We start from the raw sequence: 115,343 nt of genomic DNA on the forward strand, positions 1-115,343 counted from the left end.
ACCGTCCGCGATCATACTCTTCGGCAGCTGCCTGATAGGCCGCTCTCAGATGTGTCCGCACGGCGTGCTGTTCGGGCGCGGGCATTATAAATGACGCGATGACATCGTTGGAAAAGCCCGGTGAGTTCGCTGAGAAATCAGTAGCAATCTCCGCCGGTGCCCCGTTGAGGAGCCACCCGGTGAAGGGCGCCATCTGAGCCTGCGTTGCAACGGTCGCGCCGCCATCAATATACATGTCTAGATCGGGTGCGCGCTCGAACGTGGTGGCGACTTTGGTGATCGTATAGACTTCAGCCGCGCTGTTATTCTGGTCTACGGCGTCCATTACGAGGAATGGCGCGGATGCATCATGGCCATCATGATGGAAGGAGAAAGCGCCCGGCGCATACAGACCGTATATCGGAGGCGCTTCCATGCTGATCTTGATGGGCTCGGCATCGGAAAAGTCGAGGTTCGAGCCAACAAAATCGACGGTCAGGGCGAATTTTGTATTGTCTGCGAAGGCGAGCCTCAGGCCTTCGGGCATGTTGATGTCGGGCACATCATATTCGGTTCGCACCGAAAACTCGTAGGATGTGACCGCGCCATTATCATAGCGCAGTAGCGCAAAGACACCGTCGACGCGTTCCTGACAGGTTTGCGGCTCCAGTGGATCAGGGCCGCCCCCGCAGGCGGCCAGAAGCAACACGCTGCTTAGAACTGCTTTCCGGAACATCAGCTGTCTCCCCCGCTAAAGACCGTATAAATTGTAGCAGAATTTGCGATAAGCTCAAAATTGAGTGTGCAAATCGGGTGTCTGTCCGCCTCAGGTCATGTGCATCCGGAGAAAAACACATCTGGTGTGATGAACGAGCCTGAGGCACTCTTCAGCGAAAAGATCGGGGGAAGACATGTTCATTGGCCATTACTCGACGGCATTTGCGGCGCGAAAGCTGAAGCCTGCCATACCGCTCTGGCATGTGTTTATTGCCGCGCAGCTGGTGGATTTTGGCTGGGCGATTCTCGTTATGCTGGGCGTGGAGAAAGTGCGGGTCATTCCGCACTTCATGGAAGCCTCCATGCTGGACCTCTATTACATGCCCTACACCCACTCCCTGCCGGGTAGCATGATCTGGGCGATCGGGGCAGGGGCGCTTTATGGCCTGTTCTGGAAAGGGGAGAGAAAGCTCTCAGCGGGGCTGATTTTCGGCGCGGTGGTCTTCTCTCACTGGCTTTTGGACCTCATCGTCCATGCGCCCGATCTTCTGCTCTATCCGGGCGGGCCGATGGTTGGCTTCGCGCTCTGGAATTCGCTGGTGTGGAGCCAGCTGGTTGAAGGCGGGCTGCTCCTTGCCGGTTTTGCGCTCTACATGGTCTGCACCAAGCCGAAGACCAAAGCGGGCGTGTGGGCGCCCTTTGCCCTTCTTGCCTTCATGATCGCGCTTCAGGCCTATAATCATATTCCGGTTGAGGTGCCGCCAACGCCGTTTGTCTTCTCCGTCATGGGGCTGTTTGCCTATTCGCTTCTGGCGTTTCTGGCCTGGCTGACGGACAGAACGCGGGAGGCGGTTTAGGCCACTTTGTTTCACATTCATTGTCATCCCGTGCGCGGTGCAGCGAAGAGCCGGCACCAAGCAACTTTTCACGCAATCTCAAATTGATACATGACGTGCCTTAGTACATGCTGTGCGCCACGGAGTGATTTAATTGATGACCAGCTTATCCCCATTTACGCCTGAATATTTCGAAAAGCTGGAAGCGTTTGTTCTGAACGACCTGCGCCGTGAAGGAATGACCTTCTTCGATGAGGCCTGGCCGCTAATGTTCGAAGCTATCGGCGATCGCCATGGTGATGAGAATGTTCGAATAAAAAAGCGTTCTCAGCATTTATGGCGGGCAATTGGTGCGATGCGCCGGCACGACATTCCAGTGCCGGAGAGCTATATGCAGGAGGCCTTAACCGCCAATGAGGAGATAGAGCGGCTTCCTGTATTTTTTGCGCTTGGCAATAGAGATTACGAAAAAGCGGTGGCAGGCCTTTTAGCTGCTCAGGGAAAAACGATAATCGAAAGGTTCAAGATCGATGTTGGATTGTTCCTGAAAAAAAAATCTGAACGGCTCTATCGAAATCGCGGCCCGAAAAAGGATAAAAGCGTAAAAAAGGGAACGAAAGCGTTTTCTGAACTGATGCCGATCTTTGCCTTCTCAGACCTTACCATTACACGGTCGACAACGAGAATGTTTGAGGTGGTTCACGCGTCGGGCCGTTCCGGGGCGCGGATCGAACACGATATCGATTATTTATCGGAAATGTATCCGCAGCCGACAATATTCTTTTATCCCACAGAAGGAAGCCGTTTGGGCTATCAACTGCATCGACTTACAATGGACCTCCTGCCGCTATCCATGCATCCATTAACGCTGACGCTAAATGGATTTTCAGACGAAGAGAAACTTCACGTTCGGATACTGCAGTTTTATTGCACGATGCGCATCCCAGGTATCATTGCGCGGTTTCTGACCGAGATTTCTTCCGAGGGCGAACTGAATCTTCCTGATGTTTAACAATCCGATGCTTTGCGGTGTGTGGGGTGCATTCCGCGTAGCAATGCACCAGAAACCACCGGCGCACATGAGTTGGTGCTTCGCTCATCCCTGCAACAGCCTTGAGCGCGTTCTATGCGACGCCACACGTCGCTAGAACAAACGAAGGTAAAGCATAGTTCTGGTAGGTTTTTATGGAACCGGTTTTGCGTCTTCACGGGAATTTACGGGTCGAAAGAAAGACCGCGCACAATAAAAAAGCGGGCCGTAGCCCGCTTTTCCTGAAACTCTTATGCGTCGGCCTTACTGGCAGGCGAGGCATTCTTCGTAATCGGTTGGCTCCTGAATCTGAAGCTCGCCTTCTTTCTTGCCTTCTGAACCAGCAAAGCTTGCGCGCTGAACAGACTTGGAGCGGCAATAGTAGAGCGACTTCAGGCCTTTTTCCCACGCCGTCCAGTGCAGCATGTGGAGGTCCCATTTGTTGATGTCGCCCGGCAGGAAGAGGTTCAGAGACTGAGCCTGGCAGATGAACGGTGTGCGGTCTGCCGCCAGTTCGATGATCCAGCGCTGGTCAAGTTCGAAAGCTGTCTTGAAGATCGCTTTCTCGTCGTCTGTCAGACACTCAAGGTGCTGAACAGAGCCTTCATGCTCGAGCATGCTTGCCCAGACTTCCGGAGTGTTCTGGCCTTTTTCTTCCAGAAGCGCTTCCAGAGCTGCGTTCTTTACAGTGAAGGAGCCTGACAGCGTCTTGTGTGTGTAGACGTTTGCCGGAATTGGCTCGATGCCTGCAGATGTGCCGCCGCAAATGATAGAGATAGACGCTGTCGGCGCAATCGCCAGCTTGTGAGAGAAACGCGCCATCACGCCGTTCTCCGCTGCATCAGGGCATGCGCCGCGCTCTTTAGCGAGCTTAACAGACGCTGCATCTGCACCCTTGCGGATGTGTTTGAACATTGTGTTGTTCCAGACCTTCGCGCCAGCGCTTTCCAGAGGAATACGCATGGTTTGCAGGAAGGAGTGGAAGCCCATCAGGCCGAGGCCGACAGAACGCTCACGCTGGGCCGCATACACGGCACGCGCCATCTCGTTCGGAGCGCGCTGGATGAAGTCTTCCAGAACGTTGTCGAGGAAACGGAAAATGTCTTCGATGAACTGAGGATCAGACTTCCATTCGAGGAATTTCTCAGCGTTCAGAGAGGACAGGCAGCAAACAGCCGTACGCTCATTGCCGAGATGGTCTGTACCGGTTGGCAGAACGATCTCTGAGCAGAGATTGGACTGCTTCACAGAGAGGCCGAGCTTGCGCTGGTGCGCAGGCATAGAGTTGTTCACTGTGTCAGTGAAGAGAAGGTATGGCTCGCCCGTCTGGATACGCAGCTCGAGGATTTTCTGCCAGAGCTTACGTGCGTTCACAGTCTTGATGACTTCGCCGGACTTCGGAGAGAGAAGCTCGAACTCGCCATCGTCACGAACAGCTTCCATGAAGGCGTCTGTGATGTTCAGGCCGTGGTGCAGGTTGAGCGCTTTACGGTTGAAGTCGCCGGATGCCTTACGGATTTCGAGGAATTCCTCGATTTCCGGGTGGTGGATGTCCAGATAGCACGCTGCAGAACCGCGACGCAGAGAGCCCTGGCTGATTGCCAGAGTCAGGGAGTCCATCACGCGGATGAATGGGATAATGCCGGAAGTCTGACCGTTCTGACCGACTTTCTCGCCGATAGAACGTACGCTGCCCCAATATGTGCCGATGCCGCCGCCATTGGATGCGAGCCAGACATTCTCGTTCCATGTCTCGACAATGCCATCGAGGGAGTCATCGACAGTGTTCAGGAAGCAGGAGATTGGCAGACCGCGGTCCGCGCCACCATTTGAAAGGACTGGTGTCGCAGGCATGAACCAGAGCTTCGAGATATAGTCATAAATGCGCTGTGCGTGGTCAGCATCATCAGCGTAAGCTGTCGCAACGCGTGCAAACATGCCCTGAAAGGTTTCGCCGGGCAGGAGGTAACGATCCTCGAGGGTTTTCTTACCAAATTCAGTCAGATTCGCGTCACGTGAAGGATCAATCGTGATGCCTTCAACAATGCGCAGATCCGAGTTCGCGCGCGGTTTACCCCGGCGCAGCTCTGATGCTGGTGTAGACTGTTCTGACTTCGCTGTAATCGTGCCCGACATGAGGATTCCCTGCTGACTAAAACCCTAATGGTATATGGTGAGTTGGACTGGATATCGCCATATGTGGCGCATGTAACCCCGCTCAACCCAATATATAGTGGTTCTAAGGTTAACTGTTGGTCAACAGCCACATGAAGGCCATCAGGGCTTTTCCGTGTAAAAAAGGTTAACGCCTGTTAAGAACTAGAGTTGCACACAGGAAAAACAGTCGGTCTGCGGACCGTTTCATGACTCAAATTTTCAGTGATCACGGGGGTTTGCGAGGTCTGATTCAGATTTCTGATAATATCCACAGGGAAGTCTGAAAAACTTTGTATTGACCTGTCAGTCGCGCCTTAAAATTAATCGGCAGGAGGGTGTATTTTTCACCCAGATATCGAATTTCAACACGACTCAATTGAATGGATAGGCAAATCACCTCCGCGCGCAGACACTAGATATAGTGTCTGGGCCAAAATCTGTGGTGACTGGCGATTCACCTGATTTGGCCTCTCGGTCAGCCTAGGCACAATATATGGTGTGCCCAACCGGTCCGGCCTGTTTTCGAATAAGGCGGGGCATATCGGGTATGCGTCGTCTTTCCTCCTCAATTCTGCCCAAGAGTCGGTCTTCAAAGGCCGGGTTTGGCGCAGAACGCGCGGGTTTGTGGCAATCGTGTGGTTTTCGCGTCTGCTCCTGGAACCGGCGCACCGTCCGTGCATTGCCGTCACTTGATTGTCTGAAGAGGTGCCCGCGCAAAGCTGCGGGCTGGATAGGCGGATCGTCCGATGACTAAATTTCGAAACTACGTAGCGGCCGTTGCGGTCGCCGTCATGCTGGCGGGCTGCGGTCAGCCCGACAGACCGGAAGTTGAAGAGGCTCAGGTCGCAGGTGAAGCGCGTACCGAGACCTTGCGGATAACCCGCGAAGCTCATGACAATCCGGTGCCAGTCGCCTCACCGAGCTTTATTCGTCCTGCGCCAGATGAGCGCCCGTCATCTATATCCGAGCCCGCGCAAAGCGTTGATGACCCGGCAGCGGTAACGACGATCATGCCTGCACTGGGAGATATCGACATCTTTAATGAAGTGCGTGCACGAGCGCGCGCTCTGGCAGCTGAAGACTATGAAGCGCCGCCACAGGCACCGGCCTTTGTGCGAGGCCTCGATTATAACGACTACCGGCGGATCGAGTTTCGCCGTGACGCGGCACGATTTGCAGAAGATACGCAGGCGTTTCGTGTGATGCTGGATACGCGCGGTTCGCTCTTCCGGTCTGGCATTGAAGTTAATGTCGTGTCGGAAGGCTCGGTGACCGAGGATGTATACAATCCAGCTGATTTTAATTTTCACGATCTTGAACTGACAGAAGACCAGCAGGCACAGCTTGGTCTGGCTGGTTTCCGTCTGCTCGCGCCGATCAACCAGTCAGGCCGTTATGATGAAGTGCTGAGCGTGAAGGGGGCGAGCTTTTTCCGCGCGCTGGGCGCAGGCAATTTCTACGGCGCATCGGCGCGTGGCATAGCCGTGAACACTGCGGCTGCCGAAGGCGAGGAATTTCCGGACTTCCGTGAGTTCTGGATGCGTCGGCCCGCGGCGGGAGATCAGGAGTTTGTCTTCTACGCATTGATGGATGGCCCTAGCGTGACTGGCGTTTATGAATTCCACGTGCGTCCCGGCGTTCAGACGCGCATGGATATCAACGCGGTGATTTATGCACGCGAAGAAACGCGTCAGATAGGTATTGCGCCGCTGACCTCCATGTTCGAGTTCGGACCGCAGGACCCTGAAACCGTGAGCACGGATTTCCGTCCGCGCGTACATGATTCCGAAGGCTTGCTGGCCTATCTGAGGAATGGCGAATGGATCTGGCGACCGCTGAACAATCCGGCGACGCTACAAATTTCGAGCTTTACTGATGAAGTGCCGTCAGGCTTCGGTCTGATACAGCGCACCCGCGATTTCCATGACTATCAGGACATTGAAGCTCGCTATGAAAACCGCCCAAGTGTCTGGGTCACGCCTGGTGCGGGCTGGGAGGCTGGCGAGCTTGTGCTGGTCGAGATTCCAACGCCGAACGAATACAATGACAATGTCATCAATTACTGGCGGCTCGATGAGCCGCTCCTGCCGGGTGAGAGCATGGAATTCAGCTATACGCTGAGCTGGGGTATGGATCCGCCTTATCATTCGCCGCTGGCAAGTGTGCGTTCGACGCGAACCGGAGTGGTCGAGGGCGATGCTTCGCGACGCCTCTTTATAGTTGATTACGACATGGACGACGTCGAGGCGATGGAGAGCCTCGAGCCGGTGGTCTCTGCCTCTGCCGGCACGATCCATAATGTCAATGCGACGCCGGATGAGCGTAACGGCATTATGCGTCTGAGCTTCGAGCTGCAACCGCCGGCAAGCGGCTCCGTTGAGCTGCGCGCTTTGTTACAACAGGTCGAGCATCCGGCATCTGAGACATGGCTGTATCGATGGAGCCCGTCATGAGCCTGACTGATATTCGTCCGCCAGAATGTCCTCTGCATATGCCCGAGCAGGGTCTGAAAGGTTATGCCTGCGCACCGGTATCAGGTGCTCGTTCCAGACTTTGGCGCAAGGCGGCTGTCATTGGCGGCGGCGCAGCGGTCACGGTCTGGCTCATCTGGTTGATGTTCGATGTGTTGAGCGTTTCGGGCCTGACCCAGCTTGAGTGGGCGTTGCTGGCGATCTTCTCGATCAATATCGGTTGGATCGGGTTTGCATTCGCAAGTTCGGTCGCCGGATTTTTGGCCAGCCTTTTCATGTCGCGCTCAAAACCGGTAGCGTCTGATGCGCCACTGACAACGCAAACAGCGATCCTGTTTCCTATTTATAACGAGTCCGTCACGGATGTGTTCGCTACGGTAGAGGCGACGGCATCTGCGCTTGCCTCGGCTGCGCCGGACCGGTTCGAGTGCTTCATCCTCAGCGATACGGTGAAGCCTGATATTGCTCTGGAAGAGGAAGAAGGCTTTCATAAGCTGCGTGCTTCCCTGCCGGAAGGCTGCCGGGTTTATTATCGCCGACGCACAATCAATCTGGCGCGCAAGGCGGGTAATATTGACGACTTCGTCTCTCGCTGGGGCGGGCGCTATGATCACATGCTGATCTTTGATGCCGACAGCTATATGAGCGCCGATACGTTGATCGAGCTCGTACGCCGGATGGAAGCGCAGCCTGAAGTCGGCCTCATTCAGACCATTCCGAAACTGATAGGCGGGAAGAGCCTGTTTGCGCGAGCCCAGCAATTTGCGGGCGCGGTTTACGGGCCAGTGCTCGGGCGCGGTATTTCCTTCTGGTCGCAGAATGAGGGCAATTATTGGGGCCATAATGCTATCATCCGGACAAAGGCCTTTGCCGATGCGGCTGGTCTTCCGGTCATGCCCGGCAGGGCGCCTTTTGGCGGGCATATTCTGAGCCATGACTTTGTAGAAGCTGCGCTCCTGCGCCGTGCAGGCTGGAAGGTCTGCATCGCGCCCGATCTTGGCGGGTCGTATGAAGAAGGTCCGCAAACGCTGATCGACTTATCCGTCCGCGACAGGCGTTGGTGTCAGGGCAATCTGCAACACACCGCCGTACTGGCGCGTGCGCGCGGGATCAGCTTCACAAACCGCCTTCATTTCTCGATCGGGATCATGTCCTATCTGGCGTCGCCTCTCTGGCTGACGCTCATTCTGGTGGGTATGGCATTGTCGCTTCAGAACCGGTTTTTGAGGCCGGAGTATTTTTCGGGCGATCCGTCACTGACGCCAAGCTGGCCTGTCATTGACCCTGCGCTGGCTCTCAGCGTGTTCTTTGCAACGCTCGCTATCCTGCTTCTGCCCAAAGTGTTCGGCGTGATTGTCAGCGTCATCCATAATGAGCGTGGCAAGCGGTCATGGATGGTGATCCCGGGTGCGCTCGTCGAGACGATTATCTCTGCGCTCGTCGCGCCTCTGCTGATGGCAGCGCAGACCGCTTCGGTCATCGCCATTCTTCGCGGGCAGGATTCAGGTTGGGTCCCGCAGCAACGGGGCTCGGACGGCTATCGCTTTGCGGACGTTGCGCGGCGACACGCGCTGACAACGTTGATGGGAGTTGTGCTGACCGGTGCGGCTCTTGCTATCTCGCCCGTCTTCGCAGCATGGCTGCTGCCAGCCTCGCTTGGCATGATTTTCGCAATTCCGCTTTCTTACTGGAGCGGCAAAACGCTGAACGCGAATGGCTTGTTAGCCCGCTTGCTGGCAACGCGTGAAGATTTCGATCCACCGAAAGCCTTCTCGCAGTCGTTAAGCCGCCGTGACAGCTATGCGGCGCTTTCAAAACATGATGCCAGCGATGTTGTGATTGCGCCTGATCTGGCCCGGCGACATGCCTGTATGGTCGACCATGTCTGGCCGCTTGGGACAGGAGAGGTGCATGTGCCGCTCGCTGTCGCTGAAGCGAAGGTCGCACGGGCAGATAATCTGCACGCGCTGATGAGCGGGCTGAGCGATAAAGAATGTATGGCGCTGTTAAACGATCCCGACGCGCTTATGCGTGCGCAGGCCCGTTTCTCAGGGCCTGTCGCAATTGCCGGTGAATAAGAGAAGACAGCGCCTGCCTTACTCGTCTTCGATGCGCTTTTTCGCAGCCTTCAGACGCGAGAGGATTTTCGGGGACAGGCTCGCATTCGCAGCAAGGATATTGCCGGTCTTGAGTAGCTCGCCGCCATCAATCTCCTGAACGACGCCGCCCGCTTCGCGTACGAGTACGATACCGGCTGCAATGTCCCATGCGTTGAGGTTACGTTCCCAGAAGCCGTCAAAGCGGCCAGCTGCGACGTATGCAAGGTCCAGGGCTGCAGAACCGAAACGGCGAATGCCGGAGGTTTCCTGCGTCAAGTGGGAAAGCTCTGCCCAGAATAGCTGGTGGCGTTCCGGAGAGTGACCGACAAATGGTGTGCCTGTCGCGACAACAGCGTTTGCGAGCTTGATACGTGTCGCTACTTTCAGGCGCCAGTTCTCAAGCCAAGCACCCTGACCGCGCTCGGCCCAGTAAATGTCGCCGCTGATGACGTTATAAACGACACCGGCATAGAGCTCGCCTTCGCGCTCCAGAGCGATGGAGACAGCAAAGTGCGGAATGCCGTGCATGAAGTTCAGCGTGCCGTCGAGCGGGTCGACGATGAAGCGGTTGGTTTTGTCAGTGCCTTCAACAACGCCGCGTTCTTCCATCACAAAGCCATAGCCCGGACGTGCGCGAGACAGTTCGTTGTAAATGACTTCTTCAGCGCGGTGATCCGCGTTGGTGACGAAATCGCCCGGACCTTTTCTGGAGACCTGAAGGTTTTCTACTTCGCCAAAATCGCGGGCGAGGCCGCGGCCTGCTGCACGGGCGGCTTTCACCATGACGGTGATGAGTGGGCTTTGTCTGGACATGGATATAAATTTCGTTCGTGTAACGTTATCAGAAGGGGCCGTATCGGTCCTTATGCGTCTGGTCAAGATAAAGAGCCGTTAAGCTGCAGTGAAAGCTTAATCAATTCGGGGCGAATATGGCCCTTGGGAAAAGGGTGATGGAGCCAATCATATGAATATCATGACATTGCGGAACGCTGCATTTGGCGGCCTGGCGCTTCTGCTTGCGGCGTGCGGTCAGGGGCCTGAGGCGACAGGCTTCATCACAGAGAATCTGCCACCGCCTGAAGGCGCAGAAATTGAAGAAGGTGATGTGCCACGTGATGAAGCGGGCCGTCCCTTCCAGTACGGCCTGCTGGGTGAAACGCTTCCGGCATTCTCCGTTACCATGCCGGATGGATCTGAGGTCACGGATCAGGATATTCGCGGTCAGTGGATGATTGTCGATTTCTGGGGGCTCTGGTGTCCTGATTGTATCGTCGATGCGCGCCATGTTGATGCGCTCTATGCGGAGGTTCAGGGCGAAGAGGGGCTCGGCATGCTCTCTATCCATTCCCCGCCAAACCCGAACCGTATCAATGATGCGTTTGGCCGATGGGAGAGCCTTGAAGCCTATACCGCAGAGACCGGCTATGGCGGCCATTCGGCGGTTGATAGCGATGCCAGTGCAATTGACGCATTCGACCTGCCATGGGTGCCAATGTACTTCCTGGTAGACCCTGAAGGTACAATCCGCGGCTTCCGCTCGGGGCTTTCTACGGCGGGTGATGAACCGGTTGAAACCTTCCTGAGCGAAGTGCGTGAGGTGATTGAAGCAGGCTGAGGCCGGGTCTCTACCTTACGATAGAGCCGCAGGCAGACCTCACCTGACGGTGTAAAAATTTCAGTCAGTTTCCTGTTTTCCATGGTCCGGCCTCTTCCGGGGGGCGGGTTAAGGTGATTTAATCTACTGGGAGTACCAGTGGAGCGGGTTAGTAATGTTGCATCCATCGACCAAGCGTCTGATCGATAAGCTGATCGAGATGACTGAGGCATCGAAGATCACCTGGCTGGAAGGTGAGGATGGGACATGCATTTACGACACTGAAGGCTATCGCGTGACCATCGGTCAGGCCCCAAGCCGCGTCGTGCTGCTGGATGCTGGCGGCCGTGTGCTGGAGACTGTCAGCGAATCTATCCTCGCCAATACAACCGATTCCAACGGCATGCAGTATACGCTGCGCGTTGATAATCTCGTCTCCACTGCGCGTCGTCAGATTACCGGCGCGACCGATGTGATTGACCGCATTGTGTCAGCGCTTGAGCTGGACAAAGATAAGAAACCGGACCGAAAATCGAAAGATAAAGTGGTTCCGGCTACGCCTCGTCCGGAGGTTACGTTTCCAGACCAGCCGGAAATGGCGTCGCGCGTGGCAATGCTCGCTGCGAAGGTCAACGGCGTGCCGCCTGACGTGGAGGCCGATGAGGATGAGGTTCTCGAGCTGGATGATGTTGGCGCTTCGGATGAGAGCGATGATGCAATGGATGTTCCGCCCGTTGCAGACCCTGTGATCGAGCTGTCACATCGTGAGGCTCTGTCCGGGCTCTCTGTTGGTGCAACCGGCCTCGCGGCTGTCGGCACTGGGGTTGAGGGCGGTTCGGATGAGCTGGTCATCGATGATGAGCCGGAAACGCAAAACAAAGAAGATTATGATAGCGGATCGCCATGGAGCGTGCCGGATGCGGCGGCTGAAGCCAGTGGCGAAACGGTCGAAGATTACGTCGATGCAGATGATGATCAGGATTTCGGATTCGCACCTGCAGCTCGCGAACCGCTTCCGGCAGTTGATGACCAGCCTGAGCTTTTAAGCGAAGCGACCGCGTCAGAACCCATGCCGGATGAAGAGTTCGACAATGCGCCAGCCGCGCAATTGCCGCGCCCGGACATTCTGACGTCCGCGACTTTCGGGGCGATTGGTGCGTTCGGCACAATCGGTGCGTCTGCGGTTGAAGCCATTGGCGAGGAAGATACATCTGAAAGCGATGAGTGGATTGCCTCGGAGAAGAGCTCCGCACCGCTTACTCCGGTTGAGACCTCTGTGCCGACTGAGCCTGAAGTCGAGCCGCCCAAGGCATTGCTTCATGTCGGACCTGTCATGGAAGGCATGAGTATCACAATCGATGCCACGAAGGTGACACCACTCGAATACACAATGCCGAACGTCATGACGGTCGAGGTCAGCGAAATCGAAGCATATCTTGCCGAAGAAGCCGCCGTTGCAGCGTCTATGCCGGCCATGCAGTTGCCGCCGACAGCGTTTCTGTCACGCACGATTATGGCTGCCGCGTATAAATCGCCGGAACCTGCACCGTCACCGGTTGAAGATGCCGTAGAGTTTGTTGATGCCGTCGAGGAGGTCGTCGTAGAGCCTCAGGATGATTGCTCGGTCATTGAGGCTGAGGTGACACCTGTTGATACAGACCCGGTGATGGAAACACGGCCAGAGCCGGAACCAGAGCCGGAGCTGCGCGGCGGGCGCAGAACCGTTTATAAGTATAATCCGTGGATGTAAGCGCGGGATAGTTTTAAGGCCGCAGAGATGCGGCCTTTTTCGTACGCGTTTAGTTCGTCAGTTCCACATCCCAGTAGAGATAGTCCATCCAGGTTTCATGCAGGTGGTTCGGCGGGAAGCGTCGCCCTTGATCCTGTAGCTGATAGTTGGACGGGCATTCCGGTTTCCGGTTCGGGTGCATGCCGATGTCATCTGGCAGCCGGTTGGCCTTTTTCAGATTACACGGGCTGCAGGCCGTGACGATATTCTTCCAGCAGGTTGTGCCGCCGCGCGAGCGCGGAATGAGATGATCGAATGTGAGATCATCGCCCGATCCGCAATAAACGCAGGAGAACCCGTCTCTCAGAAACACATTAAAGCGTGTAAACGCTGGAGCCCGGTCCTGTTTTATGAATTCCCGCAGACAGATGACGCTCGGAAGCTGCATCTGGAAAGACGGGGACCGCACCACGTGATCATACTGGGCCACTACATCCACACGCTCCAGGAAGACGGCTTTGACGACGTCCTGCCAGGGCCAGATTGAAAGCGGATAATAGGAAAGCGGCCGGTAGTCCGCATTGAGAACAAGTGCGGGCCACGCGTTGGCAGGGGTATTTGAGACAGAAGCCGTCATACTCACCTCGCATCGTTGCCGATAAGATCAGAAGTATAGCGACTCTGCTGATCTTTCCAGTGAGATGATTAACTGATTCACCGCTACAGCTTTATGACAAACGCAGTTTATATCCACGCGCGTAAATATGCCTGCAGATTCAGCGCGCATTGCCTCTTAAATGGTTGATATAGCCCCACAAAAGATGGGCCGCGACACCGCGATAGGGGCGCCAGCTCTCTGCATGGGTCAGAAAAGCTTTGGCGGTGAGGCGGTCCTCAGCCTGGCTTAGAAGGCGCAGCGATTCCATTAAGCCAACATCGCCCTCCGGAAAGGCATCAACCCGGCCTAGCGAGCACATCAAAAACAGTTCTGCCGTCCACGGACCAATCCCTTTTACGGCAGTCAGATGTTTGCGGGCTTCGGCGTCGGGCATCTCATTTAATTGGGCAAGGTTGAGGCTGTGCGTTTCGATGGCTTTGGCAATGGTTGTCAGATGTCGGACTTTCGGGCGGGACAGGCCACATCCGCGTAATTCATCCTCGGCGGCGTTCATCACACGCTGGGGTGAGAGATCGCCTGCCGCCCAGTCACAGACACGCGTCCAGATCGCATCGGCAGCTTTTGTCGAGATCAGTTGGTACACAACGGTTCGTGCCAGAGCCTCATAGCTTGCAGGCTGGATGCGCCATGCCGGAATGCCAATTGTTGAATACGCTCGCGCAAGGGCCTCATCGCGGACGGATAACGCCTCGCAGGCTGTCCTCAATTGTTCGCGGGTTGGATACATTTGCTCGCCTTGTGTGAAGCGGGACTATCAGGACTTAACGGGAGCCGCCACGCAAGGTGTTTCCGAGGGACATAAAAAAGCCGGCCCTTTTTGGAGGACCGGCTTTCTTCAGATCTGACACCAGATCCTAGAATTCAGTTGCGTAGAGCGTTGCAGAAGCTGTGCCGCCGCCAAAAACGCCAACCCAGATGTCGTATTGGCCAGAGCCGGATACAGTTACTTCAGGGTTGAAGCCGTTTGTGTCGTCAGCGCAAACCCAGCTGCCATCTGGCGTGTTCACAACGATCGTTGTGTCAGCGTCAGAAACAGCACCCAGAGAGAACTGGCCGCCATTCCACATCAGGCGCGCATCAGGAGCCTGAGAGATCATGCCTGCGCAGCCAACGCTTGATGCATCGACAGTGCCGCCAGCGACGATTGCCAGCTCAGAAGGATCAGGGGCGAAGCCCGCTGAGAGTGAAAATGTGCCGAAGTTTGGCTCAAGTGAGTAGTCCTGCGCGATTGCAGGTGTAGCGATAAGTGCTGCAGTAGAAGCAGCAAGGATAAGTTTACGAAGCATGGTCAGACCCCCTGACATATATTGTGGCAAGCATCGGCTCACCTTCGTCCCCTCGTGTGACAGGATGTTAGCAACCGTAGAAAAATTTTTGAAATTTACTAGGTGCAGAACTGCAAAAAGTTCAGTGCCGTAGCGTCAACTCTCGCAAATGAGTGGGATTAAAAGCCATAAAAAAGCCGGTCAGATGGACTGACCGGCTTCCGTTAAATTCTATTGCGAAGCTTAGTTGCTGCTCAGCTCGGAGATGGACAGCATAGAGTTCGCATATCCGCCACCGAATGTGCCAACCCAGATGTCATACTGACCAGAAGATGGATTAGACAGGTAAACAGACGGGTTGAGGCCATTACCGCCGTCATCGTCACACATCCACGAACCGTCTGGCATGTTGATGACAAGCGTTGTGTCTTCGCTGGATGCAACGGAGATGATCAGAGGCAGAACGCCGCCAGCCTGATACTGAAGTCGGAAATCCGGAGCGTTTGAAATGTTGCCCGCGCAGCCAAGGCGGGACGCATCAATGCTGCCGCCAGCTGTGATGTTGACGTTATATGGATCAGGTGAGAAGCCGGATGTCAGAGAAGCGGAACCGAAGTTCGGGTTCAAAGAATAATCCTGGGCAACTGCTGCGCCAGTGGTGAAGAGTGCTGCTGCAGCAGCGATTGCTAGTTTGCGGTACATAATTTTCGTCCCTCGTTTCAAAACCCACTGGAAGTCCATTACTCTGTCAGTCACGCGGTCCCCTCCAAGGCGTCGGCAATCTGACCGGATGCTTCCGAATTCAGACTAGGCAACAGTTGTGGCAAAGCAAAGCGAAAACCTCAGTGTTCATAACAAGATAGTAATGTTGTCCTGAACCTATTCTGAATAGCTTTGACCGCCCCTGTTAATGTGACGCGGTAGCTCTGGACTGTCCATTTTTGCCAAATAACCACAATTATTTCAGGTGTTTGAAGCCTTGATTTGGGGTCAGGATGTGAACGAAATTCGAGTATAATCAGCTTCCTCATAACTTTCTGAGGAAGGACAGGTGCGCAAAAAAAAAATTCAGCTACGCTTGGCCGCACGTCGATTTTGCCAGTGAATTATGCCTGAAACCGCCCAGAAAGCCGATTTTCCAGTTGCGCGCTTTGCGCCGAGCCCGACTGGCCGATTGCATATTGGACATGCGATTGCCGCGCGTGAAGCCTTTCAATTTGCAGATGATCACGGCGGCAAATGCCTTCTTCGCATTGAAGATATTGACCAGACACGATGCAAACCGGAATTTGAGGCCGGTATTTATGACGACCTCAACTGGCTTGGCTTTGACTGGCCGGAACCGGTAAGGCGCCAATCGGATTATTTCGATGATTACACGCGCGCGCTGGGTGAGCTGCGCGAAAAAGAGCTGGTCTATCGCAGCTTTCTGACGCGCAAGGAGTTGAATGCCGACCTCGAAGAAAGAGGCATTGGCGAAAGTCCCGCTGGCGAGCGTCCCTATCCCGGACCGATCGCCCGAATGTCATTCGATGAGGAAGAGATGAAAGTCGAGCGCGGCGACAGTTTCGCCTGGCGGTTATCGCTTTCAGCCTGTCGTGACTATCTGGGCGCAGCGTTCAATGATCTGTCTTTCGTCGAAGAAGGAGCAGGCGTTATGGCAGGCGAGATAAAGGCACATCCTGCATGGCTGGGTGATGTGGTGCTCGCCCGTAAAGATACACCGACCAGCTATCATCTCGCGGTTACCCATGATGATGCGCTTCAGGGTATCAGCCATGTGGTGCGCGGGCGCGACCTCTATTTTTCGACCCATATTCATGTGCTGCTGCAGCGCCTGTTTGATTGGCCGACGCCTGTTTATCGTCACCATGGTCTCATTCTTGATACGGCCGGGAAGAAGTTTTCGAAATCCGACCGGTCCAGAACGCTTGAGAGTCTGCGCAAAGAGGGTGTAAGGCCCGAGCAGATCTTTCGTGACTGGGCCCTTTCATGACAACTCAAACGGCTGCGTATGGCGATGCCCGCAGCGTGCTTATCGGAACCGTGCTTCTGTTGACAGGAGGCGTGCTTGTCGGGTTCGCAGCGATTGGTCTGCGCCTGTCGGTCGGCGATGGCGTGGGGCCGCAGGCTACCGGTTTCTGGCGGTTCTTTCTGTCTTTGCCGGTTATATTGTTGGTGTTCGCAGCCAGAGGCAGGCTACCGGCTAAGCCTAACCTGTTTGCGATTCTAACCGGCGTGTTTTTTGGCCTGGATATCGGCGTCTGGCATTTATCGCTCACCATGACATCTGTGGCGAACGCGACCTTCATTGTGAATATGGGCAGCCTGTTTGTTGGCGTCCTCGCATGGGTGTTCCTGAAGGACCGTCCCAGTATTTTCTGGGCAACTGCCGTCGCGCTGGCGCTGAGCGGTGTGTGGTTTCTGTCAGCTGGTAAATCCGCTGCGAGCGGTGCGAGCGATATTCGCGGAGATATGCTGGCGCTGTTCGCGGCCTGCTTTCTTTCCGGATATTTCCTTTGTGGGAAGCTGGCCCGCGATACCCTATCCGCGCTTGATGTATTGTTCTGGGCGACAGCGACCATGGCGTGCGTGGCGCTCGTTTTATGCCTTGTTTTTCGTGAGCCTGTTATGCCTGAAACGCTGGGGCAGTTGAAATGGCCGTTCGCGATTGCAGTCTGTTCGCAGGTACTGGGGCAGGGGTGCATTATTGCGGGGCTTGGGCGTGTGCCGCCAGCCATTGCAGGCATTATGGTGATTGTGCAGCCGGTTGCGTCTGCTCTCATTAGCTGGCCGGTGTTCGGCGAGGCGTTGTCAGTGATGCAGTTTATCGGCGGTGGTCTTATTCTGGTGGCGCTGCTTGTCGCGCAGAGGCGTCCGGCGCGCAGATAATTCTTTTGACGTCTCACAAAACTGTTGCACTGGCGTGTAAGTGGGTATGGTCAGCGAAAAGGTCACTCAGGTGGGAATACACATGAAATCATCTCTTTTTTCCGCGGCGCTTTTGTCAGCGACAATGTTGGCCGGGTGCGAGACGCAAACGGCCGTTGAGGCTCCGGCACCCACAGTGCCATCTTACGGGCGCACTATTGTAACCCCGGTTCAGGCTGAAGACAGCTATTATACAACGGCGCAGGCACGGGTAAGCGCGCGGGCTGAAACGCGCGGCGCAGGTCAGGCGCGCAATGTCATCATCTTTGTCGGCGACGGGATGGGTATTTCCACCATCACGGCAGCGCGCATTTATGCCGGTCAGTCGCAAGGCCTGGACGGTGAGAGCTATCAGCTGACCATGGAAACCTTCCCGAACGTAGCGCTTTCCAAAACCTATTCCGACAACTTCCAGACGGCAGACAGTGCGGCAACGGCTGTCGCGATGATGTCCGGTGTTAAGACCGATTCCGGAACACTCGGCTTTGACCGGAATGTGCAGGCGGGTAACTGCGCAGCGTCTCTTGGTCATGAGGTTGAATCGCTTTTCAGCATGGCTGAGGCGCAGGACTTCTCGACGGGTGTTGTCTCAACGGCGCGCATCACCCACGCGACACCGGCAGCGACCTATTCTCACTCACCATCGCGCGACTGGGAATTTGACGGCGCGGTTGGCGCGCAGGCAGAGCTTGGTTGCCGCGATATTGCTTCACAGCTGATCGATTTTCCTGCCGGAGATGGGCTTGAGCTCGCAATGGGCGGCGGCCGCAGCAATTTCATGACGAACGAGCAGGCTGACCCTGAATATGAAGGCCGTACAGGCCGTCGCGGCGATGGTCGTGACCTCGTAGCGGAATGGTCTGCTAAGTCTGACGATCACACCTTCATTTATGATCAGGCGGGTTTTGACGCGATCGATTTTGATTCAGACGTTCGTGTGCTTGGCCTGTTCGAACCATCCCATATGCAGTTCGAACAGGACCGCCCGAATGATACTGCAGGCGAGCCGTCACTCTCTGAGTTGACTGCGGCTGCGATTACGCGCCTGTCCCGCGATGAGGACGGCTTCGTGCTGATGGTTGAGGGCGGACGTATCGACCACGCTCACCATGGCGGCAACGCTCACCGCGCGCTCGTCGATGCCGTTGCATTTGATGATGCAATCCGCACGGCGGTTGAGATGACGGATGCGTCTGAAACCATGATCCTCGTGACGGCTGACCATAGCCACACAATGACCATTGCCGGTTATGCTGCGCGCGGTAACCCGATCCTTGGTCTGGCCCGTAGCGAAGTCGGTGCTTTGCTGCGTGCATCAGATGGTCGTCCTTACACGACGCTCGGTTACGCGAATGGTCCGGGCGCGGTCTGTACAGCAGCAGACAATGGCGCATGCGAGCGCGGCGACCTGACGGACGTTGATGTCGAAGCGCCTGATTACCAGCAACAGTCTACCTATCCGATGGGATCTGAAACCCATGGCGGTGAAGATGTTGCGATCTTCGCAACGGGCGCCGGTTCTGAACGTGTTGGCGGCGTGATGGAGCAGAACGAAATCTTCTTCGCACTGGCGCAATCGCTCGGTCTGGTCGACTAGGCTTCAGACTACAGAAATTGAAAAGGGCAGGCTGTAAAGCCTGCCCTTTTTTGTGTTCGGTTCCCCTGAAAATCAGAAACGTACTTTGCCGGAATTGATGTCGTCCACAATCTCCGCAGTGAGTGGCTCGTAGGTATCTGAACCAGGCAGACGCACATAAACCGGATCGTCAATCTGGCTGATGTCATAGCCCTGTTTGACGAGGTCCACTTTGCGATATTTCAGCGTGCCGGTGGTCTCCGGCTCCGGCTGGATACGGATGAAGATCGGGCGGGCATAGACAGGCAGTTGCTGATCGACGTGCGCCGCCAACGCCTTGCCATCAAAACTGCGGCCCGGCTTCAGGTTTACGCCTGCCATGCCTGCGCGGCCATCGGTTTCCGGCATCGCGACACCATAGACGTTTGGCAGCTCCAGATCATCAAAGCTGGAAAGCGCTTCACCGACCTCGTTGGTGGAGACGTTCTCCCCCTTCCAGCGGAAGGTGTCGCCAATCCGGTCGACGAAATAGATGTAATCATGTTCGTCGCGCTTCATCAGGTCACCTGTGCGGAACCACATATCGCCCGGCACGAATACGTCCCGCAGGATTTTCTTCTCGGTCTGTTTCGGGTCGTGATAGCCGTCAAAACGCTGGCGCGGCGCATCTGCGATTTCGCCAATCGCTTCGCCTGCCTCGTCGATATCGGTTTCAATGCAGAAACCGTCTTCGCCGCGGATCGGTTTTTCTTCGGCAATGTCGAACTTCACAATTCGGGTTTTGATCTTGTCGCGCATATAGCCTGGGAGACGACCGACCGCGCCGATCTTTCCGTCAAAGTTTGAAAAGCTCACATTGCCTTCGGTCGATCCGTAAAACTCAACCAGATGTGGGATGTTGAACCGTTCGACGAACTTCTCCCAGACCTCGGCGCGCAGGCCGTTGCCGAAGCCTTTGCGGATGGTGTGCTGGCGTTCCAGCGGGTGCGGATCGGTTTTCACGAGATAGCGGCACAGCTCGCCAATATAGGCAAAGGATGTCGCCTTGTGTTTGACAGCGTCATCCCAGAAATTCGACGCAGAGAATTTGCGCGCGAGAATGAGCGTCGCGCCCGTTGTGAGAGCCTGACCGACGCCGCAAAGCCCACCCGTGGCGTGATAGAGCGGTAGGGTCACATAAATGCGGTCGCGCTCTGTAATGCCGACAGAATCGACAAACGCACCGAGCATGCCGAGTACGCGAACCTGAGTGAGTTTCGCTGCCTTTGGCAGGCCCGTTGTACCCGATGTGTAGACATAGAGGCATGTGTCGCGGCCACGAATTTCAGCGCGGTGCGAACGGTCCGGACGGGTAACAGGCAGGTCTGCAAGAAGTGGATCAAGTGATGACGCGCCAGCGATTGAACAATCAAGGCTCCACGGGACGATATCTTCGCCCAGCTGCTCTTTGGCACTGGCGTAAAGCTCTTCCTGTTCCGGGCCCATCACAATGGCGCGTGCGTTCGAGATGGAAACGCAGTGCGCAAGGCCTGCGCCCTGAAGCTGGTTGTTGATCAGGGCTGTGACGATGCCGGCTTTCGACATACCCACCCAGAAGGCGATGTAATCCGGCTTATTGTCCATGAAGAGGGCCACGGTATCACCGGCCTTGAAGCCCTGATTGATCGCCCAGTGTGCATACTGGTTCGCGCGTTCTTCCAACTCGCGATAGGTGTAGATTTTATCCTCGAAACGGATCGCGACATTGTCTTTGTGTTTGTCGAATTTTTCTTCGAGTACATCTGCCAGACCAACCGGATCGTCGGGCTGATACATGGCCGCGCGCTTCAGCGCTTTACGGACATTCGTGATGTACATCCATTCACGTTTAATCGTGTCCAGAACGCCGATCATGCTTTTCTCCCCGAGTATTTTGTAAGTATCGGGAAGTAGATTAACAGGTCGGCGCGGCTTGTCGATTGCTCCTTGCCGCGGCACTTCGGCTATTCGCTGAAATGTGAACTCAGGAGGCTGGCAGAGTTGTTCTACGCATGTGAATCACGCGAATTAGATGAAGCAATTTGAACCCGCTCGTACGAGCGCTGATTTTATGAGGGCACTATGTCTCTGACGCTTTATGGTCTGAAAAACTGCGACACCTGCAAGAAGGCGCTGAAAAGCCTTGAGACTGCAGGCAAACAAGTGAGTTTCGTCGATATCCGCGCCGAGGCTGATCTTGCCGCAAAGGTGCCGGGCTGGCTGGAAGCGGCTGGTGCCAAAGCGCTCGTCAATAACCGCTCGACGACGTGGCGCGGTCTTTCCGATGATGACAAAGCAAAAGCTGAAACAGACGAAGTTTCCGGCCTTCTGATTGCCAATCCAACTTTGATCAAACGCCCCGTCATCGAAGCGGGCGATAGCGTTTATGTCGGCTGGACAAAGTCGGTTGAAGGCGAACTGACCTGATTTCGAAAATCTGCTGTGGCCTAGCTGCACGCCTCAATGCGTGAGAGCTGCATTTCAAAGGCGCCGTCTTCGCCATCATAAATGATCAGCCCGATCTCCACGACTTCGCTTGCATCGAATACCGCATTGGGCAGTTTCCGGCCCCAGATAGAGGCTTCGAGATTGGAAAGGTTCAGAACGCCTGTGCCCCATTCGCCTTCCGGTGCGCCTTCAATCAGCCCTCGAAAGGCTATGCGTCGTCCGAATGACCGTGCATTCGTGCGCAAGGTGATTGAGTAGGCGCGGGCATCGCGTTTCATGTGGAGGCGCAGCTCCTCAGCCCCTGTCATGGCGCCGCGTGGTACATCCAGCCTGATTGAACTGAAACCGCCACCATTTGTGTTCGTGCTGCCGGTGAAAACCAGAGCACCTTCCTGAAGCGTGGAGCCGCCAGATGATCGCCCGCCCATGACATTATCATTCACGGTTTGCCACGGGTTTTGCGTGTCCGTTTCTGTGTGCTCCACGAGCGTCGTGCAGGTCATCGTATCAGCTCTCACAGGTAGTCCGGCAAATAGGGCTGCCATAAGGATCAGAACGGAAAAGCGCATAGGGCCTCCTGTTTGTTCCTTAAATACGAGCCCGCGGCGCACGCGGATCATCTAAAGAAAAAGCCCGAAGCATCAGCTCCGGGCTTTTATGTGTTCTGGGCTAGCAAGTGCTACCTAGCTGCGAACCAGCTCGTGGATCGCTTTCAGCTGGGAGAGCAGACCTTCTGCAGCCTCAAGCGGCAGGCAACTCGGGCCATCGCAGAGCGCTTTGTCGGGGTCGGTGTGGAACTCGAGGAAGACACCATCAGCGCCAGCAGCGACCGCTGATTTAGCAATGATTGGAACGCCCTCGCGGCGGCCGCCCGTGGACCCGCCCGCTGTACGCGGGTCTGCGCCCGGGAGCTGAACGGCGTGGGTCGCATCAATAGTTACGGGCACGCCGAGCGTTTTCATTGCCGGAATGCCGAGCATATCCACGACGAGGTTATTATAGCCGAAGCTCGCACCGCGCTCACACAGAAGCGTCGGGTTGTTCTTCGTAACTTCACCAACTTTGGTGATGATGTTCTTGCAATCCCATGGCGCTAGGAACTGGGCTTTCTTCACATGCAGCCAGCCGCCAGCGGCTTCTACAGCCTGCGCGCCCTCGACAACGAGGTCTGTCTGGCGGCAGAGAAAGGCTGGTACCTGCAGGACTTCGGCGACTTCGCACACCGTCTCTGCCTGACCCATCTCGTGATAGTCAGTGACAACCGGCGTGCCGAGTTCAGCCTTCACCTTGGAGAGGATTTCAAGACCATCCTGAAGGCCCGGGCCGCGATAGGATGTGATGGAAGAGCGGTTCGCTTTGTCCCAGCTTGCCTTGAAAATGTAGGGCAGGCCGAGCTTCTCGCACACGGCTTTCAGGTGCGCGCCGACCGTCATGGCCAGCTCTTCATTTTCCAGAACGTTCAGCCCTGCCATCACGACAAGCGGGTGACCTTCGCCAATGGAGATGCCGTATTTTTCAAGGGAAAGGGTGCTCATGAGGCGAACCTTCTGTTGTTTGGTATGTTTGCGCAGTCACATGCCTCAAAACGGCGGTGAGGTGAAGGGGGTGGCCCTTAGTATTGCCAGAAGCGCGGTGTCAGAACGACGAAGATCGTCAGAAGTTCGAGGCGCCCGAAAATCATATTGATCGAGCAGACCCATTTGGCGAATGGCTCAAGGTCCTGGAAAGTACCAGATGGACCAAAGATGGAACCAAGGCCGGGCCCGACATTCGAGATGGACGTCGCGGCGGCGGACAAAGATGAGATCGTATCAAGACCTGTAAGCGACAGAAGTACCGTCGAAACCGAGAAGACGAACAGATACAGGAAGATGAAAATCATCACCGACAGAAGCACGTCGTCGCGTACGGGCTGGCCTGCATAACGCACGACCATGATCCGGTTCGGGCTGAGCATCTGGCGGGTATAGGTCCAGATGGTGCGCAGGAGGATTTCGACGCGGAAGACGTTCATTCCGCACGCCGCAGACCCCGCGCAGCCGCCAAGAAACATCAGGGTGAAGAATACGATTTCTGGCAGGCTGCCCCACTGGCCGTAATCGGTGCTGGCATAGCCCGTACCGGTCAGAACCGAAATGACGCTGAACACGGTGTCGCGAAACAGGTGCTCGTCATACCTGATGAACGCTGTCTGCGGATGGAAGCGGACGCAGATATAAAGGATGGCGACGGCAACGACGACGATCATCAGATAGAATCGTGGCTGCGGATCCTTCCAGAGGTTTCTGATACGCCCATGCATCATCAGAACCATGGTTCCGAATGGCAGGCCCGCCACGAACATGAAGACGATACAGACCTCGATAATGCGCGAATCCGCAAATTTGCCCATGGAGGAGTCAGAGGTTGAAAACCCTCCAGCGGCCATGGTGGTCATGGCATGGTTCACCGCATCGAATGTGCCCATGCCGGCAAAGACATAGCAAATGCCGCACAGCACGGTGAGGCCGATATAAAGCCAGACAATTTGGCTCGCGATTTCGGCGACGTGTGGCAGGAAGCGGCCCGAGACATCTGAGGATTCGGCCTGAAACAGCTGCATGCCACCAACTCGCAGCATTGGCATGATGGCAATCGCGGTCACGATAATGCCAACCCCGCCAATCCATTGCAGAATGGAGCGCCAGAGCAGAAGACCGCGCTGTTCATTATCGAGCCCGGTCATGATGGTCGCGCCGGTCGTTGTCAGGCCGGATACGGTCTCAAAGACCGCATCTGTGAAACTGAAGCCGAGCGCGAGAAACGGAAACGCTGCCGCAAGCGGCAACACGACCCAGACAAGCGCGGTTAAGAGGAAGGCCTCGCGCGGGCCCGTCCTCGGCTTTTCGCTGCCTGAGGCGATCGCGATAATGGCGCCAATACCAAAAAGCACGAAAGCGGCGAGGCCAAACACGCCCCATGTCTCAATGCCGGAAACAACGTCGACAATGGCGCATGGCACCATCGCTCCGCCTGTGAGCATTAGGAGCTTTCCCAGAGCAGAGAGGATTGGCTGTAGCTGCATGCTGCGAAGGCGCCTTTAATTGCGGCGGGCAGTCTCGTGAGGGCTGTCGAGCGAGAAGGCCGGAATGGTCACATCAAACTCGATACCATCTTCGCGGCGCATTCCATAGCGTCCAACCATAACGCCGGACGGTTCGTTCAGCGGGCAGCCGGACACATAGACGAAGCTCTCACCCGGCGCGAGCACAGGTTTTTCGCCCACAACGCCTTCGCCATCGACCACCTGACGGCGGCCGCGGGCATCGGTGATTTCCCAATGGCGGTTCACAAGCTGGATGGTGTGATCGACATTGTTTTCGATCTGAACTGTGTAACGCCAGAGATATTCATTGTGCTCAGGGCTGGATTCATCGTCCACGAATTCCGGGAAGACGCGCACCATGACACCCCAGGTCTCCGCCTCATAAGGGAAGACCGCGTCATCCTCAAAATCCATGGCTTACTCCCCTAGTGCCGAATCCAGTGCCCGGATGAAATCTTCCGTCAGATCTTCGACATCTTCAAGCCCGATCGAGATGCGAATCCATGACGCATCGAGGCCCATGCTCGCTTGCTCTTCGACCGGAACGGCGCGGTGCGTTGTGGTGGACGGGTGACAGGCCAGCGTTTTGGCGTCGCCGAGATTGTTGGAAATACCAACAAGTTCAAGCGCGTTGAGGAAACGGAACGCCGCCTCCTGACCGCCAGCCAGTGAAATCGCCATCATTGTGCCGCCAGCTTTCATCTGCTTGGCGTGCACTTCGTAATGCGGGTGATCCTTGCGGCCCGGATAACGGATTGCGCGCAGAGCCTTATGATTTGCGATGCGATCAGCAACGATTGCTGCATTTTCAGACTGTTTCGCCACGCGCAGCGGCATACTCTCAAGACCTTTGAGCACAACCCATGCGTTGAATGGCGACAGAGATGGACCTGTATGACGGATATACGGGTCGATAATCTCTTCCATATCCTTTTGCGGACCCAGAATAGCGCCCGCCAGAACACGGCCACCGCCATCCATATGTTTGGTGCCGGAATAGAAGACCCAGTCAGCGCCAAGCTCGAACGGGCTCTGTAGCATTGACGTCGCGAAGACGTTGTCCACGATGAGCTGCGCGCCAGCCTTGTGCGCGAGTTCGGCAACGGCGGCGATGTCGACCGCGTCGTTCAGCGGGTTAGCCGGGCTCTCAACCAGTACCAGCTTTGTCGGCTTGGAGAGGGCGCGCTCCCAGGCTTCCATATCCATGCCGTCGACGAATTCTGTCTCGACACCGAATTTTGGAAGCTGGTTTGCGATCAGCCAGCGGCATGAGCCGAACAGCGCATTTGCGCCAACAACGCGGTCACCTGACTGCACAGGCGCGAACAGAAGTGATGACATTGCGCCCATGCCGGACGCCATAGTGCGGCAGGCCTCAGCGCCTTCCATCAGGCGAAGACGCTCTTCCAGCATGGCAACGGTCGGGTTGTTGTAACGCGAATAGACATAGCCCGGAATCTCTCCGGCCATTCGGGCCTGCGCCTGTTCAGCAGAATCATACATATAGCCAGAGGTGAGAATCAGCGCTTCTGATGTCTCGCCCCATTGGGTACGTTCTGTGCCGCCATGGACGAGATTTGTCGCCGGGCGGTATTTAGGCGTGTTACCGGAGGTCATGAGCGTAAAGCCTTTTCAATTTCCAAGGCGCGGGCATAGAGACTTGCCTTGGCGGTCGTCAAGGTGAAGGTTGGTTGAGGTATATAATAAACGAGTCGGACCTGACAGTGAGTTTTCCAGACGGCATTCTAGCAGATCATCAGATTGAAGCAGCCATTGCAAACGGCATGGTGCGATCAGACACGCCGTTCGCACCGCTTCAGGTGCAGCCGGCGAGCATTGATCTGCGCCTTGGCACGAAAGCCTATCGCCTGCGCGCCAGTTTTTTGCCGAACGGGCGAACGGTCGAAGAATGCCTGACAGATGATATCGTCATGCACACGGTCGATCTGAGCAATGGCGCAGTTCTGGAGACGGGCTGTGTCTATCTCGTGCCTCTGCAGGAATATGTGTCTCTGCCGGAAGGCGTGACCGCGACGGCAAACCCGAAAAGCTCAACAGGCCGTATTGATGTATTTGTCCGCCTTATCGCGGATGGTGTTTCCCGCTTTGACGGCATTCCGGAAGGCTATGACGGCCCGCTTTACGCAGAAGTCAGCCCACGGACATATTCGGTTCTGGCGCGCCCGGGTGACCGGCTACTTCAGATGCGGTTTCGGTCCGGCGAACACACGCCGACCAATTCTCTCGATTTCTCAATTCATCTTGAACCGCTGCAGGATGGTCTGATCGGCTATCGCGCCCGCCGTCATGCCCGCGTGCTGGATCTTTCCAAAGTGGGTGGCCACCGGATTGATGATTATTGGGAGCCGGTTTTTGCCCGCAATGGCAGGCTTATTCTTGATCCGGATGAATTTTACATTCTCGCCTCGAAAGAGTTTGTGAGCATTCCGGTGGACCGCGCCGCAGAGATGGCGCCCATCGCGCCGGACCTTGGAGAATTCCGTGCCCATTATGCAGGCTTTTTTGATCCGGGCTTTGGCTGTGACGGCGTTTCAGGCCGCGCCGTGCTGGAGGTGAGGGGCCGCGATGTGCCGTTCATCCTCGAGCATGGCCAGCCGGTCGGGCGTCTGGTTTTTGAGCCTATGTCAGCGCTGCCGCGTGCGCCATACGGTACTGAGGGCTCAAACTATCAGGGGCAAGGGCTGAAGCTTTCCAAGCATTTCGCCTAAGTAGTGGGGGTATAAATGGAGATAGACTGGAATCTAGTCGTTCAAATTATCATTCCTTTAGTTGCAGCTTTTTTAGGTGCTTGCGCGGTTCATGCATTTGAACGCAAGCCGAAGTTGCAAGCATGGTTCCTGCATGCTGGTGCCATACAAATTAAGGCGGACTCGCCCTTCAAAGTACATACTCACGTGATCGTTCTCAAAAATGCAGGTACAAAGTCAGCAAATTGTGTTCGGATTTCGCATACGACTTTGCCCGATTTCAGCGTTTTTCCGGATTCTGAGTATAAAATTATTGATTTGCCAGGGGGCGGCAAGGAGATTTTCCTAGAAAGCTTAGTGCCCGGACAGACACTAAACATTAGTTATCTGTACGACCCGCCTCTAACTTTTGATCAGATACACAATGGCATTCGTTTCGCTGACGGAGTTGCAACGCAAATTCCGATTAAAGCTGCTCCCGTTGTGAGTAAGCAGCTCGAAGTTACTGCTGGGGTCTTGATGTCGGTAGGATTTATCACGCTGATCTATCTCGGTGTTTTGTTGTTTTCACACTTGATGGCCTTATGACGTGGTTGGCTAATTATTTTTGCCGGTAAGTATGATATAAATCGCCGCTATGAGTTATGATGTTGGCCGCGGTGATCTTGTACTTTGCGTCGATGCAGCCCCGAACCATGTGACGGGCGAGCCTGTACCACTGGTGGCGGGTGAAACCTATACTGTCTATGATCTCTGGCTGTTTGCCTGCCCGTGCGGGCGCTCTGATGCCTTGTTAGACGTTGGCGTCGGATTCGCCTGGTGCCAGTCCCGCTTCCGTCTTCTGCCAAAGCCGAAGGCGAAAGAAAAGCGCCGCAAAGTCTCCGTCCCGAAAGAGCTAGAAAAGGTCGACTAGCGCAAAAAAAGAACCCCGCTCGTCGCGAAACGAACAGGGCTCTGGTGTGATTTCTCAGTAAACGTTAGCTGCGGATGACGACGCCGATCCAGCCCATACCGTCATAGCCTTCATAGCCGGTGGTGCGGGCGAAATAGATATGCTTTCCGCCGCTCGTATAGCTGCCCATATTGTCTCCGCCCATCTGCAGATCGAACTTCTGAGCAATGCCCTGACCGTCAGATGCGGCAATGCAGTAATGATCGTAATTCAGAAGAAGAACGCGTGTTGACTTCCATTCTGCCGGTGTGAATGGCGGCTCTTCAGCAACAACAGAGTGCCCCTGCGCCGACCAGTCAAAGTGTACACCAAGAACGCCGAGAATTTTGCCCGTGCGCTCTCCGCCTTCACGAACAGCGGTCGCATAGGTCAGAATGCGGGAATTGTAGTCATATGAGTGATATACGCGGCTGACGACATAATCGTCGCCTGAGTTCGTGCTCATGGCCTGCTGATACCAAGGCTCGTCGGCTGCACTCCGGCCCACAAAGTTGCGGGCCTGCGAGTTTGCGCAGGCGAACAGCTTGCCACTGGTGTCGACGAGAACGAGGTCCTTATAGACGGTGTAATAGCGGTGGATGACGCTGAGGCGTTTTTGCGCAAATGACTGGGCTTCGCGGTTTTCTGGCTGCGCGAGGGCGTCCCAGAATGCTGTGTCGGTCGCCCACCAGCGCACATCTGCGGTGCGTTCAAAAAGGTTGCGAACGATAAGCTGAACCGTAGAGAGCGCGATGTCTTTCATGCGCTGGTCGCCAAGCTTTTTGGCAACCTCGACCGTGTGTTCCAGTGGCGGCACGACGACCTGCTCGAAACGCTCGGCCGCCTGTTTGGCCTGATCAGCGAGATTTTTGACTTCGCCCGCAACAACTTCAAAGCCTTTACCGGCTTCACCAACACGTGCGGCCTCAATGGTCGCGTTCAGCGCCAGCAGCTTTGTGCGATCTGCAATTTCGCGGTTCTGACGGGAAAATCCGAATACAGACTTTTTGAGCTCTTCAAGGCTCGCATCAATGCCGCGCTCGCTGACGTCAGATTGTTTTACTTCGATGGACGTGTGTGTTTGTGCGCCATAGCTTGTGTCGCGCTTGGCTGCGCTAAAACTGTTCATTCTGCCCTCACCAACCAGTTGATCCTGATCTCCCTTCGCAAGTACTCGCATGAAAAGCTGGAAAAAGGATTAACCGTGAGGCGTTTTACTTGGTTGTAGTGAAGTATAGATCGCTTAAATATTGATCATTCACCTGCCCTAAAAGAGGGCAGGTGAAAACGTGTTTAGTAATTGATTGATTACGTCAGGTTTAACAGGTCCGGGTCGCCACCTTGTGCCGCAGTATTCACCGTGACAGTTCTTTCGACCGCAAAACGTTGCAAGTAATGGGGGCCGCCGGCTTTCGGGCCGGTGCCTGATAGTCCTTCGCCGCCAAATGGCTGTACGCCAACCACCGCCCCGGTCATGGAACGGTTCACATACGTATTGCCGACTTTGACTGCATCGCGCACTTCCCGTGAGAAGCTTTCAAGGCGCGAGTGGATGCCGAGCGTCAGACCATAGTCTTTCGCTTCGAGCTGCGGTGCGACCTTGTTGAGACGATCAGGATCGTATCGCACGACATGGAGTACAGGACCGAAGACTTCACGTTCCATGCTTTCAATATTCTTCATCTCAATAAGTGTCGGGAAGAAGAAGGTCTGCTTTTCAGGCAGGCCCTCCGGTGCAACGCGCTTCAGGATTTTCGCGCTCTTCCCGAGACCGTTCAGATAATTGACCAGGGTCGTTTCAGCGTCCTTATCGATCACCGGACCAATGTCGGTGGAAGGCAGAGCCGGGTCGCCAAGCTGAAGCTCGTCCATAGCGCCTTTAATACCCTCGATGAGCATGTCCGCGGTATCGTCCGGCAGATAAGCGATGCGCAATGCAGAGCAGCGCTGGCCAGCAGAACCGAATGCAGAGCTGACAATGTCATCAATGACCTGTTCGCGCAGGGCGGTCGTATCAACGAACATGGCGTTCATGCCGCCGGTTTCGGCGATCAGCGGAAGGATCGGTCCTTCGCGGTCTGCGAGTGTCTTGTTGATCAGACGGGCAACTTCGGTGGAGCCGGTGAAGCAGACGCCGCCAAGATCTTTATGCTTGGTCAGCGGCGCGCCAATGGTTTCGCCATCGCCTGGAAGCAGGTGAAGCACGCCTTTTGGAACCCCTGCTTCAAGGAACAGCTTTACGGCCTCGAACGCGGTGAAAGACGTTTGTTCTGCAGGTTTTGCGATAACGGCATTACCTGCTGCAAGCGCTGCTGCAACCTGGCCGGTGAAGATCGCCAGCGGGAAGTTCCATGGCGAAATGCAGACAAACGTGCCGCGGCCATGAAGGCTCAGATGGTTTGTCTCGCCCGTTGGGCCCGGCAGGCGGGTCGGCTGGTTGAAGTGGGTTTCGGCTTCGTGCGCGTAGTAGCGGCAGAAATCGACGGCTTCGCGAACTTCGGCCACGCCGTCGGCCAGCGTTTTGCCGCCTTCGCGAGACATGAGCGCGATGAAGAAGTCCATATTCTCTTCGAGCTTGTTACCCATTTCGCGCAGAATGTCCGCGCGGGCAACACCGCCTTTCTCATCCCATGCGGGCTGGGCTTTTTTCGTGGCTTCAAAGGCTTTCTCAATATCTTTTGGGCCAGCCCATTTCATCTTACCGATGACGCGGGAAAGATCATGCGGGCAGAGCACGTCATGCTTGCCATCAGTACTGGATTTGCCGTCAACAATCGGGCCGCCTTTGCGCGGCATGGACTTATCCAGCTTTGCGATAGCTTCGGCAATCGCGTCGCGAGATGACTTCTCTGACAGGTCGAGACCTTTGGAGTTGCGGCGGTCTGCACCGAACAGGGCAGGTGGGCGCGCAATACGCGGGTGGCGGCGATTGCCTGCCTCGATAAGTGCTATGCCATCATAGACCACGTCGTCCACGGGTACGTCTTCATCGAGGAATGTGTTCACGAACGAGGAATTGGCGCCGTTCTCTAGCAGCCGGCGTACCAGGTATGGCAGGAGGTCTTTGTGTGCCCCAACCGGCGCGTAGACACGTACCCGGTGCGCTTCGCCTGCCGCTTTGTAGAGCGCTTCGCCCATACCGTGCAGACGTTGGAACTCGTAATTTTCGACATTCAGCTCTTCAGCCATCAGGCGGACGGCTGCGAGCGTGTGCGCGTTGTGGGTCGCGATCTGTGGATACAGCTTAGGCGAAGCCTGCATGAGAAGGCGTGCACAGTGCAGATAGTGAAGGTCTGTTGCGTCTTTGGTGGTGAAGACCGGGAAGTCGTCAATGCCCTCATTCTGGGCGTGCTTGATTTCGGTATCCCAGTAAGCGCCTTTCACCAGGCGCACCATGATGCGTCGATCAGTTTCTTCTGCGAGCTTGTGAAGGCGCTCAATCACATGGCCAGCGCGCTTCTGATAGGCTTGCACGGCAAGGCCAAGGCCGCGCCAGCCTTCAAGCGAAGGTTCGCGGGCAAGGCGGTCGATGATTTGCATCTGAATGACGAGACGGTCGGCTTCCTCGGCATCAAGGCAGAGGTGAATGCCGCGCTTGTGAGCCATTTCGCAGAGTTCCAGAACGCGCGGATAAAGCTCCTCCATCACGCGATCTGTTTTCACAGCTTCGTAGCGTGGGTGAAGCGCGGACAGTTTGACCGAGACACCGTTTTCAAGTTCTGGCGGATGGCCCTCGGTGGCATCGTCGATTGCGCGAATAGAGGATTTGTAAGCCTCCATATACCGATCTGCGTCAGCTGCGGTGCGTGCACCTTCGCCAAGCATGTCGAAAGAGAAGGTCGCCGCATCGTCTTCGCGGATCATTTTCTTGCCGCGCTTAATGGCGGCGGACACATTGCGGCCCAGAACGAATTGTTCGCCCATGATCCGCATGGCTTGCATCATCGCGGTCCGGATCACCGGCTCGCCGCTCTCACGCACAAGGCCCTGAACAAATTTCGCCGGGCTACGTACAGCATCCGCAGACGGGCCGATCACACGACCTGTCAGCATGAGTCCCCATGTTGAGGCATTCACGAGCCAGCTTTCAGATTGGTTCAGGTGAGAAGACCAGTCACCGGACCGCATCTTTTCGGCGATCAGGTCGTCACGTGTTTCTGCGTCTGGAATGCGCAGCAGCGCTTCGGCCAGACACATCAGCGCGATGCCTTCCTGATTGGAAAGGCCGAACTCTTCGAGGAAGGATTCCATAATGCCTTTGCGCTTGGCATTCGCGCGCGCGATCTGGACAATTTCCTGACCGATACGCACAGCCTCTTTACGCTGGCCTTCACTTACTGGAGGGCGATCAAGAAGATCGGCTACGACCTCTTCCTCACGTGAGTGCTTGAATTCATCGATCTGATTCCAAACATCAGAGGCTTTGGTCATATTTTTCTCTCCTTATAAAAATTCAGTACTAACCTTGCCCCGAAAGCCTGCGACTTCAAGGGTTCGCGGCCTCACACGGGGCAAAACGGGAAAGCCGATTTCTGCGCTGACGAAGTAAACGCGGACGCATAAACATTGTTCATAAATTTGCGCTTGGGGCTGCTTCGTGCGAAACGCTGCCTTGCTTTTGCCTTCCTGATTTGGAACAGCTTGTTTCCTGTTTCTGATCGCCGGTTTTTTCGGGAGAGTTCTGATGAAAATTATGCTCGTCACAGACGCTTGGGCACCTCAGGTGAACGGTGTTGTTCGAACCCTCAACCGTGTGATCGAAGAATGCGAAGCGATGGGGCACGAGTTCGAGGTTGTCTCACCGGCTGACGGATTCAAAACCATCCCGCTGCCGACATACAATGAGATCCAGCTCGCGCTTGGCGCCAAGAAGGCGATCATCGAGCGCTTTAACGAGTTTGAACCGGCTGCGGTGCATATCGCAACCGAAGGCACGCTGGGCATGGCGGCGCGATCCATGTGCCTCAAAATGAAGTTCCCGTTCACGACAAGCTATCACACACGCTTTCCGGAATATGTTTCCGCGCGCTTGCCGGTGCCGCTCAGCTGGGGCTATGGCTTTATGCGCTGGTTCCACCGTTATTCCGGCCATGTGATGGTCGCAACGCCCTCCATGCGCGAGGAGCTTGAAGAGCACGGCTTCGGCAATGTTGTTGCCTGGTCGCGCGGCGTGGACACAGACCTTTTCCATCCGGACAAACGAGAAACCATGCCGGATCCGTTCGAAGGCATGGAGCGTCCGATCTATCTCAACGTCGGCCGCGTGGCGGTTGAGAAGAATATCGAAGCCTTTGTAGAGCTCGATCTGCCGGGCACGAAAGTCGTTGTCGGCGACGGCCCGCAGCGTGAAGAGCTTCAAAAGAAGTATCCGGGCGTTAAATTCCTCGGTGCGAAGTTCGGTGATGAGCTGGCAGCCTGCTTTGCCCATTCAGATGTTTTCGTCTTCCCGAGCCTGACGGACACATTCGGTCTGGTCATCCTTGAGGCCATGGCTGCCGGCACGCCGGTCGCAGGATACAATGCACCGGGGCCGAAAGACCTTATTCCGGGATCCAATGCGGGCGTTGTGTCTGATGATCTGCGCGAGGCTGCTCTTGGCTGTCTGGAGATGAAGCGCGAAGACTGCCGCAAATATGCTGAAGGGTATTCATGGCGGGCGTGCGCCGAGACGTTCATCACGAATCTGGAGCCACTGCCGACGCCGGAACGTCGCCGCTTCTGGAACCGTTTGCGCCGCCTGCGTCGACGCCGCGAGCGTGACCAGGAGAGCGTTCTGTAAGAACCGGCGCGCAATCGCGAGAGTTGAGAAAGGCAGGGCTTCGGTTCTGCCTTTTTTCTGGGCGAATTTCCTGCGAATATGCCGCACAGAAGGTCCATTCTTCCAGATTGAAATAAAAGATTGGAATACTATTCTCTTTGGTGCTAGTGCCGCGCTAAATTCAACTGCGAAGACCAAAATGAGTGATATTTCTGCCCCTTCAAACCTGCAGATCGAGGATCGAAACACCTTGAAACACAAATGGTATGAAGACGTATTTGCTATCCTGCTAGGCGCCCTGTTTATCGGCATGGGCGTCACGGTCTATTCGGAGGCCATGCTTCTGACGGGCGGCGTTGCGGGTATGTCGCTGATCCTCTCCTACATTGCACCGCTCAGCTTCGGTACGTTCTTCTTCCTTCTGAATCTGCCATTTTATCTTCTGGCGATCCTTCGCATGGGGTGGGAGTTCACGCTAAAAACGGTTGTCGCGGTGACTCTGGTGTCGATCTTTCCGAATCTGGTGAGCGGCTGGATATCCGTTGAAACACTCAGCCCGCTTTTCGCGGCGATCCTTGGCGGCGCGATGATTGGTATGGGCATGATTGCGCTGTTCAGGCATGGCGCGGGCATTGGCGGTGTCAGCATTCTGGCGCACTTCCTTCAGGAAAAAGGCGTTATGCGCGCTGGCTGGGTGCTCTTGTCTATTGATGCCGTCATTCTCGTGGCCTCGGCATTTGTGCTCCCGCTGACCAATCTGGTTTATTCGGTTGTCGGCGCTGTCGTGCTGAACCTGATGGTCGGAATTAACCATCGCCCCGGCCGATATTTTGGGCGGTAAACGTATTCACATTTTTCGTGATACCCAGCTATCTTAAATTGACAATATCACTAAATAGGTCATGCTCGTCCTCATAACTCTGCCTGCCGCACACGATAGCGGCAGAGACATATGAGGGAGGAATTATGTACTGGAAAATGCTTGCAGCCTCTGCGGCTGCATTGAGCTTTGGCATGGCTGCACATGCCGGCCATCATGAAGACGGCGAAATGCACGAGCATGTGCCTGCCGTCGGTTACACCCCGACTGATCTGATCGATACTGCTATTGTTGAAACGCCAAACGGACGTCTCGTTGGTGAGGATATGGGCGATTACCACGCCTTTCGCGGTATTCCGTATGCCCAGCCCCCAATCGGTGACCTTCGCTGGCGTGCGCCGCAGCCGGTAGAGCCGTGGACGGGCGATCGTGCAGTCATCGAGTTTCAGGCGCCTTGTGTTCAGCCTGCGATCGCCGACCCGAGCCTTCCGAATGGTGGCGGCGTCGTTGGCGTAAAATCCGAAGACTGCCTCTATATGGAAGTTTACGCGCCAGAGAATGCTGAGAATGCGCCTGTCATGCTCTGGATGCATGGCGGTGCGGCCTTTCTGGGCGCGGGCCATCTCGGCTCCTATCACGGTGAGGCGAATGCCGCGAACGGTGTGATTACCGTGTCCATCAATTATCGGCTCGGTCCGCTCGGCTATTTCGCACACCCCGCGCTGACAGCAGAAGGCGGCCCCACAGGTGACTTTGCTATGATGGACGCCGTTGCCGCGCTTGAATGGATTCAGGAGAATATCGCCTCCTTCGGTGGCGATCCGGACAATGTCACCATTGCCGGTCAGTCGGCTGGCGGCGTGATGGTGATCAACCTTCTGTCTATCCCGTCGGCTGAAGGCCTGTTCGATAAGGCGATTGTCCAGTCCGGCGCATTCGTGTCTCCGGGGCGGGAGCTCGCCGCCGCTGAGCAGCTCGGCGTGGAAGGCATGGCGACTTTGGATGTGCCTGCAGATGCGACAGCGGACATGCTGCGCAGTGTTTCAGCTCAGTCACTGACCTATAACCCGGCGCTGCGCCGCGGTATTTCCGGAACGATTGACGGCAGGTTCAACACCGTGTCGCCACGCGCGGCGATGGATGCGGGCCGCGAGGCCGATGTGCCTGTGCTTGTGGGTTCCAATATGGGTGAAGGTGGTTTCTCCCGCGCGACCCAGCTCGCCGCAGAAACAGGTGATGAAGGCGCGCCTGCGTTCCTCTACCATTTCCGTTATATGCCTGAGTTCCGCGAGGCCGCCTGGGGTAATGGCCCGATCCACTCTGCCGAGCTGATGTACACCTTCGACTCGCTTGAAACCTCAAGCTGGGGCGCTGGTCGCACCACTGCGGAAGACGAGGCCTATGCCGATATTGTGAATTCCTGCTGGACCAGTTTCATGCATATGAATCCGTCATCCACCACGATTGCCTGTAATAACGGGTTTGAGTGGCCAGCTTACACGCCGGAATCCGGCGCGGTGGCCGTGTTTGATGAAGAGATCACTGTAGGGGATGCTTCCACCATTCCTGACGGCCCGCAAAGCTAGACAACCAGCTCCTCCCCAGACGTCCCCTCGACGTCTGTTCTGCAGGACGCCCCATCCCGTTTTCTTCATCGCGGGGTGGGGCGTTTTGATTTTCATGGTTTCGACCGTAGGGCCGTCAAATCGCAGCTGATTGGATTGATCTTTTTAGTGGGTTTCTTCTAAGCTGATGAAAAGAGGGGGAAATCTATGATCAAGACAGCAATTGCCGCGTTTGGGCTCCTTGCGCTGAGCAGTGGCGCAGCTTTCGCGGACGGGTGCGCAACAACATCGTCAGAATCGATTTCATTCGGCGACAATATCGCTGAAGCGGTCGCGATAGGTGACGACTGCGCCAATAGCGTGGCCCTGATCATTGTGCGCGATGGTGATGGCTCGCCTTTGTATTCGCACGCGACACCAGCGCGTTATCTCTTCGGTTTCTATGAAGTGACTGACGAGCGCAGCATGGCAGATTTTCTGGATGAGCTGATCGGTGTTCCATCTGGAGGTGGCGCATTTACAAGTTCGGAGCTTCCTGAATGGCCGGAGGGGGCAGACTTCCCGGGTGGAAATTTCATAAGCGGTGAATTCCCGTTCTATCCGGAAGAGTGGGTGGATCGCGGCGAGTATCTGCGCTTTCAGAGTATGGATGCACCGGTCTGGTGTCATGTTCAGGGGCAGGAAAGCTCGGCTTGCCTGATTATCGATGGCGACCGCTTGTACAAGATTGGCGTACAGACCTTCCCGGGATAACCAGGAAGAGCCGCTGCACATTCGCGCCTAAATGCCATTTTGAAAGTTTGTGGCCAGCCGGATGAGAAGGTCGCGGCCGGTTTCCAGCGTGTCATCGTTAAAGTCGTATTCAGGGTGGTGCAGCGGTTTGGTTTCAAGCCCCGCGCCCAGCCAGATATACGCGCCCGGCACTTCCTGCAGCATGAGCGAGAAATCTTCTGACGCCATGCTCGGCCGGAAGCCTGTGTCGACATGGTCTTCGCCGACCAGCTCACTTGCGACACGTCGGGCATAGTCGGCCTCGGCTGGCGTATTGATGGTGCTCGGATAGCCTTCCTCGTAGGCAAGGCTGACGCTGACGCCGTGGGCGCCGCACACAGATTCTGCAACGCGCAGCATCTCGGCGCGGATGAAATCGCGTACCTCGCCTGAGAAGCACCGCACTGTGCCCATCACCCTCATTTCTTCAGGGATGACGTTGAACGTGTGCCCGCCATGCATTTGAGTGGTCGTCAGAACGGCCGGATCGTGCGGGCTGACCTTGCGGCTGACGATTGTCTGCAGTGCGAGGACGAGTTCGGCCGCCGTGGTGACCGGGTCCTTCGTCGTCTCCGGCATGGCGGCGTGCCCACCCACACCTTTCAGCGTAAAGGTGAAGCTGTCATAGGAGGCCATCATCGGGCCGGGCTGAACGGCAATGCGCCCCGCTGGCAGGCCTGGCCAGTTGTGAAGCGCAAATACGGCGTCGCACGGGAATAGCTTGAACAAGCCTTCTTCCACCATACGCTTGCCGCCGCCGAAATTCTCTTCAGCCGGCTGGAAGATGAAATGGATGGTGCCTTTGAAGTTGCGCGATGCTGCCAGCGCCTCTGCCGCGCCGATCAGCATGGCGGTGTGCCCGTCATGACCGCAGGCGTGCATAACGCCGTGATGGGTGGAGCGGTGCGCCGCGCCGGATTGTTCTTCAATTGGTAGCGCGTCCATATCTGCACGAAGGCCAATCACTGGTCCGTCACCATTTTTCAGCGTGCCAACCACGCCGGTTTCTGCAAGCCCGCGATGTATTTCGATGCCCGCGCGGGTGAGCGCCTCAGCGACAAGATTGGAGGTTCGGTTTTCCTGAAAGGCAAGTTCTGGATGCGCGTGAATATCTCGCCGGATCGCACGCATTCTGGCAATCGGGTCGTTGGTCTCGGTCAGCGTATCGGCCATGATATGGCTCCATTTGAGTGTGCATCAATATTGTAGAGCCAGCGCTGCTGTTTTGAAAACGGTATCTGCGCGCGTACTGCTCAAATTAGCAGGAGTTGGGCGATACTCTTTTTTCACGCTGAGCCGCGGTTCTGTGTTGACGTGAATTCGACAGATCGATATACACCGCGCTTCCAATTCAGCGTGCGGTTATGGCGGAATTGGTAGACGCGCACGGTTCAGGTCCGTGTGGGGCGACCCGTGGAGGTTCGAGTCCTCTTAACCGCACCAACCCTTTCTCCGGTATAGTCCGAAATCATCCAAAAAATTGAACTAAATCAAGCGATAATGCCTTTTTTTGGCTTGTCGCTGTCCGGACTCGCACGGTGTAGTCCGGTTGTATCCGAGCGATTTGTGGGTATTTTTGTGGGTATATTTCGTTCGAGTCCCAGTTTTTCAGGGAGTCGATACCCACACCTGAAAAGGGCCCGGAAACATGAAGCTTTCCGATATAAAAGTTAGGAATCTCAAGGTACAAGAGAAAGCGTATAAGCTTTTCGATGGTGAGGGGCTCTATATTCATGTGATGCCAAACGGCTCTAAACTCTGGCGAATGAGCTATCGCTTCGAGAAGAAACAAAAGGTTCTTTCTTTCGGAATATACCCTCAAGTGAGCCTTCAGAGGGCTAGAGAGAAGCGCCTGGACGCAAAGCGGCTTCTTGCTGACGGCATTGACCCTATGCAGCAGGCGCGCGCCGAAGAGGCCGAGAACGCAGCAGAGAACGAACACACATTTGAGAAGATCGCGCTTGAATATCTGGAGAAGAGCGTCAAAGACGGCAACGCCGAAGCGACCATGAAAAAGAAGCGCTGGTATTGCCGCATGGCATGCGACGAATTCGGCAAAATGCCTATTCGGGAAATCACGGCTCCGATTGTGCTGGGCGCGATCCGCAAACAGGAGGACGCGGGCAATGGCGAAACCGCGCACAAGCTGCGAACCTTTGTCGGGCAGGTGTTCCGCTATGCCGTTGCAACGGGCAAGGCGGAGAATGACCCAACCTTCGCGCTTCGTGGTGCTTTAGTCTCTCACAAGAAAACGCATATGGCGGCTTTGGTTGAACGTGACGACTTTGCAGCGCTGGTAAAGGCAGTGTGGAATTATGAGGGAGGCGGGCCAAGCATTCGCGCGGCGCTTAAGCTGATGGTGCTTTTATATCCGCGTCCGGGTGAACTTCGCTTTTCAACGTGGAGCGAGTTCGATCTGGAAAAGGCTGTCTGGACCATTCCAGCTGAGCGCATGAAGATGCGGCGCGAACACAAAAAGCCATTGTCAAAACTCGCCGTCGACATCCTCACCGAGCTGAAGCCTTTCACTGCTGACGCCCCGCTCGCGTTTCCTTCCCTGATCGCACGGGCGAAGCCGTTGAGTGAGAACACGCTAAACCAGTCTTTGCGCCGTATGGGCTTTGATAAGACAGAGGCGACGTCGCACGGGTTTCGTTCCAGTGCGTCCAGCCTTCTGAATGAAAGCAATCTCTGGAATCCTGACGCGATCGAAGCAGAGCTGGCGCATAAAGTGCGTGATCAGATCCGCGGCGCTTACATGCGCACACCATTCTGGGACGAACGCGTCCGCATGGCTGAATGGTGGTCCGAACAAGTGCGGGAGATGGCTGGAAATCGGAACATATAAAGAACAAATGGCGAGAATTATATTGAAACTGTCAGGAACTCGCAGGGTGGACTCACGAAACCGGACCAAATGATATATTATAAAGCACCATAGGTAGTATCCGGATGTTGACGGAGTACAGAATATGGAAAGTTCGCCGCGGTCTGGCACAAATGGCATGTCGGAAAAAGAACAGGTCGCGAAAGCGGACGTGCAGTTCTGGGGAAGGGTTCCGCATCTCCGGCCTCATGAGATTGCAGCTTTAGCAATCGGTAGAGATCCGATAGCGATACAAAAGCTAGAAAAGTCCGGGCATGTGAATTCTTGCGAAGACTTCTCGGCCTACATCGCTGTAAAATTTCTGGTAGATCGCGCAATTGAAACAAACGATCTGTCGCCTCCTATCCGGCCCAGCCAAATGATTGAGTGGATGGACAGTTTGTTCATCAAGGTGCCAGCTGATTTTCGGAATGTCGTGGAAAGCATTTATCCGGTGCGAGATTACCGGGCGTTATGTCGAGCGCTATTTGCAAAGGCAAACGCTGACGACGAGAAGATCATGCAGCTCCGTGATCAAATGAAGAAGCTCATTGAAGAGCGTGAAGCAGATGTTCGTGAATTTGGCGAGTGGTCCGACGGTGTGCTCGATACCATGGATGAATTGCACGACACCTTGTTAACGCTGCAAGAGCAAATTCAGCTGATAGAGGCCGAGGCCTCAACCGAATTGCCTACGCCTGAGTTTGCCAACGATAATAATGAAGCAACTAACACAATACTTCTCTCAGATTTGGATCCGCGGGCTGTTACGTCGCTTCAGAAAATAATTGTTGGATTGGCTATTGCTTTTCGTGGGTACTCCCCTCTTTCGGAGAGCAATGAGAGGTCGACGTCCAAAGAGTTGGAGAGCGTACTTGCTGAGGTGGGACTGAATTTAAACTGGAAGACGATTGAAAAGGTTCTTGTCGAGGCGAGAGTTCGGCTCAGTGAACAAGGCCTTCTCAAGCCATGGAAATAGACTTATTTCTGCGGAAATAGCGCCTAATTCCAGACAATTTCGATAGAACCAAACAGGATTGCCTCATTCACTAAAGAGCGAGGTAAAACCATGTTTGACGAATTCGAATTTCCTAAGACGGGCTTTGTGCGCATTAAGCAGATAATCGCGCCGTGGGGGCCCATCCCTGTTTCAAAATCCACATGGTGGCAGGGCGTTAAAGATGGGCGCTTCCCTAAAGGACATAAGCTTGGCCCGGGCGTGACTGTCTGGCGCGCTGAAGAAATCCGCGCGCTGTATGAGCCGGTTCATGAATGAGGTGCAGAACTTGAGTTTGTTCCGCTATGTCCGTTTCTGCACATCCAGGAAGCCAACACGATAGCCCCCATGCCCGGCTTTATGATCGAGACCATGAGCATCCCGCATGGCGGGATCTTAGCCCCGTAGCTTACAAGTTGATCAGTTATCTTCTGGGGAAGTATCGCCCCAATCAGGCGAATAGCTTTCTGGCGGGAGCAAGGCGATTGGGCCTCGCAATCGGAGTAAGCGAAAAAACAGCCGCATGCGCACTCAAAGAACTAATTGATAAAGGGCATTTGTTTGAAGAAAGGGTCGGGCGAAACAGCGGGCCTCGATTATCGCGTGAGAAAGTAGTGTCACTGTCGCGCTGGGACTCTGATACGCGAAAAGGTGATCCTGAATTGCCAAAGAAAGTATGGAGAGAAAGGAACTGAACACTGCATATCTTCCTGTTGAAGACGGTAGATATGCAGGGTTGAGGCGGTCGCTGGAGGCTTTCAAATGCCAGATTCTATCAGGTTTTTGAAACCGGTGAATTCAGGGCGCACACCCGTATAGAGTTAGACCGAATGAGGCCGAACTAATCCACTTACCACATGATTGCGAAAAACAGGGTCGAAGTCTGAATTGTGGAAATGCGAAAAAGTGGATGAAACCGGTTGATCAGAACGCTTTGCGTAGAGATCGCGGGCGGGGGTATGAAGGAGGTTTCTAGTGGGCGGTTACGGATCCGGATGTAATGGGCGGCTGGCTTCGAAGACGGATGAATACCACCGGCTGGATCTGGCGACCTTCAAAAATGACTGGTTTGAAAGTGGACGCTGGGGGCGTGTGACGTGGAGCCGGGGCGGTCATGAAACCGGTAGCGTCGCCTATGTCTGTGGAACCGACTTTCTGAAACTCACCTATTCCGTAGGCAGGGGCGAGAGCCAACAACAGATCCACGAGACCTTCGGGCTGAGTTTCAGCGACCAGAATTTCGGCGGGCAACGGCGCTGGCTCGTGTGTAAATGCGGAAGACGTTGCCGCGTGCTCTATGGCGGACGATACTTTCGGTGTCGCCAATGTCACCGGCTTTGCTTTGCCAGCCAATACGAACGTTTCCGCGTGCCCGGTATGGCTGAAGCTGAGACTGTCAGAAAGCGCTTAGGCTTTGAGGTGGGGTTTGCTTATCCGTTCGGAGCAAAACCTAAAGGCATGCACTGGCGAACCTATTACGCTTACAGACAACGTGACTGGGCTATGAGCGACGCAATCGAGCAGGCGCTTGTCGGGCGCTGGGGATTATAGAAATTTTGTTTCGATTGTACTTGGTGGAATCTGCCAGCTTCCGCTATCCCTAAGTGATTCACGGGGAACAGCATGTCAGAAGAAGAAAAGAAAAAGCTCGAAGCCCAGCTTTGGAAGATTGCGAATGAGCTTCGCGGCAAAATGGATGCGGATGAATTCCGCGACTACATTCTCGGCTTCATCTTCTACAAATACCTGTCTGAAAAGCAGTATCTCTACGCGAACGAGTTGCTACAGGGCGAAGCGGTAACGGATTATGCGCAGGTCACGCAGCTGGAAGATATCGCGGCCATCGAACAGGAAAGCCTCGAAAAGCTGGGCTATTTCCTTCCCCCGCAAGAGCTGTTCAGTGCGATCACCAAAAAGGGCAATATCAAGATCGAAGACGGTGAAGAAGCGGCCAGCAACTTCATTCTGGACGATCTGGAGCGGATCCTCACCAATATCGAAAATTCCACCATGGGCACGGAAAGCGAAGACGACTTCAACGCCCTGTTTGAGGATATCGACCTCGCCAGCACAAAGCTTGGCCGTACGCCAGACGCGCGCAACAATCTGATCGCCAAAGTGCTCGCCCACCTCGACGCGATTGATTTCGAGCTGGGCAAAGGCACGGCGGATGTTCTGGGCGATGCCTATGAGTATCTGATCGCGCAATTCGCCAGCGGCGCGGGCAAGAAGGCGGGCGAATTCTACACCCCGCAACAGGTGTCCAAAATCCTCGCCAAGCTTGTCACGCTCGACAAGCAACAGATCAGATCCGCCTATGACCCGACTTGTGGCTCTGGCTCACTTCTGTTGCGTATCTCGCGCGAAGCCGATGTTGCCGAATATTATGGCCAGGAACTGAACCGCACGACCTATAACCTCGCGCGGATGAACATGATCCTGCACGACGTGCATTTCTCGCGCTTTGACATTCGCCAGGAAGACACGCTGGAAGAGCCGCAACACCTCGATCAGCGGTTTGAGGCGATTGTCGCCAATCCGCCTTTCTCGGCCAAATGGAAGGGCAAGGATAACCCCTTAAACGAGACGGACGACCGGTTCAGCCAGTATGGCGCGCTTGCGCCAAGCTCCAAGGCCGATTTTGCCTTTGTGCAGCATATGATTCACCAGCTGGCAGAAAATGGCACGGCGGCGATTGTTATGCCCCATGGTGCGCTGTTCCGTGGCGGGGCGGAAGGCACAATCCGGCAATATATTATCAGAGATCTGAACTATCTCGACGCCGTCATCGGCCTGCCTGCAAACCTGTTTTATGGCACGGGCATTCCCGCCTGTATTCTGGTGCTGAAAAAATGCCGGGTGCATAGCGAAAATATCTTCTTCATTGATGCCAGCGCCGAGTTCGAAAAAATAGGCAATCAGAACGCACTGACAGACGCACATGTGGCGAAAATCATCTCCACTTATGCCGCGCGCCAGAATGTGGAAAAATACGCCCACGCGGCCAACATGGCCGAGATTGCCGAGAATGATTTCAACCTGAATATCCCGCGCTATGTGGATACATTCGTGGAAGAGGCAGAAATTGACCTCGCGGCGGTAACGGCGGAGTTGAAAGCCCTCGAAACCGACATGGCGAAGACTGACGCAACCATTCGTGGCTTTTGCGGCGAACTCGGCATTGCGAGCCCGTTTTGATGGAAAGCGGTACGGTGCCAACAAAACAGACGATGCATGTTCCAGAACTGCGATTTCCGGAGTTTAGTGGCGACTGGGACCACAAGACGATAGGTGAGAGTTTCCCGAAGGTCAGAAACGGCTTCGTCGGCACAGCCACGCCTTTTTATAAGCCGAATGGCATCGCATACTTTCAGGGCAGAAACATCAAGAGCGGCCTGCTTGATCGGGAGGATACTGTCTCGATCTCAGCTGAATTCCACAACAAGCAAACAAAGTCCCAAGTGAAACCATTCGACATTTTAATGGTTCAGTCAGGACATGTTGGCGAATGCGCATGCGTGCCCGAGGGAATTGGAGAGGCAAACTGTCACGCTGTAGTGGTTATGACGCCTGACAAAGAAACGCATTCACCATTCTTTGTGAATTATTTTTATTCAGAAACAGGTTTGCGGCAAATACACAAAATAAAAACCGGAAACACGGTTGAACACATTCTCACAAGCGATCTAAAGCCGCTGGTGGTAGCTACCCCAAAGCTCTCTGAACAGAAGAAAATTGCGTCGTTTTTGTCTGCGGTGGACGAGAAAATCGCGCAGCTGACGCGGAAAAAGGCGCTTCTGGAGGATTATAAAAAGGGATGTATGCAACAACTCTTTTCCCAAAAAATCCGCTTCAAGGACGATGACGGCAATGACTTTCCCGATTGGGAGCCGTTGGAGTTTGGGAAACTAGTGAAACGTTCGTCAGACCGCTTTGATCCTATCGCCAATTCAGAACGCCCCATCTTGATTGAACTTGAGAATATGGATCAGGCGACAGGGATGTTGATTGGCCATGAGGACGTTTCAACTCAGAAAAGCCTGAAAACGTACTTCAAGGCTGGCGACGTTTTATTCGGGAAATTGCGGCCCTATCTGCGCAAGTATGCACAACCAAACTTCGATGGCGTTTGCTCTTCAGAAATTTGGGTGCTTCAGAGCGATGCGGTTCACAAAGGCTTCCTTTTTCAATTGGTACAAACAAGCCAGTTCATGCAGCTGGCGACGATCTCCACCGGCTCCAAAATGCCGCGTGCTGATTGGAACACGATCGCCGATTCACAATTTGACTGGCCGCATTTCGACGAACAGCGGAAAATTGCTGATTTCCTTTCGTCCATTGATGCCCGGATATCATCGGCGGCTACCGAAATCCAATTCGCCCAGACCTTCAAAAAAGGCCTGTTACAACAGATGTTTGTGTGAGGGGATATGACCGACGAGCCGAACCTTCCTTCTGAACCAGATGCACCAGCCGGTGAGATTTTGCTCTACACCTCGGCGGATGGGAAAGCGCGCGTCGAGTGCCGGTTTGAAGACGAGTCGATCTGGTTAAGTCAGGCGCTCATGGCGGAGCTTTTCGACAAGGATGTTCGCACGATCAATGAGCATCTGAAGAATCTTTATGAGGAAGGCGAATTGTTCCCAGAGGCAACTATCCGGAAATTCCGGATAGTTCGTCGCGAGGGGGAACGGGATGTCACTCGGAATATCGATCACTATAATCTGGAAGCGATTGTTGCAGTCGGGTTTCGGGTGCGCTCCACACGCGGCACAGATTTCCGACGCTGGGCGAATGCGCGACTACAGGAATACCTTGTCAAAGGCTTCACCATGGATGACCAGCGGCTGAAAAATCCGCCGGTTGATGGTTCGGGTATTCCTGACTATTTTGACGAGCTATTGGAGCGCATTCGCGATATCCGGGCGAGCGAACGCCGGGTGTATTTGCGGGTTCGGGAAATCTTTGCGTTGGCGGCGGATTATAGCTCCAGTGCGGACGATACGACACGCTTTTTCCAGACCATCCAGAACAAGCTTCATTTTGCGGCAACCGGCAAAACAGCGGCGGAAATCATTGCAAGCCGGGCGGATGCTGGCGCGCCGAATATGGGGCTGACGAACTGGAAGAACTCACCGGATGGCCAGATTATCAAATCAGATGTGTCGACGGCGAAGAATTATCTCAGCCAGGACGAAATTACAGGCCTGAACCGGATTGTAGTCATGTGGCTCGACTTTGCGGAAGATCAGGCCGAGCGCCGCAAACAGGTGTTCCTGAAAGACTGGGAAACCAAGCTCGACGAGTTTCTGAAGTTCAATGATCGTGACGTGCTGACAAACGCCGGGAACATATCGCACAAGCAGGCGAAGAACAAAGCTGAAGCCGAATATGAGGTGTTCGCAGTGACGCGCCGGAAATTGCTGGAAGCCGAGGGCGAGAGAGCTATTCGTGGTGTGCTGGAAGCCGAAGCGAAGGCTTTGCCAAGCCCGAAGAAGAAGCCGAAAAAATGACAACCCAGACTGAAGCCCAACTTGAAAACGCTCTGATTGATCAGTTGCAAACGCTGGGCTGGGACCGGGTGATTATACCCGATGAGACGGCACTGATTGCGAACCTGAAAAGCCAGCTGGAAAAACATAACAAACTGACGCTTTCAGATGGCGAGTTCACGCAGATCCTGAACACGCTGGCGAAAGGCAATATCTTTCAGAAGGCGAAAACGCTTCGAGAGAAAATCGGCTTTAAGCGCGATGATGGCTCGAACGGCTATATCGAGCTGATCAATCAGGTGCATTGGTGCAAGAACCAGTATCAGGTGACCAATCAGGTCACCATGACGGGCACGTATACAAACCGGTATGACGTGACCTTGCTGGTGAATGGCTTGCCGCTGGTTCAGATCGAGCTGAAGCGGCGCGGCCTTGAGATGAAAGAGGCGTTTAACCAGACAAACCGATATCACCGGCATTCGATGAGCGCTGGGAAAGGGCTGTTCAACTATGTGCAGCTGTTCGTCATATCGAACGGCGTGAACACAAAGTACTTCGCCAACGCGCCGGTGCAAAAGCGTGATTTCAAACAGACCTTTTTCTGGACCGACGTCGACAATAAGAAAATCAGCGCGCTTTCAGAATTTGCAACGGTGTTTCTGGAGAAGTGCCAACTTTCAAAGATGATCACGAAATACGTGGTTCTGAATGAGAGCGACAAGTTTCTCATGGCGCTGCGGCCTTATCAGTTCTACGCGGTGGAAGCGATTGTCGACCGTATGAACACCACCAATAAGAACGGCTATATCTGGCACACGACGGGATCAGGCAAAACGCTGACCAGCTTCAAGACAGCGCAAATTCTGACGCAGAGCCCGAAAGTGCATAAGGTTGTGTTTGTCGTCGACAGGAAAGACCTCGACTATCAGACCATCAAGGAATTTAATTCCTTTCAGGAAGGCAGTGTCGACGGCACGAACAATACCGGAAGCCTGGTGAAACAATTCGCGGATGACACGCCGCTGATTGTCACCACGCTGCAAAAGCTCAATACGGCCATCAGCCGGGAGCGGCACCTTTCGAAAATGGATGCGCTGAAAGACAAGCGCATGGTGTTCATTTTCGACGAATGTCACCGAAGCCAGTTCGGCGACACGCATAAGCGGATCACCGAGTATTTCGGCAATGTGCAGATGTTCGGGTTTACTGGCACGCCAATCTTTGCCGAGAACGCGGCCAAGAATGCACTGGGCAAACGCACGACCAAAGACCTGTTTGGTGAGTGCCTGCACAAATACGTCATCACCGACGCGATCCGCGACGAGAATGTTCTGAAATTCATTATCGAGTATATCCGAACCTTCAAGGCGAAAGACCAGATTGAAGAGATTGAAGTCGAAGCGATCAATTCAGCGGAAGTTATGGAAGCGCCAGAACGGTTGGAGAAGATCACCGATTACATTCTGGCCAATCATGACAGGAAGACGCATTCAAAGGAATACACGGCGATCATGGCTGTGCCGAATGTGAAAACGCTCTGCAAATATTACGAGCTGTTCCGTGCGAAGAAGGAAGCTGGCGAACACAATCTCAGGATCGGCACCATCTTCACCTATTCCGCCAATGAAGAAGATGACGACGCGGACGGCGTGCCGGATGATAGCAAGCCGCAAAACAAGCACAGCCGGGAAAAGCTCGACGAGTATATTCGCGACTATAACGCCGAGTTTAAAACCAATTTCGGCACAGATAATTTCTATGGCTATTACAAGGATATCGGAAAGCGCGTCCGGGAGCGCGAAATCGATATCCTGCTGGTCGTGAACATGTTCCTGACGGGCTTCGATTCAAAGCCGCTCAACACAATCTATGTCGACAAGAATTTGAAATTCCACGGACTCTTGCAGGCTTATTCCCGGACCAACCGGATTTATGGAAGCAAGAAGAGCCAGGGCAATGTCGTTTGTTTCAGGGATCTGAAGAAGGATACCGACAAGGCGCTGGAGCTGTTCGCCAACAAGACGCCAACGGAAGAAATCGTTCTTGCTCCGTATGAGGATTATGTTGCGAACTTCAACGAAGCGCTGGCCATGCTGGACGCCATTGCGCCAACGGTTGAGAGTGTCGACGATCTGCTAACAGAAGAGGATGAGGCAAAGTTTATTCAGGCCTTCCGCGCGCTCATGCGGATCAAGAACGTCATGGAATGCTTTTCCGGGTTTTCCTTTGACGATCTGGACATGGATGAACAGACCTTCGCGGACTATCGCAGTAAATATCTCGACCTTTATGAGAAGGTCAAAAGCGATAACGCGAAAGAGAAGGTTTCAATTCTCGACGATATCGATTTCGAGATTGAACTGATCCGCCGCGACCGCGTGAATGTGAGCTATATCATCACGCTGTTGCAGAACATGAAGGACGCCAAGCCAGAAGACCAAGCGAAGATCCGCAAGACCATTCTCGACGTTATGGATACCGAAGCCCAGCTTCGCAGCAAGAAAGAACTTATCGAGCAATTTATCAGCGTTCACTTTGCCGGTTTGAGCCCGGAGGATGACGTCGGAGACGCATTTGAAACGTTCTGGAATGAAGAGCGCGAGAAAGCTGTTGCGGCTTTGAGTGACGAAGAGGGCCTCGACAAAGACGGCCTCGAAAAAGTCATCGGCGATTATCTATTTACAGAGAAGCCGCCATTGAACGATGATGTGATTAAACTGATGGCCGAGCGGCCTAAACTGCGCGAGCGCCGTACGGTGGCTACACGTATTATCGACAAAATTACAGGCTTTGTTGAAACGTTTATCGACGGGGTGGATTGATCAGGATCAATTTCTTTTGGGGGCTAAATATGACAACAAATGAGACCGATTCTAGGAAACTGAGCGAACTTAGAGAACGAGTAGGCTTTGCAATGCAGGCCGGAAAAATTACGGCTGCTCAACAGCTTGCCATTTTAGAACATTCTCGCCAGATCGAGGAACAAGAAGGTATCGTTTCTGCTATACGGAAACTCCAGAACTCTATAGAGGCGATAGAGTCTGGAAATTGGAGTTGAGGGAATCCTGCAGTTAACGTCTTAAAATCTAATGTGTGGGTATTTTTGTTGGTATCAAAATTTTTTAAAGTCGATAAATTTACACTTTTCAGTGTATTAGGTCGGTAAATCGAGTCCTCTTAACCGCACCAACCCTTTCTCCGGTGTAGTCCGAAATCATCCAAAAAACTGAACTAAATCAATCGATAACGCCTGTTTTCCGGCTTGTCGTTATCCGGACTCGTACGATGTGATCCGGTTGTATCCGGGCAATTTGTTGGTACATTTGTTGGTATATTTCGTTCGAGTCCCAGTTTTTCAGGGAGTCGATACCCACACCTGAAAAGGGCCCGGATACATGAAGCTTTCCGACATAAAAGTCAGGAATCTCAAGGCACAAGACAAAGCCTATAAGCTTTTCGACGGTGAGGGGCCTTATATTCATGTGATGCCCAACGGTTCAAAGCTTTGGCGGATGGCGTATACCATCTTCAAGAGATCAACTTTTATCGATCAACCGTTTTACGGTTCTTTGCGCGGTTTTGACGCCAGATGGTCTCACGCGCAGTCGCAGGAGCGGTTCCTTTAGTTCTTGATTATAGCCAGCCACCGCTTTTAGCTGCAAAAAAAATCGAACTGGGAACATTATGAATCTTGATTTCACGGCTGCCGATAAGGCGTTCAGAGACGAAGTCCGCGCTTTTCTTGAGGAAAATCTGACGCCGGAACTTGCTGCCGCCGGGCGCAAGGCGACCAGCGTCTTCATCGAGCCCGAATATACCCTGGTATGGCAGGCCAAGCTGAATGAGCGAGGCTGGGTCGCGCCGCATTGGCCGAAAGAGTATGGCGGACCCGGTTTTACCGAAACACAAAAGGCGATTTTTGCGGCGGAGTTTGCGGCGGCTGGCGCGCCATCGCTTTCACCAATGGGGCTTTCCATGGTGGGGCCGTGTATTATCGGATACGGCACGCCGGAACAGAAAGCCTGTTATCTGCCGCGCCTTCTCAATGGCGAGGATTACTGGTGTCAGGGATATTCCGAGCCGGGATCAGGTTCTGACCTTGCCTCGCTTCAGCTGAAAGCCGAACGCGACGGCGATGATTACGTGCTGAACGGCACGAAGATCTGGACCACCCACGCCCATCACGCCAATAAAATGTTCTGCCTTGTCCGTACACGGACCGAAGGTAAGCCGCAGACGGGCATCACCTTCCTGCTTCTGGATATGAAGACGCCGGGCATCAAGGTTGATCCGATCCGGACGATGACGGGCGAACACGAGTTCAACCAAGTCTTCTTTGATGATGTGCGTGTACCGGTATCGGGGCGTCTGGGTGAAGAAAATGATGGTTGGACAGTCGCAAAATATCTTCTCGAATTTGAACGCGGCGGCGGCACATCGGCGGGTGTGAAGGCTGCGCTCGATCGTCTGCGCCGCTATCGCATCATGAAAGGCATTGATGATCCGATCCTTGCGAAGAAGCTGGAGCAAGTGTCGATCAAAGTTGAAGCTCTGCTGATGACCGAGCACCGAATCGTTGCCTCGCTGAGTGCGGGTGCGTCGCCGGGACCTGCTGCATCTATCCTGAAGGCGCAGCGCACTGAGCTGATGCAGGAAGTGGATGAGATCGGCATTGAAATGGCTGGTATCTTTGCGGGTGTCTATGAACCGGCAAGCTGGCTGCCAACGCCGAATGTAACGCCTGTTGGTCCTGATGAGCTTGCGGTTGCTATGCCGCGTTATCTGAACGATCGCGCCGCCTCTATCTATGGTGGCTCGAACGAAGTTCAGCGCAATATCGTCGCGAAGGCGGTACTACGGCTTTAGCCGCGCCGCCAGAGTTTTAGGGTTGTTTATGGTGACCCCGACAGGATTCGAACCTGTGACCTACGGATTAGGAATCCGTTGCTCTATCCTGCTGAGCTACGGGGCCAGTCGACCGGTTTTGACTACTCCGAAACGGCACGGCTCTCAAGCGGGATGAGAAGAGTCAGGAATCTCGCCCCAAACCCCTTGCCAGACCGGCACCTTTCCAGTAGAAGCCGCCCCTTGAGTTTCCATAACACCAGTTTCTAAGACGACGGAATTCGACCGATGAAAAGCGAAGGCCACCCAGATTACCACACGATCACTGTCGTGATGACGGACGGTACTGAATATCAGACGCGCTCTACTTACGGCAAAGAGGGTGACAAGCTCCAGCTTGATATCGACCCGAAAACCCACCCGGCATGGACAGGCAACACGTCCAACCTCATGGACCGTGGTGGTCGTGTGTCTCGCTTCAAAGACAAGTTCAAAGGCTTCGTCAAATAAGCGACCCGTCTACCGACGAGATTTTAAGAACCCGCTGGATATTCCGGCGGGTTTTTTATTTGCGCTACAAGCCTTGCGTGGTCCGCGGAACGCTGCGCACAATTGCAAATATTTGAACTTTTGTTGGACTCCGAGATTGTGATTTTGAGCCGCTATGGTCGATAATCCGATAGATAGAGCACCCGATGAAGCCGCATCCGTGCTTCAGGCTATTCTCGACACGACCGTGGACGGGCTAATTACGATCGACGTGCACGGTCGAATTCTGTCCTTCAACAAAGCGTGCGAGGCGATTTTTGGCTATCAGGCGTCCGAAGTTATGGGGCAGAATGTTTCCTGTCTCATGCCGCAGCCCTATCGTGAAGAGCATGATGGATATCTTGAGCGCTATCATGACGGCGGTGAGGCGAGCATTATTGGTAAGGGCCGCGAAGTGCGCGGGCTGCGCAAAGACGGATCCACATTTCCGTTAGATCTTGCCGTCGCGAAGGTCGAAGTTGAAGGACGCATCCTTTATAGCGGGATTGTGCGTGACATCACTGAGCGTAAACAGGCTGAAGCGAAAATCCTTTTACAGAATGAAGAGCTTGGCCGGTTTGCCTACATGGCGTCCCATGACCTTAAGGAGCCTCTGCGCAGTATCGAAGCCTTTGCTGAACTCATTGCACTGGATTACGCAAATACGCTCGATGATAACGGACGCGAATATTTCGATATGCTGATGGCCGCAGCAGACCGGATGCGGGCGGTGGTTGATGATGTGCTGGAATATTCCCGGCTCGAAACGGAGCAGACGAACACGGAGGTGTTTGACGCCGGGGATGTGATCCGGCAATTAAAAAGCGAGTTTCGTGATCGTCTGGAACGGACTCAAGGCGAGATCAGTATGGCTGATCTGCCACGGCTAAAAGGCGACCGTATCCGGTTCTACCGTCTCTTGCAGAACCTGTTTTCTAACGCATTGAAATACTACCCATCCGAGCGGAGGCCGAAAATAACTGTCTCGGCATCGCTGCACGGAGCTTATTGGCAATTCGAGGTCCAGGATAACGGTATCGGGATTGCGTCTGAATATTATTCAGTTGTATTTGAAATGTTCAAACGGCTCCATACACGTGATGCATACTCCGGTACGGGAATTGGCCTCGCCATTTGCCGCCGCATTGTCGAGAGCTGGGAAGGTGAGATTTGGATCAAGCCGGCCCCTGAAGAAGGCTGCGTCTTCTGTTTTACATTCCCTGCAACGACAGGTATGATTTCGGGTGAGGGGATATAATAGATTGTTTTTCAGATGAAAAAGATACTACTTGTCGAAGATAATCCAGCAGACGTGCTTCTGACACTACGTGTATTCGCGCAAGCGAATATCGAAGCAGAAATTGTCGTTGCTGAGGACGGGGTGGTGGCGCTCGAGATGCTGGCAGAACCAGAGGCTATGGAACCTGTTCTTATACTTATGGACATCAATATGCCCCGCAAGAACGGGAAGGATGTTCTGAAGGAAATTAAAGCGACGACCCGTTTTCGTCATATCCCCGTTGTTATGCTTACAACATCAGATGCACGTGATGACATCCGCGAGTCCTACGAAAACTATGCGAGTGGTTACATCGTGAAGCCGGCTCGCCTCGGAGAATTCATGAAAGCAGTGCAGACTCTGAAAAATTTCTGGTTTGAAACGGTTACGCTGTTATCCGGCGACTGATAAAGCGCGGTTATTTGCGCCAGACCGACAACGGGTCGAACACACCAGAGTTTGCCGCGTCCTGCAGAGCCTGAAGCTGGCTCGTTACCGCATTGATGGCTGGCTCTTCAGGTTCATCAAAAATCATTTCGTCCAGACGGTGCAGACGGTCGAACAGATCTTTGGCACGGTCGACCAGCTCAAGAAGCTCGGCTGGCAGTTCAGGGTTCTGACGGGCTGTGAAGGCATTTATGGACGAGTCTTCCAGGCGGAAACGGGCTTCGGACGCTTCCTCCACGGTCATGTCACCTTCCTGCACAGCGCGCTGAACCACCAGCCAGCTGGCAGCCTGCATCAGGCGCGTCGTCATTTCCATGGAAACGGTTGCGTAAGAAAGAGAGGCTTCACGAGACAGCTGGCGGGAGGCATCACGGCCTTCGCCATCCAGATAGCTGGCGGTTTCTTCAACGAGACCCATGCCGTCCGCAAAGAGTTTCCGGAACATCTCAGACGAGGCAAATTTCAGCATGCGCTCGCGAACACCGGGCGTTACAGGCTGTGGTTTCGTAGAGGAATCTTTCGTCATGGTCTCGTCCCGTCGAATCGCTCGTCTTTACGCGTCGCGCCATTATGACCTTTCTGATCGATTAAAGGGTTAACCGATATTGTGGTCATCTCAAGGCGTTGTCGCTAATGAATACACTTTCGATAATGTATTCATATTCCGTGCCGTTCCGCGATCCTGTGCTTCAAGTTTCAGGCGTGATCTGCCCTGACCACTGGCGTAATGCACGTAGATCTCGCGGTCTGAGGCGATGATCTGCTCATCGCTTTGGTGTTTCGCATTCGCCGTATCGGCGGGAGTTGCTGCATTAGGCAGCAAAAGGGCGATGACCTTATTGCCAGGCGCGTCCGGGAACGGGTTGTTCTCGCAAATTGCTTTGACGTCTGCAGCGCTACGCATGATCACACCAACCGGCTTTCCGCCATAGCTTTCCAGTTTTTGTTCCAGTATGGCGCAGGCTTCGTCGGCATTTTTCTCACTTTCGAACACCAGATTGCCGCTCGCGATATAGGTGCGTGGATTTTCAAACCCCGCTTCATCACACATAGCGCGAAGCGTCTCCATAGGCAGCTTACCGGTGCCGCCGACATTGACTGCGCGCAAAAAGGCGATGTGCGTTGCCAAGCCGGTCAGCTCTTATCGCCAAAGCTGAACATGGCGTCGGCAGCAGATTTAGCGTCGCCCTTCTTTTCGATGGCCGCTTCGCAGAGGGCGATCTCGGCTTTCAGTTCCGTGATCCGGTCACGCAGGTCATCAACCGACATATCGTCGAGGTCGCGAAGAAGTTTCGGATCGGGTGCTTGTTCCTGGTCACTCATTGCGCCACTCTCCTCCAAAATTCTGTAAGGTTACATGGGAAGAAAATATGACCCTAACAATGCGCGCTGTTGAAGTCCAAGACGATCAGTCACTGAAAATTGTCGAGCTGCCACGGCCTGAGCCGCAGGGCGCCGAAGTGCTGATCCGGATTGAAGCGTTCGGGGTGAACCGCGGTGATCTGCTTCAGCGGATTGGTCGTTATCCGTCTCCTCCGGGTGCATCTCCTCTGATGGGGCTGGAAGCCTGCGGTGTGGTTGAGGCGGTTGGCCCTGCAGCAGACCGCTGGTCTGTTGGTGACAAGGTTTGCGCGCTTCTGCCGGGCGGTGGCTATGCCAGCTATGCTGTGGCGGACTCTGGTTCCTGCCTGCCACTGCCGGAGGGCCTCACCTTTGAACAGGGCGCGAGCCTGACCGAGACCATGATGACGGTCTGGACCAATGTGTTCGATGTCTGCGCGTTGCAGCCGGGCGAAACCTTCCTTGTACATGGCGGCACAAGCGGCATTGGCGTGTCCGCGATCCAGATGGCCCGACAGCATGGCTGTAAAGTTCTCACGACGGCGGGGTCTGCAGCCAAATGCGCGGCGGCAGAAACCTTCGGCGCGCATCGCGCAATCAATTACCGCGAGGAAGACTTTGCAGCGGTCGTCAAAGAAGAGGGCGGCGTTGATGTCATCCTCGATATGGTCGGCGGCGACTATGTCGCGAAGAATATTGCGAGCCTCAACAAACTCGGTCGCCTCGTAAACATTGCTTACATGAACGGCCCGCAGGTGGATGTGAATCTTCTGCCTGTCATGCTGAAGCGCCTGACGATCACCGGCTCCACCCTGCGTGCCCGCACACCGGAAGAAAAACGGCAGGTGCGCGACGGCGTGGAAAACCAGTTCTGGCACATGATAGCCGAGGATAAGATCAATCCTGTGGTTTATAAGGTCTTCCCAATGGAAGAGATCGAAGCGGCCCACGAACTGATGAAATCATCAGAGCATATCGGGAAAATCGTGGTGAAGACGACTTAGTCTGCGCTTTGCTTGCGTGTTTTCTTTGCATTCGGCGCGAATAATCACTATAATGATCGCAACGACAATTTCCCTATAGGAAAACCCCGTCGCCCGGCCAGTGTGCCGGGCGTACGTGTTTTAAGGAGTATTCACATGGCCAATATCCTGATGCCGAAAGCGACGGCTGTATGGCTCATTGATAACACGACGCTCACTTTCAAGCAGATTGGTGACTTTTGCGAGCTGCACCACCTTGAAGTTCAGGGCATTGCAGACGGCGATGTTGCGCAGTCCATGCGCGGTGTTGACCCTGTTGCGCGCGGCGAGCTGACCCGCGAAGAAATTCGCAAGGGCGAGGCTGACTCTAACTACAGCCTGAAAACGATCGAGCATAAAGTCGACAAGATCGTTACCCAGCAAAAGCGCAAAGGCGCCCGCTACACGCCAATCTCCCGTCGTGGTGATCGCCCGAACGCGATTGCGTGGTTCCTCTACCACCACAAGGAAGTGTCCGACGCGCAGATTTCTAAAATCATCGGCACGACCAAAGCGACAATCAACGCTGTTCGCGACCGTACTCACTGGGACTCAGCGAACATCAAGCCGGTTGACCCTGTAACGCTTGGCCTTTGCACGCAGATCGAACTCGACGACCTGATCTCCAAAGCCTCTGAAAAGCGTCGCAAGATGGACGAAGAAGCTGGTATCACGAACGATCAGGGCCTTGCTCCGATCGAGAATGAAGCGCCTGAGGAAGAAGACACAGAGCGTACGTCTGGCGAAGGTCTGACAGCTGAGAACCTCTTCAATCTGAAATAATCTGACCGCGCGCCGGTTCGCCGCGAGCGGTTTTTCGGACAAGACAATCAAACAGGCGGCTCTATAATGGGCCGCCTGTTTTGCGTTTAGGGTTTCCGATCATGTGGATGGCGCCGATAGCTGGGGTTTTGCGTTTGCGCCGCTTTGTGCAGGCCTACCGGCATGTGCTTTCGGGATTTTACACCGTTATCTTTATCCTCATGGTGGCCATCTGGGCGGGGTTTGATCTCTGGCTGAATGATGGGCATATGCGGGAAGTCACAGGCATCGCGATGTTTTACCCGCTTCTCTATGTGGGTTGGACGGTTTTACGTGATGTGGTGACCTATCTATGGAACGGGCTGGTCTGGTGTGTGCAGCGCCTCGACGCGATGGTGCGTAAACGTCACTGACCAAAACGTCATACCGCCTCTGGCCGCATGAGACGGGCGGCCTAATTCATCGGCATGACTGAACTCTTCACTGATACCCACACTGTTTCGTTTCGTCCCACCCGAAAAGCAGGGCTTGAGCAGCTTGAGCATTTTGCGCCGCGCATGGGCCGCCATTATGCGCAGAACCGAAATGCCGATCTTGGCCCCGGTGAGCGCACGAACGTGTCGGCTTTGTCTCCATGGATCAGAACGCGGCTCGTGCTGGAAGAAGAGGTCGCGCGGAAGGCTTTAGACGGGTTCCTTTACGCCTCAGCTGAAAAGTTTCATCAGGAGATCTGCTGGCGGTCCTATTTCAAAGGGTGGATGGAGCACAGGCCATCCGTCTGGCAGGCGTATCTGGAGCGGCGGGACGAACACCTCTCCGCATTGTCGGGCAATGCGGGTCTGCGCAAAGCCTATGACGAAGCGGTCAGCGGGCGAACCGGGATTGCCGGCTTCGATAACTGGGCGCGCGAACTTGTCGAAACGGGCTATCTGCACAACCATGCCCGCATGTGGTTCGCCTCCATCTGGATATTCACCTTGAAACTTCCATGGGAGCTCGGCGCGGACTTCTTCCTGAAACATCTGATGGATGCTGACCCGGCATCCAACACACTGTCCTGGCGCTGGGTTGGCGGGCTGCACACGCGTGGCAAGACTTATCTGGCCCGTAAGGATAATATTGAAAAGTACACCGATGGACGGTTTTCGCCTTCGGGCCTCGCGCAGGACGCAACGCCGCTTGAAGGATTTGAAAATCCGTCTCCGCGCTGGCCGGACCTGCCCGCCGGGAAAGCCAAAGGCCGAACCGGCCTCCTGCTGACCGAAGAGGATATGCATCTCGCCTCGCTGGCCTCTGGCATTGAAGACCTTGTCGCGGTCGCCGGTTGCGTCTTCCCGGATGCGCGGTCTCCATCTGGTGCGGGGGAGCAGGCAAAGCGGTTTGCGCAAGGCGCGCTGGATGATGTTTTACGCCGCGCCATGGAGCGCATGTCGCTTCCAGCACGAAAGCTGAGTGCGGACGACTTTATTCAAGTGACCGTCGAGTGGGCGCTTGAGACCAAAATGGATACCGTCGCTACGGGGTACGCACCGGTCGGCTGGGTTCGCCCAAAACTGAATGCGCTGAAAGATGCGCTTTCCGAACACGACATCCAGCTCGTAGAGATTGTGCGTGATTGGGACCGCTTGTTCTGGCCGCACGCCACAAAAGGCTTCTTCCCGCTCAAGAAGCAGATTCCGGAGGTCTATGCAGAGCTGGGCATGCCAGTCTGATCTTGGAACTCATGCCAGAGCTACCCATTTCACTTCCATGAGTGACACAGATATCAAACGAGAGCCGCGTGGCTCCGGAGAGCAATATGTTCTGATGGTGGACGGCCACAAGGCTGTGCTGACCTTTGAGGACGTAGAAGGCGACAAACGCATCACTGACCATACTCTGGTGCCACGGGAGCTTGGCGGACGCGGTATTGGCAAGAAGCTCGTTGCGCGCGCCGTAGAAGATGCGCGCTCCGAGGGGAAGTCTATCGTCCCGACTTGCTGGTTTGTGAAACAGCAGATTGACCGGAACGAAAACTGGCAGGACGTGCTTGCCTGAGCACTACATCCGCATACGGATGTGTTTCCAGTCATCGGCGGTCATTTCCCAGACAAGTGACTGACGCGTTTGCCTGTTCGGGCCCTTGCTCGTGACCTCACCCATACGCGTCATGCCCATGGCATCGATCAGCTTGATCGAACGGATATTGTCATGCGCTGCGGTAAAGCAGAGCCGGTGAACGCCAAGCGTTTCGAATACGAAATCTATGCTGCGGAAAATGCCGTCACGGCCACGGCCGCTTGATTGTTGGTCAGGATGAGTGGCGCCGCCAAATTCTGCGGCTGACCAGTTTGGCCAGATGGTGAAATCGAAATACCCGGTGACGCTGCCAGTCTCATCAAAGCTGGCCAGCATGAAGCCTTCACCCTTTGCTTGAGCCTCTGCCTTGCGCTGGATATGGCGCAGCACACTGTCCTTGGTGACGGGTTTCTCGACCGTGTAGATCGGGTCTGAGACGTCCGGTAACGCGAAGAAATCATACATCGCGTCCAGATCGTCTTCGGTCACGATACGGGCATTCCCATCTGGGCGCTGAAACTCAGTCACCTTACGCACACGATCCCTGATCTTGTCTTCAGTTTTCGGGCTGACGATTTCTCTCGTGACCGGAATGGACATGAATACACCTCTATAGTGCTAACAGTTTTGTGCAGAGACGCGTTGAACGCAATCGGATATGTTTCTCCGCAGATCGGGGGAATTGGACATGCAGTTTTGTGAAATCGAAGCGCGTGCCGCCGAAAAGCATGGACGCGAGGCGCTGGAAGACAGGCTGAGCCCTGTGGTCAGTGCGATGGAGATTGAAGCCATACCTGCCGACCGGTTCCTCTCTGAAGCGACTAAGGTCATTTTTCAGGCCGGGTTTTCATGGTCCCTCATTGATAAGAAATGGCCGAACTTCGAGGCCGCGTTTGAAGGTTTCGATGTACATCGCTGGTCCATGATGGGCGAGGAAGACCTTGATCGCTTGCTCAAGACGGACGGCATTGTCCGAAATGCGGGTAAGCTCCTCAGTGTCGGGAAGAACGCGCTGTATTTTCGGGACATTATAACTGAGCACGGAGGCGTGGGAGCTTTCTTTGCCAGCTGGAAACCGGAAGACTTCTTTGAAAACCTCTCAGCGATGCAGAAACGGACAAACCGGCTCGGCGCGAAAACCGGTCAGATTTTTCTGCGGCGCATGGGTGTGGAATCTGTCGTCCTCTCTAATGATGTCGTGAAGGCACTCATTGGCGCTGGTATCGTCGCAAAAGCGCCGACCGCGAAGAGAGACCTTGCAAGTGTTCAGGCTGCTCTGAACGACTGGCGCGAAGAATCGGGTAGAAGTCTCTCGCAGATCAGCCAGATTCTGGCACTATCGGTTTGATGTGAAGACTTTCAATGTAGTCATCGACAATTAACCCAACTCTGTAAAATATACCCGAGTTCTGAAAGCAGGGCCGGGTTGTGTATGACGGGCAGTAAGCTCAAAGAAAAATTTACGTGGTTCTTCCGTATGACGGAAGAAGACCATCGCGCATCCGAAGCGCTCGGTGCTGTTCTCGTTAAAGATCTTGTATTTCGCATCGGTATTGAACTTGTTTTGGTCGTCTTATGGGCTCTGTGCGGGCAGGTCGAATTTGCGCTGATCTGGCTTGCACTGGTTGTTCCGGCGGAGTTCGGCGAGGTAGTTCTTGAACAGCTGAAGAAGCGGGATAAGAACCCGGGCGATGGGTATCTGTACGGCCAGTTTTTTGTCTCTTTGTTTGGCGGCGGAACATGGGCTGGCGGCGGTGTTTATCTCTGGAGCACTGGCGATATTGTCCTGATGGCGAGCGGCCTTTTGATGGTTGTTGGGGTCACAGCGCATGTAACTTTCAAGTATTCTGACTGGATCAAGGGCGCGATTGTCGCCGCTATACCACCTTTGACAGGTTTGCTCGCGCTCGCGCTCCTGCCAATGCCGTTTGTGATAACTGTACCGGAACGTATCCTTATCATCGTCGCGATCGGTGGGCTCATCTATTATATGCTCATAGTCGCGGTGGCGGATGTTCAAAAGCAGATCAAATTGAAACAAGCCCTCGCGGCGGCATCCGAGGCGAGCCGTACCAAGTCTATTTTTCTCGCAAATATGAGTCATGAAATCCGTACACCGATGAATGGCGTTCTTGGTATGGCTGAAATGCTGGGGCGGACACAGCTTGATGGCAATCAAAAGGAAATGGTGTCGGTAATCCGTTCATCAGGTGATGCACTGATCGGTGTCATTGATGATATTCTGGACCTTTCCAAAATCGAAGCAGGTCATCTGGAACTCGATCATCAGGCCTTCTGGGTGCATGATCTTGTGCGCAATCTGGTGATTACTTCTGAACTCAGCGCGCATGCCAAAGGCCTTGAATTCCGCCTCGTCTGGAATAAAGAAGAGCCGCTTTGCCTTGAGGGCGACGTGCTAAGGCTTCGCCAGATTGTCGGCAATCTTCTCTCCAATGCGATCAAGTTCACCGAAGATGGCGTTGTGACTCTTAACGTCAGGGCGGATGTCCTTGAGGATAAGGGCGTTTGTGGGCTGTCCTTTGCAGTGGCCGATACTGGTTCTGGCCTGAGCGATGCAGATCAGGCGCGCATTTTCGAGCCGTTTGTGCAGGTCGATGATTCACTCAGCCGCCGTCATGGCGGGTCTGGTCTTGGGCTCTCTATTTCGCACCGGATTGCCGCCATGATGAATGGCTCTCTCGGTGTGCGCAGCAAAAAGGGCGAGGGCGCGGAGTTCTCCTTCTTCTGCGAACTGCCTCTGGCTGATGACTGCGAAACGGCAAGCGAGATCGACATTGAAGACATGTCAGGTGATGTGGAGGCGACCCATGGTCATCGCCCGCGTATTCTTGTCGCTGAAGATCATGCTCACAACCGCCGTGTTCTGCAGCTCATGCTCGCAACTATGAGCGTGGATGTCTGCTTCGTGGAAGACGGACGTCAGGCTGTTGATGCTTATGAGAATGGCGAGTTTGACCTTCTCCTTCTGGATATCCAGATGCCGGAACTTACCGGCGTTGAAGCCCTTCACGAGATTCGCCGTATTGATGCTGAACGCCGGCGTCAGGTCGTGCCGGCTCTGGCGCTCACTGCGAATGCCATGAAACACCAGGTCGACGAGTATATCGAGGCAGGCTTTAACGGCCACGTCGCTAAGCCGATTGTCGTCGAGACCCTCGTGAACACAATGAACGATGCTTTGACCAGAATGGGCTGACGCGGCCGCCTGCACGGGGTAGTGTAGGTTGTAACTGCCGGGGGTTTTCCATTGCGTCGCATTGCCCAGTTTGATCTGAACCTGCTTGAAACCTTCGAGGCGATTTACTCTGAAGGTGGTGTGTCGCGTGCTGCGCGGCACCTTAATCTCTCCCAGCCTGCCGTGAGCCACTCTCTGGCGCGGCTGCGTGAAGCTTTCAATGACGAGCTGTTTATCCGTGAAGGGAACAACCTCGTACCGACTGCCATGGCGCGGGATATTATCGGCCCGATCCGTGAGGCCCTACGTAATTTTGGGTTCGCGCTGGCGAGTGCCATGCATTTTGATCCGGCGACCTCCAACCGGTTGTTCCGGGTCGGCATGCGTCTGTCCGGCGAGGCGCCGAACTTTGCCTCTCTGGTGACCCATATGCGCGAGGCGGCACCTGAGGTCCGACTGACCAGTGCGCATTTTGCGAGGCAGGATCTCACCAACCTTCTGGCGAATGGCGATCTGGATCTGGCAATTGATGTCGCCCACAAAGATCGGACCGGCCTGAAGCGGGAATTGCTGCGTCATGACAGCTTCGTCGTCGCCGCGCGTAAGGGGCATCCGGCCATTGGTGAGGCGCTCACGCTTGATACCTATCTCAAGCTTGAACATGTGTTTGCCTCGCCCCGTTCGGTTGGCCTCGGGCATGAGGATGCGGCGCTATCAAGGATTGGCCGCGAACGAAAAATTGCTGTACGCTGCCAGAATGCGATGTCGGCCTGGCAGATTGTCTCGCGGACCGATATGATACTCACACTGTCACGGCGCTATGCAGAGACGTTTCAGGGGCTTGAAGGCAACGAGCTTCATGAACTGCCGCTCAGCCTGCCGTCCGCAGAAGCTTACATGTACTGGCACGAGGCTACAGAGGCCGATCCGGGCCTGATATGGCTAAGAGAGCAGATCAGAGCAGTCATAAACTAATCTTTATAAGCGCTTGTGTCACCCATTCGCCAAAAGAATGAGCTGCATTCAAAAACCGCATTACCAGTTATGGCCTGTGAGCGGCTAAATTCTCCGTCAAAATACGGAGATATCTATGAGCAGCTTTGTTGACCCAAGCCTGAAGATGAATGACCTCGAAATGTCGGAAGCATCCGTTCCGCTGTTTGAGGCCGTGAAGAAACACATTGAAGAGAACGTAAAGCCGATCCAGGAAGAGTATGAAGAACTCGGCCGGACGCTGGAAAACCGCTGGAGCTTCCACCCGCGCCAGCTTGAACTTCTCGAAGGCGCCAAGAACAAAGCCAAAGAGGCTGGCCTCTGGAACTTCTTCCTGCCGGATTCCCCTATCGGTCATGGTATGACGAACCTCGATTATGCCTACATCGCCGCTGAACTTGGCAAAGTGCCGCTTGCGTCTGAATCGCTGAACTGTAACGCGCCGGACACCGGCAATATGGAAGTGCTGCAGCATGTCGGCACACCTGAGCAAAAAGAGAAATGGCTTAAGCCCCTTCTGAATGGTGAGATCCGGTCTGCCTTCGCGATGACAGAGCCGAATGTTGCCTCCTCTGATGCTAAGAACATCTCCACGACGGCGGTTCTGGACGGTGATGAGTGGGTCGTCAACGGCGAGAAATACTACATTTCCGGCGCAGGCGATCCGCGTTGCCGCATCATGATCGTCATGGTCAAAACCAGCCCTGACGCCGAGCCGCACAAACAACAGTCTCAAATTCTCGTGCCACTGCCGCATCCGGGTGTGGAGATTGTCGGCCCGATGCATGTCTTTGGTGAGGACCATGCCCCGCGCGGCCATATGCATCTGCGCTTTAAAGATGTCCGTGTACCGAAAGAGAATATGCTTCTCGGCGAAGGCCGCGGCTTTGAGATTTCCCAGCTGCGCCTCGGCCCGGGCCGTATCCACCACTGCATGCGCACAATCGGTAAGGCAGAACGCGCCCTTGATATGATGGTTGAGCGCGGCCTCTCACGCGAGGCGTTTGGCCAGCCGCTGATCAAGCTCGGCAAAAACCTTGAAACGGTGTCCCGCAACCGGATTGAGATTGAAGCGATGCGCCTCATGGTTCTGAAAGCCGCAAAGGCGATGGATGTGATGGGCAATAAAGAAGCCCGCATCTGGGTCTCCATGGTCAAGGCGATGGTGCCGGAAAAAGCCTGCAAGATCATCGATGACGCGATCCAGATTCACGGCGCGACGGGTATTTCCCAGTGGACCCCGCTGGCCGAGCTTTACACCGATATTCGTCACCTTCGCTTTGCCGACGGTCCGGATGAGGTTCACCACATGGTGGTCGGCCGCGCTGAGCTAAAGCGCCACTAAACACAGGTTTCGCTCTGTGATCTTCACACCCGCGCAGTTCGCTGCGCGGGCTTTTTTTTAGGTCCAGGCGTTTTCAGACGACAGGTCGTCTGGGCCAGAAGCGTGAATTGCGCAGCAATAACGCACTCACGAGTGAAACGAGAACACCAACGGGCGCGATTTCAGTGAATGTGATTGGTAATCGTGTCACTGGATTGCGATAAGTATCCAGAGAAGCTTCGACGGATTGACGATATGTCTCAAGCTCTTCTCCGGTTTTGCCGCTGTTCTCGACCGCGTTCAACAATACCGTTTCATAGGCATTGATGAACTGATAGTCGGTCAGCAAAAGACTGATCTCCCAAGCGATGGCATAGAAGATGCCGGCAACCAGAGTAATGGCGAGCCCCATACCAAATGCGGGTAGGAATTTGATCACCCCACCCTGAGCGATATCGCGATGGCGTTTCATGGCGACGAAGATGAAGATGAAAGCGACCAACATAGCGGTGTAGCCCATCGCCATCATCTGCATCATGCTTGTAGACAACATCTGCTCAGCGGTGGTCCGGGCTGCCGTGAAATACATGAAGAGGCCCGTCAACAGGCCTGAAATCAGACCGGACAGCAAAATTCGTTTCAACATGCGTTCTCCTTTTCTTTATCTGAACACAGGTTTTTGCTGACGCAATCATCGACTTCTGGCGATCACCCAAAGGGGTGATTTTCGTGAAATGCAGATAAATTCAAATAGTTAGTCGAGAATCTCAAGCTCCCGCGCTCTGGCAACGGCTTCTGTGCGGCGGTTTGCTTCCAGCTTTTCAAGCAGACGGGCGATGTGAGTTTTTATCGTATTTGGAGATACGCGTAGTTCAGACGCGATTTCCTTGTTGGATAGCCCTTTGGCGAGTTCCTGAAGCACTTCATATTCACGATCGGAAATACCGAGTGCTGCACGGGCTCTCGGGTTACCCGCTTCAACAGGCTCCGTCGCATCGCGAGAGAAGAGACGGGCCCCCAGCCAGATGCCGAGGCAAAGAAAGATAAAAGCGGCAATCCCGATCTGCCAGTCTTTGCCGCCGTCCAGGGTGTACAAGCCGAAATCCAGCCATTGGATAGCCAGCATCCCACCTGTCAGTATCGTTGCGTACAGCAAAATGGTGGGCAGTGAAAATGGCGCTGCAGTCTTGCGGCGGGATTTTCGGCGCAATGAAAACATTTGGACCTCGACAGAGAACTTAAAGAGTGCGCTAGCACGATGGGATTGTCTACTGGAGGCGGTCTGGCTGGTGAGCGAAACTGGCGAAGTAGTACTATCTCTCTAACGACCGGATTTCATCATAGACGCGTACGGGTAGAATAATGGTGGCCATTGCGGTCACGAGAGACAGGATGATGGTGAAGATGCCTCCGGTGATGGCGCTTGATATGCCGAGGGTTCCGGCAAGCTCCATCAGGAAAAAGACAACCAGCATCAAAATGAGATGGCTGAACAGGCAGAGCAGTATGCCCACAATGTTCTGCCAAACCATTTGCGCGCTACGCTTTGCGGCTTCAAAACCGTAAAGTTCTTCCACGCAGATCACAGGAACGATCAGGATAAGGAAGAAAGAGCCGACAAGCGACAAAAGCAATCCTGGCCCATTTAAACCGGCAATAAACTGCACGGCAAATGCTGGCCATGCAGCGATAAGGAATGCGGTTGAGAAGATATCGCCTTTTCGCACGGCATTCGCGCTAAGCTCGAACACGGCATAGCGCTTGGCAATCAGGCTGACAGATACCACGACAAGGGCAATCAGCGAGGACATGACGGAGACCATTATCGGATGTGGCATGGCGAATAGCCCCCGAAGAATGACTGCTGCAATCAAATCCGGCAGAACAAAGCCGAATATGGTGACGATCGCGACAAGGCCAGGCCGGTAGAGGGGCAGGGTCCAGACGTCTTTGACGACTCTCAGAACATCTATTTTTCCGGTTTGCACGCGTATCCCCTGACCTTTGATTCCTCACGCCCATCATCCGGTGAACCGGCCATATATGGCAATGGTTTTCAGGTGCGGCGTATCTGGGGCGGGGAAGGCGGCTCAAAGCGGGAGAGGTCTGGCAGGCGGGAAGAGTGATCATCGCCTGAAGCAAAACCCACACGCGTCAGCGCGCCGACTGCCACATGGTGGAGCCAGTTAAGGTCTGCGCGTTCGCCTTCATCTTCCGATGAAGCCCATAAATCTTCGGGTGGAAGCCAGTTCTGAAACGGCTGGAACCATAGGGGGTTTGGCGGCCTTGCGCGGGCCTGCGCCACTGAGACGGTTAAAAGCCCGTCTCTCCTTTTGGGGACGAAGAGTGGTTGATGTGATCCGATCTCCGCTTCGGCTCTGCCTTCGCGATAGAACGCGCTCAAGGCTGAGTTCTTGTTGTTCTCCGCGTCAGCTGCGCTTTCGCGATAGAACGCGCTCAAGGCTGAGTTCTTGTTGTTCTCCGCGTCAGCTGCGCTTTCGCGATAGAACGCGCTCAGGGCTGCGCGCCTGGCTAGCCGTTCGGCCATCTGGTCAGCGCGAGCGAGTATGCGCGGCAAACGGGCCATACGGGCGATCAGATAGGACGCATCGACAATTGATAGCGGGTCGGGTCGGAAGGCTTTGATGCGGGCACGGGTGGAGCGGCTCTTGCCGCCCCCGAAGACTGGCGTGGTCACGGTGAAACCGCCAATAGGCGGCGTCGTGGCGGTGAGGCGGCGCAGTTCCAGCTCCTGCTGCCATGCGAGGCCGCTGGGCTCTTTTTGGGTTTGGTCTCGCAATCCATTCGGATTGCATAGACCGGGCTCAAGGCTGTGTTGGTTTGAATTGCTCGCGTGCAGATCGTCGCCGAAACCTACGGCACGCTGCGCCTGCGCACTTGCTTGTGGTTTCGAGAACAGGGACCGGTAGAGTTCAGGATTGGCCTGCGCCTTCTCGATTAGAATAGCTGTCAGCCAGAGGATGAAGCATCTCAGCTGATATTCCGCGCGGCGGATATGGGTGAGCAGTGTCTCGTAACACCGGCGCTGCATATGGCGCGGCTTGTCAGTCGGGCGCGGCGTCTCGCATTCAAATTCCAGATACCCGTCCGCATAAGCCTCAACGCTGCCAAGATTATGGCGGATGCGTCTCGCCATCACGCTGGGCGAGTTCTTATCCGGAAGAGAGGCGGGCGCGTCATGCATGCCGCTAGTTTAGGGTGGCGCGTGACGCGTTGGAGAAGTTTTGAATTTAGGTGATCGTCTTGGATTGTATTTATGGTGGATTGCGTGTTGAGCTTGTTCAAATTGCAATATCGAAATGTGGTTTCGAGGTGAGCTGGATGAAAATGTATATAATGACGAGTGCGCTGCTTTTGTTGGCTGCATGTGCGAGTCAGTCTGGAACAGACCCGGTGAGACCATTCACAAACGCGGATCCACTGGGTGTTGTGGTTTATGAAGTTTCAGAGGAAATGCGGACTCAGCGTATTGGTCTCTCAATTGGCCGCTTGGATGGAAACTCACTTGATGTTGTCATGCTGCCCGGGCGTCGAAACGGTCGCGACCCATTCGGGAACTTTTCGTATGCAGAGGGTGCGATGTCCTATTTTTGGCCACGCTACAATATTGCGTATGTAGACCCCGGAACGTATGCGGTCGAAACAATTCATCATCAGAGTATCTGGCATTTGTGTTTAGCCGAACAGACGGTGAAATTTGAGGTCAGGCCAGGAGAGGTTACATTTCTCGGACAGTTGATTTCAACAAACGCAGTCCAAGAGATATCTGAGCGCGCTAGAGAAGAAGGTAGTGAAGTGTTGCGAGGTCAGGCGCCTCGCGTCTATTTCCAGGGTGATTTTACTCCCGTCTCGTTCGCTTTGCCGGATGATGCATCACGGGCGCGTTTGCAGACGTATATGTACCAGAATTACCGTTTGTCAGATGCGTCGGTTGTTGGGGCGACGTATGAAACAACTTCATTTGCGGCAGATGGCGGGTGGCTTGGATCAGGCTTCCGTCAGCGTTGCGCGGAGTAGATCATTCTGGGTCCCTGATATTGGCTGCGCCAATTCAGGGATGACATTTGAGAGGCGTGCAATAAAAACGGTCATCCCTGAATTCGCCTGAGCGAATGTCAGGGACCCAGAAATTAAACGACGAACCGCTCATCATAGAGATCGGTCCAGTTCGGGTTTTCTGTTTCGATAAGCCTTAGTTTCCAGTCACGCTTCCAGCGCTTTATACGCTTTTCCCTGTAGATGGCTCGATTGATGTCGCCATGCTCTTCGAACCAGACAAGGCGATGGACTTTGTGCTTTCTTGTAAAGCTGACGCCTTCATTGTTGCGGTGTTCCCAGACACGTCGAAACAAATTGTTCGTCACGCCCGTATAGAGCGTTCCATTTCGCTGAGAAGCGAGAATGTAGACGAAATATGCGCTCATGATGGTCAGAACGTATCATGAACAATTTTGGGTTTCAATTTTGATTTTTTTACTGGGTCCCTGATATTGGCTGCGCCAATTCAGGGATGACAGTGATGTGCTGATGGGAGATTAGCGCTTAAGCCACCATGCGCTCATCGGCTGGAATGGTGGCGGAAATAAAGCCGCCGCCTAGGACGCGGGTTTCGTCGTCCGCTGAATAGAGCACAGAGGCCTGACCGCGTGCGACGCCTTCTTCCGGATCATCAAAGAAGACAGCCGGTTGGCCGTTGTGCCAGCCGAGATGGCCGGGCTTTGGCGGGCGGGTAGACCGTACACGGATGAGTGCGCGGGCCTGACGCTCGCACGCCTCTTCCAGCGTGCCTTCGCCGAGCCAGTTCAGTTCTTCCATGGCAAGGCCAGCGGTGAGCAGCGCTTCGCGCGGGCCAACGATGACGCGCCGGTTCGGGGCATCAATCTTCACCACGAAAAGCGGCTCGCCCGTTGCGACGCCAAGGCCGCGGCGCTGGCCGATTGTGTAATGGATGACGCCTTCATGCTTACCCAAAACGCGGCCATCCAGATGCACAATCTCGCCGCCGCGACCGGAGCCCGGTCGCAGGCGTTCGACCACTTTTGCGTATGAGCCGTCCGGCACGAAGCAGATGTCCTGACTGTCTGGCTTTTGCGCGACTGGCAGCCCGAAATACTCTGCCAGCTCGCGAACAGATGTCTTCGGCAGTCCGCCCAGCGGGAAGCGCAGAAAGTCGAGCTGTTCCTGTGTGGTCGCAAAGAGGAAGTAAGACTGGTCGCGGCTGTCATCATGGGCGCGGTGAAGCTCGCCATGGCCGTTATGGCCCTGCTCGCGGCGGATATAGTGGCCCGTCGCCATCGCGTCAGCGCCAAGGTCGTGCGCAGTCGCCAGAAGGTCTTTGAATTTGACCGTCTGGTTACAGCGAATGCACGGAATAGGCGTGGAGCCGGAGAGGTAGGTGTCGGCAAAATCCTCCATCACCTGCTCTTTGAAGCGGGACTCATAATCCAGCACGTAATGCGGAATGCCGATCTGGTCGGCCACATTGCGGGCGTCGTGTATGTCTTGCCCGGCGCAGCACGCCCCCTTTTTCTGGATGGCAACGCCATGGTCGTAAAGCTGGAGCGTGATGCCGACGACATCATAGCCCTGCGCCTTAAGAAGGGCGGCGACAACGGAGCTATCCACACCGCCGGACATAGCGGCGACGACGCGCGTTTCGGATGGGGGTTTGGCGATGCCAAGGGAATTGAGGCCGTTCACCATCGATGATGGCGCGACAAGGTCTTCGATATTCATTGTCTCTCTCCAGCGGGTTCAAGGGCCCGTGCAAAGTGGGTATTCAGGGTCATATAGCGCAGAAACGCCGGAATGTCAGCGGTTGGTTACAATGAGAAAGTAGGGCGAAGCGGGTGTCGCCGACTGTGGTCACCGACACCCGCGGCGGCTACCAGGTCATCTGGAAATCTTTCCGTCGGATTTTGGCCATTCGGCCATCTGGATGGTGGAACACAAGCCCTTCATGGTGGTTCATTTGAAGCCAACCTCGAATGGCGTCGTATGTTCGACTAACATCGACGGTTATCGCGCCATGCCGCCAAAGTTCGTGCTTATCAAGGCAATATTTGTTGCTCTGCACTTTTGGGCCTACAAGCTCGTAAGTGCCCGGTTCGTAGATGCCAGTGTTCCAGGCTTCTCTGAACCAGACATCCTCCGGGCCATCACCGACAGGGAGCCAGCCCGGCCAGTGGCCTGTTTGGGAATCTGGCACAGGTTCACACGGTTCAAACCCCTCGGGCGCAGGTTTGAACATGTCCGAGGTAAGACGAAAATCCCTGTCCGCTTTCAGTTGTGTCAGAAAACGCTTTTCCGGTCGGCGATCATAGCGTTTGTACAGCCGTCCAGCGCGCACAAGCGCTGCCGTGCCATCGAATTTTACCGTCGCCACGCCTTCGCCGTTCAAAACCCAAGCCGACTCGTCCATGATCTCAGACGTCGCTTGCTTTGTGTTCCGATCAATACGGAACACAGTTTTGGTCTTTTTCAATTTTCAAATCCTTCGATTGAGTTGTGGAAAATTCGAGTCCTACCCACGTCGCTCAATCTACAGACTGGTCTCCAGCAGAGTGCGCTGAAGACGTTCAAATTATACAATTATTCCTTCGCTATTTCAACTGGCGCTTCGGACTTAACCTCTACCCCGACGGGAGAGGGACTTTCTTTTCGGAGCGATCTGAGAGAGATAGGGCGGCAGAGAATGTGCGGGAGAGCGTGAATGCGAAATCTGTTTATGGGCGCGTGTATACTTGCACTTGCGGCGTGTGGCGGGGCGCAGGACGCTGAGTTTCAAGCGCCGACGCTGGGAAGCGCGGAAGACTTTATGTGGGCCTATACCGAAGCGTGGAATGCGCACGACACTGAAGCGCTGGGCCGTGACTTCTGGCAGATGACCGGCAGCGTGGAAGAAGAGACTGCGCGGCTAGAGGCGGTTTTTGCGCAGCTTGAAGCCGATGGCTATGACCGCTCCATCATTCACGAGGTTCTGGTGTGTGATGTTCAGGGCGAAACGGCGCGAGCCGGTATGCGCTTCACACGTTATCTGACGTCCGGTGAGGTTATGGGCGATGATATGCGCGCATCGGGTTATGAGCTTGGATGGGCTGATGGAAAAGGCTGGCGGATTACTGGCATGTTCGCGGCGGCGGCTGATGCACCATTAAGCTGCGAGGCGCTGTAGGTAAAAATTCTCCTTCGGTGCTCGGCCTTGTTGTTTCTGACGAAACCGGCCTGTGCCTGCGCAGTCGCTTGTGTGGAGCCGGTTCTGAGCGCGACCCATCGCGAGAGCGGCGTCAGCCGCAAAGCGGTCGGTCAAATCACATATGTTTCACCTATATTGCCCATTTGTTCGCAAAAGTTCGACTTAAGGCGCACTCGATTTAGGGTTTTCTCCTCTGCTAAACTCCCCTGAAAATGAAAACTCACGGGGAGACGTAACATGGCAAAATATGCAGACGTCTATAATGACTGGAAATCCGATCCTGGCGCGTTCTGGATGGAAGCGGCCAAAGAGATTGACTGGGTCAGCGCACCAACCACTGCCTTTGACGGCGATGCGGGCGTCTATGGCCGCTGGTTTCCCGATGGTGTGTGCAACACAGCGTATAACTGTCTCGACCGGCATGTTGAGGCGGGCCGCGGCGAAGAGACCGCGCTCATTTATGACAGCCCGATCACCGGCAGGAAGAAGAGCTATACCTTCGCTGAGCTGACCGAAGAGGTGGCCACCTTTGCGGGCATTCTGAAAGCCAAAGGCGTTGAGAAGGGCGACCGCGTGATCGTCTATATGCCGATGGTGCCTGAAGCGGCGATTGCCATGCTGGCCTGCGCGCGCATTGGCGCGATCCACTCTGTCGTGTTTGGCGGGTTTGCGCCGCACGAGCTGGCGACCCGTATCAATGATGCCAAGCCAAAGCTGATGGTGTCTGCAAGCTGCGGTATCGAGCCGAACCGCGTCATTCCGTACAAGCCAATGCTCGATGCAGCGATTGATCAGGCCGACCACAAGCCGGATGCCTGCATCATTCTGCAGCGTGAGGACGTGACAGCTGAGCTTGGCGCGCGCGACCATGACTGGGCAGCATTGGTGGCCGAGGCCAAAGCTGAAGGCGTAACCGCCGCGCCAGAACCGATGGCAGCAACCGACCCGCTCTATATTCTCTACACCTCGGGCACGACGGGCCAGCCGAAAGGCGTGGTCCGCGACACAGGCGGCCATATGGTGGCGCTCAAATGGTCGATGGAATATGTCTATGCGGTGAAGCCGGGCGATACCTTCTGGGCGGCGTCTGATGTCGGCTGGGTGGTTGGCCACTCTTACATTGTGTATGCGCCGCTGCTTCAGGGCTGCGCGACGATCATGTTCGAAGGAAAGCCTGTCGGTACGCCGGGTGCTGGCGTATTCTGGCGTGTGATCGAGGAGCACAAAGTTGCTGCGCTCTTCACGGCGCCAACGGCCTTCCGCGCGATCAAAAAGGAAGATCCGAATGCGGAGCTTCTGGAGAATTACGATACATCATCCCTGCGTACGCTCTTTCTCGCCGGCGAACGCGCCGATCCGGACACGATCCAATGGGCCGAGCGAAAGCTCGACGTGCCGGTGATCGACAATTGGTGGCAGACAGAGACCGGCTGGCCGATCACGGCAAATCCGCGCGGCATTGAAACCCTGCCGGTAAAATATGGCTCTTCAACCGTGCCGATGCCGGGCTATGAAATCCATATTCTGGATGAGGGCGGCCATGAGGTTGGCGCGCCGTCAACGCTGGGGGCTGTGTGCATCAAACTGCCTCTGCCACCGGGGTGCCTGCCAACGCTCTGGGGCAATGATGACCGGTTCAGGAACAGCTATCTCAATCACTTCCCGGGCTATTACGAGACATCCGATGCCGGCATGATGGATGAGGACGGCTATCTTCACATTATGGCGCGTACCGATGATATCATCAATGTAGCCGGTCACCGCCTCTCTACCGGCGGCATGGAAGAGGTTCTGTCGGGCCATCAGGCTGTCGCGGAATGCGCTGTGCTTGGAGCATTCTGCGAATTGAAGGGCCAGAAGCCAATCGGTTTGATTGTCCTTAAATCCGGGGTGACCGAAGAGCCGGAAGACATTGAAAAAGCTTGTGTGAAGCTGGTGCGCGAGGAGATTGGCGCCGTCGCTGCGCTCAAACACATTCTCGTTGTGCAACGTCTTCCTAAAACGCGCTCTGGCAAAATTCTGCGCGCAACTATTCGCAAGATTGCCGACGGAGAAGCCTGGAAGATGCCCGCCACAATTGATGATCCTGCCATACTTGATGAGATCACCGAGGTGCTCAAAGCCCGAGATCTCGTCCGGCATGATTTACAGCCGTCAGCCTGATACCCACTTTCTATCGCTGACGCATTTTCGCCGCTCTGCCATCCCCAGCAGGGCGGCTTTTTTGTGTGCGAAACTAAAAACCCTATAAAATGTATGTATATCTGACTAATCTGGTCGTGCGCTTTGGTATCGTCTGATGCGCGAGAAGTTTATGATAGCCTGCTATCATAATGGGAGGAAAGACAGATAATGAAATATCCTATCCTTGCGGGGCTCGCGTCCGCGCTCATGTTGGGCGGCTGTGGCAGTTCGGTTGAAATGCCGGAACCCGCCTATGAAGATATCAGCGCAGCGCAAAGCGCGGCGAGCATGTTGCAGGAACGCCTGCAGGCGCGGTTGATGTCTGCCATGCAAGAGGGCGGCATTGAGGAAGCTATCACGGCCTGTTCTGAAGATGCGCTGGTGATCTCGGCTGAAGTGTCGGCTGAAACAGGCCTTGAGGTTGGCCGCACTTCGCTTCGCGTTCGTAACCCTGCAAACGCGCCGGATGCCTGGGAAACAGAACAATTTGGTGTCTTTGAGGAGGCGCGCGCATCGGGCGTGAACCAGATGGCGATGCAGTATTCCGAAGTCGTGGACGAAGAGGGCAGTCTTGTCTTTCGCTGGATGAAGCCGATCTTCCTCGGTGACTTCTGCGCGACCTGTCATGGCACAGATATCTCGCCAGAGGTGCAGGCGGCGATTGATGCGATCTACGCCGATGATCAGGCGACCGGCTTTGAGGTCGGCGATATTCGCGGCGCGTTTACGGTGCGTCGTCCGCTCTAAATTTCGATTTGCGTGTAGGGGGAAATGTGGTTGGGTCTCTCCGTTCGGGGAGGCCCTTTCATGTATGGACTGGTTGGAAAATTTACTGCAGCTGACGGCAAGCGCGACGCACTGATCGAGATACTGCTCGGTGGGTTGAAAGACATGCCGGGCTGCTTGTCTTATGTGGTCGCCGCTGATCCAGCTGATAACACAACGATCTGGGTAACAGAGGTCTGGGATCGGGCTGAAAGCCATATGGCGAGCCTGCAACTGGCGCAGGTTCAGGAAGCTATTGGCAAGGCCCGCCCGATGATTGCAGGCATGGAGCGCTTCGTAGAGACTGACGTGCGCGGTGGAGTGGGGCTTTAATTGATTATCCGTTTTGCTACCGCTGCTGATGCGCCAAAAATTGCCGAAATTTACGCGCCCTTTGTAGATGGCAGCGCCGTGTCATTCGAGATGGAGCCACCGGCGGCTGACATTATGGCTGGCCGGATTGAAAAGCTCTGGCCGACCCACCCATGGATTGTTGCCGAAGATGAGGGCGAGGTCGTGGGCTATGCCTATGGGTCGCCCTATCGCGAGCGCAAAGCTTATCAATGGGCCGTCGAAGTCACTGTGTATCTGGCACCGGCTGCGCGCGGGAAAGGGCTTGGCCGCAAGCTCTATAACGTACTGATTGATATTCTGACCCGTCAGGGGTTCACCAAAGCCTATGGTGTTGTCACCCTGCCGAATGCGGGCAGTGCGGCGCTACACGAAGCGGTCGGGTTCCACCATTTTGCAACCTATCGGAATATCGGTTTCAAAAATGGCAGCTGGCATGATGTCGGTTGGTGGGAGCGTGACCTTGCGCCTTGCATTGTGCCGCAACCGGATCTGAAAACGCTTACCGAGCTTGGCTATTCAGAAGGCGGGTCAGTCTGACCCGTTCTGCGAATTGACCTTCGCGTCAATCTCGCGTGCGATGACGTCGCCAATACCTTCTTCATCGACATCGGCGTCTTCGAACAGTTCGGCGTCCGTGCTGTCTTCATCGTCAAAATCGAATTCGTCCGGAATGGGTTCTGTCGGGATGGTGCGCCAGCCCGTAGCGATCATGTCGGCGATTTTAGCTGTGCGCGCGCGGATTTCTGCCGGTGTCCACTGCTTATAGCTGCACACATCGGCAACGCTCCGGAAATAAAGGTCTGCGCCGGATTCCTTATAGATGGACCGTTTGGCGTTGTAATCGCGATTGGCGACGCGCTTGTCGAGGTCGCGTGAAATCGGCACGCCATTGCCCAGAAGGTCGAGGCATTCGCGGTGTTCTGCGCGTGTAAAGTCGATCTGCCACTGGCTGCCCTGACGCGGGTTCTTTGGCAGCACATGCTCGGACGTTGCAAGCTCCAGATAAGGTGGGGCAGGCTGTCCGTCTCGCTCGCAAAGGCCAAGCTCAATCCGGCGGAGCAGGGCGCCGCGCTGATAGAGTTTCGGAAACGGTTTGGAGAGCGCCTCAATCGCTTTTTCCAGTTCGATCTGTGGCACGTCGAAGGCATTGCCGCTGGCAAACACGTCCTGACCGTTGCGCAGCTGCGCGATGGCATCCGAACAGGTGCGGCGGCGCGGGCCTTCAGAGGTCTCGTTGATGAACCAGACAAAAAAGAGCCGGTCGAGCGCGCGGATATGGCGGTAAATCTCGCCGTAATTTCCGTCGAACTGGACGAGGATTTCCATCGCGACCGGAATGAACTCTTTCCATTCATTCGCTGACCGGCCGAGGAAATACAGGGCACGGATGAGATGGTTTGGGTTTTCTTCCGGTTCGTCGAACGGGATGTCGCCCCAGTGAATGTCTGCAAAGGCATCGCCATAGGTTTGCAGGTCTTCAAAGTGGAATTGCTCAGGGCCGCGACCGATCATGGCCGCTTTAAGGCTTGGGCCGAATGTGCGCCCTTGCGGAACCCATTCGCCAGAGGTCGCAAACACCATTGCGCGCAGGAGCGTATCAAGATTGTCCGACCCCAGACGATCTTCAAGACCGTCCCAGATAATGGCCGCATCTGCCTGTCGTTCGATTGGCAGGGCTTTAAGAAGGTCAGGTTTGGTAAGGTCGGCTTCAGAAAGCTGTAGACCGCGATTATTCAGCACCTGGAAGAGGCGCAGGCCTGACGTGGCAGAAGACGCCGTCAGGACGATCACTTCGCAATTATTGAGAAGATAATCGGTAAATTCATTGAGGCGCGGCAGGCCGGTATCATTAATCGGCTGGGTCAGCAGCTCGCGCATGCCGTCAGCCACTTCAAACATGGTGAGGTAGCGTTCCGGAATAATGCGTCCGCCCTGAGACGGATTGTTGAGCGCCTGCCATGCTGAAATGCGGTTCTCAATCAGGGTTTGCTCTGCGGGCGCAAAGCGCAGGCGCCAGCTGGATTCCAGGAAGTTCTCATTGTCGCGTTCGTCGCGCACCAAGCGGTGCAGGCCGCGCTTGCGGTTCGCGTCTTTCTCAAGGTCGCGCAGAATGCAGAGCAACATGAAAAGCGTGGTCAGGCGCTGGCGGCCATCAATCACCATACAGTCACGGCCATTGGCTTCCGTCATGACCAGATTGCCAAGGAAATAGCCCGCATCCTTACGGTTTGCGGCGGCGGCAACGTCATCAATCAGCGTGATCGCTTCTTCCATCGTCCAGCGATACGGACGCTGGAACGCAGGAAACGAAAAGACACGTTTCCCGTTGAAGAGCTCCGCCAGAGTCATCTGTTCTGTCTGGAATGGTGATGACGACGACATTCTGCCTCTCTGCTGGATTTGTTCGGCCCCGATGCACGTTCCCACAAAGATGGGTATATGGCCAGATTTGACGATACCCAAAAGCAGTAGAAGACTTTAAGTTATGGTTATCAGAAATTTCTGCGCCGATCTGGGGAGACGGGAAGACAGATGGAAGTGACCGAAACGATTAGCCCGTCGCGCCGCCGCGCGATGGAGATTATCGAGAACAGCCTGTTCAAGAATGCGATTACCACGCTGATCGTTCTGAATGCGATAACGCTGGGGCTGGAAACGGTTGAGACGCTGCCGCCGCTTCTGCATCTGGGCATCAAATTCTTCGATATTTTCGTCGTCGGTATTTTCGTCATCGAGCTTCTTCTGAAGCTATTCGCCCACAGGCTGGATTTCTTCAGGTCTGGCTGGAACATTTTCGATTTCTTCGTGGTGGGTGTGTCCATCCTGCCGGGCTCTGGCCCGTTCCAGGTCATGCGGTCATTGCGTGTGTTGCGGGTTCTGCGCTTGTTGCATGTCGTGCCGATGATGAAGCGGATCGTCGAGGCGCTGTTCAAGGCGCTTCCGGGCATGGGCGCAATTATCGCCGTTCTGGCGGTTCTGATATATGCCAGCGCGGTTATGGCGACCTCGCTTTATGGTCGTACAGACAATCACGACGTCCATGCGCTTTTCCATGACATTCCAGCCTCAGCCTTCACTCTGTTTCAGGTGATGACCATGGATGGCTGGCGCAATGAAGTCGTCCAGAAGGTGATGGATGATGGCCACCCTTATGCGTGGATTTTCTTCCTGAGCTTCATCTTTCTTGCGAGCTTTGCGGTTCTGAATCTCTTCATCGCGCTGATTGTTGAAGCCCTTCAGGCTGAACAGGATGAGCGTACCGAAGAAGCGATCGAGCAGATCGAGGATGAGATTGAGGATACCGAAGAGAAGATGCTCAAAAAGGGCGATGAAATTCTCAGCGTCATTGCTGAGCTGAAAGCTGAAATCGCCGAATTGAAGGCCTCTCAGAACCGATAAGTTTTCTTCAAAAAAAAAAGACCCCGGCCGAAGCCGGGGTGAAGACATCCTCTCAAGGATTTTAGCAAGTGGGGGGAATGAGAGGAGGAGGAGGGGTGTTACGGTATGAGGACCGTATCAATGACGTGGATAATGCCGTTAGAGGCTTCCACATCAGCCTGAATGACAGTCGCCGAATTCACTTTGACACCGTCTGTTCCGTCGATTGAGACCGTGCCATTTAGGGTCTCAGCTTCTGTTGTTGTGCCTACCAGATCAGCTGCTTCTACGCGGCCTGCGATCACGTGGTAGGAGAGGATTGCTGCGAGCTGGTCTTTGTTCTCCGGCGCAAGCAGGGTGGCGATTGTGTCTTCGCCGAGCGCTGCGAACGCTTCGTTTGTCGGTGCGAAGACTGTCAGCGGGCCCTCGCCGCGAAGGGCGTCTACAAGGCCCGCTGCTTCAGCTGCTGCGAGCAGAGTTGTGAAGCCTGCATCCTGCGCTGTGCCGACAATGTCAGCCTGCATTTCAGAATGGTGGCCGGCGTATGTTGTTTCGATTTCGGTGTTAGCTGAACGGGATACCGTCGCATTTGCGCAGTCTGCAAAAGCGGGCATGGAAAGCGTCGCAACCAGTGCGGTTGAGGCGATCAGGGATTTCATAATGTGTCACTCCATGTGTCGTCTGTGAGGCGAGCGAGTGAGGATCGATCCGGTGCTCAGCCACCGCGTTTTTTGCGATGGATACTCTGGTTACGACACCGGTCTGAAACTGGATGCCTGCATTACGAAATTGTAAGAGAGGTCACGCACGCGTGACTGACCGGGCTATTCGACGGCCTGCCCGAACACGGTGATCGCAAAGCTGAGATCAAGCGCGTAGTGGTCGCATTCTCGCCATTGCAGAAGGACGAAAAGCCCCGCGCAGACGCTTAGAATGACTATCGTTTCGATCACGGTTTTTTCTTTTCGAGACGCGGTGTAACGGGGATTTCAGAATTACGAAGGTTTAAGCAAAACTCAACAGAGCATGATCTGACAAAATTAGAATTTTAGGGTATAAGACTCACAGGATGACCATCTGGAATCGCCTTTTGGAGCGCGCTCAGCGCTTGTTTGATCCTCACCATGAGGATGACCTGCCCGCGCTGGCGGACAATTCTTCATGCGGTCCGGACCCTCAGGATGTAGGATTTACGGCGGCTGTCGTTGGTCTGGGCGCGAAACTCGCCAAGGCTGACGGTGAAGTCACCGATGATGAGGTTCAGGTTTTCTCAAAAGTCTTTCGCGCGGCTCCTGAAGATGCGGCATCTGTACGCAGGGTGTTCAATCTCGCCCGCCAGACAGTGCGCGGATATGAGGGCTATGCCTCTAAGATCGCCCGCAAATATGGTGACCGGCCATGCCTGTTAGAGGGCGTGCTGGACGGCTTGTTCTACATTGCCGGCGCTGACGGCGTGGTGACGCTGGACGAGATGATCTACCTGCAAAAGGTTTCATCCATATTCGGCTTTACCGAAGATGATTTCCGCCGCATCAAGGCGAGTCATATGGGCGCAGACCCGGATGATCCGTATGAAATTCTGGGCGTGAGCCATTCGGCAAACTTCGATGATATTCGCGTCGCTTACCGTAAGCTGATGGCCGATAATCACCCGGACAGGCTGGTGATGAATGGCGCGCCACACGAGTTTGAAGCACGTGCGAATGAAAAAGCGGCAACCATCACTGGTGCATATGCAAAAATCCGTGCCGAGCGTGGCATGCTGATAAGAGCGGATTGACGAACCGCTCAATCGTCCCCACACTCCTATCTGGAGATGAAAATGATCAATGCGAATATGACGACTAACGGGCTGGGTGGCGGCGGATCCTTTTTCGGGTCCGTGAAACGACTATTTGCCGTTATCGCAACATTCGCGGTTGGCGCTCTGGTTCTCATGGCAGCAGGTGTCGTTGCGATCGCGACAGCGATTGTCGGCCTGATCATTGCTTGCGTGGCTATGTTCATGCGCTTTGCGTCTCACTCTAAACCGCAGCCTCAACGTGCTCGCGCTCATGCCTCTTCAGAAGATGGCATTCTGGAAGCCCGTCGCACAGCGCGCGGCTGGAAAGTTGACGGCTAGATAGCCCGTCAGGCTGGCATTTTAGCTGGCCTGCAAAACTTCCCTTCAGTTTCGATTGACGTGCACCCCGCTTCTTGTCATCTAGCGGGTTCGCATTTTCCGTGCCCCTGTGGCGGAATTGGTAGACGCGACGGATTCAAAATCCGTTTTCTTCGGGAGTGCCGGTTCGAGTCCGGCCGGGGGCACCATTTTTCCGATATTTTTTGCATACAAAAAATAGCAATCGATTCAGTGAATCGATTGCAGGAAAAATCATGCTTGTTTTGCCTCACGCCGCGCAGCGGCTCCGGCAGGCGGGCGAAAGCCCGGCGGCAGATCTGCCGCTGCATGGATTAGGCGTTTGGCTGATTTTGAATTGAGATTTCACTCACGCTGTTTTCGCTGCGCTCAGTCGCTCCGTGAGGGCGGGCGAAGCCCGAACCGCAGTCGCGGTTTGATGTTCCGAACTCAGGTCGATTACTCGTGTGCTAGAGGTGTCCGCCTCACGCCGCGCGTTTTGCCTGCAGGATCGGCTCGCGGGCAATGCGATATCCGAGCAGCACGACAAACAGCGCCAGATAGATATACTGCTCGGCATCCAGAACTTTTGTCGCCATGAAGAGGTGGATCGCCGCCAGAATGCTGATCGCATAGATCAGCTTATGCAGCTTGTTCCAGTTTTTGCGCAGCTTGCGGATGGCGAAATTAAAGCTCGTCAGCGCGAGCGGAATGAGCAGAATTAGTGCCGCCATGCCCAGCATAATGAAAGGCCGTTTGGTGATGTCATCAATCGCCTGAGCCATCATGAGCTGCTGATCAAGGATCAGCCATACAAGAAAATGGAACAATACATACCAGAAAACGAGAAGCCCCAGAGCGCGCCGGTATTTGATCAGGTTCACACCCGCCAGATCACGCAGTGGCGTCACCGCGAGGGTAAGCAGCAGAAAGCGGATCGCCCATAGGCCGAGAAAAATCTCGAAGGTTTTGACCGGGTCGGTGCCTAGCTGGTTGGTCGCGCCGAGATAAAAGCCCCATACCGCAGGTATGAGGCCAAGAATATAAAGCGGCCATGCCGGAATTTTACGGACGGCAGAATTTACTGTGCTGGAAACGGACATCAGAAGTAACGCGTCAGGTCCATATCAGCATACATGTCTGCAACTTCGTCAGCATAGCCGTTGAACATGAGCGTTTCCCGGCGGTCAGCGCCGAAGAAGCCGCCTGTGCCAATGCGGCGCTCGGTGGCCTGGCTCCAGCGCGGGTGCGGCACGTCCGGGTTCACATTGGCGTAGAAGCCGTACTCGCTCGGCGCGGAGACATTCCATGTGGATGGAGGCTCCTGCTCGGTGAGGGTGATCTTCACGATGGATTTGATGCCCTTAAAGCCATACTTCCACGGCACAACGAGGCGGACAGGTGCACCGTTCTGGTTCGGCAGGGTTTCACCAAACACGCCCGTCGACAAAATCGTGAGCGGATGCATGGCTTCATCAAGGCGCAGGCCTTCACGGTATGGCCATGGCAGCGGTTGGAAGAAACCGCGCTGACCCGGCATTTCTTCCGGGCGCACGACTGTTTCAAAGGCAACATACTTAGCGCTGGACAGCGGCTCGACCTGATTGAGAAGGGCAGATAGCGGGAAACCATTCCACGGAATGACCATGGACCAGGCTTCAACGCAGCGCATGCGGTAAATCCGCTCTTCGATCATCTGGCTGGCGATCAACTCATCAATGTCGAAGGTGCGCGGGTTGTTCACGAGGCCATCAACTTCGATTGTCCATGGGCGCGGGTTGAAGTCACCTGAATGACGGGCAGGGTCCGTCTTTTGAAGGCCGAATTCGTAGAAATTGTTATAGCCGGTGACGTCCTGATATGGCGTGATTGGCTCATCGGTGGTGAAGCTGGTACCGGTGGCTGCTTCCTGTCCACAGGCTGCAAGAGGTGCGGCGAGAGTTGTCGCGCCAAGGGCTGCGGCGCTTTTCAGAATAGATCGTCGGTTCAGCCAGACATCCTTCGGCGTGATCTCAGAGGATGGAATATGCGGTGGGCGATAAACAGCCATGTGAGTTGAGTCTCCTCTGGTCTCGTACGCGTCGAGCCGATGTTGGTTCCGCTATGTGAGCTATATTGAACAAATTATGGGACAAGACGCTCAAGTCAAAACCAACTTTCTGTGTTCAGGCTGATCGCGTTTATCTCGTGTCCGTGAGAAAAAACTGAACATGGTCATCTTTGGTTGACATCATCTCCGCATCCATCATCATATCAATGAAACGATGTTCTGAAAAATGGAACGCCAGGGAGGATATGAATGAGTTCTGATGATGAAGCGGGCCAGGCGGCGCGTTCACATTTTACCCGCCGTGATGCGTTTAAGGTTGGTCTTGCTGGTGCGTCGCTGACAATTGCGTCATGCGCCACAGCGATGGCTGCTGAGCCTGCTAGCGCCCAGGCGGCTGAGGCGAGCGTTCCGAGTGATGGGATCGTCACCGATCTTAATCTGACGCGCACGATCAGCGAGTACATTGCAAACATCAGGACGGCGGCAGTTGATCCGGAGTTTCTCGAGCTTGGTAAGCGCCACATCCTTGATTCTTTCGCGTCAGCGGTTTCCTGCAAGGATCTCGAACCGGCTATGCTTGGCCGACAATATGCATTGTCGAAATCCCGTGACGCCGAAAATGGCGCAACCATGCTGGCGACGAATGAACGTTGCGGTCTGGTAGATGCGATTTATGGCAGCGCCATGATCGTACACGGTTCTGAGATTAACGACTTCATTCCGTCTGCTTTTGTGCAGCCGGGTCCAGCTGTTGTGGGGGCCGCCTTCGGTATTGCCGAAAACAGAGGCGGAACCGGTAGCGACGTGCTCCGGTCGGTCGTCGCTGGTTATGAGCTATGTGGTCGTATGCCAAAGGCTCTCGGCGTTCGTACGCTCTACGCCAACGGTATCGCCAATCACGGGCTGGGGCCATGTTTCGGTGCTGCAGCGACGACAGCGAGCATGTTGGGCCTGACCGCTGAACAGGTGCAGCACGTCATGTCTTATGCCTGTCAGTCTGCGTCCGGTTCGTGGCAGTGGCTGCTTGATGAGGATCACATTGAGAAGACTTTTGTTTTCGCAGGTGTCGGTGCGCGAAACGGAGCGGAGGCTGCGCTTCTGGTAGAGGCCGGGTATACGGGCGTCGCTGATTGCCTCGATAATGCGGAAGGGTACATGAACCACCGCATGTTCCGTCAGGGCGCCGATCATAATCCGGCTTATCTGATCGAGGATCTTGATACGCGTTCGGAGCTGCCTCTCACAGCGTATAAGCGTTATCCCGTAGGCGGCCCGACACAGCCTGCCGTACAGGGGATTATGGAATTGCTTCCGCAAACTTCACCTCAGACGGTTGAGAGCATTGTCATGGAAATGCCTGGTCGCTGGGATGCATTCAGGAATGCGGAAATGCCTGCATTGAACCTGAGGTATCTCGCTTCGATCATGCTGATTGACGGGCGGCTGGACCTTGTGTCGGCACAGTCTCGTGAGCGGTTCAACACCGATAGTCAGGTACATGCGCTGATGGAAAAAATGGACGTTATTCATGCGCCTGATCTAGAAGTTGCCGAGGGCGAGGAACGTACCGAGCCGGCCCGTGTAACACTCGTCGATTCCCGCACTGGGACACACAATGTATTCGTACCGTTTGTACGAGGATTCCCATCTCACCCAATGACGCGTGATGACGTGCTGGATAAAGCTCGAGAGTTAATGGCCCCTGTACTTGGCAATGGCCGGACAGAAGAAGTCATCGACGCAACAATGAACATAGAACACCTGGATCGCGCAGCGGACATTCTCCCGATGATCGCGAGTTAAACTGCGCTTTTCTAGCGCGAGGGCCGGACAAAGCTTGTCTGGCCCTTATTTTTTAGTGCCGGAAAATCGGTGTATGAACGTGTTTATGTTTAATGAATGCCTCGGTCCGGTCGGGACGCGACGCGCAGGTAAATAATAGTGGGAGGTTCTGATGTCGATCAATCGTCGATTGATGCTGCTGGGCGGAAGTGCAGCGCTGGGCGCGTGTGCAACTGGTACACCGATAAACCGTATAATGGGATCGCCAACCGAGCCGGTTGTTGAGACAGCGCAAGGCTATGTGCGCGGTCGCGTGCAGGATGGTGTTTCGGTCTTCAAAGGAATGCGCTATGGCGCTTCTACCGAAGGCACCAACCGGTTCCTGCCTCCGAAAACGCCTGAACCGTGGGCGGGCGTGCAGGACGCCTTCGAATACGGTGATCAGTCTCCACAGGTCCAGACGCGTCTCGCCGGCGAAGAGCCGATGACTGACGACTGTCTGCGCATAAATGTGTGGACGCCGGCATGCGATAACGCAAAGCGCCCGGTTATGCTCTGGTTTCATGGCGGTGGTTTTGAAGCAGGCGTCGGGTCTGTTCCTGTCTATGACGGTACAAACGTGGCGCTGCGCGGAGACGTCGTTGTCTGCACAATCAATCACCGCCTGAACGTCTTTGGTCATTGTTATCTGGGTGACGTGCTGGGCGAGGATTTCGCAGAGTCTTCAAATGTTGGCTATCTCGATCTTGTTCGCGCTATGAACTGGGTTCGAGAGAATATCTCCCAGTTCGGCGGCGACGCGGACAATGTAATGATTTACGGTCAGTCAGGCGGCGGCCGGAAGGTCAGCCTTTGTTTCGCAGGCGAGGATGCAGAAGGCCTGTTTCATAAGGGCGTTGTTCAGTCTGGCTCACACCTGAGACTGCAATCACTCGAACGTTCCAATGACATGGCTTATGCGCTGCTGCGACAGCTGGACATTCCGGTTTCCGAGGCGCACAGGCTCCAGACGGTTTCGGTAGATGATCTGACCCGTGCGCAGATAGCAGTCCGTCGTGAGCTGGGTGGACGTTTCAGCCCGACGCTGGATGGCAATGCTTTCCGGTCACATCCATTCTATCCGGACGCGCCACGTATTTCGAGCCACGTGCCGATGATGCTGGGCACCACCCGCACTGAGCTGACAAACCAGATGGGCGGTCTGCCGGGTATTTTCGAAATGGATGAGGCTCAGGCCAAAGAGCGTCTACGGACCTTCATTGATCCTGAAGACGTGGATGAGGCTTTCAGCATTTTTCAGGCGTCTCGTCCGGAAGCAAATCCGTCGGAAGTTTTCTTCACAATTGTATCGGCAAGAGGTTATCGCCGCGACCAGACACTCATGTCTGAAATGCGTGCGCTTGGTGCGACAGCTCCAACCTATGTTTATCGTCTGATGTGGCGCCAGCCCGTTGAGGGCGGACGCCGGGTGTCTCAACACTCGCTTTGTCTACCATTTGTCTTCGATAACGCGGATAAGATGGAATACATGGTCGGGCCGGAGACAGACTCCACAAGAGCGATGGAAGACATCATGGCGGGCAGCTGGATTTCCTTCGCGCGCAATGGAAATCCGAACAATCCGGCCATCCCTGAATGGCGACCGTACGACCTGGAAAACCGCTATACGATGATGCTGGATAACCCGCCGCATCTTGAAGCTGATCCGCATCGCGCGGAGCGTGAATTCCTTGAGCGTTATCCAACACAACAACTGGGCACCGGTGCGGTGCATCGCCGATAAAAATGCGGGGAGGATCTGAAATGAAATCTACTTTATTGGGTGTGTCGATTGCGGCACTTCTGGTCGGTTCCTGCGCGAGCGTAGCACAGGAGGCCGAACAAACGCGCCAGCCGGTTCAGAATGCGGCAGCAGGACCTGCACGGCCCGAAGCTTCGGCTATGACGTCACGGTCAGATGTTTCCAGGCATGATGCAGCGCGCGGCGCTGGCTATCGCGCGCTACACCTCTGCTCCGGTTTGTTCGAGTCTGAGATGTCAGAGGAAATGGTCTACGCGACCCTGTCCCGCTCATCCCGCGCGGCTGATGAGGGCGCGGACATGATTGACCGTGAGAATGGCGTTGTCGCTGTGCGCTATCTGGATGATATGCCGCCGCGAATTGCAGTCCACCGCGATAACCTTGGCTGCACACAATTGCCGATCGGCGCGACGATGGAGGCTGTTCAGCATCTGACGCCATGGCCGGCGGATGTAGAACGCCCGAATTTTGATGATCAGGACTGGCCTCTCGGAGACCAGAATGCGGTTGAGCCACCGCGCGCCGAGCTTGAGGCGCTGCTTGATGAGGCGTTTCTGGATCAGGAGAGCAAATATGCGGGTGATACTTGGGGTGTCGTAATTGTTCAGAACGGGCGAATTCTCGCTGAACGTTACGAAGAAGGGTATGAGATGCACGTGTCGGCCCGTACAAACTCAATGTGTAAAAGCCTCTCAGTCAGCCTCGTCGGTGTAGGAGTCCGCGAAGGGCTGGTCGATATTCACGCGCCTGCGCCGCTCGAAGCATGGAGTCGCCCGGGCGATCCGCGCGGAGCAATCACGATTGCGGACATGCTGGGCATGAATAGCGGTTTCTGGACGTCTGGGGCAGGCAATCCGCAAATTGATATCTATGGCTCCGGTGCGCCGCCTGCTGAGATTTCGGCGTTGAATATGATGGACGCAGAGCCAGGCACCCGTTTTGTGTATTCCGGCTCGGATACAATTTTGTCGACTCATGCTGTCCGCGAAGCGCTAGGTGACGATGAAGCGTTTCTGAGTTTCCCGCACAGGGAGCTTCTGTGGCGTATCGGCATGACGCGCACGGTAATTGAAACCGACTGGCTCGATGACTTCCTGATTTCCGGTCAGTGCTGGAGTACGGCACGTGACTTTGCCCGTTTCGGGATCCTCTATGCGAATGATGGCGTGTGGGAAGGCGAGCGAATTCTGCCAGAGGGCTGGTCTGAATTTGTTGCCACGCCTGCCGCCGCGCAGCCAGCGTCTGTGGCGGTAGGGCGGCCTGGTTATGGCGCACAGTTCTGGCTGTATGGAGACGCGCAGGGCATGCCGAGCCCGGGGTATTCTGCAGCAGGTGCGCTCGGTCAGTTCGCCATGATCGTGCCTGAACATGACCTCGTCGTGGTCCGTCGCGGTCTTGATATTGGTGACGGGTTCAACATCGCTGAATTCACCGCAGATGTGATCGCTGCGCTGGAGGATTAATCGAGGCGAGGACAACTTGCTGGCGGCACAGCCGGGTTGATTGCTTTCGTGATCGTCTACCCTATCATTCTGAGCTGCCAGTAAGAGGAATTTCCCGATGAGAAAGCTGATTATTTCTGCAGGTTTTGGTATTGTCGCTGCAGCGGCTCTTCCAGGTGCGACGCAGATTGTTGCGCCGCCAGGCGAAGTTATGGACCTGTATGACATCGCGCACGCGCCTTCGCCTGAACGTATACGCGCTGACATCCAGACGCTTGTCGACTTCGGAACACGACACACTCTGTCTGAAACTGAGAGCGATACGAGGGGTATTGGCGCTGCGCGTCGTTGGATTTTCGAAGAATTTGAAGCAATCTCAGCTGACTGCGGCGGCTGTCTGGAGGTTATGTATACCGGCGACACAGTCGAAAACGAGCGACGTGTGCCGGGCCCTGCTGAGGTGATCAGCGTAATTGCTATCCAGCGCGGGACAACCGACCCGAACCGGTTCGTGATGATGTCTGGTGACATCGATAGCCGTGTCACCGATGTGATGAATTCAACGTCTGACTCGCCGGGTGCGAATGATAACGCGTCTGGTGTTGCCGGTGCTCTGGAGGCTGCCCGCATTCTCTCTCAGTACGAGTTTGATGGCTCCATCATTTATGCTGCGCTGGCAGGCGAAGAGCAGGGGCTGATCGGCGGCCGCATTGTCGCTCAGCACGCGCTTGATAATGGCTGGGAGATCAAAGCTGTTCTGAACAATGATATGATCTCGAATATCTCGGGCATTGATGGCGTTATCGATAACTCGACAGTGCGCGTGTTCTCTGAAGGCACGCGCGCCGTTGAAACCCCTGAAGAGGCGCGTATCCGCCGCTTCACAGGTGGTGAAGTCGACAGCCCGTCGCGAAATCTTGCGCGCTATATCGACCGCATGGCCGATGACTATATGACCAATATGGATGTCATGATGGTTTACCGTCTCGACCGGTTCGGCCGCGGTGGACACCACCGCCCGTTCAATGAGGTGGGCATTCCGGGCGTGCGCATCATGGAAGTCCATGAGCACTATGACCGCCAGCATCAGGACCTGCGCACTGAAGACGGTGTCGTCTATGGCGATACGATGGAGGGCGTCGATGAAGTTTATGCGGCGCAGCTAACGGCTCTCAACGCGATCACGATGGCGGGTATTGCAGGCGCGCCACCATTCCCGGCGAACGTCGAGATTGAGGGGGCTGTGACCGCAAATACCACGCTCACTTGGGAAAAACCTGAGAACTCAGACAATCTGGCAGGCTATCGCATCTGGTGGCGTCTGACGGATGAGCCCCAGTGGACCTATTCGCGCTTTGTGGGCGATGTCACTGAGTACACGCTCGAGAATATCGTGATCGATAACTATTATTTCGGGGTGTCTGCTGTCGCGACAGACGGTAGCGAGACGCCGGTTGTGTTTCCGGGGCCTGCCGGACGGTTTTAACAAGGGGACAACATGACGTCTGAAGTCAATCGCAGAGTATTTCTGCTCGGATGCGGAGCCACGCTGGCAGCATGTGAAACACAGAGCCTCTCCATTGGTGAGGCCGCTGCCGGACCGGGGTTGAATGACTGGGCTGTGTCTTCGCCGGAAGATTTTGGTCTGTCCCGCTCTGCGATTGATGTCGCCGCCAACACGCTCGCAGAGCCCGGTGAGCGGCAGGGGCTGGTGGTTATTCGCGCTGGTCGACTGGTGTACGAGACCTACTGGGAGAACGCTTATCACCGAGCGACGCCGGACTGGCAGAATGTAAGTTTCTCATCAGGCAAGAGCTGGGGGTCGACCATGGTTGGCCGGGCCCAGTATCTTGGCTATCTGAATATTGATGAGCTGGCGTCACGTTATCATCCGTCAGACGTTTCGGGTCTGCAGCCAGCAACCACCATCCGGCATTTGCTGACCATGAGCTCAGGCGGCACAATGAACATGAAGCCGAGCTCTGTTCCGCCGCGACGGATTGACGACACATCGCCGCCCGGACCCGGGGCAGAGTATGAGTGGTACGAAGAAGCCGAAGACGGCACGCCGCCGGGATATGGGCGGACCATTCCACCTGGAACGCAGTATTTCTATGATGGCGCACCGGCCGACCATCTGGCGGATATCGTCGCCAATGCGACGGGCATGACCAGCTATGATTTCATGATGCAGCAGGTAGTCGCCAAACTTGGCTGCCGAAATTTTGACTACCAGCCTGAGGGTGTCGATCTGAACGGGAATGTGCGGATTGGCGGGTCGATCCTTATTTCCTGCCGGGATATGGCAAGGCTTGGACAGTTTTATCTTAATGGTGGCGTCTGGGGCCGTGAGCGCCTGATTGATGAAGCCTATATCCACGCGGCGACATCTCCGAGCGAACTGAATGCGAGCTATGGCTATCTCTGGTGGCTGAACACGGAAGGTCGCGTGCCGAATGCGCCGGCAAGCATGTATTTTGCTGCCGGTGCACTTGGGCAGTTCTGCTTCGTGCTGCCGGAACAGGACATGGTTGTCGCCACAATGGGCTTTGGCCGTCCGGGGCTGTCGCCGCAAGCTGCGTGGGACGCGCTGGCGCCAGCGTTGCTGGCTTAATCGGGGGGATATTATGAAATTGAAATCACTCATTGCCGGCATTGCTATGCCTGTGCTCCTTATGGCCTGCAGCGACATTGATACCGGTTCGGTGCAATCAGAGCCAATGGCGGTCATTGCGCCGGAACACACGCAGCTTGAAACAAGCTCCGGCGTCTTGTCGGGTGTTCCGCTCGATGGAGGCATCACCGTCTATCGCGGCGTGCCGTTTGCGCAGCCTCCGGTTGGCGACCTGCGCTGGCGTGCGCCTCAACCCGTCAGCTGGGACGGCGTGCTGGAAGCCGACGAGTTCGCGCCAGCCTGCCTGCAGCCTCTGAACGAAGATGGTTCACCAAATGGCGGCGGATATTTCGGCCCCGTCAGCGAAGACTGCCTGTATATGAATATCTGGGTACCGGAGAATGCTGAAAACGCGCCCATTATGCTCTGGCTCTTCGGTGGTGGCGGCGTTGTCGGAGCGGGTAATTTGCCGACATATGATGGGACGGAGTTTGCGCGCGACGGCGTTATTCTGGTCACGATCAACTATCGGCTCGGGCCGCTGGCCGGTTTCGCGCATCCGGCGCTGACTGCATCTGCATCTGAAGGCGAGCCGGTTACGAACTTTCATCTACTGGATGCGCTCGCAGCACTGCAATGGATGAAGGACAATGCAGCAGCATTTGGTGGCAATCCTGACAATGTGCTTGTGTTTGGCGAGTCAGCCGGTGCGACGATGACGGCAAACCTTCTCACATCACCGCTTTCTGCAGGAGTTATCGACAAAGCGATCATTGAATCAACAGGATCGCTGCGCGCGCCGGGTACGGCGCTTGAGCGTGCTGAGGAACTCGTCGTTAGCTATATGGATGAAATCGGCCTTGATGGCGCAAATCTCACAGTTGAAGAGTTGCGCGGGCTTGATACCGATACGCTTTTCTCTCAGCGTCGTCTGGCATTCGGCTTCCGGACAATCATTGATCCGATTGTTAAACCGCTTTCCATTATGGACGCTTTTGAACAGGGTGCTGAGAACGATATTCCTTTCATTATCGGCTCGAACTCCGATGAAGGGCGTCTGGCGGGAACGCAACAGGTTGCCACCTATGCTCAGGATGGTGAGCCCGTCTGGCAGTATTTCTTCCATTACGTGCCCGAAGCTCTGCGTGAGCTAAATCCGAATGGCGCTCCTCACGCCGGTGAAATTCCGTTCGTGTTCAATACGATTGAGAGCTATCCGGCGACGCTGGGGCAGGTGACGGACGAAGACAGAGCTGTTGCAGATTTTACGCATGCCTGCTGGGTTGATTTTGCCTGGTCAGAGCCTGGTGAAACCGAGATCGATTGCAATGGAATGATCTGGCCAGCGCGCACCGAAGCCAATGATCAGACTGTGATCACCATCGATACGGTGTCGGAGCTGAACTCTGCGCAGGAGCTCAGATCACCGCCAAACGGCGCAGAACCCGGGCGTACAAGCCGCCCGGGGTAATAAGTCGATTGCTCAGTCACGTCGCAGAAAGAAGGCGACCTGGTAGTAAAAAGGATAGGCACTTACGCTGCACTCGCTGCTGTCCTCGTCATCAGCGAGCTCGAAATGCCAGTCTTGCATGGTTTCGAGTGACCGCTCTTCAAAGAGCGATGAGGGCGGTATCGAGGCGAGTAGCTCCTGATCCGAAACCGACCCGTCGTCATCAAACCAGAGACGAGCCACCACGACCGCGACGCCATCCCATCCACGGGCGATCGTCGGATATCGCAGTTCCGGTTCATTGATCAGTTCTCCTCTGCAGCGGCGTAGCTCGCCGTCTGTTCGCGGATGAAACAAAAGCCCTTCAGAATTCGGTAGTGGATATTCGGCATTTATTTGATCCAACTGCCCCTCTGTGAGTGGCTGCTGCTGTCGCCGACCTGCCTCTCTGTCGGCGAACGAATTGTCTACATCGTTTGAATAGAACCAGCGTTCGGCAAGCGTCATATAGGCTTCGCTCTGCCAATAGACCTTTTCGAGCCACTCAGGTGACGTATAACCAGCGTCCAGAATCCGCGCCACGGTCTGTCTGGTTTCCGCGTTCCAGCGAGCAAGTGCTTCGTGAGACTCACGTGTCTGTTCCGAATAAAAATAAGCAATGGCCGACTGTTGCCGTGCATCAAAATAGGCTTCGGAAACTACATTCCGAACAGGATAAAGGTGTTCTGCTGAAGCGGTCGCGACGCGCCAGGCGTCTCGCCACGATCCATTCGTCAGATGTTCTGTATACAGAGCTACAGATGCGCGGATGCTGAGATGGCTCGGGTCGCGGTCTCTGACATTCTGCAGCGCTTCATCAAGCCCGGACCGGGAGGACCGGTTCACACTCGTTGAGAAAGCCGCGAATGCCTCAAGCAGGGCGCGGTCAGTCATGACGGGGTGATTGCCGGTGTCAGGCTGTGCGAGCACAAATTCAGCACCGCGAAGGGCTGTCTCGCACGCCTGACGTTCACAGAGTTTCAGCGCGGCCTCATAGGCGGCAACCGTCGCGTTCGGGTCTGATGGATTGGCAATGGCATTATCCATGAGCGCTGTAGATGCGGAAATGATTGCGTCATTGTCTCCGCTCTGGACGGCGGTATTGAACGCGCCGAGCGCATCATTGCTTAGCTGTGCGTGTGCGACAGGCCCCAGTGCGCCGACAGCCAATGCGGCCAGCGCAAATCTCACTCTACTCATGGATTGTCCTCCCCGAACGTTATGTAACCAGAATAACGCCAGAGAGGGGTGTTTCAATCAGAAAGTTATGAGTTGAGTTCTTCTGTTTCTTCTTCAATCCAGGCTTTGGATTTTTTGTGTTCGTCCAGCATGCCGAGACAAAGAGTTATACAGCAGATGAGGAGAATGATCGTGAACGGAATAGCCGCCGTGATCGTGCCCGCCTGTAGAGACTGGAGCGCATTTTCGCCGCCGCCATAGAGGAGGGCAGACGCCGTCAGGCCAAGCGAGCAGGCCCAGAAAATGCGCTGATAGACCGGCGCATCTGTCTTGCCGCCAGAGGTAATCGTGTCGACAACCAATGCGCCGGAGTCCGCTGAGGTCACGATGAAGACGATAAGCAGCGTGATCGCTACGATTGAGGTGATCATTCCGAACGGTAGCGAACCGAGCATCTGGAACAGGACGATGGATGAATCGCTCACACCATCTGCCAGATCGCCAACGCCCTGATCAAATTGCAGGATTGCGGTTTCGCCGAACGCTGTGAACCAGATCAGGCAAATTGCGAATGGGGCGAGCAGAACCACGGTGAAATATTCGCGAACCGTGCGGCCTTTGGAAATCCGCGCGATGAACATACCCACAAATGGTGACCAGGAAATCCACCATGCCCAATAGAAGATGGTCCAGTCATGGAACCATGAAAGGTCTTCGCGGCCGCGCCAGTCGGTCAGTGCCGGTGTGTCTGTGACATAGGCCAGAAGGTGATCGCCGAGGCCTGTAAAGATGAGCACGGTCGGGCCGGCAATGATGACGAATACGAGCAGGCAGAAAGCGACGCCCATATTGATGTCGGACAGGAGTTTTACCCCGCCATCCATGCCGCGGATCACTGAAATTACGGCTAACCCGGTCATGGAGCAAATCAGGCCGATCTGAAGCCAGATGCTCGATTCAATTCCGAACATATAGGCGATACCGTTCGCCGCCTGCGTGCCACCAAGGCCGATTGTGGTTGCGAGACCGAAAATGGTGGAGACAACTGCGAACAGGTCGATGATATGGCCCGGCCAGCCCCAGATGCGTTCGCCAAGGATGGGGTAGAAGGCAGAACGAATGCTGAGTGGCAGGCCTTTATTGTGCGCAAAGAAGCCGAGGCAGAGACCGGCGACAGCGTAGATCGCCCAGGGCGAAAGTCCCCAGTGGAAGAGGGTGGAGGAGAAAGCGAGGCTCTTGGCCTCCGGCGTTGCGCCCTCAACATTCAGCGGCGTGCCATACCAGTCGGTGTAATAGGCCAGCGGTTCAGCCGCGCCCCAGAACATGAAGCCGACGCCCACACCAGCGGCAAACAACATGGCGATCCATGAGAGAATGCTGAAATCAGGGGTCGCATCCTGCCCGCCGAGGCGGATACGGCCGAGCGGCGAAATGCTCAAGGCGACGCAGAAGATCAGAATGATTGGCGGCGTAATCGCAAACAGCCAGTCGAAGTTCTGCAGCGTGCCTGCTTTTGCGCCGAGCAGGAAGTCTGATGCGGCATCGGGGAAGATCAGCGTCAGGACTGAGAAGAGAAGTACGATGCCCGCAGACAGGAAGAAAACTGGATTGTGAATATCAAGGCCCATGACCTCGACATTGTCCTGACCGATCTCATAGTCGGTGTCGTATTCCAGAATATCCTGAGGGACGATGAGCTCTTCTTCAGAGCCGGTCTGTTCGATATCAGTCATCACACCGTCATGCAGGAAATATCTAGATCGTCAAACAAAAGATTCTCCGTTTCTTGCTTTCTAACCCTCCATATAGTGCCGAACGCTACGGAAATCGAAGGAAAGTGTGACCTAAAAGCCCCAAAAATTGCGGCTTCTTAGTCATGAACGGTTACCAACCTTTCCATTGTCGAAATAATCGACTAACCAAACGCTCAAGCTTAATGGGCCTCTCTGGGGCCCGTGGGGGATTCGATTGGGCTGGATTCCTTTTAATGATCGAAACAAAGTGAAAGAGGACATCATGAGAAGACTTCTTCAGAGCGTCTCAGTTGTTGCATTTGCAAGTGCGACCGCGGCCGGAGCTTTTGCGCAGGACGCACCTGCGCAGCCAGAAGACCGCCGCCTGCAAGCCGTTCAGGTTACAGCGACGAAGCGTGAAGAATCCGCTCAGACAATTCCAGTGACTGTAACAGCACTGGGTGAGCAGGAGCTGGAGAGCCTCGGCGTTTCCAACTTTAATGACTATCTCGTGCAGCTGCCGGGCGTAACAGCCGGTGGTTCTGGTCCGGGTCAGAACACGATTTATATTCGTGGCCTCGCGTCTACGACGCCAAACCTGACAACAGCGGGCGTCGCAGGTCTTGCGCCTAACGTTGCGCTTTATCTCGACGAACAACCAGTGTCTCAGCCGGGTCGTAACCTCGATGTTTACGCGGCTGATATGCAACGTGTTGAGGTGCTCTCCGGTCCACAGGGTACGCTCTTCGGTGCGAGCTCTCAGGCTGGTACGGTTCGTCTGATCACAAACAAGCCGAGCCTTGATGGTTTCGAAGCTGGTTTTGACGCGTCTACGTCCTTCACTGAAGGCGGCGAGATGTCGAACAGCGTTGAGGCGGTCATCAACCTGCCTGTGACAGATAACTTCGCGCTTCGCGGCGTTGTCTATACAGACCATGCTGGCGGCTATATCGATAACGTTCCGGGTACACTCAATGTTCGTGAATCCGCGCGCTTCCGCGAAGCGAGCACAGTTCGTGCAAACGGTACGGTTGTCGGCGCAAACCGCGCAGGCTTCCAGGCTCAGGGCAACACAGCTGCGACTGACGCTTACCTCTCTGGTGTAACGTTCATCGACGCCGACAACGCGACAATCGCTGAAGACGACTTCAACGACGCGACATATAACGGCTTCCGTCTGTCCGGTTACTATGAGTTCAATGACGACTGGAACCTTCTGGTCGCGCACTCCCAGCAGCAGCTTGAAGCTGACGGTGTCTTCTATGACGATCCGGAACTTGGCGACTATGAGGTCACACGCTTCACAGAAGACGAGCTGGACGACAGCTATCACAACACGGCGTGGACCCTTGAAGGCCGTATCGGCTTCCTCGAAGCGGTTTACACTGGTGCTTACACAGAGCGTACAACGGATCAGGTCGTAGACTATTCTGACTACCTCTTCGTCGGTCAGTACCTGCCATACTACATCTGTGACTATGACGTGACTTATCCGACTGGTCCTGCACCAGCTGGCACGTGTTACGCGCCGGATATGTTCGTAGAATCGTCTACAGAAACAAAAATCCAGACACACGAAGTTCGCTTCAACACACCGGCTGATGAGCGCTTCCGTGCAACATTCGGTGCGTTCTATTCTAATCTTGAACTGGCAGAGCTGAACGACTTTACCTATCCGGGTTCAACTCAGGTTGTTTACACAGACGGTTCAGTTGGCTTCGCGCCAAACTATCCGCTGACGAACGGCGCGGCGACACCTGGTCAGGTTGGTAACGAAACTCAGGGCTACTTCTCTGACCCGGGTCCGTTCCCGAACGGCGTAATCTTCCGTAACGATGTTCTGCGTACGGACGAGCAAATGGGCATCTTCGGTGAAGCCACATTCGACCTGTCAGACCAGTTCGCTGTGACGGTTGGTGCGCGTTGGTACGACGTAGAGGTTGATCTGGAAGGGTCTGCGAACTCTTCATTCTTCAACCTGTTTGCTGACACAGACCAACAGGTGTTCGGCACGAACATCTCTGCTCAGTTCGCACCTGGCAACACAGTTGGCGCGCCTGACACAGCGTCTACGGACGGTGTTATCTTCAAAGCGACTGGTGAATGGACACCTACAGATGATGTTCTGCTCTACGCGACATATTCTGAAGGCTTCCGTCCAGGTCTTCTGAACCGTCCAGGCGGTGCATCAGGTCCGGGTGGCTTCACAGTACCTTACGCAGTCGACACCGACGAAGTGAAAAACTACGAGATCGGTTGGAAAACCGAGCTGTTTAACCGCTCTCTGCGCTTTAACGGTTCTGCGTTCTTCGTAGACATTTCCGGTCTGCAGACGACGATCTTTGACCCGTCCATCACGAACCTCTTCTTCTCTGATAACGCTGCAAACGCAGAGCTTCAGGGTGTTGAAGGTGAATTCGCATGGGCGCCTGCATCTATCAACGGTCTGACCGTTGCAGGTGGCTTCTCATTCCTCGACTCAGAGGTGACAGAAGTTCTCACGCCAACACAGGACGTTCTGGTTGGTTCCGAGCTGGCGTTCGCGCCGGGGTATCAGGGCAATATCCGTGCACGTTACGAGTGGGATCTGGAGCAGACGATTGCTGGCTCTCCACTGACAGCGCACGTTATGCCTCAGCTGATCTTCTCTGACTCAAGCGTCACAGACATTATCGAGATCAACAAAATGGAACTCGACAGCTACACAACACTTGGCGGTACGCTGGGTGTGACAGCTGACAGCTGGTCTGCAGAACTCTTTGTGACGAACCTCACAAACGAGCACGCAGAACTGTCTGGTAACTTCGTCAATGACCGTGAGCGCATTACGCCAATGCGTCCACGTACGATCGGTGTTCGTTTCTCATACGATTACAACTGATCTGAACATCCTGACGGATTGAATTAATTAGATGGCGCCCTGAAATGAGAGTTTCAGGGCGCTGTTGCCTTAAGGACGTGTCTCTTTAAAAGCATCTCATGACTGTGATTTCACCGGACCAACTCAAACAACTTCAATCCCTTATGAAAGCAGGCCGTTTCGACGAGGCTTTGCGTCAGGGAGAGGCGTTGCTTGGTGAAACCGGCGAGCATCAGGACACGCTCTATATGTGCGCCGTGTGTGCGCGCTATCTCAAAGAATTCGACAAAGCTTCAGCCCTGATCGAACGCTTGAAACGGTCTGCGCCGGACTTCGGCCGCGGCTTTCAGGAAGAAGGGCATTTGCGCCTTGCTATGGGCGACGAGCGCGGTGCGCGTGAGGGGTATGCCTGCGCTGTGCGCTATAACCCTGCGCTCATCGCCAGCTGGGAAAAGCTGGCCGATCTGAATTACCGCGCAGGTGATCAGGCAGGTGCTAACGAGGCCTATGCGCAGGCTGAACGTATGAAGACGTTGCCGCGCGAACTGATCGCGGTGATCAACCATCTCCATGAGGGCCGTATTCTGCGCGCCGAGGAGATTGTTCGCGCCTATCTGCAGAAGAACCCGCGCGACACTGAAGGCATGCGCCTTCTCGCGGATATCGGGTCGCGTCTGTCTGTGCTCACGGATGCAGATTTCCTTCTGGAAACGGCCATCGAGTTCGAGCCGGAAAACCTGCAGCTGCGCATTGATCATATTCAGGTGCTTCGCAAGCGTCAGAAGTATGAGGCTGCGCACAAACAGGCTGAATATCTCTATCAGAAAGACCCGAGCAGTCCGCTCTTCCAGTCGCTTCTGGCGATTGAGAGCATGCATGCCGGTGAGATCGATCGCGCGCTGGAGCTGTTCGAGCAGGTTCTGGACAAGAACCCGGATGATCTGGCGGCGCTTACCTCGCGCGGTCATGCGCTGAAAACGTTTGGCCGCTCAGACGAGGCGGTGACCTCCTATCAGCGTGCGCTTGATGTGACGCCGCTTCATGGCGATGGCTGGTATGCGCTCGCAAATCTGAAAACCTACAAGTTTGACGCTGCGGACATCGCGAAGATGGAAGCCGCGCTGGACGACCCGAATCTCGCTTTCATGTCGCGTATTCATATCTGTTTTGCGCTTGGTAAGGCGCATGAAGATGCGGGCGATTATGATGCGGCTTTCGAAGCCTGGCGCGAAGGCAATGCGCTGAAGACACGCCAGACGCGCTATACGTCCGAGCAGATGGAAATCGAATTCGAGTCCCAGAAAAAGCACTGCACACCGGCCCTGTTTAAAGCGCGAGAAGGTGTTGGCCATCAGGCGCCCGACCCGATTTTCATTCTCGGTCTGCCACGCGCAGGCTCTACGCTGCTTGAGCAAATCCTCGCCTCTCACAGCATGGTAGATGGCACGCTGGAGCTGCCGAATGTGCTGGCGACAGCGCACCGCCTGCGTGGCCGGAACATGATTTCGGACCGAGAGCGCTATCCACGCTGTCTACACGAAATGGACGATGCCGACTTTGAACGTCTGGGTACGGAGTATATTGAAAATACACGCGTGCATCGTCAGGGCGCACCGTTCTTTACCGATAAGATGCCGAATAATTTCCGGCATATCGGTCTCATCCATCTGATGCTGCCGAACGCGAAGATTATTGATGCGCGACGCAATCCGCTTGATTGCTGCTGGTCCGGCTTCAAGCAGTTGTTTGCCGAAGGGCAGGAGTTCACCTACGGTCTGCAGGAAATCGGGCATTATTATCGTGGCTATGTGGACCTGATGAACCATTGGCATGATGTATTGCCCGAGGGGCGTATTCTGAAAGTGCAGCACGAAGACGTGCTGGACGATACAGAAGGTCAGGTGCGCCGCATGCTGGAGTATTGCGGACTGCCATTCGAACAGGCCTGCCTCGATTTCCACAAAACAGATCGTGCGGTAAGAACAGCCAGCTCTGAGCAGGTACGCCGGCCGATCAACCGGTCTGGTATGGAACAATGGCGTCCGTATGAGGCGCATCTGGAACCATTAAAAGAAGCGCTGGGTCCTGCGCTGCATGATTTTTAAGAGGGTGAAGCCAATGAGCGAGCGCTCCGCTGAAGCACTGATTGCCATCCGCCAGATACAAAGGAAGATCGAACAGTCTTCCAAGCGTCTGGCCGAGATTGAAGGCCTTACCCCGTCGCAGCTTAAAGTGCTGCAAATGCTGACGGAGTATCCCGAGGTTTCGGTCGGCTGGATCTGCGAACAGACCCAATTGAAGAATGCGACCATCACCAATCTTGTAGATCGGCTCGTGGCGCGAAACATGGTCAGTCGACGTCGGTCTGAATCTGACCGCAGGAGGGTCTGGATCAAACTGGAAGATGCAGGTCGCGCGGCGCTCGAACATGCGCCGGACCTTCTTCAGGCTGAGTTTGAAGGCCGTTTTGACGAGTTGCCAGCCTGGCAGCAATCCATGGTGGTTGCATCACTTGAACTGGTGTCCAGCATGATGGACGCGGACAAGATTGAAGCGGCACCCCTTCTGCAAACAGGCTGGCTGGGCGAGAAGTCAAAGTAGCTTTGCCCCACAGCCAAACCAGGTAGTTTTAACCGTTCATTAATCGCGCAAGCGCAGCTTGCGGCGCATGCGATGGATTTACTGGGCCATATTTCTGGGCGTTCTCGCCTTTGCTGCTTCGGCGACGACTGACCGTTCTGGCAACGTCCAGACGGCGGAAAATATTTATTGGTCAGATGGTGATTCAGGCCGGATTGATGGCCAGCCATTTCGCCTGGCAAATGTGGACTCTCCTGAAACCGGCGGTGTTGGTGCAAGAGGCGGCGCACGCTGTGAGGCTGAACGCGAGATCGGCTATGAGGCCAAGGAATTTATCGTCGCGCTTACCCGTCGTGCGGAAGTGCAGATCGCGCAATCCTATGGCGAGGACCGTTATGGTCGTCTCGTCGTTGATCTGACCGTAAACGGGCGTAGCCTTGCCGAGATCGGCATGGAGGCCGGGCATTATCAGCCATGGCCACATCGCGGCCAGCGCGCCCTTGCGCCAAAGCCTGACTGGTGCGGTCAGCTCATGGCATCTCTCGACTGATTAGAGATCAGGTCGCATGGCGACGGTGTCGGCGACAACGGCATTGCGTTCACCGAGCGGTGCCGGTTCGCCAGTTGTTGTATCGCAGATGATTTCACGCTCCAGTTCTGAATTCAGTTCTGCACCGACCAGCACGATGAGATAGGTCCAATGTAGCCATAAAAGCAGGACAATGATTGCGCCGAACGAGCCATAAACCGCGTCGAAATTCGCAAAATTAGAGATGTAAAGCGAGAAGAGCGCAGATGCGCCGAGCCATGCGACCGTCGCGAACAGGGAGCCAGGGATGACCCAGTTCCAGCGCGCAAGGCTGCGCGACGGGGCGCGCCTGTAGAGGATGAACAGCGCGGCAAAGAAGGTGAATGCCAGAAGCGGCCAGCGCAAAATTGTAAGCGTTGCCTCGAACGCACCGCCAAAGCCGAAAAGGCTGAGCAGTACCGGCACAACAGAAATCAGAAGCTGGGCGAAAACGAGCACCAGAATGGAAAGCAGTGTGAAGCCCATAATTCGCAAATTGAGGCTCAGAAAGCTCCGGTCCTCTGTCTCGTCATAGACAATGTTCATCGCGTTCAGCACGGCGCGCATGGCATTGGCTGACGACCAGATCGCAATGAAAACGGAAATGGCTAGACCAAGACTGAGTGCGGGTTCAGACGATTCTGTGATCTCGATGAGCCGGTCGCGCAGAAAGCTTGCGCCATCTCCTGGAATGATCACAAAGAGCAGTTCGAAATGGTTTGCGGCCTGCGTTGCGTCTGCGAGGAGACCGTAAAGCAGCACTACTGATGTGAGCAGCGGGACCAGCGCCATCAGCGTGAAAAAGGAACAGCCTGCAGCGACGACAGCGAGGTTATCGCGCCCGAATTTCGCCGCCACACGTTTCAGAACATTCCACCAGGCCTTGGGCGGAAGTTTGAAGGGATTGCCAGCGCTTGTCAGCTCGTTTTCCATGCGCGCATGAGGCGGATAACCGGAGTCATGCTGGTCGGAATTTTCGAAATCGGAGTCGGATGCGGTTTGCATATCAGGAAGACAACGCGCAATGGTCGCGAAGGTTCTGTATAAAATGAAAAAGCCCCGCCAAAGAGACGGGGCTTCTGCAAAGTGTGTTGTGTCTCGGATCAGATGATCGAGCCAATGCCCTTACCGTGAACTTCGTCCATAGTGTCTTCCATGGCCGAGAATTCAGCGAGGACTTCCTCTTTTGGCTTGCCGGACACCATGGAAACCACGACGCCTGCAATAGCCGAGAAGGCAACGCCCGGGATCATCGCATAGATGAGGCTTTCCAGAGGCGCACCGTCGAGAATCGGCACGTAGAGCCAGACGAGTACAGTCACCGCGCCAACAATCATGGAGGCAAGCGCGCCATTACGCGTATAGCCCTTCCAGAAGAGGCTGAGCACAACCAGCGGGCCGAAGGCAGAGCCAAAGCCTGCCCATGCGTTGGAGACAAGGCCGAGGATAGAGCTGTCAGGGTTCCATGCGAGCGCAATCGCGACCACCGAGACGCCAACCGTTGTCAGACGGCCAATCGTCACCAGAAGGCCTTGCGGCGCATCCTTGTTGAAGAAGGTCTTGTAGATGTCCTCTGTCAGCGAGCTGGACGAGACCAGAAGCTGGGACGAAATTGTGGACATGATCGCCGCCAGAATAGCTGCCAGCAGGAAGCCGGACACGAGCGGGTGGAACAGGGTCTGCGAGAGAAGGATGAAGATTGTCTCGTTATCACGCAGGTTCTCCTGAAGGCCGTTTTCATTGACGTAAGCGACGCCAACAATACCCACCAGAACAGCACCAATCACGGTGAAGAGCATCCAGCTCATCCCGATATAACGCGCGGTTGCGACGTCCTTCAGGGACCGGATCGCCATGAAGCGGACGATGATGTGTGGCTGGCCGAAATAGCCAAGACCCCATGCCATAAGGGAGGCGAAGCCAAGCCCTGTCATACCGTCAAACCAGTTGAAGAAGCCCTCACGTGTCGGGCCATCAGACCCGTCAATGTCCGTGAATGGCGGGGCTGTCGCAACCGTCTGTGCGATCGCATCCGTGCTGCCGTTAAAGTGCATATAGCAAACGATTGGCACCAGGATGAGCGCGATGAACATAATACAGCCCTGCACGAAGTCTGTCAGGGACACGGCAAGGAAGCCGCCCACAACCGTGTAGGCCAGAACTACGCCAGCGGTCACAAACAGGCCCATCTGGTAGTTCATGCCAAAGCTTTCAGCGAACAGCTTGCCGCCGGAAACTATGCCGGCAGAGGTGTACACCGTGAAGAAGACAATGATCACCAGCGCCGAGATAAGGCGTAGAATGTGGGAATTGTCGTGGAAGCGGTTCTCGAAGAAATCCGGTAGCGTGATCGAGTCTTTGGCGATCTCGGTATAGATACGCAGACGCGGCGCTACGAAGCGATAGTTCAGATAGGCGCCAATGGTCAGGCCAACGGCGATCCAGGCTTGCCCCACGCCTGCCAGATACACCGCGCCAGGCAGGCCCATCAGCATCCAGCCGGACATATCAGATGCACCCGCAGAGAGCGCGCCGACAGCCGGGTGAAGCTTGCGGCCACCGAGCATGTATTCGTTCAGGTCAGACGTTGATTCCCTGTATGCGTAGAGGCCAATGCCCAGCATCAAAAGGAAGTAGGCGCCTAGCGATACCATTTCGAAAATGTTGATCGTCATGTCGTTTGGTCAGCCCCTCATATGGTTCTTCATAATCGTCGGATTGGAAAAAGGGCGCTTGTGGCGCCCTTATCTGGAATGGTGCTTATGGGCGGGTCTGGCCCGAGCCGTGCACCAGATATTTGAAGCTTGTCAGCTGTTCGAGGCCTACCGGGCCACGCGCATGCATCTTGCCTGTCGCGATACCGATTTCGGCACCCATGCCGAACTCGCCGCCATCTGCAAACTGCGTGGAGGCGTTGTGCATGACAATCGCGCTATCGACTTCCTGCTGGAAGCGGCGCGCTGCGGCTTCGTCTTCCGCCATGATGGAATCTGTGTGGGCAGACGAGTGGGCTTTGACATGGGCAATACCTTCATCAATGCCGTCGACCACTTTCACAGATAGAATGGCGTCGAGGAATTCTGTGTCGAAATCTTCTTCGCTCGCAGCGACAACACGGCTGTCGATAGCTTGCGCAGCAGCATCTCCGCGGAACTCGCATTCCGGCATATTGTCGAGAAGCTTCGGCAGAATGTCGCCCGCAATAGCTTTATCCAGCACCAGGCTCTCTGTCGCGCCGCATACGCCCAGACGGCGAAGTTTGGCGTTACGGACAACGTCTTTGGCTTTGTCGAGATCAGCGGACTCGTGAACGTAGATATGGCAGTTGCCATCAAGGTGAAGAAGCGTCGGCACAGCAGCCTGATCGCGCACCAGTTCAACAAGGCCACGTCCGCCGCGCGGGATGACGAGGTCAACATATTTGGTGCAACGCAGAAGCGCTGTCACAGCCTGACGGTCCGGAATACCGATTGTCTGAACGGCATGCTCTGGCAGGCCTGCTTCTTTCAGGCCTTTGGCAAGGCATTCCACAATCACTTTGGTAGAGTGCTGGCTGTCTGAGCCGCCACGCAGAATGACTGCGTTACCAGACTTCAGGCAAAGCGCGCTGGCATCAGAGCCGACATTCGGGCGGGACTCGTAAATCATGCCGATGACGCCGAGTGGCACTGCAACGCGTTCGATGCGCAGACCGTTCGGACGGTCAAACTGTGCCAGCTGACGGCCGACCGGATCTGGCAGCTCAGCAATATCTTCCAGCGCTTTTGCCATGCCCTCAATGCGCTCTTCATTCAGCATGAGGCGATCAATGAAGGAGTCCGGCTTGCCGGCGTCTTTGGCGTAAGCCACGTCTTTTTCGTTCGCGGCGATCAGCTCGGACGTCGCCGCGCGAAGGTTCGCAGCAGACTTACGCAGAGCGTCATTTTTCTGTTTGGTTGTCGCCGTAAGGAGACCTTGCGCCGCCGCTTTCGCGCGGGCGCCCAGTTCGTCCACATAGGCTTCAATTTTCTTGTCGAGCGTACTCATAAGTAATGTCCTGATCGGTATTCTGTTTGTTTAGCAGGTTTAGCGGAGCTCTACAGCCCTGTTATACGCGGCCTGCGTCGTGTCCGCGAATAGTTGGCGAAGCGTATCCTCACGCATCAACTGTTCGAGACCGGCTTGTGTTGTGCCGTTTTTGCTGGTGACGGACTTGCGAAGATCTTCCAGCGTTTTTTCGCTTTGTTCGGCCATGGCCGCCGTGCCGAGCACTGTGCCGATGGCCAGCATGCGCGCATCTTCTTCTTCAAAACCGAGATCCATCGCTGCCATCGCAAACAGGCGAAGCACTTCAAAGAAATAACCCGGCCCGGAACCCGCAATAGCGGTGAAACGGTCGATCTTGTCTTCCTCATCGAGCCAGATAAACTTGCCGTTATTCGTCGCCATGGCATCGATGACGGCCTTATCGGCGTCACTGCACTTGTCGTTTCCGTAAAGCGCAGACAGGCCGAGCTTTACGGAAGCTGGCATGTTCGGCATCATGCGGGCAATCGGCCGTTCACCGAGATAAGACTGCAGCGTGTTCATCGATGTGCCTGCAGCAATGGACAGAACAAGGCAATCCGTACGCATGAGATGCGGGGCATTCTTGATAACATCTTCGATAAGCTGGGGCTTCACTGCGATGACGATCAGATCGAAATCGCTGTCCTTTACATCTTCAGCAGAGCCGTAAACCGTCACATCGTCGGCAATGACAGGTTTGGCGGGGTCAACAACAGTGAACTCGATGTTTTCGACTTCATTCCAGCCGGAGATCAGGGCCTGACCCATATTTCCGCAGCCGAACATGAGGGCTTTTTTAGTTTGAGTTCCGGTCGAGCCAGACAAGTCATTCATATGGTAGTTTCCCGTTTCGCTTACAGCAGATATAGTTAGTGTACTAAGTATTCAAGGGGCGGAGGGTTCCGAAAGAAATCGGCGTGAAACCGCGATAAATGCGGCTTAGCATATATTTCAGAGAAAGGAATGGGGAACATAGCGGGTGCTGAGGGGTTGTTTACACAAAGGACCCCCTCTAGATAGAGCCGCAAGAAACTTTGAGGAGAAAGTATTGGTTGCTGAAAACCGCATCGTCGTAAAAGTCGGATCAAGCCTGCTGGTAAATGAAGAGCATCTGACCCCAAGCTATGCATTTATTCACGGGCTGCTTGGAGACATCGCTGCACTGCGACAGGAAGGAAAAGAGGTCGTTCTGACGTCTTCCGGATCAGTCGCGCTCGGGTTGGGACTCCTTGACTTGGATCCTGCAGAGGCAGGCGTACAGGATAAGCAGGCGGCAGCAGCTGTGGGGCAGCCTTACCTTCTGAACGTTTATAAACAAGTCGCTACCGAGTACGGCTTTGATATCGCGCAGGTGCTTATCACGGCAGAAGATCTTGAGAATCGCCGTCGTTTCCTGAATACGCGCAACACAATTACACGTCTGCTCGAGCGCGGTATTCTGCCGATCGTCAACGAGAACGACACCGTCACCACCGAAGAAATTCGCGTGGGCGACAATGACCGTCTCGCAGCGAAGGTCGGGCAGATGCTCATGGCATCAAAGCTGCTCATCCTGACCAGTATTGACGGCCTTTATGACCGCAATCCGGAAGAGGAAGGTGCGCAGTTTGTGGAGAAAGTTCACGATGTTGCCGAATATCTGGAAGTTACCAAATCTACGAGTTCGCTTGGGTCCGGCGGTATGATGACCAAAATGCAGGCTGCGAACATGGCGCAGAATGCAGGCTGTGCGACGCTTATCGCAAAAGGTGAAATCGACAGCCCGATTATTGCCGTGCTGAATGGCGAGCGCCGCTATACCGAGTGCGTGGCGGAGAAAGATCCTGCGTCCAGCTGGGCAGTCTGGTTGACGGACCGTCTTAACATGGCAGGGTCAATCACTGTGCGGAACAACCCGGCACGTGACATCCGTTCCGGCGAAATTGGTGTGCGTGCGCAGGATGTTGCGTCTATTCAGGGCGATTTTGGTAAGGGCGACGTCCTTCATATTTTCGACGAGGACGGTCTTGAGGTTGCGCGTGGCCTGACGAATTTCGGCTCACAGGAAGCGCTCATTCTGGCGCTGAACCAGGACAAAACGCCTAAAGAGCTGCTGGGCTATAAAGCCAGTGACGTGATCATCAACCAGAAGAACCTTATTCTTCTGGAAGAACGTCACCTCAACTGGGACCAGCCTGTAGACGACGTTCTGCAGGTCGATGAAGTCTCTCTCGACTAGAATGTATCAGAGTGCTGGAGGTCGCCGATTTCAAGAATTGGCGCAACGTCCAGCGCTTCTGCATTCATCATTCCGGCAATGCGCTGCAGCGACGAGATCAGCTGCAGCCTTTCCCATTCTTCAAGCTTTGAAAACCGCTCGATAAAACCCGCCTGCAACAGGTCGGGTGCGTTTGCCATTTTCTCTTTCCCGGTCGCGGTCAGGGTCAGATAAACAACGCGTTTATCTTCATTGCTTCGTTCTCTAACAATCAGGCCTGCGGACGCGAGGCGGTCGATGATTGAGGTCACGGTCGCTTGCGAGAGGTGGACCGCTTTTGCGATCTGAGACGGCTTAGCGCGCCCCTGAAGCTCGATCTCCTTCATGACGAGGAGTTGCGGTGAAGTGAGGCCGATTTCCCGCACCATTTTTTTTGAATGCAGGTCAATGGCGCGCGTAATCTGGCGCAGCGCGATCAGGACGTCGTTTGAATTGGACATAAATTGAATCTAATCAAGGCGCGCTGTCATGCAAGGTAAAACGCCGCTCCATGACGAAGCGGCGTTTCAGGTATCTCAAATGAGCGGGTTAGCTTATTCGCCGACCACGTTCATTTCTTCGATCAGATAATCCGCGCCGGACACGTAATCCATGACCCAGAGCATGTAGCGTGTATCGACATGGATCGAACGTGTTGCGCGCGGGTCAAAGTGCCAGTCGGAGTTCACTGACTCGATTGTGCCGTCGAACAGAAGACCAACCAGCTGGCCTTGTGCGTTCAGCGTCGCAGAACCGGAGTTACCACCTGTAGAGTCGAGGTCTGTCAGATAGTTGACCGGAACAGAGCCGAGGCTCTCCAGCTCGTACGGGCCGTATGTGCCGTTCTCGATGAGTTCGAGCTGTTCTGGCGGTGCGTCGAACGGTGCGATGCCGCTGTCTTTTTCCAGAATGCCTTCCAGCGTCGTGAATGGCAGGTACGCCATGCCGTCACGTGGAGAGCCGCCCAATACGGAACCGTAAGTTACGCGAAGAGTAGAGTTTGCATCCGGGTAAGTGACTTCGCCCTGAGAGCGCTGCCATGCGATGATCGCTTCCATGTAAGCAGGACGCAGAGCATTCATGCGGCCAGCTGTTTCATTGCCGCGTGCTTCCATTTCCATTTCGAACTCATAGAGCGCGATAGCCAGCTGCATGAACGGATCGTCGAGTGCTTCGAGATCTTCAACGCTTGCGTCCATCAGTGCGATGCGCGTTTCCGCGTCGCCCAGAGTCGTGCCTTCATAATAAGGCGCGATGATCGCAGCGACTTCGTCAGCGTTGTAAGTGTCGCCAAGGCCGAGTGCTTCGTCGAGAACAGCTACACGGTTCTCTTCACCCGCATTCATGTAGAATTCGAGCATACGCTGCCAGATGGCCATGTCGACGGTCGCATCATAACGGCGGTCGATACGCTGCATGCTTTGTGTGAAGAAGTTCATGTCGCGGTCCTGATAACCGCTGCGACGCTCTGCGTCTGGAAGCTCGCGCTCATTCGCAAGGCGATAGAGACGGTAAGCTGTGCCGAGGTGTGTCGGGCTGGTCGCGTAGTTGTACCAGAAATCACGCTCGTCATTCGCGTTGGATTCAGCTGACAGCGCATCAAGCGCCGCAATCGCTTCACCGAAGTGTGCGCGGGACGGATCTTCTGCGATCCATGCGTCCAGAGCCGCTTCACGCTCAGCGCGCAGATCTGTCAGGCCCACACGGCGCGCGCCTTCAATCTGGCCGCCACGGTTTTTGATGTAGTTGTTGAGACCCGCAAGACGAGACTCGTACCGAATGCGGGCGTCAGAGCCTTCCGGCGCAACGTCCATGATTGTGTCGACAGTCGCCTGGCTGACTTCCATCCATGTCGGGTAGTACCAGTCGAATGTGTGGGCTGTATCGATCAGGCGGACATAGCGGGATGTGCTGCCCGGATAGCCCGCGACCATGACGAAGTCGCCATCATCAAGACCTGCAGAAGAGACTTCCAGAACGTGTTCCGGCTCGTATGGAACGTTCTCTTCAGAATAATCAGCTGGCTGGCCGTCTGGACCGACATAAGCGCGGTAGAAGCCGAAATCGCCGGTGTGGCGTGGCCACATCCAGTTATCGATATCGCCGCCATATTTACCGATATTGTCGCCCGGTGCGTAGACGAGGCGAACGTCGCGGATTTCCATCTGCTTGATCAGCTTGTACTGGAGGCCGCCGAAGAAAGAACGGACGTTGCAGCGGTAGCCGGCTTCGGCTTCGCACTCTGCGACGATTGTTTTGCGTGCTGCGTCGATCGCGTCATAGCGCTCTGTGCCCGTCATGTCTTCGTTGACGGCTGCGTAGACGCGTTCTGTGACGTCAGTCAGTTCGGTTGTTACATAGATGCGGGAACCCGGCGCAGCAGGAACTTCGCCTGCGCGGTCGGCAGCCAGGAAGCCGTCAGCCAGATAGTTGTTTTCTTCAGTAGAGTTGTACTGGATAGAGCCGCGCACACAGTGGTGGTTCGACACGACCAGACCTTCAGGGGAGACGAAAGAAGCTGTACAGCCGCCGAGCGATACAACAGCGCCCATAGGGAAAGCGGTCAGGTCTGTCAGCGTGTTTGGATCAAGCTCAAGACCTGCTTCACGCAGATCGTCGGCGATCTCTGGGAGCTGGTCCGGCGTGAACATGCCTTCGACAGCCATTGCCGGTGCAGACATTGCAAGAAGGCAAACTGATGCCAGTGCAAAACGTTTCATGAAATACTCCAGATGCGAAATCAAAATGCCAGATTTCCGTGGCGCGGAACGTAAACCGCCCAAAGCTACGGTGACAAGCCGGTAAGCTGTTTCCTTACAAGAATGTCATTAAGGGAGTGAAAGCTCCGCTGCGAGCGTATTAAGCTGTGCCTCTGCCTCAGCATTTCCAGCATAAAACGCACGTGCAGATGCCAGTGCTTCTGCTGCAGCGTCCGGTTCTCCCAGAACAGTCCGTGCACGGATAAGACGAAGCCAGCCGGTCAGGTCGTCCGGATCATCCTCTAGGCGGATCGCGAGACCTTCAACCATGGATCGGATCTGGGCCTGCTGGTCTTCCTGGCTCATGGATGTGATCGCGCGGCGTTGTTCATCAGAGATGTCCGGCGCAGCAGAGCTTGGTGCCTGTCCGCGGGCCTGAGCGATATAATCGACAACCATCTGGCGCTCTTCAACGATGCGCGGATCATTGTTCGTCAGTTCGAGCGCAGCATCGTAAGAGGCAAGCCCTTCATCGAATTTACCCTGTTCGATCTGTACACGGCCCAGCACCATATAGGCGATCGGGTTCGGCTCTTCGGCGAGGCGGGCGGACAGAACGCGTTCGATTTCTTCCGGAGTACCGTTCTGCAATAGCTCCACCAGCGCATTGGTTGCTTCGGCTGGTGGCTGGCTATCATTGCGCTCATAAAATGGCTGGCCAACGAGAGCGTAGCCGCCTCCGGCGACAAGAACGATCACGGCAGGGACAGAATAGCGGATCCAGTTGGCGAGAGCAGGTTCGTCGCCTTTTTTATCCAGTGCATCGAGGCGCTCGCCGAGTTTCAGAATGCGGCGCTCCATGGCGCGGCGGGCACGTCTGGCGCCATCTTCGTCGAGAAAACCGGATTCAACTTCGGCTTTGATCTGTTCGAGCTGGGTCTTGCTGGCTTCAAGCTCGCGATTGAGCGAAGCACGCGCTGTGATCGTGGACGGACGCATAAGTGGCGACATCACAACAAGAAGTGTGAGGGCCAGAAGGACGGCCAGAATAACAAGTGTCATCATGAGGAGGCGTTTTCATCCATAAGCTTTTGCAGGCGGGCCTGTTCTTCCGCCGACAGGTCTTCATCGCCAAGTTCAGTTTCGGTCGCTTCAGCGGCACGCTTGCGCGCAGACATGACATACCAGATCAGGCCGCCGCCAACGATGAGCAGCGGGCTGAACCAGAGTAGATAGGTTGTCGGTTTCACCGGCGGGCTCATCAGAACGAAGTCGCCATAATTGGTCTGCATATAGGCGCGCACTTCATCATCAGTGTCGCCAGCGCGAACGCGTACTTCAACGAGGCGGCGCATGTCTTCAGCCAGTGTCGCATTAGAGTCAGCGATGGACTGGTTCTGGCATACGACGCAGCGCAGGGTTCGGGAAATGTCCTCGGTGCGCTGTTCGACTGTAGCATCATCCAGCTCTGCACTTTGTGCAAAGGCCGCAGATGCAGATAGGAGGGCGAAAGATAAAAAGAGTGCGCGTAGCATTACTTGTCGGCCTCCTGGCTGGCAGTGGGCGTCACCATCGCTGAGCCGTAACGCTGGCGGAAATACTCTCTGATCTCGTCATCGCTCTGTCCGGCACGGACCTGCTCTTCGATGAGTTCGATGGCGGATGCGGCAAATTCGGTACCCGAGCTTGCTAGTGTTTGCCCCTCGACAAGAGGACTGTTGAGCGATTGCGCGACGGCCATGATCCGCGCGGTAACGTCATCATCAGAGAGAGTCGCTTCTGCATCGGCCACGGCAGCAGGCGTAAGGATCAAGACGGCTACGAGCAAACCCGAACGGATCATGCCGCACCTGCCGGTGGCGTGTAATTCTCGATAAGGGGAACGAAAACCTCATTCCAGATCTGAGGGTTCATTTCGCCGACATGCTTGTAGCGGATGATGCCTTCCGGATCGATGAGGAAAGTTTCCGGCGCACCGGTCACGCCAAGACCGATCGCGACCTCTGAATGCTCATCAAAGCCGATAATGTCATACGGGTTGCCGAGGCGGTCGAGCCATTCCAGCGCTGCCGGACGCGTATCGCGCCAGTCGAGGCCGATGATGCGGATGCCGGTCTCTTCTTTCAGCTGCACCAGATACGGGTGCTCGATAATGCAGGTCCGGCACCATGAGCCGAAAACGTTGAGCAAGGTGAACTCACCGGTGAGCGTCTCGGACGTTACGTTCGGTTCGCCTTCAAACAGGTTGGCGATTTCGAATTGCGGGACGGGCTCATTGATAAACTCGGACGGAAGCTCCTGAGGCTTCAGTGTCAGGCCAATACCGAAGACGGCGATCAGGCCCACAAAAAGTGCAAATGGCAGGTAAGATTTCCAGGACATGTCGGGTTCCTATTCCGCCAGAGAGGACGCGGCGTTGTGTGTCACCTTCGGTTGCGGGGCGCTGACGCGGAAGCGGGCATCTGTCAGCGAGATGAAGCCGCCAAAGGCCATGATAATGCAGCCAATCCAGATCCAGCTGACGAGCGGGTGCACATAGAAGCGGACCTGAAGACCGGTTTCTGTAATCTCGCCAATCGCGGTGTAGAGAATGCGGAATACGCCGTAATCGAGCGCGGTTTCGGTCGTCATGTTTTGCTCGACCGGATAGAAGCGGCGTTCCGGATGCAGGCGGGCAACTTCAACGTCATTACGGAAGATGTTCACCTGCGCGCTCTGGCGCACATAGTTTGCGCCTTCGGATTCAGAGACATCGACCAGCATAAGCTCGTAGCCGGAGACACTGGCTGTCTCGCCCGGATTAAGCACGAACTGCTCTTCCTGTGCCCAGACGCTCATGCCCGTAATGCCAATCACAGTGACAGCAAGGCCGACATGGCCAAGAAGGAAGCCGTAAGCGGCAGCGGGCAGGCGGCCCATAAGCTTGAGAGAACTAGCGAGCGGCGCTTTGCCGAATTTGGCTTTTTCGCCAAAGGAGATCAGCGCGCCAGCGATCAGACCGACGCCGAGCGCCATGCCAGCCGCGCCCCAGACCGTCTTGCCGAACATAACGGTCAGAACCGCCATCAGCAGTGCTGCGCCCGCAATCATCAGGAGTGGTTTTACGATACGCTTCGGGTCATCAATCCGCCATTTGAGTAACGGACCAAAGGCCATGAAGAAGATCAGGCCGACCATGATCGGCGCGAACGTCTTGTCATAGAAAGGAGGGCCAACGGTGAGTTTGTCGCCGGTCGCCGCTTCCATGAAGAGCGGATAAAATGTGCCGATGAAGACGGTCGCCGTCGCGGCACAAAGCAGAAGGTTGTTCAGGACCAGACTGCCTTCGCGGCTGACGGCATCAAAGGTCGTCGTTGAGGCGATCTTGGCCGCGCGGGTGGCATAGAGGAAAAGCGCGCCGCCGGTGGCGATCGCCAGAAGGCCGAGCAGATAGACACCGCGCTCAGGGTCTACAGCAAAGGCGTGGACAGACGTCAGAACGCCGGAGCGAACGATAAATGTGCCGACAAGGCTGAGCGAGAAGGTCGCGATCGCCAGCAGGAGCGTCCAGTTCATGAAGGTGTTGCGCTTCTCGACCACGAGTGTGGAGTGGAGAAGAGCTGTGCCGGCCAGCCATGGCATGAGGGAAACGTTCTCGACTGGGTCCCAGAACCACCAGCCGCCCCAGCCAAGCTCGTAATACGCCCAATAGCTGCCTAGCGCGATGCCAAGCGTCAGGAAGGACCATGCCGCCAGCACCCATGGGCGTACAAAACGGGCCCAAAGCGCATCAACACGGCCCTCGATCAGGGCGGCGATGGCAAACGAGAATGCGACCGAGAAGCCGACATAGCCGAGATAAAGAAATGGCGGGTGGAAGGCGAGACCAGGGTCCTGCAGAAGCGGGTTCAGACCGGAGCCGTCAGCTGGAATAGGAGACAGACGCTCGAACGGGTTTGAGGTGAAAATGAGAAAGCCAAGAAAACCGAGGCCGATCAGCCCCTGGACGCCGATGGCGCGGGCGCGAAGCGTTGCAGGAAGCGATTGTCCGAACACAGCCATCGCGCCGCCGAACAGGGCGACAATCATCACCCAGAGCAGCATGGAGCCTTCATGGTTTCCCCATGCGCCGGAGAGTTTGTAGAGCCATGGCTTAGCGGTGTGCGAGTGTGAAGCAACAAGGCGGACCGAGAAGTCAGACGCCCAGAATAGCAGGATAAGAATAACGAAGGCGGTAATCAGAAACAGAGCCTGCGCCTGCGCTGCTCTGTCCGCGAAGGTCATCAGTCTGCCATTCAGCTTGTGTGCGCCCCAAATGCCAGACGCGCCCTGTAAAAGGCAAAGTGCCAGTGATATCAGAAGTAAAATCTGTCCAACTTCAGCAAGCATCTAAGAGCCTTCTATCTGTTTGCGGGCCTGTTTCCCCGAACATATCCCGTTTCACGTTTCTTGGTAGTCAGATGACAATCTGTTGATCTCGAATATAGCGAGATACACTAACTAAACGGGTTTGCTTAGACTTACATCCCGCAGACGGTGGGCGAAAGTGCCAGATTGGCGCAGTGTGCAGTTGGGAGCTTTTGCGACTGCGCCACGAACTCGCCTTGATGGCGAGTTTACTTGCTCTGGCGGGGCGGTTTCTCGTAAACAATTAGTTAATTAAACAATCACCACCAATACCGGTGGAGTTGCAGGCGCGCTGGCACTCAACTGAGCATGACAGCAGGTAAGGCGGAATGGCTCGTAAAACTCTCAGCCCCGGAACCAGAGTTGGACGGTATGTCATTCAGGCTGAACAGTATCAGGACGATTCTGGCGTTACCTATGTCGGCGAAGATCATGGCATTTCGCACAAGCCGCTTGTCTATATCCGCGAGTTTTTCCCTGCAACGCTGAGCCGTCGCCGTCGCAATGAAGTGACGCCGTCGCGCCGTGCGCTGAAAGTCGAGTTTGCGCGCGCGCTGTCTCATCAGGCTGACCGTATCAACCGGTACCTCGATGTCCGCAAAAAGGGCATCGTCAAAGGTTTTGAGAAGGTCGAAGAGAACGGCACGGTTTACCTTGTGACGCCATGGCCGAACGGCGAGACCTTGCAGACAATGCAGGAGCGCGACGGCAAGCTGTCGCCTGGGTTTGTTCGTTCTCTGCTGGATGAACTGGAGCCGGGTTTGCAGAAGCTGGGCGAGATGGGCCTTGTTCACGGTCAGATCGCGCCGGATATGATCCGCCGTCTGGACAGTGGTGAACTTGCGATCACGCATCCGGACCGTCTGGAATATTGCTCCGGCGAAGGCCCTGCGACGCTTGCTGATCCGATCAACACACCCTATCTGGCGCCGGAATTTGTCAGCCCCGAGGCCGGACGGATCGGCCCATGGTGTGATGTATATTCTCTGTCTGCGAGCTTTTATCAGCTGATCACAGGTGTGGTTCCGGTCTCTGCGCAGGAGCGCCTTGAGGCTGTTGCCGAGGGCCGGGACGATCCGCTCGACATGTTGATGCTGGATACATTCCTTGATGACGATCCCGCGCTCTTCAAAGCGCTTGAACAGGGCTTGTCTTTGTCAGCTGACGCGCGGCCGGACAGCATCTGGTCGCTCATTAAGGCGGCAGAGTTTTCTGCCGTGCCAGCCAAGGGCGAAAGCACAGGCGCGACAGGGCTTTCAACATCCTATCGACGTGAGTTCTGGGAGACGAATGGCCGGCTGATCGCTGCGCTGGCGGCGATCTTCCTGATCGTTGCGGTCGCAATACCGGTCTTCCTGCTGAATGATGGCGGGAATGATGCGCCTCCGGTTCTCGCGCAGAATGACGTCACGGACGAAACTGGCGAACCGGCTGATGAACAAGTCGCGCTCGCTGATGCAGAAAATGAAGCGACGCCCCCTTCTGAAGAGGTTCGCAGCGAGCCCGTGCAGGCTGAGCCGGAAGATGAGCTGCCGGAAATCGTT

The 115,343-nt window shown here is 55.2% G+C and carries 106 protein-coding genes and 3 tRNA genes (2 of these 109 cut by a window edge); 63 read left to right on the top strand and 46 right to left on the bottom strand.

Annotated features, from left to right (window positions below; genetic code table 11):
• Positions 1–715, bottom strand: the 5' portion of a protein-coding gene (locus G523_RS0105965; RefSeq protein ID WP_022694125.1) for a hypothetical protein. 20 nt of this gene lie to the left of the window's left edge; 715 of the gene's 735 nt are visible here — the first part of the coding sequence; its start codon is at positions 713–715; its stop codon lies off the left edge, out of view.
• A gap of 175 nt (positions 716–890) precedes the next feature.
• Here G523_RS0105965 and G523_RS18235 point away from each other — a divergent pair, with 175 nt between their 5' ends.
• A complete protein-coding gene (locus G523_RS18235; protein WP_022694126.1) occupies positions 891–1,553 on the top strand; it encodes a metal-dependent hydrolase in 663 nt (220 codons plus the stop codon).
• A 136-nt stretch (positions 1,554–1,689) separates the two neighbouring features.
• Positions 1,690–2,544 (top strand): hypothetical protein, encoded by an 855-nt coding sequence (locus tag G523_RS0105975; RefSeq protein ID WP_022694127.1) that lies wholly within the window; start codon positions 1,690–1,692, stop codon positions 2,542–2,544.
• A 282-nt stretch (positions 2,545–2,826) separates the two neighbouring features.
• Here the strand turns inward: G523_RS0105975 and G523_RS0105980 are convergent, their stop codons facing one another.
• Complete coding sequence (locus G523_RS0105980) at positions 2,827–4,698, bottom strand: ribonucleoside-diphosphate reductase subunit alpha (RefSeq protein WP_022694128.1); 1,872 nt, start codon at positions 4,696–4,698, stop codon at positions 2,827–2,829.
• Positions 4,699–5,465: 767 nt separating this feature from the next.
• On the opposite strand from G523_RS0105980, the gene G523_RS0105985 reads away from it, so the two are divergent.
• Positions 5,466–7,172 carry a glucan biosynthesis protein gene (locus tag G523_RS0105985; RefSeq protein WP_022694129.1) on the top strand — a complete coding sequence of 569 codons (1,707 nt, stop codon included), beginning with the start codon at positions 5,466–5,468 and terminating at the stop codon, positions 7,170–7,172.
• Positions 7,169–9,268 carry a glucans biosynthesis glucosyltransferase MdoH gene (mdoH, locus tag G523_RS0105990; protein WP_033232803.1) on the top strand — a complete coding sequence of 700 codons (2,100 nt, stop codon included), beginning with the start codon at positions 7,169–7,171 and terminating at the stop codon, positions 9,266–9,268. Before G523_RS0105985 ends, mdoH begins: the two co-directional genes overlap by 4 nt.
• Positions 9,269–9,286: 18 nt before the next feature.
• On the opposite strand, the gene G523_RS0105995 is transcribed toward mdoH, so the two are convergent.
• Complete coding sequence (locus G523_RS0105995; RefSeq protein WP_022694131.1) at positions 9,287–10,102, bottom strand: inositol monophosphatase family protein; 816 nt, start codon at positions 10,100–10,102, stop codon at positions 9,287–9,289.
• Between the two features lie 151 nt (positions 10,103–10,253).
• Here G523_RS0105995 and G523_RS0106000 point away from each other — a divergent pair, with 151 nt between their 5' ends.
• Positions 10,254–10,904 (top strand): TlpA family protein disulfide reductase, encoded by a 651-nt coding sequence (locus G523_RS0106000; RefSeq protein ID WP_022694132.1) that lies wholly within the window; start codon positions 10,254–10,256, stop codon positions 10,902–10,904.
• Positions 10,905–11,058: 154 nt separating this feature from the next.
• Positions 11,059–12,633 carry a hypothetical protein gene (locus tag G523_RS0106005; RefSeq protein ID WP_022694133.1) on the top strand — a complete coding sequence of 525 codons (1,575 nt, stop codon included), beginning with the start codon at positions 11,059–11,061 and terminating at the stop codon, positions 12,631–12,633.
• A gap of 49 nt (positions 12,634–12,682) precedes the next feature.
• Here G523_RS0106005 and G523_RS0106010 read toward each other — a convergent pair whose 3' ends face one another.
• The 4 genes from G523_RS0106010 to G523_RS0106025 form a co-directional block, all read right to left on the bottom strand.
• Complete coding sequence (locus G523_RS0106010; protein ID WP_022694134.1) at positions 12,683–13,249, bottom strand: HNH endonuclease; 567 nt, start codon at positions 13,247–13,249, stop codon at positions 12,683–12,685.
• A 139-nt stretch (positions 13,250–13,388) separates the two neighbouring features.
• The gene (locus G523_RS0106015) at positions 13,389–14,018 is read right to left on the bottom strand and encodes a DNA-3-methyladenine glycosylase family protein (protein WP_022694135.1); all 630 of its coding nucleotides are present in this window, start codon (positions 14,016–14,018) and stop codon (positions 13,389–13,391) included.
• A gap of 127 nt (positions 14,019–14,145) precedes the next feature.
• Entirely contained in the window at positions 14,146–14,577 is a 432-nt protein-coding gene (locus G523_RS0106020) for a hypothetical protein (protein ID WP_022694136.1), read from the bottom strand.
• Positions 14,578–14,799: 222 nt separating this feature from the next.
• Complete coding sequence (locus tag G523_RS0106025) at positions 14,800–15,258, bottom strand: hypothetical protein (RefSeq protein WP_022694137.1); 459 nt, start codon at positions 15,256–15,258, stop codon at positions 14,800–14,802.
• Between the two features lie 406 nt (positions 15,259–15,664).
• Here G523_RS0106025 and gluQRS point away from each other — a divergent pair, with 406 nt between their 5' ends.
• The 3 genes from gluQRS to G523_RS0106040 all read left to right on the top strand — a co-directional run bounded on the left by gluQRS (position 15,665) and on the right by G523_RS0106040 (position 19,084).
• Positions 15,665–16,552: a tRNA glutamyl-Q(34) synthetase GluQRS gene (gluQRS, locus tag G523_RS0106030; protein ID WP_022694138.1), complete on the top strand. Its 888-nt coding sequence runs from the start codon at positions 15,665–15,667 to the stop codon at positions 16,550–16,552.
• Positions 16,549–17,448 carry a DMT family transporter gene (locus tag G523_RS0106035; protein WP_022694139.1) on the top strand — a complete coding sequence of 300 codons (900 nt, stop codon included), beginning with the start codon at positions 16,549–16,551 and terminating at the stop codon, positions 17,446–17,448. The genes gluQRS and G523_RS0106035 overlap by 4 nt, the downstream gene beginning before the upstream one ends.
• A gap of 82 nt (positions 17,449–17,530) precedes the next feature.
• Complete coding sequence (locus tag G523_RS0106040; RefSeq protein ID WP_022694140.1) at positions 17,531–19,084, top strand: alkaline phosphatase; 1,554 nt, start codon at positions 17,531–17,533, stop codon at positions 19,082–19,084.
• A gap of 72 nt (positions 19,085–19,156) precedes the next feature.
• Here the strand turns inward: G523_RS0106040 and G523_RS18240 are convergent, their stop codons facing one another.
• Positions 19,157–20,956 carry a long-chain-acyl-CoA synthetase gene (locus G523_RS18240; RefSeq protein WP_022694141.1) on the bottom strand — a complete coding sequence of 600 codons (1,800 nt, stop codon included), beginning with the start codon at positions 20,954–20,956 and terminating at the stop codon, positions 19,157–19,159.
• Between the two features lie 207 nt (positions 20,957–21,163).
• Between G523_RS18240 and G523_RS0106050 the strand changes: the two genes are divergently transcribed.
• The gene (locus tag G523_RS0106050; RefSeq protein WP_022694142.1) at positions 21,164–21,508 is read left to right on the top strand and encodes an ArsC/Spx/MgsR family protein; all 345 of its coding nucleotides are present in this window, start codon (positions 21,164–21,166) and stop codon (positions 21,506–21,508) included.
• Between the two features lie 20 nt (positions 21,509–21,528).
• Here the strand turns inward: G523_RS0106050 and G523_RS0106055 are convergent, their stop codons facing one another.
• The 5 genes from G523_RS0106055 to metZ all read right to left on the bottom strand — a co-directional run bounded on the left by G523_RS0106055 (position 21,529) and on the right by metZ (position 26,231).
• Entirely contained in the window at positions 21,529–22,098 is a 570-nt protein-coding gene (locus G523_RS0106055) for a CIA30 family protein (RefSeq protein WP_022694143.1), read from the bottom strand.
• 114 nt (positions 22,099–22,212) lie between these two features.
• Positions 22,213–23,064, bottom strand: coding sequence for a 3-deoxy-8-phosphooctulonate synthase (gene kdsA, locus G523_RS0106060; RefSeq protein ID WP_022694144.1), 852 nt, complete (start codon positions 23,062–23,064; stop codon positions 22,213–22,215).
• 77 nt (positions 23,065–23,141) lie between these two features.
• Positions 23,142–24,593, bottom strand: a complete 1,452-nt coding sequence (locus G523_RS0106065) for a TrkH family potassium uptake protein (RefSeq protein WP_022694145.1) — start codon at positions 24,591–24,593, stop codon at positions 23,142–23,144.
• 15 nt (positions 24,594–24,608) lie between these two features.
• The gene (apaG, locus tag G523_RS0106070) at positions 24,609–25,028 is read right to left on the bottom strand and encodes a Co2+/Mg2+ efflux protein ApaG (RefSeq protein ID WP_022694146.1); all 420 of its coding nucleotides are present in this window, start codon (positions 25,026–25,028) and stop codon (positions 24,609–24,611) included.
• Between the two features lie 3 nt (positions 25,029–25,031).
• A complete protein-coding gene (gene metZ / locus G523_RS0106075; RefSeq protein WP_022694147.1) occupies positions 25,032–26,231 on the bottom strand; it encodes an O-succinylhomoserine sulfhydrylase in 1,200 nt (399 codons plus the stop codon).
• Positions 26,232–26,338: 107 nt separating this feature from the next.
• Here metZ and G523_RS0106080 point away from each other — a divergent pair, with 107 nt between their 5' ends.
• The 3 genes from G523_RS0106080 to G523_RS0106090 are packed head-to-tail and all read left to right on the top strand — an operon-like array spanning position 26,339 to position 28,235.
• A complete protein-coding gene (locus G523_RS0106080; RefSeq protein WP_022694148.1) occupies positions 26,339–27,343 on the top strand; it encodes a 2'-deoxycytidine 5'-triphosphate deaminase in 1,005 nt (334 codons plus the stop codon).
• 15 nt (positions 27,344–27,358) lie between these two features.
• Positions 27,359–27,910 (top strand): hypothetical protein, encoded by a 552-nt coding sequence (locus tag G523_RS18245; RefSeq protein ID WP_022694149.1) that lies wholly within the window; start codon positions 27,359–27,361, stop codon positions 27,908–27,910.
• Between the two features lie 49 nt (positions 27,911–27,959).
• The gene (locus G523_RS0106090; protein WP_022694150.1) at positions 27,960–28,235 is read left to right on the top strand and encodes a hypothetical protein; all 276 of its coding nucleotides are present in this window, start codon (positions 27,960–27,962) and stop codon (positions 28,233–28,235) included.
• Between the two features lie 64 nt (positions 28,236–28,299).
• Here G523_RS0106090 and G523_RS21280 read toward each other — a convergent pair whose 3' ends face one another.
• Both G523_RS21280 and putA read right to left on the bottom strand, forming a co-directional pair.
• Positions 28,300–29,382: a methyl-accepting chemotaxis protein gene (locus G523_RS21280; RefSeq protein ID WP_022694151.1), complete on the bottom strand. Its 1,083-nt coding sequence runs from the start codon at positions 29,380–29,382 to the stop codon at positions 28,300–28,302.
• A 179-nt stretch (positions 29,383–29,561) separates the two neighbouring features.
• Entirely contained in the window at positions 29,562–32,684 is a 3,123-nt protein-coding gene (putA, locus tag G523_RS0106100) for a bifunctional proline dehydrogenase/L-glutamate gamma-semialdehyde dehydrogenase PutA (protein ID WP_022694152.1), read from the bottom strand.
• A 253-nt stretch (positions 32,685–32,937) separates the two neighbouring features.
• On the opposite strand from putA, the gene G523_RS0106105 reads away from it, so the two are divergent.
• The 4 genes from G523_RS0106105 (at position 32,938) to G523_RS0106120 (ending at position 37,149) form a co-directional block, all read left to right on the top strand.
• Positions 32,938–34,032, top strand: coding sequence for a glycosyltransferase family 4 protein (locus tag G523_RS0106105; RefSeq protein ID WP_022694153.1), 1,095 nt, complete (start codon positions 32,938–32,940; stop codon positions 34,030–34,032).
• A 178-nt stretch (positions 34,033–34,210) separates the two neighbouring features.
• Positions 34,211–34,852: a YitT family protein gene (locus tag G523_RS0106110; protein WP_022694154.1), complete on the top strand. Its 642-nt coding sequence runs from the start codon at positions 34,211–34,213 to the stop codon at positions 34,850–34,852.
• Between the two features lie 125 nt (positions 34,853–34,977).
• Positions 34,978–36,417 carry a carboxylesterase/lipase family protein gene (locus G523_RS0106115; protein ID WP_155802598.1) on the top strand — a complete coding sequence of 480 codons (1,440 nt, stop codon included), beginning with the start codon at positions 34,978–34,980 and terminating at the stop codon, positions 36,415–36,417.
• 186 nt (positions 36,418–36,603) lie between these two features.
• Positions 36,604–37,149 (top strand): hypothetical protein, encoded by a 546-nt coding sequence (locus G523_RS0106120; protein WP_022694155.1) that lies wholly within the window; start codon positions 36,604–36,606, stop codon positions 37,147–37,149.
• Positions 37,150–37,176: 27 nt separating this feature from the next.
• Here the strand turns inward: G523_RS0106120 and G523_RS0106125 are convergent, their stop codons facing one another.
• On the bottom strand, positions 37,177–38,340 hold the full coding sequence (locus G523_RS0106125; protein WP_022694156.1) for a M20 aminoacylase family protein: 1,164 nt from the start codon (positions 38,338–38,340) through the stop codon (positions 37,177–37,179).
• A 185-nt stretch (positions 38,341–38,525) separates the two neighbouring features.
• Between G523_RS0106125 and G523_RS0106130 the strand changes: the two genes are divergently transcribed.
• The 12 genes from G523_RS0106130 (at position 38,526) to G523_RS0106185 (ending at position 51,388) form a co-directional block, all read left to right on the top strand.
• Positions 38,526–38,610: transfer RNA gene (locus G523_RS0106130), tRNA-Leu, on the top strand.
• 205 nt (positions 38,611–38,815) lie between these two features.
• A complete protein-coding gene (locus G523_RS0106135; RefSeq protein WP_022694157.1) occupies positions 38,816–40,015 on the top strand; it encodes a tyrosine-type recombinase/integrase in 1,200 nt (399 codons plus the stop codon).
• Between the two features lie 124 nt (positions 40,016–40,139).
• Complete coding sequence (locus G523_RS0106140; protein WP_155802599.1) at positions 40,140–41,012, top strand: hypothetical protein; 873 nt, start codon at positions 40,140–40,142, stop codon at positions 41,010–41,012.
• A 90-nt stretch (positions 41,013–41,102) separates the two neighbouring features.
• Positions 41,103–41,309, top strand: coding sequence for a helix-turn-helix transcriptional regulator (locus tag G523_RS0106145; protein ID WP_027441504.1), 207 nt, complete (start codon positions 41,103–41,105; stop codon positions 41,307–41,309).
• Between the two features lie 696 nt (positions 41,310–42,005).
• Entirely contained in the window at positions 42,006–42,581 is a 576-nt protein-coding gene (locus G523_RS20635) for a hypothetical protein (RefSeq protein WP_081648721.1), read from the top strand.
• Positions 42,582–42,653: 72 nt separating this feature from the next.
• Positions 42,654–44,228 (top strand): type I restriction-modification system subunit M, encoded by a 1,575-nt coding sequence (locus tag G523_RS0106155; RefSeq protein WP_022694160.1) that lies wholly within the window; start codon positions 42,654–42,656, stop codon positions 44,226–44,228.
• Positions 44,228–45,454, top strand: coding sequence for a restriction endonuclease subunit S (locus G523_RS0106160; protein ID WP_022694161.1), 1,227 nt, complete (start codon positions 44,228–44,230; stop codon positions 45,452–45,454). Before G523_RS0106155 ends, G523_RS0106160 begins: the two co-directional genes overlap by 1 nt.
• 6 nt (positions 45,455–45,460) lie before the next feature.
• On the top strand, positions 45,461–46,543 hold the full coding sequence (locus tag G523_RS18255) for a virulence RhuM family protein (protein WP_022694162.1): 1,083 nt from the start codon (positions 45,461–45,463) through the stop codon (positions 46,541–46,543).
• Complete coding sequence (locus G523_RS0106170) at positions 46,540–49,344, top strand: type I restriction endonuclease subunit R (RefSeq protein ID WP_022694163.1); 2,805 nt, start codon at positions 46,540–46,542, stop codon at positions 49,342–49,344. Before G523_RS18255 ends, G523_RS0106170 begins: the two co-directional genes overlap by 4 nt.
• Positions 49,345–49,373: 29 nt before the next feature.
• Positions 49,374–49,580, top strand: a complete 207-nt coding sequence (locus G523_RS0106175) for a hypothetical protein (protein WP_022694164.1) — start codon at positions 49,374–49,376, stop codon at positions 49,578–49,580.
• A gap of 337 nt (positions 49,581–49,917) precedes the next feature.
• Complete coding sequence (locus G523_RS0106180; RefSeq protein WP_022694165.1) at positions 49,918–50,148, top strand: Arm DNA-binding domain-containing protein; 231 nt, start codon at positions 49,918–49,920, stop codon at positions 50,146–50,148.
• Between the two features lie 58 nt (positions 50,149–50,206).
• A complete protein-coding gene (locus G523_RS0106185) occupies positions 50,207–51,388 on the top strand; it encodes an acyl-CoA dehydrogenase family protein (protein ID WP_022694166.1) in 1,182 nt (393 codons plus the stop codon).
• Between the two features lie 29 nt (positions 51,389–51,417).
• Here the strand turns inward: G523_RS0106185 and G523_RS0106190 are convergent.
• Positions 51,418–51,494: transfer RNA gene (locus G523_RS0106190), tRNA-Arg, on the bottom strand.
• A 161-nt stretch (positions 51,495–51,655) separates the two neighbouring features.
• Here G523_RS0106190 and rpmE point away from each other — a divergent pair.
• From rpmE to G523_RS0106205, 3 genes are all read left to right on the top strand, one after another.
• Positions 51,656–51,877, top strand: coding sequence for a 50S ribosomal protein L31 (gene rpmE / locus G523_RS0106195; RefSeq protein ID WP_022694167.1), 222 nt, complete (start codon positions 51,656–51,658; stop codon positions 51,875–51,877).
• Between the two features lie 154 nt (positions 51,878–52,031).
• On the top strand, positions 52,032–53,153 hold the full coding sequence (locus tag G523_RS18260) for a sensor histidine kinase (RefSeq protein WP_022694168.1): 1,122 nt from the start codon (positions 52,032–52,034) through the stop codon (positions 53,151–53,153).
• A 15-nt stretch (positions 53,154–53,168) separates the two neighbouring features.
• A complete protein-coding gene (locus G523_RS0106205) occupies positions 53,169–53,582 on the top strand; it encodes a response regulator (protein ID WP_022694169.1) in 414 nt (137 codons plus the stop codon).
• 10 nt (positions 53,583–53,592) lie between these two features.
• Here G523_RS0106205 and rcdA read toward each other — a convergent pair whose 3' ends face one another.
• The 3 genes from rcdA to G523_RS18270 form a co-directional block, all read right to left on the bottom strand.
• Positions 53,593–54,147, bottom strand: coding sequence for a protease adaptor protein RcdA (gene rcdA, locus G523_RS18265; protein WP_022694170.1), 555 nt, complete (start codon positions 54,145–54,147; stop codon positions 53,593–53,595).
• A 90-nt stretch (positions 54,148–54,237) separates the two neighbouring features.
• Positions 54,238–54,750 carry a DUF1697 domain-containing protein gene (locus tag G523_RS0106215; RefSeq protein WP_022694171.1) on the bottom strand — a complete coding sequence of 171 codons (513 nt, stop codon included), beginning with the start codon at positions 54,748–54,750 and terminating at the stop codon, positions 54,238–54,240.
• Between the two features lie 5 nt (positions 54,751–54,755).
• Positions 54,756–54,944: a DUF1192 domain-containing protein gene (locus G523_RS18270; protein WP_022694172.1), complete on the bottom strand. Its 189-nt coding sequence runs from the start codon at positions 54,942–54,944 to the stop codon at positions 54,756–54,758.
• A gap of 47 nt (positions 54,945–54,991) precedes the next feature.
• Between G523_RS18270 and G523_RS0106225 the strand changes: the two genes are divergently transcribed.
• The 5 genes from G523_RS0106225 to G523_RS0106245 all read left to right on the top strand — a co-directional run bounded on the left by G523_RS0106225 (position 54,992) and on the right by G523_RS0106245 (position 58,783).
• Positions 54,992–55,966, top strand: coding sequence for an NAD(P)H-quinone oxidoreductase (locus tag G523_RS0106225; protein ID WP_051134755.1), 975 nt, complete (start codon positions 54,992–54,994; stop codon positions 55,964–55,966).
• A gap of 135 nt (positions 55,967–56,101) precedes the next feature.
• The gene (locus G523_RS0106230) at positions 56,102–56,767 is read left to right on the top strand and encodes a DUF1013 domain-containing protein (RefSeq protein ID WP_022694174.1); all 666 of its coding nucleotides are present in this window, start codon (positions 56,102–56,104) and stop codon (positions 56,765–56,767) included.
• Between the two features lie 134 nt (positions 56,768–56,901).
• A complete protein-coding gene (locus G523_RS0106235) occupies positions 56,902–57,159 on the top strand; it encodes a hypothetical protein (RefSeq protein ID WP_155802600.1) in 258 nt (85 codons plus the stop codon).
• Between the two features lie 54 nt (positions 57,160–57,213).
• A complete protein-coding gene (locus G523_RS0106240; RefSeq protein ID WP_022694176.1) occupies positions 57,214–58,458 on the top strand; it encodes an FAD-binding domain-containing protein in 1,245 nt (414 codons plus the stop codon).
• A gap of 37 nt (positions 58,459–58,495) precedes the next feature.
• Positions 58,496–58,783 (top strand): GNAT family N-acetyltransferase, encoded by a 288-nt coding sequence (locus G523_RS0106245; protein WP_027441507.1) that lies wholly within the window; start codon positions 58,496–58,498, stop codon positions 58,781–58,783.
• Positions 58,784–58,786: 3 nt separating this feature from the next.
• Here the strand turns inward: G523_RS0106245 and G523_RS0106250 are convergent, their stop codons facing one another.
• Positions 58,787–59,404: a GNAT family N-acetyltransferase gene (locus G523_RS0106250; protein WP_022694178.1), complete on the bottom strand. Its 618-nt coding sequence runs from the start codon at positions 59,402–59,404 to the stop codon at positions 58,787–58,789.
• Between the two features lie 88 nt (positions 59,405–59,492).
• Between G523_RS0106250 and G523_RS0106255 the strand changes: the two genes are divergently transcribed.
• From G523_RS0106255 to G523_RS0106270, 4 genes are all read left to right on the top strand, one after another.
• Positions 59,493–60,152: a DNA-3-methyladenine glycosylase I gene (locus G523_RS0106255; protein WP_022694179.1), complete on the top strand. Its 660-nt coding sequence runs from the start codon at positions 59,493–59,495 to the stop codon at positions 60,150–60,152.
• Between the two features lie 84 nt (positions 60,153–60,236).
• Positions 60,237–62,021 (top strand): ATP-binding protein, encoded by a 1,785-nt coding sequence (locus G523_RS18275; protein WP_022694180.1) that lies wholly within the window; start codon positions 60,237–60,239, stop codon positions 62,019–62,021.
• Positions 62,022–62,072: 51 nt separating this feature from the next.
• Positions 62,073–62,975, top strand: coding sequence for a LysR family transcriptional regulator (locus G523_RS0106265; protein ID WP_022694181.1), 903 nt, complete (start codon positions 62,073–62,075; stop codon positions 62,973–62,975).
• 115 nt (positions 62,976–63,090) lie between these two features.
• Entirely contained in the window at positions 63,091–64,338 is a 1,248-nt protein-coding gene (locus G523_RS0106270; RefSeq protein ID WP_022694182.1) for an acyl-CoA dehydrogenase family protein, read from the top strand.
• Positions 64,339–64,411: 73 nt separating this feature from the next.
• Here G523_RS0106270 and G523_RS0106275 read toward each other — a convergent pair whose 3' ends face one another.
• The 4 genes from G523_RS0106275 to G523_RS0106290 form a co-directional block, all read right to left on the bottom strand.
• Positions 64,412–64,963, bottom strand: a complete 552-nt coding sequence (locus tag G523_RS0106275; RefSeq protein ID WP_022694183.1) for a DUF4199 domain-containing protein — start codon at positions 64,961–64,963, stop codon at positions 64,412–64,414.
• A gap of 108 nt (positions 64,964–65,071) precedes the next feature.
• Positions 65,072–65,443: a response regulator transcription factor gene (locus tag G523_RS0106280; protein ID WP_233347267.1), complete on the bottom strand. Its 372-nt coding sequence runs from the start codon at positions 65,441–65,443 to the stop codon at positions 65,072–65,074.
• Between the two features lie 187 nt (positions 65,444–65,630).
• The gene (locus G523_RS0106285) at positions 65,631–66,305 is read right to left on the bottom strand and encodes a hypothetical protein (RefSeq protein WP_022694185.1); all 675 of its coding nucleotides are present in this window, start codon (positions 66,303–66,305) and stop codon (positions 65,631–65,633) included.
• A gap of 68 nt (positions 66,306–66,373) precedes the next feature.
• Positions 66,374–67,522 carry a hypothetical protein gene (locus G523_RS0106290; RefSeq protein WP_155802601.1) on the bottom strand — a complete coding sequence of 383 codons (1,149 nt, stop codon included), beginning with the start codon at positions 67,520–67,522 and terminating at the stop codon, positions 66,374–66,376.
• Positions 67,523–67,581: 59 nt separating this feature from the next.
• Here G523_RS0106290 and G523_RS0106295 point away from each other — a divergent pair, with 59 nt between their 5' ends.
• A complete protein-coding gene (locus tag G523_RS0106295) occupies positions 67,582–68,355 on the top strand; it encodes a hypothetical protein (protein WP_155802602.1) in 774 nt (257 codons plus the stop codon).
• Positions 68,356–68,468: 113 nt separating this feature from the next.
• Here the strand turns inward: G523_RS0106295 and G523_RS0106300 are convergent, their stop codons facing one another.
• The 3 genes from G523_RS0106300 to G523_RS18280 all read right to left on the bottom strand — a co-directional run bounded on the left by G523_RS0106300 (position 68,469) and on the right by G523_RS18280 (position 70,822).
• The gene (locus G523_RS0106300; protein WP_022694188.1) at positions 68,469–68,762 is read right to left on the bottom strand and encodes a GIY-YIG nuclease family protein; all 294 of its coding nucleotides are present in this window, start codon (positions 68,760–68,762) and stop codon (positions 68,469–68,471) included.
• A gap of 118 nt (positions 68,763–68,880) precedes the next feature.
• Positions 68,881–70,041, bottom strand: a complete 1,161-nt coding sequence (gene mnmA, locus G523_RS0106305; RefSeq protein ID WP_033232819.1) for a tRNA 2-thiouridine(34) synthase MnmA — start codon at positions 70,039–70,041, stop codon at positions 68,881–68,883.
• Between the two features lie 181 nt (positions 70,042–70,222).
• On the bottom strand, positions 70,223–70,822 hold the full coding sequence (locus G523_RS18280) for a hypothetical protein (protein ID WP_022694190.1): 600 nt from the start codon (positions 70,820–70,822) through the stop codon (positions 70,223–70,225).
• Between the two features lie 228 nt (positions 70,823–71,050).
• Between G523_RS18280 and G523_RS0106315 the strand changes: the two genes are divergently transcribed.
• The 5 genes from G523_RS0106315 (at position 71,051) to G523_RS18285 (ending at position 75,373) form a co-directional block, all read left to right on the top strand.
• Positions 71,051–71,512, top strand: a complete 462-nt coding sequence (locus G523_RS0106315; RefSeq protein WP_022694191.1) for a hypothetical protein — start codon at positions 71,051–71,053, stop codon at positions 71,510–71,512.
• A 258-nt stretch (positions 71,513–71,770) separates the two neighbouring features.
• Complete coding sequence (locus G523_RS0106320) at positions 71,771–73,696, top strand: propionyl-CoA synthetase (RefSeq protein ID WP_022694192.1); 1,926 nt, start codon at positions 71,771–71,773, stop codon at positions 73,694–73,696.
• A gap of 189 nt (positions 73,697–73,885) precedes the next feature.
• A complete protein-coding gene (locus tag G523_RS0106325; RefSeq protein ID WP_022694193.1) occupies positions 73,886–74,464 on the top strand; it encodes a Tll0287-like domain-containing protein in 579 nt (192 codons plus the stop codon).
• A 60-nt stretch (positions 74,465–74,524) separates the two neighbouring features.
• A complete protein-coding gene (locus G523_RS0106330) occupies positions 74,525–74,815 on the top strand; it encodes a putative quinol monooxygenase (protein ID WP_022694194.1) in 291 nt (96 codons plus the stop codon).
• Complete coding sequence (locus G523_RS18285; protein ID WP_022694195.1) at positions 74,816–75,373, top strand: arsinothricin resistance N-acetyltransferase ArsN1 family B; 558 nt, start codon at positions 74,816–74,818, stop codon at positions 75,371–75,373.
• Here G523_RS18285 and G523_RS0106340 read toward each other — a convergent pair.
• Complete coding sequence (locus tag G523_RS0106340; RefSeq protein WP_022694196.1) at positions 75,365–77,218, bottom strand: DUF262 domain-containing protein; 1,854 nt, start codon at positions 77,216–77,218, stop codon at positions 75,365–75,367. The two genes, G523_RS18285 and G523_RS0106340, sit on opposite strands and share 9 nt — an antisense overlap.
• Positions 77,219–77,368: 150 nt before the next feature.
• On the opposite strand from G523_RS0106340, the gene G523_RS0106345 reads away from it, so the two are divergent.
• Positions 77,369–78,235, top strand: a complete 867-nt coding sequence (locus tag G523_RS0106345; protein WP_022694197.1) for an ion transporter — start codon at positions 77,369–77,371, stop codon at positions 78,233–78,235.
• A 98-nt stretch (positions 78,236–78,333) separates the two neighbouring features.
• Here G523_RS0106345 and G523_RS0106350 read toward each other — a convergent pair whose 3' ends face one another.
• Both G523_RS0106350 and G523_RS21285 read right to left on the bottom strand, forming a co-directional pair.
• Positions 78,334–78,828: a fasciclin domain-containing protein gene (locus tag G523_RS0106350; protein ID WP_407674749.1), complete on the bottom strand. Its 495-nt coding sequence runs from the start codon at positions 78,826–78,828 to the stop codon at positions 78,334–78,336.
• 210 nt (positions 78,829–79,038) lie between these two features.
• A complete protein-coding gene (locus G523_RS21285) occupies positions 79,039–79,167 on the bottom strand; it encodes a hypothetical protein (RefSeq protein ID WP_267879326.1) in 129 nt (42 codons plus the stop codon).
• 116 nt (positions 79,168–79,283) lie between these two features.
• On the opposite strand from G523_RS21285, the gene G523_RS0106355 reads away from it, so the two are divergent.
• The 3 genes from G523_RS0106355 to G523_RS0106365 all read left to right on the top strand — a co-directional run bounded on the left by G523_RS0106355 (position 79,284) and on the right by G523_RS0106365 (position 80,524).
• The gene (locus tag G523_RS0106355) at positions 79,284–79,994 is read left to right on the top strand and encodes a molecular chaperone DjiA (RefSeq protein ID WP_022694199.1); all 711 of its coding nucleotides are present in this window, start codon (positions 79,284–79,286) and stop codon (positions 79,992–79,994) included.
• Positions 79,995–80,036: 42 nt separating this feature from the next.
• Positions 80,037–80,336: a hypothetical protein gene (locus tag G523_RS0106360; RefSeq protein WP_155802603.1), complete on the top strand. Its 300-nt coding sequence runs from the start codon at positions 80,037–80,039 to the stop codon at positions 80,334–80,336.
• A gap of 103 nt (positions 80,337–80,439) precedes the next feature.
• Positions 80,440–80,524: transfer RNA gene (locus G523_RS0106365), tRNA-Leu, on the top strand.
• Positions 80,525–80,818: 294 nt separating this feature from the next.
• On the opposite strand, the gene msrQ is transcribed toward G523_RS0106365, so the two are convergent.
• Positions 80,819–81,436 carry a protein-methionine-sulfoxide reductase heme-binding subunit MsrQ gene (gene msrQ, locus G523_RS18290; protein WP_022694202.1) on the bottom strand — a complete coding sequence of 206 codons (618 nt, stop codon included), beginning with the start codon at positions 81,434–81,436 and terminating at the stop codon, positions 80,819–80,821.
• The gene (gene msrP, locus G523_RS0106380; protein ID WP_022694203.1) at positions 81,436–82,383 is read right to left on the bottom strand and encodes a protein-methionine-sulfoxide reductase catalytic subunit MsrP; all 948 of its coding nucleotides are present in this window, start codon (positions 82,381–82,383) and stop codon (positions 81,436–81,438) included. Before msrP ends, msrQ begins: the two co-directional genes overlap by 1 nt.
• Positions 82,384–82,632: 249 nt before the next feature.
• Between msrP and G523_RS18295 the strand changes: the two genes are divergently transcribed.
• The 6 genes from G523_RS18295 to G523_RS18305 all read left to right on the top strand — a co-directional run bounded on the left by G523_RS18295 (position 82,633) and on the right by G523_RS18305 (position 91,493).
• Complete coding sequence (locus tag G523_RS18295) at positions 82,633–84,186, top strand: MmgE/PrpD family protein (protein ID WP_022694204.1); 1,554 nt, start codon at positions 82,633–82,635, stop codon at positions 84,184–84,186.
• Positions 84,187–84,337: 151 nt separating this feature from the next.
• Complete coding sequence (locus tag G523_RS0106390) at positions 84,338–85,948, top strand: carboxylesterase/lipase family protein (RefSeq protein ID WP_022694205.1); 1,611 nt, start codon at positions 84,338–84,340, stop codon at positions 85,946–85,948.
• Positions 85,949–85,968: 20 nt separating this feature from the next.
• Complete coding sequence (locus G523_RS18300) at positions 85,969–87,429, top strand: serine hydrolase domain-containing protein (RefSeq protein ID WP_022694206.1); 1,461 nt, start codon at positions 85,969–85,971, stop codon at positions 87,427–87,429.
• Positions 87,430–87,526: 97 nt separating this feature from the next.
• Positions 87,527–88,894, top strand: coding sequence for a M28 family metallopeptidase (locus tag G523_RS0106400; RefSeq protein WP_022694207.1), 1,368 nt, complete (start codon positions 87,527–87,529; stop codon positions 88,892–88,894).
• Between the two features lie 12 nt (positions 88,895–88,906).
• Positions 88,907–90,022, top strand: a complete 1,116-nt coding sequence (locus G523_RS0106405) for a serine hydrolase domain-containing protein (RefSeq protein ID WP_022694208.1) — start codon at positions 88,907–88,909, stop codon at positions 90,020–90,022.
• Between the two features lie 13 nt (positions 90,023–90,035).
• Complete coding sequence (locus tag G523_RS18305) at positions 90,036–91,493, top strand: carboxylesterase/lipase family protein (RefSeq protein ID WP_022694209.1); 1,458 nt, start codon at positions 90,036–90,038, stop codon at positions 91,491–91,493.
• Between the two features lie 12 nt (positions 91,494–91,505).
• On the opposite strand, the gene G523_RS0106415 is transcribed toward G523_RS18305, so the two are convergent.
• Together G523_RS0106415 and G523_RS0106420 are read right to left on the bottom strand one after the other, a co-directional pair.
• Positions 91,506–92,711 (bottom strand): energy transducer TonB, encoded by a 1,206-nt coding sequence (locus G523_RS0106415; protein ID WP_155802604.1) that lies wholly within the window; start codon positions 92,709–92,711, stop codon positions 91,506–91,508.
• 65 nt (positions 92,712–92,776) lie between these two features.
• Positions 92,777–94,423: a BCCT family transporter gene (locus G523_RS0106420; protein WP_022694211.1), complete on the bottom strand. Its 1,647-nt coding sequence runs from the start codon at positions 94,421–94,423 to the stop codon at positions 92,777–92,779.
• Between the two features lie 283 nt (positions 94,424–94,706).
• Between G523_RS0106420 and G523_RS0106425 the strand changes: the two genes are divergently transcribed.
• The 4 genes from G523_RS0106425 (at position 94,707) to G523_RS0106440 (ending at position 100,413) form a co-directional block, all read left to right on the top strand.
• The gene (locus tag G523_RS0106425; RefSeq protein WP_027441512.1) at positions 94,707–97,304 is read left to right on the top strand and encodes a TonB-dependent receptor; all 2,598 of its coding nucleotides are present in this window, start codon (positions 94,707–94,709) and stop codon (positions 97,302–97,304) included.
• 98 nt (positions 97,305–97,402) lie between these two features.
• Positions 97,403–99,388 carry a tetratricopeptide repeat-containing sulfotransferase family protein gene (locus tag G523_RS0106430; protein ID WP_022694213.1) on the top strand — a complete coding sequence of 662 codons (1,986 nt, stop codon included), beginning with the start codon at positions 97,403–97,405 and terminating at the stop codon, positions 99,386–99,388.
• A gap of 13 nt (positions 99,389–99,401) precedes the next feature.
• Positions 99,402–99,884 (top strand): MarR family winged helix-turn-helix transcriptional regulator, encoded by a 483-nt coding sequence (locus G523_RS0106435; RefSeq protein ID WP_022694214.1) that lies wholly within the window; start codon positions 99,402–99,404, stop codon positions 99,882–99,884.
• 67 nt (positions 99,885–99,951) lie between these two features.
• Entirely contained in the window at positions 99,952–100,413 is a 462-nt protein-coding gene (locus G523_RS0106440; RefSeq protein ID WP_022694215.1) for a thermonuclease family protein, read from the top strand.
• Here G523_RS0106440 and G523_RS0106445 read toward each other — a convergent pair whose 3' ends face one another.
• From G523_RS0106445 to proC, 4 genes are all read right to left on the bottom strand, one after another.
• The gene (locus G523_RS0106445; RefSeq protein WP_022694216.1) at positions 100,414–101,436 is read right to left on the bottom strand and encodes a YihY/virulence factor BrkB family protein; all 1,023 of its coding nucleotides are present in this window, start codon (positions 101,434–101,436) and stop codon (positions 100,414–100,416) included. It lies immediately after the preceding gene.
• 98 nt (positions 101,437–101,534) lie between these two features.
• Positions 101,535–103,106, bottom strand: a complete 1,572-nt coding sequence (gene putP / locus G523_RS0106450; RefSeq protein ID WP_022694217.1) for a sodium/proline symporter PutP — start codon at positions 103,104–103,106, stop codon at positions 101,535–101,537.
• Between the two features lie 85 nt (positions 103,107–103,191).
• Positions 103,192–104,457, bottom strand: coding sequence for a glutamate-5-semialdehyde dehydrogenase (locus G523_RS0106455; protein ID WP_022694218.1), 1,266 nt, complete (start codon positions 104,455–104,457; stop codon positions 103,192–103,194).
• Positions 104,458–104,496: 39 nt separating this feature from the next.
• Positions 104,497–105,312 carry a pyrroline-5-carboxylate reductase gene (gene proC, locus G523_RS0106460; protein ID WP_022694219.1) on the bottom strand — a complete coding sequence of 272 codons (816 nt, stop codon included), beginning with the start codon at positions 105,310–105,312 and terminating at the stop codon, positions 104,497–104,499.
• Between the two features lie 214 nt (positions 105,313–105,526).
• Here proC and proB point away from each other — a divergent pair, with 214 nt between their 5' ends.
• Positions 105,527–106,696, top strand: a complete 1,170-nt coding sequence (proB, locus tag G523_RS0106465) for a glutamate 5-kinase (RefSeq protein ID WP_022694220.1) — start codon at positions 105,527–105,529, stop codon at positions 106,694–106,696.
• Here proB and G523_RS18310 read toward each other — a convergent pair.
• From G523_RS18310 to G523_RS0106500, 7 genes are all read right to left on the bottom strand, one after another.
• On the bottom strand, positions 106,693–107,175 hold the full coding sequence (locus G523_RS18310; RefSeq protein WP_022694221.1) for a MarR family winged helix-turn-helix transcriptional regulator: 483 nt from the start codon (positions 107,173–107,175) through the stop codon (positions 106,693–106,695). The genes proB and G523_RS18310 overlap by 4 nt on opposite strands.
• Positions 107,176–107,268: 93 nt before the next feature.
• Positions 107,269–109,434 (bottom strand): S46 family peptidase, encoded by a 2,166-nt coding sequence (locus G523_RS0106475; RefSeq protein WP_022694222.1) that lies wholly within the window; start codon positions 109,432–109,434, stop codon positions 107,269–107,271.
• A 108-nt stretch (positions 109,435–109,542) separates the two neighbouring features.
• A complete protein-coding gene (ccmI, locus tag G523_RS0106480; RefSeq protein WP_022694223.1) occupies positions 109,543–110,478 on the bottom strand; it encodes a c-type cytochrome biogenesis protein CcmI in 936 nt (311 codons plus the stop codon).
• On the bottom strand, positions 110,475–110,948 hold the full coding sequence (locus G523_RS0106485) for a cytochrome c-type biogenesis protein (RefSeq protein ID WP_022694224.1): 474 nt from the start codon (positions 110,946–110,948) through the stop codon (positions 110,475–110,477). The genes ccmI and G523_RS0106485 overlap by 4 nt, the downstream gene beginning before the upstream one ends.
• A complete protein-coding gene (locus G523_RS0106490; protein ID WP_022694225.1) occupies positions 110,948–111,256 on the bottom strand; it encodes a cytochrome c-type biogenesis protein in 309 nt (102 codons plus the stop codon). Before G523_RS0106490 ends, G523_RS0106485 begins: the two co-directional genes overlap by 1 nt.
• Positions 111,253–111,795, bottom strand: coding sequence for a DsbE family thiol:disulfide interchange protein (locus G523_RS0106495; RefSeq protein ID WP_022694226.1), 543 nt, complete (start codon positions 111,793–111,795; stop codon positions 111,253–111,255). The genes G523_RS0106490 and G523_RS0106495 overlap by 4 nt, the downstream gene beginning before the upstream one ends.
• Positions 111,796–111,804: 9 nt before the next feature.
• On the bottom strand, positions 111,805–113,781 hold the full coding sequence (locus G523_RS0106500) for a heme lyase CcmF/NrfE family subunit (RefSeq protein WP_022694227.1): 1,977 nt from the start codon (positions 113,779–113,781) through the stop codon (positions 111,805–111,807).
• Between the two features lie 347 nt (positions 113,782–114,128).
• On the opposite strand from G523_RS0106500, the gene G523_RS0106505 reads away from it, so the two are divergent.
• Positions 114,129–115,343, top strand: the beginning of a protein-coding gene (locus G523_RS0106505) for an SUMF1/EgtB/PvdO family nonheme iron enzyme (RefSeq protein ID WP_022694228.1). 1,455 nt of this gene lie beyond the right edge of the window; only the first 1,215 of its 2,670 coding nucleotides appear in the window; the start codon lies at positions 114,129–114,131; the stop codon falls past the right edge of the window.

It is taken from the genome of Ponticaulis koreensis DSM 19734 (assembly GCF_000420665.1).
GTDB classification, from domain to species: Bacteria; Pseudomonadota; Alphaproteobacteria; order Caulobacterales; family Hyphomonadaceae; genus Ponticaulis; species Ponticaulis koreensis.

Coding starts and splice junctions, on each gene's coding strand:
- G523_RS0106065 (WP_022694145.1), bottom strand. CDS start 24,593: ATGCAGCTACAGCCAATCCTCTCTGCTCTGGGAAAGCTCCTAATGCTC.
- G523_RS0106255 (WP_022694179.1), top strand. CDS start 59,493: ATGCAGTTTTGTGAAATCGAAGCGCGTGCCGCCGAAAAGCATGGACGC.
- G523_RS18270 (WP_022694172.1), bottom strand. CDS start 54,944: ATGAGTGACCAGGAACAAGCACCCGATCCGAAACTTCTTCGCGACCTC.
- putA (WP_022694152.1), bottom strand. CDS start 32,684: ATGACCAAAGCCTCTGATGTTTGGAATCAGATCGATGAATTCAAGCAC.
- G523_RS0106025 (WP_022694137.1), bottom strand. CDS start 15,258: ATGTACCGCAAACTAGCAATCGCTGCTGCAGCAGCACTCTTCACCACT.
- G523_RS0106010 (WP_022694134.1), bottom strand. CDS start 13,249: ATGACGGCTTCTGTCTCAAATACCCCTGCCAACGCGTGGCCCGCACTT.
- G523_RS0106180 (WP_022694165.1), top strand. CDS start 49,918: ATGAAGCTTTCCGACATAAAAGTCAGGAATCTCAAGGCACAAGACAAA.
- G523_RS0106110 (WP_022694154.1), top strand. CDS start 34,211: ATGAGTGATATTTCTGCCCCTTCAAACCTGCAGATCGAGGATCGAAAC.
- G523_RS0106245 (WP_027441507.1), top strand. CDS start 58,496: ATGAGTGACACAGATATCAAACGAGAGCCGCGTGGCTCCGGAGAGCAA.
- G523_RS0106495 (WP_022694226.1), bottom strand. CDS start 111,795: ATGTCCTGGAAATCTTACCTGCCATTTGCACTTTTTGTGGGCCTGATC.
- rcdA (WP_022694170.1), bottom strand. CDS start 54,147: ATGACGAAAGATTCCTCTACGAAACCACAGCCTGTAACGCCCGGTGTT.
- G523_RS0106490 (WP_022694225.1), bottom strand. CDS start 111,256: ATGATCCGTTCGGGTTTGCTCGTAGCCGTCTTGATCCTTACGCCTGCT.
- G523_RS18310 (WP_022694221.1), bottom strand. CDS start 107,175: ATGTCCAATTCAAACGACGTCCTGATCGCGCTGCGCCAGATTACGCGC.
- G523_RS0106400 (WP_022694207.1), top strand. CDS start 87,527: ATGAGAAAGCTGATTATTTCTGCAGGTTTTGGTATTGTCGCTGCAGCG.
- G523_RS18305 (WP_022694209.1), top strand. CDS start 90,036: ATGAAATTGAAATCACTCATTGCCGGCATTGCTATGCCTGTGCTCCTT.
- metZ (WP_022694147.1), bottom strand. CDS start 26,231: ATGACCTCCGGTAACACGCCTAAATACCGCCCGGCGACAAATCTCGTC.
- G523_RS0106050 (WP_022694142.1), top strand. CDS start 21,164: ATGTCTCTGACGCTTTATGGTCTGAAAAACTGCGACACCTGCAAGAAG.
- G523_RS0106325 (WP_022694193.1), top strand. CDS start 73,886: ATGAAATATCCTATCCTTGCGGGGCTCGCGTCCGCGCTCATGTTGGGC.
- G523_RS0106250 (WP_022694178.1), bottom strand. CDS start 59,404: ATGTCCATTCCGGTCACGAGAGAAATCGTCAGCCCGAAAACTGAAGAC.
- msrQ (WP_022694202.1), bottom strand. CDS start 81,436: ATGTCCGTTTCCAGCACAGTAAATTCTGCCGTCCGTAAAATTCCGGCA.
- G523_RS0106345 (WP_022694197.1), top strand. CDS start 77,369: ATGGAAGTGACCGAAACGATTAGCCCGTCGCGCCGCCGCGCGATGGAG.
- G523_RS0106120 (WP_022694155.1), top strand. CDS start 36,604: ATGATCAAGACAGCAATTGCCGCGTTTGGGCTCCTTGCGCTGAGCAGT.
- G523_RS0106405 (WP_022694208.1), top strand. CDS start 88,907: ATGACGTCTGAAGTCAATCGCAGAGTATTTCTGCTCGGATGCGGAGCC.
- msrP (WP_022694203.1), bottom strand. CDS start 82,383: ATGGCTGTTTATCGCCCACCGCATATTCCATCCTCTGAGATCACGCCG.
- G523_RS0106140 (WP_155802599.1), top strand. CDS start 40,140: ATGGAAAGTTCGCCGCGGTCTGGCACAAATGGCATGTCGGAAAAAGAA.
- G523_RS0105975 (WP_022694127.1), top strand. CDS start 1,690: ATGACCAGCTTATCCCCATTTACGCCTGAATATTTCGAAAAGCTGGAA.
- G523_RS0106425 (WP_027441512.1), top strand. CDS start 94,707: ATGAGAAGACTTCTTCAGAGCGTCTCAGTTGTTGCATTTGCAAGTGCG.
- G523_RS0105985 (WP_022694129.1), top strand. CDS start 5,466: ATGACTAAATTTCGAAACTACGTAGCGGCCGTTGCGGTCGCCGTCATG.
- G523_RS0106445 (WP_022694216.1), bottom strand. CDS start 101,436: ATGCAAACCGCATCCGACTCCGATTTCGAAAATTCCGACCAGCATGAC.
- G523_RS0106300 (WP_022694188.1), bottom strand. CDS start 68,762: ATGAGCGCATATTTCGTCTACATTCTCGCTTCTCAGCGAAATGGAACG.
- G523_RS0106020 (WP_022694136.1), bottom strand. CDS start 14,577: ATGCTTCGTAAACTTATCCTTGCTGCTTCTACTGCAGCACTTATCGCT.
- G523_RS18255 (WP_022694162.1), top strand. CDS start 45,461: ATGACCGACGAGCCGAACCTTCCTTCTGAACCAGATGCACCAGCCGGT.
- mnmA (WP_033232819.1), bottom strand. CDS start 70,041: ATGGTGAACGGCCTCAATTCCCTTGGCATCGCCAAACCCCCATCCGAA.
- apaG (WP_022694146.1), bottom strand. CDS start 25,028: ATGGATTTTGAGGATGACGCGGTCTTCCCTTATGAGGCGGAGACCTGG.
- G523_RS0106175 (WP_022694164.1), top strand. CDS start 49,374: ATGACAACAAATGAGACCGATTCTAGGAAACTGAGCGAACTTAGAGAA.
- G523_RS0106315 (WP_022694191.1), top strand. CDS start 71,051: ATGCGAAATCTGTTTATGGGCGCGTGTATACTTGCACTTGCGGCGTGT.
- G523_RS0106040 (WP_022694140.1), top strand. CDS start 17,531: ATGAAATCATCTCTTTTTTCCGCGGCGCTTTTGTCAGCGACAATGTTG.
- G523_RS0106320 (WP_022694192.1), top strand. CDS start 71,771: ATGGCAAAATATGCAGACGTCTATAATGACTGGAAATCCGATCCTGGC.
- G523_RS0106360 (WP_155802603.1), top strand. CDS start 80,037: ATGATCAATGCGAATATGACGACTAACGGGCTGGGTGGCGGCGGATCC.
- G523_RS0106270 (WP_022694182.1), top strand. CDS start 63,091: ATGAGCAGCTTTGTTGACCCAAGCCTGAAGATGAATGACCTCGAAATG.
- G523_RS0106430 (WP_022694213.1), top strand. CDS start 97,403: ATGACTGTGATTTCACCGGACCAACTCAAACAACTTCAATCCCTTATG.
- G523_RS0106135 (WP_022694157.1), top strand. CDS start 38,816: ATGAAGCTTTCCGATATAAAAGTTAGGAATCTCAAGGTACAAGAGAAA.
- G523_RS18260 (WP_022694168.1), top strand. CDS start 52,032: ATGGTCGATAATCCGATAGATAGAGCACCCGATGAAGCCGCATCCGTG.
- G523_RS18275 (WP_022694180.1), top strand. CDS start 60,237: ATGACGGGCAGTAAGCTCAAAGAAAAATTTACGTGGTTCTTCCGTATG.
- G523_RS0106330 (WP_022694194.1), top strand. CDS start 74,525: ATGTATGGACTGGTTGGAAAATTTACTGCAGCTGACGGCAAGCGCGAC.
- G523_RS0105980 (WP_022694128.1), bottom strand. CDS start 4,698: ATGTCGGGCACGATTACAGCGAAGTCAGAACAGTCTACACCAGCATCA.
- G523_RS0106160 (WP_022694161.1), top strand. CDS start 44,228: ATGGAAAGCGGTACGGTGCCAACAAAACAGACGATGCATGTTCCAGAA.
- gluQRS (WP_022694138.1), top strand. CDS start 15,665: ATGCCTGAAACCGCCCAGAAAGCCGATTTTCCAGTTGCGCGCTTTGCG.
- G523_RS0106230 (WP_022694174.1), top strand. CDS start 56,102: ATGGCCAATATCCTGATGCCGAAAGCGACGGCTGTATGGCTCATTGAT.
- G523_RS0106115 (WP_155802598.1), top strand. CDS start 34,978: ATGTACTGGAAAATGCTTGCAGCCTCTGCGGCTGCATTGAGCTTTGGC.
- G523_RS0106340 (WP_022694196.1), bottom strand. CDS start 77,218: ATGTCGTCGTCATCACCATTCCAGACAGAACAGATGACTCTGGCGGAG.
- G523_RS0106355 (WP_022694199.1), top strand. CDS start 79,284: ATGACCATCTGGAATCGCCTTTTGGAGCGCGCTCAGCGCTTGTTTGAT.
- proC (WP_022694219.1), bottom strand. CDS start 105,312: ATGAATGACTTGTCTGGCTCGACCGGAACTCAAACTAAAAAAGCCCTC.
- G523_RS0106225 (WP_051134755.1), top strand. CDS start 54,992: ATGACCCTAACAATGCGCGCTGTTGAAGTCCAAGACGATCAGTCACTG.
- G523_RS0106455 (WP_022694218.1), bottom strand. CDS start 104,457: ATGAGTACGCTCGACAAGAAAATTGAAGCCTATGTGGACGAACTGGGC.
- G523_RS0106350 (WP_407674749.1), bottom strand. CDS start 78,828: ATGCCCGCTTTTGCAGACTGCGCAAATGCGACGGTATCCCGTTCAGCT.
- G523_RS18235 (WP_022694126.1), top strand. CDS start 891: ATGTTCATTGGCCATTACTCGACGGCATTTGCGGCGCGAAAGCTGAAG.
- kdsA (WP_022694144.1), bottom strand. CDS start 23,064: ATGAGCACCCTTTCCCTTGAAAAATACGGCATCTCCATTGGCGAAGGT.
- G523_RS0106275 (WP_022694183.1), bottom strand. CDS start 64,963: ATGTTGAAACGAATTTTGCTGTCCGGTCTGATTTCAGGCCTGTTGACG.
- G523_RS0106055 (WP_022694143.1), bottom strand. CDS start 22,098: ATGCGCTTTTCCGTTCTGATCCTTATGGCAGCCCTATTTGCCGGACTA.
- rpmE (WP_022694167.1), top strand. CDS start 51,656: ATGAAAAGCGAAGGCCACCCAGATTACCACACGATCACTGTCGTGATG.
- G523_RS18295 (WP_022694204.1), top strand. CDS start 82,633: ATGAGTTCTGATGATGAAGCGGGCCAGGCGGCGCGTTCACATTTTACC.
- G523_RS0106125 (WP_022694156.1), bottom strand. CDS start 38,340: ATGGCCGATACGCTGACCGAGACCAACGACCCGATTGCCAGAATGCGT.
- G523_RS0106105 (WP_022694153.1), top strand. CDS start 32,938: ATGAAAATTATGCTCGTCACAGACGCTTGGGCACCTCAGGTGAACGGT.
- G523_RS0106005 (WP_022694133.1), top strand. CDS start 11,059: ATGTTGCATCCATCGACCAAGCGTCTGATCGATAAGCTGATCGAGATG.
- G523_RS0106290 (WP_155802601.1), bottom strand. CDS start 67,522: ATGCATGACGCGCCCGCCTCTCTTCCGGATAAGAACTCGCCCAGCGTG.
- G523_RS0106440 (WP_022694215.1), top strand. CDS start 99,952: ATGCGATGGATTTACTGGGCCATATTTCTGGGCGTTCTCGCCTTTGCT.
- G523_RS0106155 (WP_022694160.1), top strand. CDS start 42,654: ATGTCAGAAGAAGAAAAGAAAAAGCTCGAAGCCCAGCTTTGGAAGATT.
- ccmI (WP_022694223.1), bottom strand. CDS start 110,478: ATGATGACACTTGTTATTCTGGCCGTCCTTCTGGCCCTCACACTTCTT.
- G523_RS0106435 (WP_022694214.1), top strand. CDS start 99,402: ATGAGCGAGCGCTCCGCTGAAGCACTGATTGCCATCCGCCAGATACAA.
- G523_RS0106390 (WP_022694205.1), top strand. CDS start 84,338: ATGTCGATCAATCGTCGATTGATGCTGCTGGGCGGAAGTGCAGCGCTG.
- G523_RS0106500 (WP_022694227.1), bottom strand. CDS start 113,781: ATGCTTGCTGAAGTTGGACAGATTTTACTTCTGATATCACTGGCACTT.
- G523_RS0106035 (WP_022694139.1), top strand. CDS start 16,549: ATGACAACTCAAACGGCTGCGTATGGCGATGCCCGCAGCGTGCTTATC.
- G523_RS0105995 (WP_022694131.1), bottom strand. CDS start 10,102: ATGTCCAGACAAAGCCCACTCATCACCGTCATGGTGAAAGCCGCCCGT.
- G523_RS0106000 (WP_022694132.1), top strand. CDS start 10,254: ATGAATATCATGACATTGCGGAACGCTGCATTTGGCGGCCTGGCGCTT.
- G523_RS0106475 (WP_022694222.1), bottom strand. CDS start 109,434: ATGAAACGTTTTGCACTGGCATCAGTTTGCCTTCTTGCAATGTCTGCA.
- G523_RS0106015 (WP_022694135.1), bottom strand. CDS start 14,018: ATGTATCCAACCCGCGAACAATTGAGGACAGCCTGCGAGGCGTTATCC.
- G523_RS0106420 (WP_022694211.1), bottom strand. CDS start 94,423: ATGACTGATATCGAACAGACCGGCTCTGAAGAAGAGCTCATCGTCCCT.
- G523_RS0106205 (WP_022694169.1), top strand. CDS start 53,169: ATGAAAAAGATACTACTTGTCGAAGATAATCCAGCAGACGTGCTTCTG.
- G523_RS18300 (WP_022694206.1), top strand. CDS start 85,969: ATGAAATCTACTTTATTGGGTGTGTCGATTGCGGCACTTCTGGTCGGT.
- G523_RS0106280 (WP_233347267.1), bottom strand. CDS start 65,443: ATGCTGGCTATCCAATGGCTGGATTTCGGCTTGTACACCCTGGACGGC.
- G523_RS0106240 (WP_022694176.1), top strand. CDS start 57,214: ATGACTGAACTCTTCACTGATACCCACACTGTTTCGTTTCGTCCCACC.
- putP (WP_022694217.1), bottom strand. CDS start 103,106: ATGACGATCAACATTTTCGAAATGGTATCGCTAGGCGCCTACTTCCTT.
- G523_RS0106145 (WP_027441504.1), top strand. CDS start 41,103: ATGTTTGACGAATTCGAATTTCCTAAGACGGGCTTTGTGCGCATTAAG.
- G523_RS0106090 (WP_022694150.1), top strand. CDS start 27,960: ATGAGTTATGATGTTGGCCGCGGTGATCTTGTACTTTGCGTCGATGCA.
- G523_RS18240 (WP_022694141.1), bottom strand. CDS start 20,956: ATGATCGGCGTTCTGGACACGATTAAACGTGAATGGATGTACATCACG.
- G523_RS18245 (WP_022694149.1), top strand. CDS start 27,359: ATGGAGATAGACTGGAATCTAGTCGTTCAAATTATCATTCCTTTAGTT.
- mdoH (WP_033232803.1), top strand. CDS start 7,169: ATGAGCCTGACTGATATTCGTCCGCCAGAATGTCCTCTGCATATGCCC.
- G523_RS0106415 (WP_155802604.1), bottom strand. CDS start 92,711: ATGAGTAGAGTGAGATTTGCGCTGGCCGCATTGGCTGTCGGCGCACTG.
- G523_RS0106170 (WP_022694163.1), top strand. CDS start 46,540: ATGACAACCCAGACTGAAGCCCAACTTGAAAACGCTCTGATTGATCAG.
- G523_RS0106185 (WP_022694166.1), top strand. CDS start 50,207: ATGAATCTTGATTTCACGGCTGCCGATAAGGCGTTCAGAGACGAAGTC.
- G523_RS0106485 (WP_022694224.1), bottom strand. CDS start 110,948: ATGCTACGCGCACTCTTTTTATCTTTCGCCCTCCTATCTGCATCTGCG.
- G523_RS21280 (WP_022694151.1), bottom strand. CDS start 29,382: ATGAACAGTTTTAGCGCAGCCAAGCGCGACACAAGCTATGGCGCACAA.